We start from the raw sequence: 114,592 nt of genomic DNA on the forward strand, positions 1-114,592 counted from the left end.
TCGCCCTCGACGATCGCCACATCGGCCGCTGCGTCGCGCGGTTCGATCGTCATCAGCGCCTCGCCGACGCCGACCAGCTTGCCCGTTTCGCTGCGAACGATCGTGAAGCGCTCGGGGTTGGTGACGATCACCGGCGTGATCACCGCGCGCGCTTCGCAGACCAGCAGGTCGAGATCGAAGCGGATCAGCGGGTCGCCGCGCTGGACGCTCGCGCCCTCGGTGACGCAGGGGCTGAACCCGCGCCCGCCGAGCGCCACCGTGTCGAGCCCGATATGCATCAGGATTTCGGCGCCTTCGGGCGTGCGCAGCGTGATCGCGTGGCCGCTCGCATGGACGCTCAGCACGACCGCGTCGCACGGCGCGTGCAGGCAATCGCCGGTCGGGTCGACGGCGATCCCGTCGCCCATCATCCGTTCGGCGAAGACCGGGTCGGGGACCGCCTCGAGAGGCGATGCCCAGCCCTGGAGGGGCGACGTCAGGATGAGGGGTTTCATGCTAGATCCCGTCGGCAATCTTGAGGCCACCGATCCAGGTGCCCGCGGGCCTCAGATCGGCCGTGAGCGCCACCCAGTCCGCGCGCAATCCCGACGCGAGCGCGCCGCGTTCGTGCGTAAGGCCAAGGAATGCGGCAGGGTTGGTCGCCGCCATCGCCGCCGCGGTTACCACGCTGGCGTTCGTGCGGGCGACGAGGTTGCGGACCGCGCCGGCCATGTCGAGATCGGAGCCGGCCAGCGTCCCGTCCTCGCCGAAGCACTTGCCGTCCTCGACATGGATCAGGCGCCCTTGCAGGCGGAAATCCTTGTCGACCGCGCCGACCGACGGCATCGCATCGCTGACCAGCATCAGCCGGTCGTGCGGGCGGGCGTTGAGCGCGAGGCGCAGCGCGGCGTCATGGACGTGGAGACCGTCGGCGATCAGCCCGCAATAGACATGGCGATCGTCGAGCGCGGCGCCGACCACGCCGGGCGCGCGGTGGAGCAGCGGCGACATCGCGTTGAACAGGTGCGTGATACCGCTCAGCCCGGCGCCGGCCGCCGCGACGATCGTCTCGTAATCCGCATCGGTATGCCCGGCGCTGACGATCACGCCGCCCGCGACCAGTCGCGCGATCGAGGCGGGGTCGGTCAGCTCGGGTGCCAGCGTCACCATCACGCGGCCCTTGCGCGGACGGATCAGCAATTCGATCATCGCGTCGTCGAGCAGCCGGAACTTGGCCGGATCGTGGATGCCCTTGCGCGCCGGGTTGATCCACGGCCCTTCGATATGCGCGCCGACGACGCCGGGCACACCGGCCAGGATCGCGGCGTCCATCGCGTCGAGCGTCGCTTCGATCACGTCAGGCGTGTCGCTGATCAGCGTCGGCATGAACGCGGTCGTGCCATAGGGCGCATGCGCGGCGCCGATCGCGGCGATGCCCGCGACGGTCGGCTGGTCGTTCAGCAGCACCCCGCCGCCGCCGTTCACCTGCGTATCGACGAAGCCGGGGACGAGCCAGCCGCCGCCCAGATCGACCGCGTCGGCCGGCGCGCGCTCGAGCGGGGTGATCATTGCGATCCGGTCGCCGACGACGCGGATCGTCGCGCCGTTCATCAAGCCGTCCGGCGTGACGACGCTGCCATTGACGACGTGAAACTGGGATTCGTTCATTTCGACGCCGCTCATACCGTCTTCGTGACCTTGCTGAGGTGGAGTGGCGCGTCGGGGTTGAGGCCGCGACGCAGCGAGAGGGCGTTGGCCATCCGGTAGAAGCTCTGGATCATCAGGATCGGCTCGATCGCCGGATGCGCGGTGTAGGCGGCCGGATCGGTGTCGCCGTTCACCTTGGCATCGGCAAGGCAGACGACCGCGCCGCGCGTGCGGAACTCGGCCGCCGCCTCGCGCACGCCGTCGCCCGCCATGTCGGACGTGGCGAATGCGATCACCGGGAAGCCGTCATTGACGATCGCCATCGGCCCGTGACGGACTTCGGCGGCGCTGAACGCCTCGGCGTGGAGCGCGCAGGTTTCCTTGAGCTTCAACGCGGCTTCCTGCGCGATCCCGTAGCCATAGCCGCGGCCGATCACGAACAGGTTGTTGGCATCGGCCAGCGCGTCGACCACCGACGTCCAGTTCGCGCCGAACGCGAGCGCGAGCATGTCGGGCAGCGTGTCGATCGCCTTGATCAGCAGGTCGTTCTGCGACCAGGCCGCGGTCAGCGCGGCAAAGGCGGCGAGCGCGCAGATATAGGATTTGGTCGCCGCGACCGAGCGCTCGGGGCCGGCCTTGAGCGCGATCATCGTGTCGGCCATCGCGGCGAGCGGCGACTCCTCGTCGTTGACGAACGCGACGACATGCGCGCCGGCGGCCTGATAGGCCGAGACGGTCGCGAGCAGATCGGGGCTGCGACCGCTCTGCGACACGGCGATCACGAGTGCGGTGCCGGGCGCCATCGGTGCGGCATAGACCGACGATACCGACGGCGCGGCGGAGGCGACGGGGACGCCGAGCAAAGTCTCGATCAGATATTTGCCATAGGTCGCGGCATGATCGGACGATCCGCGCGCGCAGGTGACGACGACCGCGGGCGGCGCGGCGCGCAGCCGCTCGCCGAGCGCGGCCAGCGCGTCGCGGTTGGCGGCGAGCAGCCGGGCAACCGCATCGGCGGCCTCGGCGGCCTCGCTGAACATCAGTGTCTGCGGCAACGCCGCATTGCCGGCGGTATCGATAGTCTCGGTCACGGTAAGCCCCCCGGCCGGCGCCCGTGCGCCGGCGTCAGATGTCGTTCAGTTCGGCGACGAGGTCGTACGCGTCGCCACGGTAATAGGATTGGGTGAATTCGGCGGCCCGTCCGTCGCGCAGGAAGCCGCGGCGTTCGATGAACAGGCCCGCATGGCCCGCGTCGACGCCGAGCATCTTGGCATGCTCGGGGCTGAAATGAACCGCGCGCAGGCGTTGCAGCGCGCGCACCGGACGGTTGCCCGCGGCTTCGAGCGCCTCGTACAACGAGTCCTGGACGGCATCGATCGTCGGCAGGCAATAGCCCGCGATCGTCGAATATTCGAGCGCCATCGGCGTGTCGTCGGCGTAGCGGATCCGCTGGAACCGGTACACCGCCGAGCCCGGCGACAGCCCGAGCGACAGCGATTCCTCGGGCGTCACCATGCCGATCGTGCGGCTGACCCATGCGCTGCTCGGTGTGCGGCCGCGCGACTGCATGTCCTCCGAGAAGGACGACAGCTTCGAAAAGCTCTTTTCGACGCGCGTCGCGACGAAGGTTCCCGCGCCGCGACGACGGGTCAGCAGGCCTTCCTCGACCAGCCCGCCGATCGCCTTGCGGACGGTGATGCGCGACACGTCGTATTCGATCGCAAGATCACGTTCGGCGGGGAGTGCGTCGTCCTTGGCCAGCACGTTGCGGTTGATCGCGTCGCGGATGAGCTGCTGGAGCTGGACGTACAACGGCGCAGGATTGCCATCCCGGAACCTGCCAATGCTCGTTGAAATGGACATGAAGGCAACTTTCGATGGTGCCGGTATGGATGCCGAGAGCATCGCGACTGGCAGCAGAGGGTGGATACGTTATATATTGGTATTGTTCAAGCGGCTTGGCGAGCGAAGCGATCAAGGACCAACTTCAGGTCACGAACGCGGTCGACGTCGGTGGCCCGCCGACCGGTCGCGGCGAACCCGAATTCGCGTTCGAGCGCATCGTCGGCCGCCAGCGGAAGCGCGGCGCCGCACGACGCGTGGAGTTCGCGCAGGCCGGCATCGAGGAACCGAGTCGCGTTGCCCGCATCGATCCCGCTGCCGGGCAGGATGACGATACGCCCGGCGGTAGCGCGGTGCAGCGTTGAGAGCATCGGCAGCGCATCGATCGCCTTGATCGCGCCGCCCGAGGTCAGGATCCGGTCGAAGCCGAGCGCAATAGCGGTCTCGAGCGCGGCGGGAAGATCGGGGCAGAGATCGAACGCGCGATGGAGCGTCAGTGACAGCGGTGCGCCGCGTGCCGTCCCGCAGGTCCGTGCGTGGTCGACGAGATGCGCCAGAAGCGGTGCGTCCAACGTGTGATCCGCCGCGCTCGCGCCGATCACGACTCCGGCCAGTCCGGCCTGGGCGGCGGTGGTGATGTCCTCCGCGATCATCGCAGCCTCGCGCGGCGTATAGCGGAACCCGCCCTCGCGCGGGCGCACGAGCATGTGGACGGGAATGGGGAGTCCGCGCGCGGTCGCGATCAGCGAGGGCGCCGGGGTCAATCCGCCGAGCGACAGCGCCGAGCATAGCTCAAGACGGTCGGCGCCACCTAGGACCGCCGAGTCAACGCCAGCGATATCGTCGACGCAGATTTCGAGGGTCATTCGCGGGCTTTCGGTTGGTCGTAATTATATTACGTCTGGCCGATGGAGTCGGCGCGTTCAACGACAAAATCGCCAACAAAGAGCAAGAAAAGGTATTATCGCCACGGCGGCATACCGACGCGGCCAGGCGCTAAATTACGCGCCTAGCCAAGACTAAATTGGCCGAAACCAACGGGTTATCCGATCGTCTCAAAAGTTCCCTCGACAGGTAACCAAACTGTAATTTCCGATGGATTTCCCAATCAAATTGGTTATACGATATTCATACCAAGCTGCTCAGATAGTAACCAAAACAGTACCAGCGGTTGGATAGCGGTGACGCGGCGATAGTCCGGGTCGGAATGACGCTGCGGCGTCGATTGGGAAGGGGTTTTGACGATGGTTTTCCGTAAGCAGGTTTTGTTGACGTCGAGCGCGATCGCGTTCGGTTTTGCAGGCTTCCTCTCCGCCCCGTCAGCGACAGCCCAGGTCGCGCCCACGACCGCCCCGACCACGACGCCCACCGAAGCCGCCGACGCGCAGGCCGCTGCGCCTGCTGATGCCGAGGATACCGGCCAGGACATCGTCGTCACCGGTATCCGCGGCAGCCTGCGCAGCGCGATCGCGGTCAAGCGCCAGGCCAACGCCATCGTCGACGTCATCAGCGCCGAGGCGATCGGCAAATTCCCCGATCGCAACGTCGCCGAGTCGCTTTCGCACGTCCCCGGCGTCAGCATCGATCGTCGCTTCGGCGAGGGCGAGAAGGTCGCGATCCACGGCACCGATCCCGCGCTCAACCGGATGCTGCTCGACGGCCACGCGGTGGCGTCGGCCGACTGGGGCGGCAACGACAATGATCCGACCAGCCGCACGTTCAACTATTCGCTGCTCGCGCCCGAACTCGTCGAGCGCCTCGAAGTCTACAAGTCGCCCGAGCCGCGGATCGAGGAAGGCAGCATCGGCGGCACGGTCATCGTCCGCACGCGCCGTCCGCTCGACACGCCCGCCAATTCGATCTTCGCCTCGGGCGGCTATTCGTACAACGACCGCGCCGACAAGGGCAACGTCCGCGCCTCGGGCCTGTACAGCTGGCACAACGATGCCGGGACGTTCGGCGTGCTCGGCGCGGTCACCTACGACAAGCAGAGCCTGACGCGGTCGGGCGTCGAATTCTTCGGCTTCGAGAACGCCGGGGACCGCTTCTTCCAGAAGGACACGAACGGCGCACTCGTGCGCGACGCGAGCGGCCAGCCGGTCCTGAAGAACCCTAATGCGACCGTCACCGGCGGTACGCGTCAGGATCTCGCCAATGCGGTGTCGCCGTTCGGCATCAACTACGCGTATTTCACGCAGGAGCGGAAGCGCATCAGCTATGTCGGCACGGTCCAGGCCAAGCCGACCGACGACATCACGCTGACGCTCAACGGCCTGCACATCGACGGCAACTACAATAACAGCAGCCAGTCGATGTACGTCATCCCCGGCGCGTGGAGCGGCGACGTTCTCCAGTCGGCGACGGTCGCGAACGGCGTCGTCACCAATGCGAGCTTCGGCGCGGCATCGGCGGGCAGCCAGAGCGCGCAGCTCGACCTGCTGATCCGCAAGACCAAGCTGACCACCGACAACCTCAACTTCGAAGCGGCATGGGAAGGCCCCGGCGGCGCGACGCTGTCCGCGACGGGCGGCTGGAGCAAGGCGATCGGCGGGCGCAATCCCGAATATCTGTTCGATGTGCGGACCGACCTTCCGTACAGCTACGGCTTCACCTCCGACAGCGCGAACGTCGACTATGTGGGCGACCTGACCAATCCTGCGAATTACCGTCGCAGCAACAGTCCGCAGTTGCAGACGATCGACGGTGCGCCGGTGATCGTCAACGGCACGCAGCTGACCGCGGCGCGCGCGGGCGGGATCGATTTCTCCAAGACGATCGATCGCGATTATTACGCGGGCTATGATGCGGTCATCCCGTTCGAGGCGGGGCCGTTCAAGGAGATCCGGATCGGCGGCAAGTTCACCGATCACCGCAACCGCCTGAACGCGAGCGGCTTCAACAATTACTCGACCTCGAACTACACGCTGGCGAGCCTTGGCGTCGATACGTCGACCACGCCGAACGGCACGTTCGACGGCACCGGCGGCACGGGCAACGCGACCAAGTACATCAACCTGTCGCAGCAGGCGGTGATCGACATTCTGGCGAACTCGATCAACATCCCGGTCGCCAAGCCGACCGCATCGTACATCGTCGACGAGACGGTCGCGGCGAACTACGTCCAGCTGAACTTCGAGCAGAGCGGCTTTCGCGGGAATGTCGGCGGCCGGCTGGTCTATACCAAGAACGTGTCGAACTATGCCGACCAGGTATCCGGCACCGACGGCACCCTGCCGACGATCGTGCCGCAGCGCGTGCAGAACGACTATCTGAAGTTCCTGCCGAGCCTGAACGTCGCCTATGAGGCCGGCTCGCAGCTGATCTTCCGCGGCAGCGTTGCCAAGGTGATCGCACGGCCGCGCTACGAGCAGCTCGGCGGATCGGTCGGTCGCAACGACATCACGCTCGATGCCAGCGGTGGCAACCCGAACCTGAAGCCGTATCAGTCGACCAACTACGAGCTGTCGGCGGAATATTATCCGCGTGCTGGCGCGCTGCTGTCGCTCGAGCTGTTCCGTCGCGAGGTGAAGGATTACATCCTCAACGGGCTGAGCCGCCAGACGTTCTTCAACGAGCTGACGCAGACCAACGCGTCCTATCTCGTGTCGCAGCCGCTCAATGGCGGCAAGGCGAACGTCAACGGCGCGCTGGTCTCGGCACAGGGCGAGATCTGGCATGGCTTCGGCCTGCAGGCGAACTATTCCTACGCCGAGAGCTCGACCGACGAGGGGCTGAACCTGCCCTATCTGTCGAAGCACACCGTCAACGTGATCCCCTATTACGAGAACGGGCCGTTCCAGGCGCGCCTGAGCTACAATTACCGCTCGGCCTATTTCCGCGCGATCGGTCGCCTGAACTCAATCGACATGGTGGCGCCGTACAGCCAGCTCGATTTCTCGGCCGGGTTCAACCTGACCAAGGCCGTCACGCTGACGGTCAATGCGCAGAACCTGCTGGATTCGACCTACACCCAGTATAGCGGCACGCGCGATCGGCCGACCGCGTTCTACAAGAACGGTCGCACGTTCGCGGCATCGGTATCGTTCCGGATGTGACGTCTCGGGCGCGTCGGGACCGGCGCGCCACCCTCCTCTACGGAAGTACGACGGCACGCATGATATCGGGATGTATCAGGGCAGGGTTGCGGCGGATCTGGCACGGGAGTGCCGGGTTCGCCTCGGCCGTCCTGATGCTGGCGCCGGTGCCCGCCACCGCAGAGCAGCTCGACCTCGATACGGGGTGGAGCTTCTGGCTGGCGAAGGACGCCCCCGCCGATCCGGCGTGGCTGAAGGCCGATCCGGCGGGGGCCGAGAGCGTCGTCGTCCCGCATAGCTGGCCGCTGTCGCGCGGGGCGAATTCGGAGGGCGTCGGCTGGTATGCGCGGACGCTCGTCGTGCCCGACGCGATTATTGGCAAGCATCTCGAACTGCACTTCGACGCGGTGTTCTACGCCGCGCGCGTTTGGGTGAACGGGACGCTCGTCGGCGCCCATGAGGGCGGGCACACCGCGTTCGATCTCGACGTTTCGAAGGTGTTGAAGCCGGGCGCGAACCGGATCGTCGTGTCCGCCGACGATCGGCCGGGGTTCGCGACGATCCCGGGCTACGCGATGCGTCTCCAAGGCTCGGGGAACGTCTGGTATGACTGGTGGCACAGCGGCGGGATCACGCGCGACGTGTCGCTGCGGATTGCCGAGCGCGGGTTGATCCGCCGCCAGCGTATCCGCCAGCTTCTGAAGGCCGACAGCGCGACGGTCACGAGTGGCGTCCGCATCGAGAATATTGACACCACGCCGCATCGCTACGGCCTGACCGCGATCGCGATCGATCCCGATGGGCGTGAGGTCGCACGCGCGACGCAAGCCGTGACGGTGGCCGCGGCGTCGACCGCGACGCCGGATGCAGCTCTCACGATCACCAAACCGCAGCGGTGGCAGATCGGCGCGGGGAAGCTGTACCGGATCGTCGCCGAACTGCGCGACGAACGCGGCGTGATGCTCGATCGACGCGAGGACAGTATCGGCCTGCGCACGCTCGCGATCCGCGACCGGAGGCTGTACGTGAACGACATGCCGGTGCGGCTGACCGGGGTGGCTCGGCACGAGGATTCGCCGTGGGAAGGCGCCGCCGAGACGCGCGGGACGATCCTGCATGACATGCGCGATCTGAACGCGCTGCACGTCACACTGACGCGGCCGGTGCATTATCCGCAGCCGCAGAGCGTGTTCGATGCCGCCGACCGCGCGGGCATGCTGCTGATCCCCGAAATCCCGATCTGGCAGATGACGGCGGCGCAACTGGGCGATCCGCGGCTGCTGGTGCACGCGAAGGCGATGATGGCCGAGATGATCGCCGAGAGCGGCAATCATCCGAGCGTGCTCGCGTGGAGCGTGATGAACGAGAGCGAGGCTGCGACGCCGCAGGGGCTCGCCTTCGTGAAGGCGATGAAGGCGCATATCAACGCGGTCGATCCCGGCCGGTTCGTGACGTTCGCGGATTCGCAGATCGCGGAGCGTGCCGTACGCGTGCCCGCCTTGGTCGAGGCGGACTTCGTCATGGCCAACGCCTATTTCGGAACCTGGAGCGGCGGCGCGGACAAAGTGGGGCCGTGGCTCGATGCGTTCGACAAGGCGTACCCCGACCGGATGCTCGTGATCTCCGAATTCGGCTGGCCTGGGCCGTTCTCGAAGGACAGCGCGAGCGCGGACGTGGCGCGCACCGACAATCTCAAGGACCAGCTCGCGGCGTTCGCGACGCGGCCCTGGGTGGGCGGCGCGATCTTCTGGAGCTATGCGGATTATCGCTCGAACAAGAACCTCTTCGCAGGGCTCGCGGACGGGTATGTCGACCACGGCCTCGTCGATGCCGACCGCCAGCGCCGCCCGAGCTATTTCGCGTGGGAAGCCGCCAACCGTGCGGTCTCCGCGAAGGTCGATCTTACGATGGCGGGCGAGACGCCGACCGGCTTCACCGCCACCGTCATGGGCGCCGCAAAGGGGGCGTTGCCCTCCTATCCGCTGGTCGGTGCGCGGTTGCACTGGCGCGCGATGGGCGGCGATCGCGTGGTGCTCGGCGAGGGCGAACAGGCGCTTCCGGTCATCGCGCCGGGGGGCACCGCGACGGTGTCCGCAAGCTGGTCGGGCCGTCTCACGCCCGTCACCGTGACCGTCGATATCCTGACCACGGAGGGTGCGCGCGCAGGCGGCGTCGTCCGTGAGTATGAACCATTCAAGGCCGGCTCCGCCGCCTTCCCGCCCGATCCGGCGCAATTACCGAAGGACCCTACATGATCCGTCTCCGCCCCCTGGTGCTCGTGCTGCTGATGACCTCGACCGCGGCGGTGGCCGAGGGGCCGAAGCTCATTCCGATGCCCGCCTCGATCGAGGCGAAGGCGGGGACGCTGACGATCGGCGAGGGCGCCGGGATCGTCGCGGGCGATGCCGGCGCGAAGATCGCAGCCAAGCTGCTAGCGCAGCAGGTGAAGGTCGTGCGTGGGCTGTCGCTGGCGAGTGACGCGGGTACGGGGCCGATCCGCTTCGTTCGCGACGCGAGCGTGGCCGGCGACGAGGCCTATGTGCTGAGCGTCGATGGGAAGGGCGTGACGATCGCGGCGAGCGGTGACGCGGGCCTCGTCCACGGCGCGATGACGCTGGCGCAGCTGCTCAGCCCCGATGCGGCGATCGGCAAGCAGGTCACGCTCGCGGGGATGACGATCCGCGATGCGCCGCGCTTCAAGTGGCGCGGGTTGATGATCGATCCGGCGCGGCATTTCGTGGCCGTTCCGACGCTGTACGCGATGGTCGATCAGCTCGCCGCGCAGAAGATGAACGTGCTGCATCTGCACCTGACCGACGATCAGGGCTGGCGCGTCGAGATCAAGCGTTATCCCGACCTGACCCGGATCGGCGCGTGGCGGACGCCGCCGTCGGCGGGTGGTGCGCCGGGGGAGAAGGTCGGCGGATTCTATACGCAGGCCGAGCTCAAGGCGCTGGTCGCCTATGCCAAGGATCGCGCGATCACGATCGTGCCCGAGATCGACCTGCCCGGCCATGCGCAGGCAGCGGTGGCCTCCTATCCGGCCGAAGTCGGTGTGCTCGGCGATCGGCCTGCGGTCGGTCACGACTGGGGCGTGAACCCGTGGCTGTTCAGCCCGGAGGACCGCAGCATGACCTTCATCAAGCATGTGCTCGACGAGCTGATGGAGGTGTTCCCGTCGCAGTTCATCCATCTCGGCGGTGACGAGGCGGTCAAGGACCAGTGGGAGCGCTCGCCCGCGGTGCAGGCCAAGATGAAGGCGCTAGGCCTCAAGACCGAGATGCAGATGCAGAGCTGGATGATCGATCAGCTCGGCGAGTATCTGGCCAAGCATGGTCGCCGCCTGATCGGCTGGGACGAGATTCTGGAGGGCGGGCTGCCGCCGTCGGCGTCGGTGATGTCGTGGCGCGGCGAGAAGGGCGCGGTCGAGGCCGCGAACCAGGGGCATGACGTGGTGCTGAGCCCCGCGCCGATCCTGTATCTCGACAGCCTGCAGAGCGGGCGGAGCGACGAGCCGCCGGGCCGTATCTCGAACGGCGATGCGATCGTGACGCTGGCTCGGCTCTATGCGTATGAGCCTGCGCCTGCGGGTCTCGCGCCCGACAAGGCGAAGCATGTGCTGGGCGCGCAGATCAATGCGTTCAGCGAATATCTGGTGACGCCGCAGCAGCTCGAGCATGCGACCTTCCCGCGGCTGTCGGCGCTTGCCGAGCGGACCTGGTCGCCCGGTTCGACGCGTGACTTCGACAACTTCGTGGCGCGGCTGGAGCCGCAGATGGGGCGCTATGCGCGGGCCGGAATCGCCGCGGCGGACAGCGCGTTCGCGGTCGATTTCACGGTGCAGGGTACGCGCGGCGATGCGCTGCGTCGCGGCAAGGTGCCGGTGACTCTCGCGACGCAGACGGGCTATGGGACGATCCGCTACACGCTCGATGGCAAGCTGCCGACGGCGCGGTCGAAGGCGTATGCCGCGCCGCTGTCGGTCAAGCCGGGCGTCACCATCCGTGCCGCGGCCTTCACGACCGATGGTCGTCCGACCGCGGAACCGCGGCTGTTCGAGACGAGCCGTGCCGCGCTACTGCGCCGGTCGAGTTCGGATCTGGTCGCATGCCCCGATGGCGCGATCGGGCTGCGCGTGCCGCTGACGTCGGAGGCGACCGCGAACACGCCGGTGTTCAACGTGAACATCTTCGACACGTGCACGATGTATCCGGCCGCGCCGCTCGACGTGGCGCGCGGGTTCACCGTCGATGTCGCGCGGCTGCCGCGGCATTACGGGCTGGCGCATGACGAGAAGGCGCTGCGGCGGCACTATGCGGTGACGACGTACGGCGAACTCGTGGTGCGCACCGGTGGCTGTACCGGCCCCGTCGCGGGAACCTTCCCGCTGCCGAACCCCGCGACCAGCCCCAACCGCATGACCTTCCGCGGCACGTTGCCGCAGGGGAAGGGCGATGCGGATATCTGCCTGACGTTCACGGCGTCGATGGAGTCGCCGTTCTACGCGGTCGAATCGATGCAGTTGTTGGAGAAGAAGTGATGCGGCGCACGGCTCTTATGTTGCTCGCCGCTGTCGCTGCGACCCCGGCCTGGGCGGCACCGCGCACCAGCGTCGTGCTCGACAGCGGCTGGTCGATGCGGATCGATCCGGCCGATACCGCGGCGGCGAAGGCGCATCCGAAGGCGGCGCGGTGGCTGCGCGCGACCGTGCCGGGCAGCGCGCAGACCGATCTGATGGCGGCGAAGATCGTACCCGATCCGTATAAGGGGCTGAACGAGGCGAAGATCCAGTGGGTCGGGCTGACCGACTGGCAGTATCGCACCACCTTAAAGATGACGTCCGAACAGCTGGCGCGCGATCATGTCGACCTGGTGTTCGACGGGCTCGATACCTTTGCCGAGGTGCGGCTGAACGGGACGAAGCTGCTCGCCGCGGACAATGCGCATCGGCGCTGGCGCGTGCCGGTCAAGGCGGTGCTGAAGCCCGGGAGGAACGACCTGCTCGTGACGTTCCGCTCGCCGATCCGCACGTTGCAGCCGATGGTGCTCAAGACCGCGCATCCGCTGCCCGGCGAATATGATTCGATCTATGGCGACGAGCCGATGGGCAAGCAGACCTCGCCCTATATCCGCAAACCCAAATACCAATATGGCTGGGATTGGGGCCCGCGGATCGTCACGCAGGGCATCTGGCGGCCCGCGCGGATCGAGGTGTGGGACGACGCGCGTATCGAGGCGTTTCGCGTGACGCAGGAAGCGCTGACCAAAGCCGAGGCGCGGCTGTCGGCTGAGCTCGACGTGGTCGCGGGCGCGGAACGGCCGGTCACGGTGCAGGTCGCGGTGACCGGGCCCGATGGTCGGGTGACGCAGGCGGCACGGACCGTCACCGTCGCGGCGGGCGCGAGCCATGTCGCGGTGCCGGTGAGCATCGCCAACCCGCAGCGCTGGTTCCCCGCGGGCTATGGCGCGCAGCCGCTCTACACGGTGAAGGCGACGCTGACTGACGGCGGCGCGACGATCGATTCCGCACAGCGCCGCACCGGTCTGCGCACCGTCGAACTGCGCCGTGAGAAGGACGCACAGGGGCGCGGGTTCGCGTTCGTCGTCAATGGCATCCCCGTGTTCGCCAAGGGCGCGAACCTGATCCCGTTCGACATGTTCCCCGCGCGCGTGCCCGAAAGCCAGATCCGCACCGTCATGGCCGGCGCGCGCGACGCCAACATGAATATGATCCGCGTGTGGGGCGGCGGCTATTATCTCGACGACGCGTTCTACGACATCGCCGACCAGATGGGGTTGATGGTCTGGCAGGACTTCATGTTCGGCGGCGCGGTGACGCCGCCGGATCGCGACTTTCGCGAGACCGTGCGGATCGAGGCGGAGGAACAGGTCGACCGGCTCCAGGCGCACCCGTCGATCGTGCTGTGGTCGGGCAACAACGAAGTGCTGAGCGGCTGGGCGAACTGGTCCGACCGGATCGCGTACAAGAAGGCGGTCGGCGCGGACGAGCAGGAGCGGATCGGCGTCGGCATGGCGGTGATCTTCGACCGCGTGCTGCGCGATGCCGCCGAGCGCCGCGATCCCGATGCGGTGTACTGGCCGGGCTCGCCGAGCAGCAATTACGAGGACAAGCCCGACATCGATGGCGATGGCGACCGGCATTACTGGGACGTGTGGGGCGGCAAGAAACCGGTCGAGGCGTATCTCGACAGCTGCCCGCGCTTCATGTCCGAATATGGCCTGCAGTCGATGCCCGAGATGAAAACGATCCGCACGTTTGCGACCGACGCGGACTTCTCGCCGACGTCGCCGGTGATGAAGGCGCACCAGAAGTTCCTGAAGGGCGAGGGCAACGACCGGCTGCTGTTCTACATCCGCGAGAAATACCGCGAGCCGCGCGATTTCGCCGAGTTCGTGTATCTCAGCCAAATGATGCAGGCCGAGGGGATCGAACTCGCCGCGCTGCATCACCGGGCGTGCCGGCCGGTGACGATGGGGTCGCTGTTCTGGCAGATCAACGATGTGTGGCCGGGCGCGTCTTGGGCGAGCATCGATTATTACGGTCGCTGGAAGGCGCTGCAATTCCGCGCGCGGCATTTCTATGCGCCGCTGGCGATCGCGGCCGCGCGCAAGGACGGGGCGACCAAGATCAGTTTGATCTCGGACGCGACGGTGCCGACTGCGGCGGTGTGGCGCGTGCGGACGCTCGACGTCGACGGGAAGGTCCTGGCGGCGACCGAGACGCCGGCGACGCTTGCGCCCTTGTCCGCAACGGCGGTCGCGACCTTGCCCGATGCGGGGTTGTTCGCGGGCGGCGATCCGGCGCGGACGATCGCGGTGGCGGAGTTGCTGGTGGAGGGCCGCGTGACGTCGCGCGCGCTCGTGTCGGCGGCGCCCAAGACGATGACTTTGCCCGATCCGGGGCTGACCGCGACATGGGCGGGCGATCGGCTGACGCTGACCGCGAGCAAGCTGGCGCGCGCGGTGTGGATCGATTTCGGCAAGGTCGAGGCGACGCCGTCGGACAATGCGTTCGATCTGCTGCCGGGGGAGAGTGTTACGGTGACCATTGCGTCGAAGCAGTCCGAGGCGGCGCTGCGGCGTGCGCTGACGGTCCGCACACTGGCGGGCGTTGCGGCGGTGAAGTCGTGATGCGCATTGCCACCACCCCGTCATCCCAGCGAAAGCTGGGATCCAGAGCCACGAACCGCGGCGCCCGTGGCCCTGGATCCTGGGTCGAGCCCAGGATGACGGATGGGGGGAGGGGTTGCCTCTCGTCCAAGCTTGCGCGGCTTGCCTTCGTTCCCGGCCTGCTGCTCGCCACGTCCGCACTCGCGCAGACGGTCGATCCGGCCGTCCGCAGCATGACGCTCGACGAGAAGGCGGCGCAGTTGCAGAGCGTCGCGCCGGCGATCCCGCGGTTGCAGCTGCCCGCTTATGATTACTGGAACGAGGGGCTGCACGGGCTCGCGCGCAACGGCGTCGCGACGGTGTTTCCGCAGGCGATCGGGCTGGCCGCGACCTGGGACGAGGCGCTGCTGAAGCGCGTCGGTGACGTCGTGTCGACCGAGGCGCGGGCGAAGTCCAATGCGCTGCCGGCGGGCGACCGCGAGCGGTATCAGGGGCTGACGATCTGGTCGCCCAACATCAACATTTTCCGCGATCCGCGCTGGGGTCGCGGGCAGGAGACGTATGGGGAGGATCCATATCTGACGGGGCGCCTGGGCGTCGCGTTCATCGGCGGGTTGCAGGGGCCGGATCTGGCGCACCCGAAGGTCATCGCCACGCCGAAGCATCTGGCGGCGCATAGCGGGCCCGAGGCGGGGCGCGACGGGTTCGATGTCGACATCTCGCCGCATGACCGCGAGGCGACGTATCTGCCGGCGTTTCGGATGGCGCTGACCGAGGGCAGGGCGCTGTCGACGATGTGCGCGTATAATGCGATCCACGGGGTCCCCGTGTGCGCGTCGGCGCCGTTGCTGACCGAAACGCTGCGCAACCAATGGGGCTTCAAGGGGCTGATCGTGTCCGACTGCGACGCGGTCGGGAATATCGCCAATTACCATTATTACCGGCCCGATTCCGCGAGCGGGTCGGCGGCGGCGATTACCGCGGGGATGGATTTCAATTGCGGGAAGACCTACGCGGCGCTGGGCGATGCGGTGCGGCGCGGGTTGGTGCCCGAGGCGACGATCGACACGAGCCTGACGCGGACGTTCGCGGTGCGGCGGATGCTCGGCGGCGCGTTCGGCGCGACGAGCCCTTGGGACAAGATCAAGCCGACCGAGTTCGACACGCCCGCGCACCGTGCGCTGGCGCTGGAGGCGGCGCGGAAAGCGATGGTGCTGGTCCAGAACAACGGCGTGCTGCCGCTCAAACCCTCAGCGAAGATCGCGGTGATCGGGCCGAATGCCGACAGTGTCGATGTGCTGGAGGCGAATTATCACGGCACCGCTGCGGCGCCCGTCACGCCGCTCGCGGCGCTGCGTACGGCGTTCGCGGGCGTGCGCTATGCGCAAGGGTCGAGCATCGCCGAGGGCGTGCCGGTGCCGGTGCCCGATACCGCGCTGTCACTGCGCGGCGAGTATTTTAGAGCGAGCAATTTCTCAGGGAAGCCGGTGGTACGCGCGGACCGGCTGATCGATTTCGACTGGGATCGTACCGCGCCCGCACCGGGCATCGATCCGGCGGCGTTCTCGGTGCGCTGGACGGGCAGTGTCACCGCACCGGCGGCGGGCGACTATGTATTCCGGCTCGACGTGCCGCGCTGTTTCGACTGCAAGGGGCATGATCCGGCGCGCCTGTGGATCGACGACAAGCTGGTCGCCGACGACGATGGCAGCGGCAAGGCCGTCGAGGCGGCGGTGACGCTGGCCGCGGGCGCGCATGCGATCCGCGTCGAGCTGGCGCATAGCGGCGAGGATCAGGGGCTGCGGCTGACCTGGACCGCGCCCGCCGAGGCGCAGATCGCCGAGGCGGTTGCCGCGGCGAAGGAGGCCGATGCGATCGTCGCGTTCGTCGGGCTGTCGCCCGCGGTCGAGGGCGAGGCGTTGCAGATCGAGGTCGCCGGCTTCTCGGGTGGCGACCGGACCGATATCGGGCTGCCCGCCGCGCAGGTGAAGTTGCTCGAAGCCGCCAAGGCGACGGGCAAGCCGCTGGTCGTGGTGCTGATGACGGGCAGCGCGGTCGCGCTCACCTGGGCGAAGGCGCATGCCGATGCGATTCTCGTCGGCTGGTATCCGGGGCAGGCAGGCGGTCAGGCGATCGCCGAGACGCTGACGGGCCGGAACAATCCGGGCGGGCGCCTGCCGCTGACCTTCTACGCGAAGACGCGCGATCTGCCCGCGTTCATCGATTACAACATGCGCGAGCGGACCTATCGCTACTTCACCGGCACGCCGCTCTGGAGCTTCGGGCACGGGCTGAGCTATACCCAGTTCGCCTATGCTGCACCCAAATTGCTGCGCAGCACGATCGCTGCGGGCGAGAGCTTTACGGTCGAGGTGCCGGTGAAGAACACGGGCAAGATGGCGGGCGACGAAGTGGTGCAGGCGTATCTGGTGCCGCCCGAACCGGCGGTGAAGCCGCGCTTCAACGATCCGGTGCTGCAACGCCAGTTGGTCGGGTTCAGGCGCGAGACAGTGAAGCCGGGGCAGACGGTGCGCGCGAAGTTCACGATCGATCCGCGGGGGATGAGCAGCGTCGATGCGGCGGGCACTCGCCGCGTCGTGCCGGGCGAATACCGGCTGTATATCGGTGGCGGCCAGCCCGGCGACGGGCCGGGGGTCGATACCGTCTTTACCGTGACGGGCACCAAGGATTTGCCGAAATGATGGACCGTCGGATGCTCATCGCGGGCGCCGCGGCGCTTGGCCTCGCCGGACCGCTGCGCGCGGCCGCGCCGTCGTTCGTCAGCAAGCGCCCGAAGCTCGGCGATCGCCGCTACACCAGCCGCGCGGTCGAGGCGGAGATCGCGCGCGTCACGGCGAAGATCGGCGATCCCGAACTCGCCTGGATGTTCGGCAATTGCTACCCGAACACGCTCGACACGACGGTGTTCATGGGGAGCGTCGACGGTAAGCCCGATGCGTTCGTCATCACCGGCGACATCGACTGCATGTGGCTGCGCGACAGCTCGGCGCAGGTCCATCCGTATCTGCCGCTGGCGAAGCGCGATCCGGCGTTGCGGACGCTGTTCCGCGGGCTGATCGCGCGACAGGCGCGGTGCATCCTGATCGACCCCTATGCCAATGCGTTCATGCACGACCCGTCGGCGAAGACCAATCTGAGCTGGTCGCTTAGCGACGATACGGTGATGAAACCGGGCGTCGGCGAGCGGAAGTGGGAGGTGGATTCGCTCTGCTACCCGATGTGGATCGCGCACGCCTATTGGCAGGCGACCGGCGATACCGTGCCGTTCGACGCGCTGTGGGCGGACGGCGCGCGCGCGTCGATCCGCACGTTCCGCGAGCAGCAGCGCAAGGACGGGCCGGGGCCGTATCGCTTCCGCCGGTCGTCGCCGATCGTCGGCGAAAGCATGGCGCTCGACGGCTATGGCCCGCCGTCGCGGCCGGTCGGGCTGATCCATTGCGGGTTCCGCCCGTCGGATGATGCGTGCGTGCTGCCGTTCCTGATCCCGTCGAACATTTTCGCGGTGCGCGCGCTGCGTCAGGTCGCGGAACTCGCGACGCGCGCGCGGCACGACACGGCGCTGGCCGCCGATGCCACCGCGCTCGCCGACGAGGTCGAGGCGGCGTTGCGGCTGCATGGGATGACCAAAGGCGCCGACGGCCAGCCGGTCTGGGCGTATGAGACCGACGGCTATGGCAACGCGATCTTGATGGACGACGCCAACGTGCCGAGCCTGTCGGGGCTTGCCTATCTCGGCGCGGTGAAGGCCGACGATCCGCTCTGGCGGCGCACCGCCGCGCGCGCGTGGAGCAAGGACAACGCCTATTTCTTCACCGGCAAGGCGGCGGAGGGGATCGGCAGCCCGCATACCGGCTTGCGCGAGATCTGGCCGATGGCGATCGTGATGCACGCGCTGAACGCGCTCGAGACCGGCGACACGGCGACCGTCGCGCGCAGCCTCGCCGCGCTGAAGACGACGCATGGCGGCACCGGGTTCATGCATGAATCCTTCAACCAAGACGATGGCGCCAAGTTCACGCGGTCATGGTTCGCCTGGGCCAACGGTCTGTTTGGCGAGCTGATCGTCGACATCGCCGCCAAACGCCCCGCGCTTCTCGGAGTCCGCGCATGAAGATTACCCGCCGTTCGCTGCTCGCCGGGAGCGGTGCGCTCGCGCTGACCGCGCGCGCGACCTTCGCCGCCAAGCCGGTCAATGCGACCGCGCCCGACCTGTTCGTCGGCACCGGCGGGCACGGCCACACCTATCCGGGCGCGACTTTGCCGTTCGGGATGGTGCAGCTCAGCCCCGACACCGATGTCGAGCGCTGGGATGCGTGCTCGGGCTATCACCGCACCGACACGTCGATCATGGGCTTCAGCCACACGCATCTGTCGGGCACCGGGATCGGCGACATGCTCGACGTGCTGGTGGTGCCGACGCGCGGGAAGGTGCAGCTGACCCCGGGGACGCTCGCCGATCCGGATGCGGGGTATCGCCAGCGCTTCACCGCCGAGCATGCCGAGCCCGGCTATTACCGCGTGACGCTCGAATCGGGCGTGCGCGCGGAGCTGACCGCGACCGAGCGGACCGGGATCCAGCGCCACGTCTTCCCGGCGGGGGCGGGGCACATCCTGGTCGACCTGTCGCACTTGATCCTCGACAAATGGGATCACGGCGTGCTGATCGATGACGCCTCGCTCAACCTCGACGCGACCGGGATGCTGACCGGCAGCCGCCGCGTATTCCGCTGGGCGAAGGGGCGGCGGATCCACTTCGCGATGCAGCTGTCGCGCAAGCCCGACCGGATCGTCTTCTACGGCGATGGCGAGGCACCGCAGGCGGTGGGCGCGAAGGGCGTCGCGGGCAAGCGCGTCAAGGCGGTGCTGCATTATGACGATGCGGGCGCCGCGCCGATCGTGATCCGCACCGGCATCTCCGCGGTGGACGTCCCCGGCGCGCGCGCGAACCTTGCCGCCGAAGCGCGGCATTGGGATTTCGATCGCTACCGTGCCGATGCGACCAAAAGCTGGGCGCCCGCGCTCGATGCGGTCCGCGTCGAGGGGGGGACGGCTGCGCAGCGCACGATCATGGCGAGCGCGCTGTACCATGCGCAGCTCGCACCGACGCTCTTCTCCGATGTCGACGGGCGCTATGTCGGGCTCGACCGGCAGGTGCACAGCGTTACGGGGAAGGACCGCGCGTACAGCAGCTATTCGATGTGGGACACGTATCGCGCGCTGCATCCTTTGCTCACGCTGATCGAGCCGCAGCGCACCGCGGAGCTCGTCGGCGACCTGATCCGGCAGACGCAGCAGAGCCCGTACGGCCCGCCGGTCTGGCCGTTGCAGGGGATCGAGACGGGCTGCATGATCGGCTGGCACTCGGTGTCGGTGATGGCGGAGGCGCGCGCGAAGGGCGTGCCGGCGAACTATGCCGCGGCGTGGCCGAACGTCCGCCGCCGGTCGTTCGATTTCGCGATGCCCAATCTCGACAACAGCCTGGGGATCAAGCCGTACGACACGATGGGTTACATCCCCGCCGACACGGTGTTCGAGTCGGTCTCGCGCACGCTCGAATATGCGTATGACGATTACGCCTCAGCGCATCTGGCGGATGCAGCGGGGGCGACCGCCGACGCGGCGGGGTTGCGCAAGCGGAGCGGCAACTGGCGCAACGTGTTCGATGCGTCGATCGGGTTCGCGCGGCCGAAGCTCGCGAACGGGACGTGGACGACGCCGTACGACCCGATCGCGCTCGGCCATGCGTCGAAGTGGCGCGATTATACCGAGAGCAATGGCTGGCAGGCGACGTTCCTCAACCAGCACGACGTCTACGGGCTGATCGCGGCGATGGGCGGCGATGCCAAGTTCGAGGCGAAGCTCGACGGCCTGTTCAACGCGCCATCGACGCTGCCCAAGGACGCGCCGCCCGACATCAGCGGGCTGGTCGGGCAATATGCGCATGGCAACGAGCCGAGCCACCACGTCGCGTATCTGTATGCCTATTGTGGTGCTGCGTGGAAGACGCAGGCGATGGTCCGCCGGCTGCTGACCGAGATGTACAGGGACGATCCCGACGGCATCATCGGCAACGACGATTGCGGGCAGATGAGCGCGTGGTACGTGCTGAGCGCGCTGGGGCTGTATCCGGTCGATCCGGTGAGCGCGAACTACGTGCTCGGGTCGCCGTTGTTCGACCGGGCCGAGATGCGCGTCGGCAGGGGCAGGACGTTGGTCGTCGAGGCGCGCGGCAATGGTCCCGACCGGCCTTACGTGCAGTCGGTGACGTGGAACGGCCGTCCCTGGACGAAGAGCTGGGTCGCGCATGCCGATATCGTTCGCGGCGGGCGGCTCGTGTTCGAGATGGGCGCGACGCCCAACCGTGATTTTGGCCGTGCGCCTGCCGATCGGCCGCCAGCAACAACCGGAGTTTCGCGATGACCTTGGATCTCAATCGCCGCGCGTTGATCGCGGGTACGCTCGCGACTGCGGCCGCCGGTCGTGCGAATGCCGCTGCGCCCATCGGTGCGCCCGCCCCCTGGGGGGCGACGCCGAGCGTGCGCCAGCTCGCCTGGCACAAGCGCGAGCGTTACGGCTTCGTCCACTTCACGCTGAACACCTGGACCGACAAGGAATGGGGCTATGGCGACGAGGACCCCAAGCTGTTCGACCCCACCGCGTTCGATCCCGACCAGATCGTCGCGGCGGCGAAAAGCGCGGGGCTGACCGGCCTCGTCCTCACCGCCAAGCATCATGACGGCTTCTGCCTCTGGCCGACCAAGCTCACCGAGCATTGCATCCGCAACAGCCCGTACAAGGGCGGCAAGGGCGACATCGTCCGCGAACTGGGCGATGCGTGCCGGCGCGGCGGGATTTCTTACGGGCTGTATCTGTCGCCCTGGGACCGCAACCGCGCCGATTACGGGACGCCCGCGTATGTCGAGTATTTTCGCGCACAGCTGACCGATCTGTGCACCAATTACGGCGAGCTGTTCGAGGTATGGTTCGACGGCGCGAACGGTGGCGACGGCTATTACGGCGGCGCGCGCGAGGCGCGGAAGATCGATGCGCCGAAATATTATAACTGGCCGTCGATCATCGCGCTGGTTCATAAATTGCAGCCGATGGCGTGCACGTTCGATCCGCTCGGCGCGGACATCCGCTGGGTCGGCAACGAGGACGGGCATGCGGGCGATCCGTGCTGGCCGACGATGCCGAACCATCCGTACGTGCAGGCCGAGGGCAATTCGGGCGTGCGCGGTGCGCCGCTCTGGTGGCCGGCGGAGACCAACACGTCGATCCGGCCCGGCTGGTTCTATCATGCCGACGAGGATCTGCAGGTGAAGTCGCCGCAGCGGCTGATGCAGTTCCACGACGAGTCGGTCGGGCGGGGCACGAACATGATGCTCAACCTGCCGCCCGATCGCCGCGGGCTTATTGCGGAGCCCGATCTCGCGTCGCTCAAGTCGTTCGGCGATGCGTTGCGCGCGAGCTTCAGGACCGATCTGGCGAAGGGCGCGGTGGCGAGCGCCTCGGCGGTGCGCGGGCCGAGGTTTGCGCCCGGCAACGTGCTCGACGGCAATCCCGACACCTATTGGAGCACGCCGGACGCGGTGAAGACGCCGTCGCTGGTGCTCGACCTGCCGCCGGGTCGCCGGTTCGACCTGATCCGGATCCGAGAGGCGCTGGCGCTCGGCGTGCGCGTGACCAAGTTCGCGATCGACGTGGCGGATGCGAAGGGCGCATGGCGCGAGGTCGCGGTGCACGAGTGCATCGGTGCGCAGCGGATTGTCCGGCTGCCCGCGCCCGTCACCGCGCGCCGCGTGCGGCTGCGGATCGTCGAGGCGCCCGCGTGCCCCGCGATCACCGAGCTGTCGCTGTTCCTCAGCGTCGCGCCGATCGCGGTCGCGGCGTCGCAGGCGACGGGCAACAAGATCATCGCCAAGACGGGGTGGACGATCGCGGGCGCGACGCAGGGCGCGCCTCTGTCGCTGGATTCGGGCAAGGCGGTGTCGCTGGCGGGTGCGGTGAAGCCGCCGCTCGCTGGTGCCGAGGCGGTGCTCGACGACGATCTCGCAACCGTCTGGACGACGCCTGCGCCGACCCCGACCAGCCCGGTCATGCTGATGATTGACATGGGGAAGGCCGAGCAGGTTGCCGGGTTCAGCCTGACGCCGACGCGTCAGGCGTTGCCCGATGCCGGCCCGCCGGGGCGCTATCGTGTCGAGACGAGCGAGGACGGCAAGACCTGGACGCCGGCGGGCGAGGGAGAGTTCGGCAACATCGCCTATGCCCGCGCGACGCAGCGCATTACCTTCGCGAAGCCGCGCCAGGCGCGGTACCTGATGCTGGGCTTCACGAGCGTCGCGACAGGGCAGCCGAAGATGGCGATCGCCGGGATCGGGGCTTTCCGGCCGTAAGTTGTCCGTCATCCCCAGTCCCTCCGTCATCCTGACGAAAGTCAGGATCCAGAGTAACGGACGGCGCGCTCATGGCTCTGGATCCTGACTTTCGTCAGGATGACGGAGGGGGGGTGACCGCGTTCTTGGCGGCATGGGCTGGGCGCGCCGCGCCGGATCGGGCATGGGGTGCCCCGACAGAAGGGGTGAGCGAACAGATGGACGACCGAGCGACGATGCCGCGGATTGCGGGGCCTGAGGATCATGTCGTCGTCGTCGGGGGCGGGTTCTCCGGTGCGTTGTTCGCGGTCAACCTGATGCGGCACGAGGGCCCGCGCGTCACGCTGATCGAGCGGCGTGACCGGCAGCTCGCGCGCGGGGTCGCGTATAGCGCGGCGCATCCCGATCACCTGCTCAACGTCCGCGCGGGCAATATGAGCGCGTTGCCCGACGACCCCGGTCACTTCGTCCGCTGGCTGGAGGCGCATGGCAAGGGCGACCGCACCACCTTCGTCCCGCGCACCACCTATGGCGCCTATTTGCGCGAACTGCTCGATGCGGCGATCGCGGAGTCGGACGGACGGCTCGTCCATGTCGAGGGCGAGGTCTGCGCGATCGATCCGGTGGCCGGTGACGGTATTATGCTGACGATGGCGGACGGGCGGACGATCGCCGCCGACACCGCGGTGCTCGCGCTCGGCAATTTGCCCCCGCATACGCCGCCGGGTCTGAAGCCCGACGCATTGCCGGCGGGGGTGTATTGCGCGGACCCGTGGGCGGCGGATCTGGCCGAGGGGCTTGGCGCGGACGACACCGTCGTGCTGGTCGGCACCGGGCTGACCGCGATCGACGCGGCGTTGCTGCTAGATGCGCAGGGTTTCGAGGGCCATATCCTGGCCACCTCGCGGCGCGGCCTGTCACCGCGCCGCCACGTCGACGGCGCGCCCGCGCACCGCGGTGTCGCGGACAAGCCGCAGGGCGGGCTGACCGACCTGGTCCGCCACGTTCGCGCTAGGGCCGCGGTCGAGGGCTGGCGGTGCGCGGTGGACGAGCTTCGTCCGGTCACGCAGATGCTGTGGGCGGCCGCGTCGCAGGAGGTGCGCGGACGCTTCCTCCGGCATCTGCGGCCCTATTGGGATGTCCACCGCCATCGGCTCGCACCGCGCGTCGCCGAGCGGGTCGAAGCGCTCGTCGAGTCCGGGCGGCTGACGGTCGCGGCGGGCAAGATCGTGTCCGCGCAAGCGGATGGCACGCACGCCGTGCTGCGCTGGCGACCCCGCGGCGAGACGGTGCCGGTCGTCACCCGCGCCGCGCGGATCGTCAATTGCACCGGGCCACAGGGCGATCTGCTGCGCTCCGAGGAGCCACTCGTGAAGCACCTGCTCGCGGCGGGGGCGATCCGGCCCGATCCGTTGCGGCTCGGCGTCGACGTCGATGCGCAGTCGCGCGCGATCCGGGCCGACGGCACGCCCGACGACCGCATCCACTGCATCGGCCCGATGACCCGCGGCGGGCTGTGGGAGGTCGTCGCGGTCCCCGACATCCGGGTCCAGAGCTGGGACCTCGCGCGCCGCCTGTCGAACGCGCAATGGGTCGGCGGCGAGGGGCTTTGACCGCAATCCGGCGTTTCTTCGCGGGCGATGCGGCGGGGGCGATCGTGCTGCTCGCCGCAACGATCGCCGCGCTGATCGTCGCCAACTCGCCGCTCGCGCCCACCTATGTCGCGACGCTGCACCACGCGGTCGGCGGGATGAGCGTCGAGCACTGGATCAACGACGGCGCGATGGCGCTGTTCTTCCTGCTGATCGGGCTGGAGGTGAAGAGCGAGTTCGTCTCGGGGCATCTCTCGACCTGGGGCGAGCGCATCATGCCCGGTACGGCGGCGCTTGCGGGCATGATCGTGCCGGCGTGCCTCTATCTGCTCGTCAACATCGGCACGCCCGCCAATCTGCGCGGCTGGGCGATCCCGGCGGCAACCGACATCGCGTTTGCGCTCGGCATTCTGGCGTTGCTCGGGTCGCGCGTGCCGACCTCGCTCAAGGTGCTGCTGACCGCGATCGCGGTAATCGACGACCTGCTCGCGATCCTCGTCATCGCGCTGTTCTATACCGGCCATATCGCGCTGCTGCCGTTGCTCGCGGCGGGTGCAGGGCTCGGCGTGCTCGTCATCCTGAACCTGTCGGGCGTCCGGTCGCTGCTGCCGTATCTGCTGATCGGCGTCGGCATCTGGTACGGCGTCTTGCTGTCGGGCGTGCATGCGACGCTGGCAGGCGTGGCGGTCGCGCTGACGATCCCGCTGCGGACGGGCGGTGGCCAGCCGCCGCTGAAACGTCTCGAACATGCGCTCCAGCCCTGGTCGAGTTTCCTGATCGTGCCGGCGTTCGGGTTCGCCAATGCGGGCATCGCGTTCGGCGGGATGGCGGCGGCGGACGTGATCTCGCCGCTGCCGGTCGGGATCATGCTCGGGCTGTTCCTCGGCAAGCAGATCGGCATCTTCGCGACGATCCGCGGACTCGTCACGGTCGGGCTCGCCGCGGCGCCGAAGGGGGCGAGCTGGGCACAGGTCTACGGCATGGCGGTGCTGTGCGGGATCGGCTTCACGATGAGCCTGTTCATCGGCGGGCTGGCGTTCGCCGGCGCGCCGCACGCGATGGATTCGGTGAAGATCGGCGTGTTCGCGGGGTCGATCCTGTCGGGTATCGCGGGGTGGATACTCCTGCGTCGCAGCGCGCGATAATTCCGACAATACTACGCGAAACATACGCGCGACGCGGGCAATCGATCTCGAATTGCTACGTCGCCAAGGCCTAATTGCCAGTCCTCGCGGTGCGCCAGTCTTTCGGCCGCCCGCGCATGGGGATAGCAATGCACAGTCTTCGTTTCGCCGCCGCCGCCGGTCTGTTGACCGGTCTCGCCACGCCCGCCTTCGCGCAGGACACCGCCCCGCCGTCGGCCGTGACCGTCAGCGGCTCCGCCACGCTCGCGACCGATTATCGCCTGCGCGGCGTGTCGCAGTCGGACAAGGACGGCGCGATCCAGGGCGGGCTGACGATCGCGCACGACAGCGGCTTCTATGTCGGCGCCTGGGGCTCGAACCTGTCGGGCTGGGGCACGTTCGGCGGCTCGAACATGGAGCTCGACCTGATCGGCGGCTACAAGCACAAGCTGGCCGACAATGCGACGCTCGACGTCGGGCTGACCTGGTACATGTATCCGGGCGGCGCGTCGAAGACCGACTATGCCGAACCCTATGTGAAGCTGAGCGGCACGACCGGCCCGGCGACGCTGACCGCGAGCGCCTTCTACGCGCCGAGGCAGCAGGCGCTCGGCAAATGGTACCGCACCGGCGCCGATGCCGCGGCGGGCGTCTATACCGATGCGGGCGACAAGGAGGACAATCTCTACCTCACCGGCGACGGTGCGTTCGCGATTTCCGGCACGCCGCTGACCGCCAAGGCGCATATCGGCCATAGCTGGGGCAATGACGGCCTAGGCCCCAACGCGACCAGCGCGGCGCCGACCGGCGACTATTGGGATTGGTCGCTGGGGACGGACGCGACGTACAAGAATTTGACGCTCAACGTCAGCTATGTCGACACCGACATCACGCGTCGCCGTGCCGCTTACCTCCAGCCGAGCTTCTCGCGCGGGCAGGACGGCACCGGATCGATCGCCGACGGCACGATCGTCGCCTCGCTCACCGCCGCCTTCTGAAGGATCGATCGATGCAGGATCTACTCTGGATAGCGTTCATGCTCGGGCTGGTGGCGGCAACGCTCGCCTATGTCCGGCTGTGTGACCACGCGTGAGGACGCAGCCATGACCCTCGACCTCTGGCTCGCCGCGATCGTCGCGCTCGGGCTGCTTTTCTATCTCGTGGCGGTGCTCATCCGTCCCGAACGCTTTTAGGAGCGCGTCCGCATGACATTCGAAGGATGGATCCTCATCCTGGGCTTCGTCGGCATATTGCTGGCGTTGACCAAGCCCGTCGGGCTGTGGCTGTTCGCGCTGTACGAAGGCCGCCGCACGCCGTTCCACGTCGTTCTCGGCCCCGTCGAGACCGGCTTCTACAGGCTCAGCGGGATCGACCCGAAACAGGAGCAGGGCTGGCGCCGCTATGCGCTGCACATGATCGCGTTCAACGCGGTGCTGATGGCGCTGACCTATGCGGTGCTGCGGCTGCAGGGCGTGCTGCCGGGCAATCCGCAAGGGCTGGCGGGGCTCAGCCCGCATCTCGCGTTCAACACCGCGATCAGCTTCACCGCCAACACCAACTGGCAGAGCTATGCCGGCGAATCGACGATGTCGAACTTTGCCCAGATGTTCGGCCTGACGATCCACAACTTCCTGTCGGCGGCGACCGGCATCGCGCTGGCGTTCGCGCTGTTCCGCGGGTTCGCCAGGCGCTCCAGTGCGACGATCGGTAATTTCTGGGCCGACGTGACCCGCGTCACGCTGTACCTGCTGGTGCCGGTCTGCGTCGTCCTGACGCTGTTCTACATCGCCAGCGGCGTGCCGCAGACGCTGGCCGGCACGGTCGACATCACCACGCTGGAAGGGCTCAAGCAGACGCTGACGCTCGGCCCGGTGGCGAGCCAGGAAGCGATCAAGATGCTCGGCACCAATGGTGGCGGCTTCTTCAACGCCAACTCGGCGCATCCGTTCGAGAACCCGACCGCGCTCACCAACCTGGTGCAGACGCTGTCGATCTTCGTCATCGGCTTCGGGCTGACCTGGACGTTCGGCAAGGCGGTCGGCAACACCAAACAGGGCTGGGCGATCCTCTCGGCGATGCTCGTGCTGTTCCTCGCCGGCGTCACCATCACCTATGCGCAGGAAGCCGCGGGCAACCCGATCCTGCACGGCATCGGCGTCGCAGGCGGCAACATGGAAGGCAAGGAGGTCCGCTTCGGGATCGCCGCGTCCGCCCTGTTCTCGGTCGTCACCACCGCGGCCTCGTGCGGCGCAGTCAACGCGATGCACGACAGCTTCACCGCGCTCGGCGGGATGATCCCGCTGCTCAACATGCAGCTTGGCGAAGTCGTCATCGGCGGCGTCGGTGCGGGCATCTACGGCTTCCTGCTGTTCGCCATCCTCGCGGTGTTCGTCGCCGGGCTGATGGTCGGCCGCACGCCCGAATATGTCGGCAAGAAGATCGAGGCGCGGGAGGTGAAACTCGCGGTGCTCGCGATTGCGATCCTGCCGCTCGTCATCCTCGGCTTCACGGCGCTCAGCGCGGTGCTGCCCGACGGGCTGGCGGGGCCGCTGAACAAGGGGCCGCACGGGTTCACCGAGATCCTGTACGCCTATACCAGCGCGGTCGGTAACAACGGGTCGGCCTTTGCCGGGCTGACCGCCAACACGCCGTTCTACAACGGCCTGCTCGGCGTCGCGATGTGGCTCGGCCGCTTCTTCATCATCGTGCCGATGCTCGCCATCGCAGGGTCGCTCGCCGCGAAAAAGTACACGCCCGAAAGCGCAGGCTCGTTCCCGACGACGGGGGCGCTGTGGATCGGCCTGCTGGTCGGGATCATCCTGATCGTCGGCGGCCTGACCTTCCTGCCGAGCCTCGCGCTCGGTCCCATCGCCGATCATCTCGCGATGATCAGCGGCAAAACCTTCTGACGGGACAAGCCAAAATGGCACGCACCCCTACCAAGTCGCTGTTCACGGCCGACTTGATCATCCCGGCGATCGGCGACGCTTTCCGGAAACTCGATCCGCGGCAGTTGATCCGCAACCCGGTGATGTTCGTCACCGCCGTCGTCGCCACGCTGTTGACGATCCTCGTCAACGTCGGCGGCGACGGGCTCTCGATCGGCTTCAAGATACAGCTCGTCATCTGGCTGTGGCTGACGGTGCTGTTCGGCACCTTTGCCGAAGCGCTCGCCGAGGGCCGCGGCAAGGCGCAGGCCGCGTCGCTCCGCGCGACCAAGGCGGAGCTGACCGCGCGGCGCATGAAGGGCGACCAGGTCGAGTCCGTCCCCGCCAGCGCGCTGCGGTCCGGCGACATCGTCCTGGTGAGTGCCGGTGGCGCTGGGGGGGGCGACCTGATCCCCGCGGACGGCGAAGTCGTCTGGGGCGTCGCCTCGGTCAACGAGGCCGCGATCACCGGCGAGAGCGCGCCGGTGATCCGCGAGGCGGGCGGCGATCGGTCCGCCGTCACCGCGGGCACGCGAGTCATCTCCGACGAGATCCGCGTGAAGGTCACCGCCAATCCGGGCGAGGGCTTTCTCGACCGGATGATCGCGCTGGTCGAGGGCGCCGAGCGGCAAAAGACGCCGAACGAGATAGCGCTCACGCTGCTGCTCGTCGGGCTGACGATCATCTTCCTGATCGCGGTCGGTACGATCCCGGGCTTTGCGAGCTATGCGGGCGGCCGCGTGCCCGTCGCGATCCTCGCCGCGCTGCTGATCACGCTGATCCCGACGACGATCGCCGCGTTGCTGTCGGCGATCGGCATCGCCGGGATGGACCGGCTGGTGCGCTTCAACGTGCTGGCGAAATCGGGTCGCGCGGTCGAGGCGGCGGGCGATATCGACGTGCTGCTGCTCGACAAGACCGGCACGATCACGATCGGCGACCGCCAGGCGAGCGAATTCCGCAGCGTCGGCGGCACACGCGACGAGGAGCTGGCCGAGGCGGCGTTGCTCGCGAGCCTCGCCGACGAGACGCCGGAAGGCCGATCGATCGTCGTCCTCGCGCGCGACAAGTTCGGCGTGACGACGACGGCCTTGCCGGATGGTGCGGAAGTCATCCCCTTCACCGCGCAGACCCGCATCTCGGGCGTGAAGGTAAACGGCGCGCTGATCCAGAAGGGCGCGGTCGATTCGATCCTGAAGGCCAATCCGGGGGTAGGGGCGACCGCCGCGGCGACCGAGCTGCGCCGGATCACCGACGAGATCGCGCGCGCCGGCGGCACGCCGCTGGCGGTGGCGATGGACGGGCGGCTGCTCGGTGCGGTCTTCCTGAAGGACGTCGTCAAGGCGGGCATCCGCGAACGCTTCGGCGAGCTCAGGACGATGGGTATCCGCACGGTGATGATTACCGGCGACAACCCGCTCACCGCGGCGGCGATCGCGGCGGAGGCCGGCGTCGACGATTTCCTCGCGCAGGCTACCCCTGAGGACAAGCTCGCGCTGATCCGCAAGGAACAGCAGGGCGGGCGGCTGGTCGCGATGTGCGGCGACGGCACCAACGATGCGCCGGCGCTGGCGCAGGCGGATGTCGGCGTGGCGATGAACACCGGCACGCAGGCCGCGCGCGAGGCGGGCAACATGGTCGACCTCGACAGCGATCCGACCAAGCTGATCGAGATCGTGGGGCTGGGAAAGCAGCTGCTGATGACGCGCGGTGCGCTGACGACCTTCTCGGTGGCGAACGACGTGGCGAAGTATTTCGCGATCATCCCGGCGATGTTCGTCGCGCTCTATCCGGGGCTCGGCGTGCTCAACGTGATGCGGCTGGGCTCGCCCGAAAGTGCGATCCTGTCGGCGATCATCTTCAACGCGATCATCATCCCGATGCTGGTGCCGCTCGCACTCCGGGGTGTCGCGTACAAGCCGATGGCGGCGGGCCCGCTGCTCGCGCGCAATCTCGCGGTCTACGGCCTCGGCGGCCTGATCGCGCCGTTCGTCGGGATCAAGCTCATCGACGTTCTGGTCGGTGCGCTGGGGCTAGCGTGAATTTGTTCTCCCGCGAAGGCGGGAGCCCAGACTGGGTCCCCGCCTTCGCGGGGACACAAGGAGTTGCAGAATGACATCCGATCTTACCTCCGCCCTTCGCCCTGCGTTCGTCATGACGATCCTGTTCGCGCTGTTGCTCGGGATCGTCTATCCCCTCGCGATGACCGGTATCGGACAGGTGATCTTCCCGACCCAGGCGAACGGCAGCCTCGTTGTCGCCGACGGCAAGGCGATCGGCTCGACCGTGGTCGGGCAGGCGTTCACCACCGATCGCTATTTCCAGACTCGCCCCTCGGCGGCCGGCAAGGGCTATGACGGGCTCGCCTCGTCGGGGTCGAACCTCGGGCCGACCAGCCAGGCGCTCGTCGATCGGACCAAGGCCGATGTCGCCAAGCGTCGCGCGGAAGGTGTGACCGGGCCTCTGCCCGCCGATCTCGCCACCGCGTCGGGCTCGGGGCTCGACCCTGACCTGTCGCCAGCCTCGGCCTATGCGCAGGTCGCGCGCGTCGCCCGCGTCCGCAACCTCCCTGCCGATAAGGTCCGCGGTCTGGTAACGGCTAACGTCGACGGCGCGCTGTTCGGCATCCTCGGCGAACCGCGCGTCAACGTCCTAGCCCTCAACCGCGCCCTCGACGCCACCGGGCCGCACGCAACGGGCGCACGTTGAACGACAACACGCGACCATCGCCCGAGGCCCTTCTGCGACAGGCGTCGCAGGAGGGTCGCGGCCGTCTGAAGATCTTCCTTGGTGCCGCGCCCGGCGTCGGCAAAACCTTCGAGATGCTCTCCGAAGGCGCCGAACGCCGTCGCGCGGGCGTCGACATCGTCATCGGCGTGGTTGAGACGCATGGCCGGGTCGAAACCGCGGCGCTCACCCGCGGGCATGAGATCGTGCCGCGCAAGCCGATCCCCTATGAGGGGCGGACGCTCGACGAGATGGATCTCGACGCGATCCTCGCGCGCGCGCCGACGCTCGTCCTGGTCGACGAACTCGCGCATACCAACGCGCCCGGCAGCCGCCACCCCAAGCGCTATCAGGATGTCGAGGAGCTGCTGGCTGCGGGCATCGACGTCTATTCGACGATCAACATCCAGCATATCGAGAGCCTCAACGACGTCGTCGCGTCGTTCACGCGCGTGCGAGTCCGCGAGACCGTCCCCGACAGCATCGTCGAGGCAGCCGAGATCGAGGTCGTCGACATCCCGCCCGACGAGCTGATCGAGCGGCTGAAGGCGGGCAAGGTCTATCTGCCGCAGGAGGCGACTCGCGCGCTCGCGCATTTCTTCTCCAAGTCGAACCTGTCCGCGCTGCGCGAACTCGCGTTGCGGCGTGCGGCGCAGGCGGTCGATGCGCAGATGCTCGAACATGTCCGCGCGCTCGGCGTCGGCGGCACCTGGGCGGGCGGCGAGCGGATCGTCGTCGCCATCAGCGAACTGCCCGGCGCGCTCGGCCTTGTCCGCGCGACCAAGCGGATCGCCGATGCGATGCGCGCGCCCTGGACCGCGGTGTATATCGAGACCCCGCGCGCGCAGGGCTTTGGCGAGGCCGAGCATCGCCAGCTCGCCGGCGTGTTCAACCTCGCGACGCAGCTCGGCGGCGACGTCGCCACCGTCCCCGCGGCCTCGGTGGTCGACGGCCTCAAGACCTTCACGACCGAGGCGCGCGCGACGCAGCTGGTGGTCGGCAAGTCGACCCGGTCGCGGTGGTTCGAGATGCGCCACGGCTCGGTCGTCGACCAGATGGTGCGCGAGACGCCGGGGATCGCGGTGCATGTCCTGCCGATGGAGGGGGGGGGCACCGCCACGCGGGGCCGGCGCGCCCATAGCGGCGGCTGGGGCAGCAAGGCGGGCTATGCCTGGACGACGGCGATGGTGGCGGGCGTCACCGGGGTGGCGAGCGCGCTGTTCCACATCCTCAACCTCGGCAACGTCGCGCTGCTGTACCTACTGCCGGTGATGGCGGCGGCCAGCCTGTTCGGCCTGCGCACCGGTCTGTTCGCGGGGATCGCCTCGTCGGTCGCGTACAATTTCTTCTTCCTGCCGCCGACCGGCACGCTGACGATCAACAACCCGGAAAACGTGATCTCGATCCTGGTGCTGCTCGGCATCGCGTTCGTGACGAGCCAGCTCACCTCGCGAGTCCGCGCGCAGGCCGATATCGCCGCCGCCAGCGCACGCACCAACGCCGCGCTCGCCGGGTTCCTGCGCCAGATGACGTCGCTGAACGAGCCCGTCGCGCTCGCCCGCGCGATCTGCGAGGAGATCGGGCGGCTGTTCGACGTGCGCGCGGTGATCCTCGTCGCCGAAGACCCGGGCCTCGCCGTGCAGGCCGCGAACGGCGCGGACTATCGGCTCGAGACGATGGAGATGGCCGCCGCGCAATGGGCGTATGACAATGGCGCGCCGGCGGGGCGCGGGTCGGGGACGCTGGCGGCATCCGAATGGTTCTTCCAGCCGCTGCGATCGGGCGAGCGCACGCTGGCGGTGCTCGGCCTCGCGCGCGACGTCGGCGGCGATCCGGTGCGGTCGGACCAGCTGCCGCTGCTGATGAGCCTGGTGGACCAGGCGTCGCTGGTGCTCGAACGCGCACGGCTGGAGGTCGAGATGCGCGATGTCGATGCGGTGCGCGAGCGCGATCGGTTGCGGCAGGCTCTGCTATCGTCGGTCAGCCACGACCTGCGCACGCCGCTGACCTCGGTGATGGCGGCGGCGGCGGAATTGCACCGCGGCGTTACCCCCGAACTGATCGCCACGATCGAGAGCGAGGCGGCGCGGCTCAACCGGTTCGTCGGCAACCTGCTCGACATGGCGCGGGTCGAGGCGGGCGCGCTACGCCTCCGGCTCGAGCCAACCGACCTGACCGATGCGGTCGCAGGCGCGGTTCACGATACCAAGCGCGTGCTGGAGGGCCATGCGATCGACCTCGACGTCGCGCCGAACCTGCCGCTGGTGCGCATCGATCCGCAGCTGCTCCACCACTGCCTGCTCAACCTGCTCGACAATGCCGGACGCTATGCCGACCCGGGCACGCCGGTCGTGGTGCGCGCCGAGCACCGCTTCGGGATGCTCCGGCTGTCGGTGATCGACCAGGGGCCTGGTCTGCCACCCGGCCGCGAGAAGGAGGTGTTCGAGACGTTCCGCCGCCTCGAAGGCTCCGACCGCGCGATCGGCGGGACCGGGCTGGGGCTTGCGATCGTCAAGGCGTTCGCCGAAGCGATGGGGATGAGTGTCGAGGCCGGCAATCGCGAAGACCGGACCGGCGCACGGTTCTCGCTGTGCTTTCCCAAGGACCTGCTCGTCCGCGAGACCGATGGAGCGAATGTGTGAGCGGACAGACCATTTTGATCGTCGACGACGAGCTGCATATCCGACGGCTGCTGCGCAACACGCTGGAGCGGGCGGGGTACGGCGTCGAGGAGGCGGTCGACGCGCGCGAGGCGTTGCGGGTCGCAGGCAGCCGGCCGTTGACCGCGGTGCTGCTCGATCTCGGGCTGCCCGATCGCGACGGCCTCGAGCTCGTGCCGCTGTTGAAGAAGCTCGCCGATCCGATCGTGCTGGTCGTGTCGGCGCGCGAGGCGACCGACCAGAAGGTCGCCGCGCTCGATCTCGGCGCCGAGGATTACGTCACCAAACCGTTCGATACCGAGGAGTTGCTCGCGCGGCTGCGCGTGGCGTTGCGCGGGCGCGGCGAGGCGACCGCACGCCCGACGATCCTGCGCGCGCACGGGGTGGAGATCGATTTCGAGCACCGGCTGGTGCGGCGTGGTGACGAGGAGGCGCACCTGACCCGCAAGGAGTATGACGTGCTGTCGGCTTTGGCTGCGCATCCGGGGCGGGTCGTGACTCACCAGCGGATCCTGGAGGCGGCGTGGCCGATGGACCATGACCGGCGGATCGAATATCTCCGCATCGTCGTGCGCAACCTGCGACAGAAGCTGGAAGGCGCGGGCGGCGTCGGCAGCGTGATCGCGAATGAACTCGGCGTCGGCTACCGGCTGCTCGTCGACGCCTGAGCGCGTTGGTAGTTTTTTGGCCAGTTCACATCCCTCCATATTCGTCATCCCCGCGCAGGCGGGGATCCATACTGGCTGAACGCGCGATCGACTCTCACCCCGTTGAGCATCTGGATCCCCGCCTCCGCGGGGATGACGGGCGTTGGCGGAGAGGCAGCCGTTCGCCGGCGCAAGCGCACTATGCGAAGACTATGACTTCCCCACGATATCGATCTCGAACGCATATGCGCGTGGCGATAGCTGGGATGTCGCATGACCGACGCTTCCCGCCTTCGCACCGATCTCAGCCTGCGCGCGGGCGGCGTCCTGTCGCTGGCGATCGCCGTTACCGCGCTCCACGCGCTGGCCCGTCTGCATCCGGCGAACGGCGTGCTGGCGGTCGTGCTCGCGATGATCGGCTTCCTCTGCGCGAGTGCCGGTGCGATGTTGGTGATCGTCGGCGGGCATATCCATGACCGCGTCGCGATCAGCGCGCGCTGGCGCCGCGTCGAGCGATAGGGCGCGCCCGGGGCGGGACCTGTCGACGCGCGCGCGCGATGGCCTTATGCTACCGCGTTGCAGCATAATGACGACAAGGGAGCGTTCCGCATGATCGGTCGACGCGAAGTGATGACCGCGCTGGGTCTGTTGGGTGTCCTCCCGCAGGCCGCCGCGGCGATGCGAACGGCACCCGGCAAGGCGACGCCGTTCTCGTGGGAGGCGCTCCAGCAACGCGCCGCGACGCTGGCCACAAAGCCGTACAGCGCGCCCGCCAAGGTCGCCGCGGCCGCCGCGATCGATTACGACAAGGTCGGGAGCATCCGCTTCCGCGCCGACAAGACGCTGGCCGGCGGTATCCGCCTGTTCCCGCTCGGTCGCTACGCCCCCACGCCCGTCGCGATCAACGTCGTCGAGGGCGGGCAGGCGCGCCGCATCGACTTTGCGCGCGACCTGTTCGAGGCGGAGGAAGGCCATGCCGCCGCGCTCGGCATCGCCGGCTTCCGCGCGATGGCGCCGGGCGGAACGAGCGACTGGATGGCGTTCCAGGGCGCCTCCTATTTCCGCACCGCCGGCGCGCAGGACCAGTACGGCCTGTCCGCGCGCGGGCTTGCGATCAACACGGGGCTTCCCGGTCGCGAGGAATTCCCGGACTTCACCGAATTCTGGATCGAGCGCACCGGCGCCGATGCCTATACGATCTACGCACTGATGGACGGCGCGAGCGTCACCGGCGCGTACCGGTTCGAGTCGCGCCACGTCGCGGGGGCCGGCGTCGAGCAGCGCGTGTCCAGCGTCCTCAATGTCCGTCGCGACATCGAACGGCTCGGCATCGCGCCGGCCACCAGCATGTTCTGGTACGGTGAGGGCAACCGCGCCGCCGCGGTCGACTGGCGGCCCGAGATCCATGATTCGGACGGTCTCGCGCTGCTCACCGGCGCGGGCGAGCGCATCTGGCGGCCGCTCAACAACCCGCCGCACGAGACGCTCGACAGCTTCGCCGACCAGGCGCCGAAGGGCTTCGGGCTGATCCAGCGCGACCGCAATTTCGATCATTACCAGGATGACGGCGCGTTCTACGATCGCCGGCCGAACCTGTGGGTCCAGCCGCAGGGCGATTGGGGCAAGGGCGCGGTGATGCTCTATGCCTTCCCGACCAACAGCGAGACGGTCGACAATATCGTCTCGTTCTGGACGCCGGCGGCGCCTGCCAAGGCCGGCCAGCGGTTGCAGTTCGACTATACTTTGTCGTGGCGATCGACCGATCCGACCGCGGTCGCGAGTGCGGCGCATGTCGTCGATTGCTGGCAGGGCATCGCCGGACGACCGGGTGCTGAGCCGGTGAAGGGCGCAAGGAAGCTCGTGGTCGATTTCCTCGGCGACGGGCTTGCGGGCCTCGATCGGCAGAGCGGAGTCACGCCCAAGATCGACGTCGTCCGCGGCAAGGTGCTGGCGAGTGCGGCCTATCCGGTCGTCGGCCAGACGAACCGCTGGCGGATCACGGCGGACATCGCCCCCGATGCGCAGGGCCCTGCCGACGTCCGGCTGTTCCTCACGCGCGGCGGCCGCGCGCTCAGCGAAACCGTCCTGACCCCGATCTTCTGATGCAGGCGACCTCGGCCATGATGCCCGGCGAATCGCCGATCGAGATGCTCCCGCAGCGGTTCGACGGGCCGCCGCCGCCCTGGACCGCGCCGGAGCCGGGGCCGGGGATGGTCGTGTCGTCCGACGACATGCTCGCCCGCCGGATCATCCTCGTGCTGATGACCGGGCTGCTCGCGACCGCGGCCTCGTCCGCGGTGCAGGAATCGCTGCTCGCCGACGGGCTCAGCCTGTGGGACGCGGCGCTGCTCGCGCTGTTCTTCCCGCTGTTCGCGTGGATCGCGTTCGGCTTCATGAACGCGGCGATCGGCTTTGTGCTGTTGATGACGGGCGGGCATCCGGGATTCGTGCCGACGCCGCGCCAGTCCGAACCGCTCGAGGGCCGCACCGCGATCCTGATGCCGGTCCACAACGAGGACATCGACGCGGTGTTCGAACGCATCGCCTGGATGGCGCGCGCGATCGCCGCGGGCGGTGTCGCCGATCGGTTCGATATCTTCATCCTGAGCGATTCTGGCGAAGCGGCGGAAGCGGCCGAGATCGCCGCGTGGCAGGCACTCGCCCCGACGCTTGATTGCGCGCTCTACTACCGGCGCCGCACGGTGAATGTCGGGCGCAAACCCGGCAACGTCGCGGAGTGGATCCGGCGGTTCGGCGGCGGCTATCGCTACATGCTGATGCTCGACGCGGACAGCCTGATGGGCGGCAACACGATCATCGGCATGGCGCAGGTGCTCGAACGCCGGCCTGCGGTGGCGCTGCTCCAGACCGTGCCCGCGGTGATCAACGGGGTGACGTTCTTCCAGCGCTGGATGCAGTTCGCCAGCCGGTTGTACGGCCCGATCTCGACCGCGGGGCTGGTCTGGTGGTCGGGGTCGGAGGCGACCTTCTGGGGGCATAACGCGCTGATCCGGATCGAGGCGTTCGCGAGCAGTTGCGGGTTGCCCGATCTTCCGGGGCGCGCGCCGTTCGGCGGCGTCATCATGAGCCACGACATGGTCGAGGCGGCGCTGCTGCGTCGGCGCGGCTGGCGTGTCCACATGCTGATGACGGAGGAGACGTTCGAGGAATATCCGCCGACGCTGATCGACGCGGCGGTGCGCGACCGGCGCTGGGCGCAGGGCAATATCCAGCATCTGAGCTTGCTCGGCGCGTCGGGGTTCCACTGGGTCAACCGGCTGCAATTGCTGATGGGCGCGTCGGCGTTCATCACCTCGCCGGTGTGGCTGCTGATGATCGCGACGAGCGTCGTGCAGGCGCTGATCGGCGAGCGCAACATCGTCGAGGCGCAGACCTCGCTCCAGGTGCTGGCGGTGACGTTGTTGCTGCTGTTCGGGCCCAAGCTGCTGAGCGTGATCTGGGCATTCTCGAATGCCGAGCGGCGCGCGGGGTTCGGTGGGCGGCGCGGGATCGTCCGGTCGGTGCTGATCGACGTGCCGTTCTCGATGCTGTCCGCGCCGGTGATCGCGCTGACGCAGACGATCGATCTGGTCGGGATCCTGATGGGGCGCAAGTCCGGCTGGGCGCCGCAGAATCGCGATGCGCATGAGCTGTCGCTTAGCGACGTGATGCCGCGCTATCGCTGGCATGTCGGGGTGGGCGTGGCGCTGTTGCTGGTCACGCCGTTCGCGCCGGTCACCGCGGCCTGGCTCGCGCCGGTGACGCTGGGGCTGTTGCTCAGCCCGTTCCTGACGATGCTGACCGCGAGCGAGAAGGCGGGGCGCTGGGCGTCGTCGCACGGGATGTTCGTCGAGCCGGGGGAGCATGTGTCGGTATTGTCGCGACCGTCTCTGCCGGCGCGTAGCGGCTGACCTCTCGTCATCCTGACGAAAGTCAGGACCCAGGATCACAAGCGGTGCCGTTCGTGGCTCTGGGTCCTGACTTTCGTCAGGATGACGGAGGGGGCGTCAGGATGACGGTCAGGCGGCGCGGTGCCCGCTCAACTGCGCCCCCGCATCCACCGCGAACCGGCGGTTCCAGATCGTCGCCGACGCCGACACCGCCGTCACCACCAGGAACGCCAGCGTGAAGTCCGCCAGCGCCGGCCGTGTCGCGCCCGTGCCCAGCATCCCGACATGGAGCGAGGCGGCCCCGACGCAGATGCCGAGCGACAGCATGAGTTGCTGGAACGTCGCATAGAAGCTGGTCGCGCTGCTCATCCGCGACGACGGGATCTCGTCATAGGCGATCGTGTTGTACGCCGAGAACTGGAACGACATGAAGAAGCCCGAGAGCATCAGCACGCCGAAGATCGCCGGGACCGGCCAGTCGGGACGGAACAGCCCGGCGACGGCATAGCCCGAGCTGGCGCACAGCCCGCCGACGATCAGGCTGTTGCGGAACCCGAAGCGGCGCAGCACGCGCGGCGCCAGGCTCTTCATCGCGAGCGAGCCGATCGCGCCGGCGATCGTGATCGCGCCGCTCGCCGCCGCGGTCATGCCGAAGCCCAATTGGAGCATCATCGGCAGCAGGAACGGCTGCGCGCCCTGCGTGATGCGAGTCAGTGATCCGCCGATCACCGACAGGCGGAACGTCGGGATCCGCATCAGCGACAGATCGAGGATCGGGTCGCTGCGCCGCTTGGCATGGCGGATATAGGCAAGCCCCGCGACGAGCCCGACCGCGATCAGCGCGATCGCACGCGGCAGCTCGCCGGTCCGGCTGGTCATCTCGAACCCGAACAACAGACAGCCGAGCGATACGCCTGACAGCAGGAACCCCGGCACGTCGAACTTCGCCGGCCGATCCTCGCGGACCTCGCCGATGAAGCGTGTCACCAGCACCACGCCGAGCAGTCCGATCGGGACGTTCAGATAGAAGATCCAGCGCCAGTCGAGATAGGTGACGATCGCACCGCCGACCGGGGGCCCCAGGATCGGGCCGATCAGCGCGGGCATGATCAGCCACGACATCGCCTGGACCATGTCCTCCTTGGCGACGCTGCGCAGCAGGACGAGGCGGCCGATCGGGATCATCATCGCCCCGCCCAGGCCTTGGAGGAAGCGCGCGGCCATCATGAACGGCAGGCTGGTCGCCTGGCCGCACAGCATCGATCCGCCGACGAAGATCAGGATCGCCGCGCGGAAGATCGTGCGCGAGCCGAACCGGTCCGCGAGCCGTCCGCTGGCGGGGATGAAGATCGCGAGCGCCAGCAGATACGACGTCAGCGCAGAACTCATGCTGGTCGCGGGGACGCCGAAATCGCGCGCCATGGTCGGCAGCGCGGTCGCCAGCACGGTCGAATCCATCTGCTCCATGAACAGCGCGCAGGCGATGATCAGCGCGGTGATCCGGTAGTTGCTGGGCGTATGCGGCCGCGCGTCCGGATCCTTGGCGACACGCGCGATCGTGTCGGCGGCGGGCATGATGCCGTCGCGGATCTCGCTGTTGATCGAAGCGAGCCCGCGCCGACGCAGCCTCATGCCTGCCACCCCCCGCCGAGCGCCTTGAACACGTCGACCTGGCGATCGACGAGCAGCGCATCCGACGCGGCGAGATTGGCCTGCGCGGTGGTCAACGCGGCCTGCGCGGTCAGCAGCGAGAGGAAGTCGGTGCGGCCGAAGCGATAGAGCGTCCCCGCCTGATCCGCGGCGCGCGCGGCGCTGGACTGCGCGCGGCGCAGCGCCGCGTTGCGGTCGCCTTCGCGCGCATAGGCGGACAGCGCGGTCTCGGTCTGGCGCAGCGCCTCGAGCGTGGTCGAATCGAACTGCGCGAGCGCCTGGTCGGCACTGGCGCCCGCCTGCGCGATCTGCGCGCGGACGATCGGCCGATTGGGGAAGCTCCAGCTGATCAGCGGCCCCAGCCCGACATGGAACGCGTTGCCCGAGCCGAGCGACGACACGGGGCCGGTGAATCCGGCCGAGCCGCCCAGGCTCACCTGTGGATAAAGGTTGGCGGTCGCGACGCCGATCCGCGCGGTGGCGGCGGCCAGCGTGCGCTCGGCGCCGCGGATGTCGGGGCGGCGGCGGATCAGCGCGCTGCCGTCACCGATCGGCAGCGGACGGGTGAGCGCCGGCGGCCTGGCGCAGGTCGCGACGTCCTTCGGATAGTCGGCAGGCGTGCGACCCATCAGCGTGGCGAGCCGGTACAGCGCGGCGGTGCGCGTGGCGATCTGCGCGGGGATCAGCGCCTCGCTCTGGTCGACCGCGGTGCGTGCACGAGTCACGTCGAAGGCGGTGCCGCGGCCGCCGCGTTGCAGGCGTTGCGTCACCCCCAGCGTCTGGCGTTGCAGCGCGAGCACGCGGTTGTTCGCGGCGAGCACCATGTTGGCGGTGCAGGCGGCGGCATAGCTGCGCGCGGTCTCGGCAGCGACCGTCACGCGGACTGTGTCGCGCGCGGCGGCGACCGCCTCGGCATCGCCTTGCGCCGCCTCGATCCCGCGGCGGATGCGACCGGACAGGTCGAGCGGGTAGGCGAGCGTGATGCCGAGATTGTAATCGAGCGTACCGGGCAGGTTGCCGCCGCTCGTATAGGGCCGGTCGAGCGACGTGCCGCCGCCGAGCACGGTCGACAGCGTACGCCCCGCGGCGACTTCGGCGACCACCGCATCGGCGCGGCGCAGGTTCGCATCGGCGGCGCGCAGGTCGGTGTTGGCGACCAGCGCTTCGGTCACGAATCCGTCGAGGCGGGGGTCGCCGTAGAGTTGCCACCAATGATCGGGGAGCGGCGTATCGACGAAGACCTTTTCGGTGCCGCTGTCGAATTTGCCCTGCGCGGCGGGGCGGTTGACGACGGCGATGTCGGGGCGCGCATAGTTCGGGCCCGCGGTGGTGCAGGCGGCGAGGCCGAGCGCGAGAATGCTCCCGGCGATACCGCGACGCTTGAGGGCGGGGGCAACCCCACCCCCTCCGTCATCCTGACGAAAGTCAGGATCCAGAGCCGCAAACGGCGTCGCCCGTAACCCTGGATCCTGACTTTCGTCAGGATGACGGAGGGGGACGTCAGGATGACGGGAGAGAGAAGCGGTGATGGGTGAAAAACGCGAGCCGATCATGTCGGCGCCCCCGGCTGAACCTTGGGCTGCACCGTGACCGTCGCCGTCCGGCCGACGATCAGCTGTGTCCCCTTGGGAACACGCGTCAGCTTTACGCGCACCGGGATGCGTTGCGCGAGGCGGACCCAGTTGAACGTCGGGTTGACGTTGGGCAGCAGGTTCGTCGTGTTCGTCCGCTCGCTGTCGTTGATCCCCGCGGCGATGCTGTCGACCCGACCCTGCAGCGCCTGCGGTTCGCCCATCAGGTGCACCAGGACCGGGTCGCCGAGATGAATGCTGCCGAGCTTGGTTTCCTCGAAATAGCCCTCGACACGCAGCGAGTCGGTATCGACCAGCGCCATCGCCTGCGCGCCCGCCGCGATATAATCGCCTGGGTGGAGATCGAGGTTGGTGACGATCCCGTGCACCGTCGCGCGCACTGTTGTCCGCGCGAGGTTCAGTGCGGCGGTCGAGCGCGCGCTCTGCGCCTGGGCGAGCGCGGCGGACGCGGTGGCGACTCGCGCGACGTTCTGCTCGTGCGTTTCCTTGGCGACCAGATCGCCGAGCGCCAGGTCGCGCTGTGCCTCGCGCCGCGCCTGGAGCAGCGTCGCGCGCGCGCTCGCGATCGACGCGTCCGACTGCGCCAGCGTCAGTTCGAACCGCGGGCGATCGACGACGAACAGCACGTCACCGGGCTTCACCGCCTGGTTGTCGTGCACCGCGACGCGCGTGACGAGGCCGGCGACATCGGGGGTCACGCGGACGATATCGGCGCGGATATGCCCGTCGCGCGTCCAGGGATCGGTCTCGTACCGCTTCCACAGCCAGAGGGCGACCAGCACCGCGAGCGCGACGATGACAATCGTGACGGCGGAACGGCCAAGCGGGGCGAGCAGCGATTTCAGGCGGGCGGTCATGCGGGAGGTCCGGTCAGCAGGGCAAGCAGCCCGAGGATGAGGAAGAAGAGCGCGAGATCGACGAGCGGCCGATACGTTACCGCCCGGTAGAACCCGGCAAAGGCGAGCAGCCGGGTGGCGATCGCGGTCAGCAGCACCGCGGCGATCGCGAGCAGGAGGATGCTCGGCAGGTAGACGCCGCCGATCGAGATTTCACCGGTCATGCAGGGCGTCCATAGGCGTGGGCCGAGGGGAAGAGGTTGCGCCGCAGCGAGGTGAGCGCGAGGATGCCGGTCCGGTGGCGATCGGGCGCCGAGGTCGCGAAACCCGCCATCGCGGTGTCGATCCCGGCGAGCAGATCGGGTTCGGGCGGCGCGGGCTCGTTGGGCCGCAACGCCCGGTAATGCGCGCCGATGCCGCGCAGGACCGGCGTGATCATCGCGGCCTCGTCCGGCGTACCGTCGAGCCGGAGCTGGCGCAGCTCGCCGACCGAGACGCCGACGCGCAGGTCGGTCAGCGCATCGAGCAGCGGCTTGCCCGGATCCTCGCCCTGCAGCGCAAGGCGCGGGGCGAGCAGGCCGATCCGGTCGAGCATCCGCGCGACCCAGCCCGCGGCATCGGGTCGGCCGGGCGAGTCGCTGCGCGTCGCCAGTTCGCGCCAGCCCGCGCGGATCAGCCGCCGCGCGCTGGTATCCGCGCCGATCGTCTGGAACAGGCCGACGGTGACGACCGCGAACAGCGTCCCGATCAGCTGCGAGATGGCACCATTGGCGAAGCTGTCGAAGCCGCCGCCGAACCGGTCGTTCAGGCCGACCGTATTGAGCCCGCCGAGCAACGCGCCCAGCGTCATCAGCAGAGTCGTCGGCCGCGCGAGGAACATGCCGCCGATCAGCATCGGTGGCGCCAGCACCGCCGCCAGCGTCACGAAATCGGTCACGCGCGGCAGGATCGCGAACGCATAGACCGCCGAGACGACGAGGCCGATGATCGTCCCGTAGAAGAACGCCATGATCGCGGGCGCGGGGTTGTCGCTGTTGCCGAACAGCGCGCAGCACACGCCCGCGATCAGCACCGCGCCGGCCCCGTCCGCCCAGCCGGTGCCGATCCAGAATGCGCAGCCCAGCAGGATCGTCATGATCGTGCCCGCCGCCGCCCTGAGCGCGATGCCGCGATCGCGGTGGAGCGGGCGCTTGGCGGTGCGCGCGAGCAGGCGCGCGACGGCGGGGGTGACGGGGGAGCGCGACGGTGAGCGCATCTGGTCGCGCAGGTCGCGCGCGTTGCGATGCGCGTCGATCAGTTCGGCGAGCCGCGCGAGCAGGCTGAGCCGCAACGCGTCGCGCCAGATCAGGCCGTCGCCGACAGGCGGCTCCAGCGCGCGCGCGCGGGCGATCAGCGCCTCCGCACTCTCGCCGCGCCGCTCGGTCTGCGGCGGCTCGCGCAGCCATTCGCGGACGTCCTCGATCAGCGCGAGCGCCTCGGAGCGGGGCGCGTCGGCGCCGCGAGTCAGCTCGACGATCCGGTCGTCGACCGCGCTGGCCAGCGGCAACAGCATCGACAGCTCGGCCTGGAGCGCACGCAGAGTCCGCACGCGCGGCAGCAACCGCGCGGTGTCGAACGGCAGATGGATGGAGAGCTGGTGCAGTTCGTTGATGTCGAGCGCCAGCCGGCGGCGGTCGCGATCGAGCTTGGTATCGGACGCCCCGGCGAGCGAATCGCGCGACCAGCGTTCGGCGTCCGCGAGGATCGCGTCGATCCGCCCGAGCAGCACGGCGGTCACGGTCTGCGGAAAGACGAAGCCGTGGATCAGGCTGCCGCACAGGATGCCGATCGTGATCTCCTGCACGCGCAACGCGGCCGTCGTGAACACCGCGCCCGGCGCCGCGACCGACGGAAACCCGATGATGCTCGCGGTATAGCCGGCCAGCAGGAAGACATAGGCGCGCGGGGTCCGGTCGAGCAGCGAGATATAGAGGCACACGCCGAGCCACAGCGCGAGGCCGAGCGACAGGAGTTCGGGCGCGTTGACCAGGTTGGGCACCAGCACCACCGCCGCGACTGCGCCGAGCACCGTGCCCGCGACGCGGAACACCGCCTTCGACAGCACCGCACCCGCCAGCGGCTGCGCGACGATGTACGACGTCGTCACCGCCCAATAGGGCCGGGTGAGGCCGATCCTGAGCGCGATATAATAAGCCAGCATCGCCGCGATCAGGCATTTGACGGAGAAGAGCGCTTCCTTCGCGCCGAACCGGGCGAGGATCATCGTTCGCGATCCGCCGCGAACCGCGCCGCGAGCTGCTCGGCGACGCGCAGCGCGACGGCCAGATCCTCGTCCGACACACCGTCGAGCATTTCGTGCCGCAAGGTGCCGAACTTCGCCTCGATCGTCGTCACCAGCGTGCGGCCATGCGCGGTGAGGCGGATTCGGCTGACACGGGCATCGGCCGGGTCGCGGCGGCGCTCGACGAGACCGGCTGCGGTCATCTGGTCGATCGATCGCACCAGCGAGGCCTGCGTCACCTCGAGCTCGCTCGCCAGGTCGGTCTGGCGGATGTCGTCGCCGAGCCGGCTGACCTGCACCAGCGCCCAACCGATCGACGCGGATACGTTCATGTCGCTGAGCGCACGATCCGCCGCCCGCCGCCACATCTTGGCAAGCGGCAGGAGCGTGCGCGCATAGGAGGATTCGAGCGAACGGCGGGGGGAAGTCATTAGCGTGCTAAGTAATGGCGTTTACTTATGCTGCAATGCGGGATCGGATCATGACAGAAAAGTTAGGATCGGTTCCAGCTGGACCCTAATGCGCCGCCCGCGCGCCGTCATGAGACAGGGACAGCCGCCCCCCCGCCCCCCCGTCATCCTGACGAAAGTCAGGACCCAGAGCCAAGCAGGGCAGGGGCGCGTCACGCTCGCAACCGTCCGTCATCCTGACGAAAGTCAGGATCCAGAGCAAAGCAGGGCAGTGGCGGGTTACTCTGGATCCTGACTTTCGTCAGGATGACGGGGAGGGCATCAGGATGACGGGGAGGGCGCCAGGATGACGGGGAGGGGCACGACCCCCGTCGCGAACAGGCGTTACTCGACCGCCAGGATCACGTGGCTCGCCTTGATCAACGCGAGCGCGCGCGTGCCGATCTGCAGGTCGAGCGCGTCGGCACTCTCCTTGGTGACGGTCGCGGTCAGCGTCTTGCCGGGCGTCAGTTCCAGCGTCACCTCGCTGGCGATCGCACCATCGTCGCGGGCGATCACCGTGCCCGCCAGCGTGTTGCGCGCCGAGGTGCGGAGCCCATCGTCGCCCCGCGCGAGGATGACGAAGCTCGACTTGATCAGCGCGAGCGCGGTCGCGCCGGGGACGAGGCCGAGATCCTCCACACTGCCGCGCGTGATCGTCGCGACGATCTCGATCCCCTCGGCGACGGCCAGAGTCACCTCGGCATCGATCGTCCCCGGTGTCACCCGCGACACCGTGCCGCGCAGGACGTTGCGTGCGCTCGTCTTCATCCCGATTCCCCATAGCAATGGCCTCAGCGACAGCCCGTTCGACACGCTCGCCTCGATCCGCGCCATCGCGCTGGCGAGCTCGGCTTCGGCCACCGCATAGCCGTCGAGCACCGCGATCCCGGCGTCGGTGATCGGGCTCGCCCCACCGTCCTTGCCGCCCGCCGCGGGCAGCACGAGCGGGCGGTCGAACAGGTTGTTCATCACCTGCACCGCATCCCATGCCGCCTTGTAGCTGAGCCCGACGACCCTGGCCGCCGCGCTGATCGAGCCGCTCGCCCGGATCGCGCGGAGCAGCGCGATCCGCTCGGCACCGACTCGACCGGTCTGGTCCTTGGCGAGCATGATCGTGGCATGGAGAGCGGGGTCCGTCATGGTCGCCCCCATACGCATTGGAAGATGCGGACGCTAAGCCCGATCACAGGCATTCTCAGGCGAGAAGCGCGACGATCTCCGCGGCGATCTCGGCGGGCAGGCGCGACGCACCGTCGGTCACCGTCGAGACGGTCGCCCACCGCCCGAGCAACCCCGCCTTCGCCATCGCCGCGTAATTGGTCCGGACGCGGTCCTGCAGCCCGGTATCCGCCTCATACGCATCGAACGCATCGTCGGTGTAGGACCGCTTGCGCTTCTTCAGGATCAGCCCGCGGGCGATCGCGGCGGGGGTGTCGAGATAGACGGACAGGTCGGGTTTGGGCAGCGCGAACGACCCCGTCTCCAGGTCGGCGATCCACGCCATCATCGCGTCGGCCTCGTCCGCGGCGACCTGCGCCGCCTGATACGCCATGTTCGACGCGATGTAGCGATCGAACACCACGACATCGTTCGCCGCCATCGTCGCCAGCAGGTGATCGCGCGATTCCATCCGGTCGAGCGCGTACAGCACCGCCGCCGCCCTGGGCGACGTGCCGCGCGGCAACGTGCCCGCCAGCATCGCGCCAAGCGCCCAGCCGCCGACCGTCTCGGTATAGCGCGGGAACGACACGACCTCGGCGGTGCGGCCGGCGGCGCGCAGCTGCTCGACCACCAGTGCCGAGGCGGTGGCCTTGCCCGCGCCATCGGCGCCTTCGATTGCCAGGAGAAAACTCATCATGCTGCCCTAGCAAGCCTTACCGGCTCACCAAAGCCTGCAAATCGATCAGCCCGCGCAACAGCGAGGTGCCGCCCGGCGACGCGATGTAGCGCGGCGTCCAGTTGGGCCGGAACTTCTCCTTGTACGCGCGCAGCCCAGCAAAGCCGTAGAATCGCTCGCCGTGACGGAACAGGAACGCCGCCACCTTCGACCAGGTCGGCGACAGCCGCCGTGCCTCGATCCCGGACAGCGGCGCCATGCCGAGCGAGAAGTGGCGATAGCCGTGCTCATGCCCCCACAGCATCAGCCGCGTGAACAGGAAGTCCATGCCCCCCTGCGGCATGTCCTCGGCATGGCGCATCAGATCGACCGACAGCTCCTGCTTGTTCGGCGTCCCCCAGACATTGGCGAACGCGACGATGCGCCCCTCGATCCGCACCACCGCGCAGTCGAACTGCGCGAGATAGCCCGGCTCGAACCGGCCGACGCTGAAGCTCTTTTCGGCGTGATGCTTGTCGGCCAGCCACCAGTCGGAGATCGCCTGCAATTCGGGGATGATCGCGGGCATGTCGGCGGCGGGCACGACCGCGAACGCCGCGCCCGCGCGTTCGGCGACCCGGCTCGCCTTGCGGACGCTGCGCATGTCGGGCGTGTCGATCGTGAAGCCGTCGAGCTCGACGGTCGCCTCCTCGCCATATTTGACGAGCTTCAGCCCCATCTCGATCGCGATCGGCACGATCCTGAGGCCGATCTGGTAGAGCAGAAGCCGGCCCTGTGCGGCATCCGCGCGCGCACGGATTGCCCAGAGCAGCTCGGACCAGGCCTCGCTCGGCCCGACCGGGTCGCCCAGCACGATCCAGCTCGCGCCCTTGACCTGGTACATCAGGAACGCGTCGCCGCTGTCCGACACCAGGAAGCGCTTGTCGCCGGTAAAGGCGAGCATCGCATCGGTCCGGTCGGCATGTGCCAGCGCGGCGGTCGCGACGTCGTCGGGCAGTGTATCGTGGAGGACGGGGATGGGCGCGGCCGCGAACAGCCGCCAGATCGCCGCGCCGATCAGCAGCAACCCGACCGCCAGGCTGGTGCGCAGGAAGCGCGAGGCGTTGCCGTTGGTCTCGAACTGCCACCACAGGTCGCTCGAATAGCCGACCCGGCGATAGGCGAAGAACCCGATCAGCACCGACAAGCCGATCGCCGCGCCGACGCCGACCAGCCATTCGGGCGACAAGGGTTCGGCGGTCAGCCGCGTGCGCCGGTAGAACGCCGCGCGAGTCCATTGCAGCGCCGCGGCGGTGAGCAGCAGGATCGTCGCCTCCTCGTAATCGAGGCCCTTGGCGATCGACAGCAGCGCGCCCGCGATGAGCAGCATCCGTGCCGCCCAGAACGCGCCGTCGAGCCGGCGGTACAGACCGAGCGCCACGAACAGCAGCATGACGCCGACGAGGCTCGCCGCCACGTGCGCCATCTCGCTGATCGGCAGCGGCAGGATCGTCGCCAGCGTATCCATCCGTCCGGGCGCGGCGGGCAGCGCGCCCGATACCAGCAGCATCGCACCGCCCAGGAACACCAGCACGCCAAGCAGCAGCGGCGCCAGCGGGAGCGCGATCGCCAGCGGATCGGGACCGCGGCCGGGCTCCCGGTCGCGCGCCCGGTTTCTCCATTGCCGCCCCTCGTGGACCGCGATCAACACCGCGGCCAGCACCAGCGGCGCAACATAATAGATGATGCGATAGGCGAGCAGCGCCGCGAGGATCGTCGCATTGTCCTGCGGCATCGTCGCGATGATCACCGCCTCGAACACGCCGAGCCCGCCGGGCACATGGCTGATCAGCGCGACGACGATCGCCACCGCATAGCCCAGGAACAGCACCGGATAGAGCTCGGGCGAGGCGTTCGGCAGCAGCACGAACAGCGCGGCACTCGCCGCCGCGAGGTCGACCGTCGACACCAGCACGAGCGCCAGCGCCTGCCGCGCATCGGGCAGCGGCAGTCGCCAGCCGAACAGCGCGAGCGCCCCGCCGCGGCGATAGCGCAGGACGATCGCCAGCATCGCCAGCGGGATCGCGATGCCGATCGTCCGCTCGAGCAGCGGCGGCATCGTCCATTTGACGATCGGCAGCATCCCCGGATGCAGCGCCATCGACAGGCAGGCGACCGTGATCACGCCCGCCCAGAACGTCACCCCCGCAATCAGGACGACTCGCGCGACGGCCGCCTCGTCGAGGCCGGCGCGGCTATAGACCCGGTAGCGCGCGGAGCCGCCGGTCAGCATCGCGAGGCCGAGATTGTGGCTGATCGTGTAGCTGGTGAACGACGCGACCGCCGCGGTGCGCCACGGCAGCGGATGGCCGATCACCTTGAGCGCGATCGTGTCGTAAAAGGTGAGCGCGATATAACTGACGATCGTCAGCGCGATCGACGCGGACAATTCGGGCCAGCCGAGCGCCGCGAAGGCGGCGCGAACCTCCGACAGGCGGATCTCCGCGGTCAGCTTGTGGATCGCCGCGAAGCCGAGCACCGCGACGACCAGCACCGCCAGCGCGATCAGCGTACCGCGCCGGTGCGCGACCCAGTCGCGGATCCGCGCCACGTGAGTCAACCGCGGCGCCACGTCTGTGTCTTGCACAGGAAGCCGCCGATCAGGCACCCCTTCACCGCGATCGTGTTCGCGTCGAGCAAGGTCAGCGTCGAGCCGAAGGTGCGGCCCATGTCGGGGACGAAGATCTGGCCCGACCATGTGTTGCGCCCATCGGGACGGTATTCGCGGAGCAGCGCGGTACCGATCAGCTTCGGGGTGCCGCCGTCGCGCGCGTCAGCCTGCGCCTCGTCATCGGCGCGCACGACCCAGCCGCACAGCTTGTCGCCGCACGCACCGGTCTTCACCGCCACGCTGTTCTTCGGATTATGCCAGACGCCTTCCACCGGCGACGCTGGAACGGCCCCCCCCGCGATCATCGCGAGCGCCAACACTGCAGGAATCATCGGTCGATCCTCAATCCGCGAATACGAACCGCGAGAGCACGTCGTAGAGCGCATCGGTGTCGCGGTGAAGCGGGTGTCCGCCCGGCAGCGCGATCCGCCGCGCATTGGCTTGCGTCAGCAGCGGGCACAGGCTTTCCGCCTCGTCGACGCCCTGCACGCAGAGCAGAGGTGCCCAGGTGAGCCTGCGCGCCGTCGGCATCGCATCGGTGGTCGGTGTCCAGTAATCGAACACTTCGCTCGGCGAGGCGCGAAACTGGACGGTGGTCTCGGGCACGACCAGCGCGACCCTGGCGATCTTCGCGCGCAGGTCGGCGGGCAGTCCGACGAGGCCGACATGCAGCATGTCCGCGCCGAACGACTGGCCGATCAGCACGACCCGGTCGGCATGGCCAAACCGCAGCGCGCGCTGTTCGGCGCGGGCGATCAGCCTCGTGATCTCGGCCGGCGTCCGCGTCGTGCGCAGATAGGTGAGTGTGTTGACCGCCACGACCGGCACCCCGTCGTCGGCGAGCCGATGCGCGATCTGCGGGGCCATGCCGATCTTGTAGCCGAGATCGCCGGTCAGCAGCACGACGGCGAACGCGCGCCGCGGCGTGGTCGCAGACTCGAGCGCGGGGACGTCGGTGAACAGCGGTCCGCCGAAATAGCCGAGCCAGCCCAAGAAACCGGTCGCGCCGAGCACGACTACGACCAGAGCGAGCAAGGATCGGCGCAACCATGTCATCCGCAACCGATTGCACGCGTCCGGATGATCGACAAATGGAGCCCGAATGACGTTTTTTTCACGCGCCCCCGCCCGTGACTCGAGCGGGGCGCCGGCGTTCAACTCCGCGTTAGTCCGGCTTGTGCGCGAGCCGTTCGTGGTGGCGGATCACCTCGTCGATGATGAAGCGCAGGAATTTCTCCGAAAACTCGGGATCGAGCTGCGCCTGCGCCGCCAGCTGCCGCAGCCGCGCGATCTGGCGTTCCTCGCGGCCGGGGTCGGCGGGGGGCAGGTCGTGCAGCGCCTTGTGGCGGCCAACCGCCTGCGTCACCTTGAAACGCTCGGCGAGCATGTGGATCAGCGCCGCATCGATATTGTCGATGCTCTGGCGATATCCGTTCAGCAGTTCGTCGGCCACCCGCGCACCCTTTCGTTGGTTCGGAGCGCCTTTTGCGGGCGTGCGCCCTCTTGGGCAAGCGCAGAAGGGGGCCGCGATCGGCGCCAAGGGTTGCTTTGCCGGGGCATAGGCGTCAGAGGCTCGGGGAGATGAGCGCCACCGTCCACCGCCTCGAAGCCGTACGTCCCAATCCCGAGTCCCAGCCGTCGCTGGACCCGATGGTCAAGCTCGTCACCGGCGATATGGATCAGGTCAATGCCGTGATCCGCGGCCGGATGGAGTCGGAAATCCCGTTGATCCCCGAACTCGCCGGTCATCTGATCGCGGGCGGGGGCAAGCGGATGCGGCCGATGCTGACGCTCGCGAGCGCGCAGCTGATCGGCTATGCCGGCACACAGCATCACCTGCTCGCGGCCGCGGTCGAGTTCATCCACACCGCGACGCTGCTCCATGACGACGTCGTCGACGGGTCTGACCTGCGCCGGGGCAAGCGCACCGCCAACATCATCTGGGGCAACCCCGCCAGCGTGCTGGTCGGCGATTTCCTGTTCAGCCGCAGCTTCGAGCTGATGGTCGAGGCGGGCAGCCTGAAGGCGCTCAAGATCCTGTCGTCGACCAGCGCGGTCATCGCCGAGGGCGAGGTGAACCAGCTGTCCGCCGCACGCCGCGTCGATCTCGGCGAGGAACGCTATCTCGACATCATCGGCGCGAAGACCGCTGCGCTGTTCGCCGCGGCCTGCCGGATTTCCGCGGTCGTCGCCGATCGCCCCGAAGCCGAGGAGGCCGCGCTCGACGCCTATGGCCGCAACCTCGGCATCGCGTTCCAGCTGGTCGACGATGCGATCGACTATGTCTCGGACGCGGACACGATGGGCAAGGATGCCGGCGACGATTTTCGCGAGGGCAAGATGACGCTTCCGGTCATCCTCGCCTATGCGCGCGGCTCGGCCGAGGATCGCGCTTTCTGGAAGGATGCGGTCGAAGGGCGCCGCGACAGCGACGCCGACCTGCAACACGCGATTCGCCTGATCCGCTCGACGCGCGCGATCGACGACACGTTCGCGCGGGCCCGCCATTACGGTCAGCGCGCAATCGATTCGATCGGCGGCTTCGCCAACGGTCCCGCCAAGGACGCGATGATCGAAGCGGTCGAGTTCGCGGTCGCACGGGCGTACTAAGGTAAATCCTCCCACTGGCGGGGAGGATCAAGCGCAGACACAAAAACGGCGGCCGATCGCTCGGCCGCCGTTGTCGTTTCTAGGCCCGGTTAGGGCTCAGCGGCACTTCACGTTGCCGCGATCGACCGAGCGGCCGAGCAGTGCGCCGCCACCGGCACCCGCCAGCGTACCCAGCGTCCCGCCGCCGATCAGGTTGGCCAGCGCGCCGCCGCCGAGTGCACCGATCACCAGGCCGGTCGTGCCGTCGTTGCGCTTGCAATAGGCGCGACCGTCATTGCCGCGATAGATGCGGTCGTTGCGGCCGAGACGACGCTCGCGGTAGTTGCCGTTCTGGTAGCTGCGCGACGGATCCCAGTTACGGTCGTCGCCACGCCAGTTGCGATCGCCACCGCGGCGGTCGTCACGATCCCGGTGATCGCGGTCGCGCCGGTCGTCGTGACGCTGGGCGGTCGCCGCGGTCGGCAGCATCGCCGGGGCGGCAACTGCGACCGACATCAACGCGGCGATAAGATGCTTCTTCATGAGATACTCTCCTGATCTGTGTCAGGGTAACCCGCACCGAGCCGGAAAAGTTCAAACCGTTGCCGAGTCCGCCATCGAGCAGTCATGGTCGCCGCCGGTCTCGACCTGCAGCGTGGCGTGCCCGATCCCGAACCTGTCGTGCAGCATCGTCCTGGCATCGCTCAGGAAATGATCGCCGGGGTGGCCGCCGGGCATCACCAGATGCGCGGTGAGCACGGGTTCGGTGGTGCTCATCGGCCAGATGTGGAGATCATGGATCTTTTCCACGCCGGGCAGCCCGCACAGCGCGGCGTCAACATCGTCATACGCGATCCCGCGCGGGACGGCGGACAGCGACATCTCGACCGTCTCGCGCAGCAGGCCCCAGGTCTGCCAGAAGATGAGACACGCGATCACGATGCTGACCGCGGGATCGATCCAGCTGAGCCCGGTGCGCCAGATCACGAGCCCCGCGATCACCACGCCCGCGGAGACGAGCGCGTCGGCGGCCATGTGCAGATAGGCGCCGCGGATGTTGACGTCGCCCTTGCGCCCGCGTGCGAACATCCAGGCGGTGATCGCGTTGACCGCGATGCCGACGCCCGCGACCATCGACACGGTCAGCCCGGCGGTGGGGGCCGGATCGGAGAAGCGCTGCGACGCCTCCAGCACGATCGCGCCGAGCGCGACCATCAACAGCAGCGCGTTGGTGAGCGCTGCGAGGATCGTCGAGCCCTTCAGCCCGTAAGTGAAGCGCTTGGTCGGCGCGGTCCGCGCGAGCATCGTCCCGCCCCAGGCGACGACGAGGCCGAGCACGTCGGACAAATTATGCCCCGCATCGGCGAGCAGCGCGACCGAGTCGATCCGCAGGCCGACCAGCGCCTCGATGACGACGAAGACGATGTTGAGCCCGATGCCGATCGCGAAGGCGCGGTCGAACGAGGCGGGGGCGTGGCTGTGGCTGTGACCGCCATGGCCGTGACCGCCATGACTGTGCCCGGCATGGCTGTGGTCATGGCCTTGAGAATGCTCGTGATGATGTCCGCCCAACGCCCGCGCTCCACTGATTCGGCTGCCGCGTAGCATCGTCGTATCATGAGATACTAGGACGCGAGATCAATGCGCTATGCATTCCCCACCCCCCTTCGTCACCCCAGCGAAAGCTGGGATCCAGAGCGGCAGATGCTGCGGTCCGTTACTCTGGATCCTGGGTCGAGCCCAGGATGACGGCAGGGGCAGGGGCAGGGGAATCACCCCTCGCTGGCGAGCGCCTTCAACCGGTACAGCGCGTCGAGCGCATCGCGCGGGCTCATCGCGTCGATGTCGAGCTTCGCCAGATCCTCGCGCAGCACGTCGCAGGCCACCTCCTCGATCTGCGCCGCGGCAGCGAACAGCGGCAGGTCGTCGAGCCCCGCCGCGATCCCGCCGGTCTTCGCGCGGCCCGCCTCGAGCTTGGCCAGCACCGCCTTCGCGCGCGCCACCGTCGCCGGCGACATCCCCGCGAGCCGCGCGACCGCGAGCCCGTAGCTGCGATCCGCCGGCCCGTCGGCGAGTTCGTGGAGCAGCACCAGCTCGCCCTTCCACTCGCGCGCGCGGACATGGTGGAGCGACAGCGCCTCGCAGCGTTCGGCAAGCCGCGTCAGCTCATGATAATGCGTCGCGAACAGACACCTGCACCGGTTGTCCTCATGGATCGCCTCGACCACCGCCCAGGCGATCGCAAGCCCGTCATAGGTCGAGGTGCCGCGCCCGACCTCGTCGAGGATCACGAACGATCGCGGCGTCGCCTGCGCGAGGATCGCCGCGGTCTCGACCATCTCGACCATGAACGTCGACCGGCCGCGCGCGAGATTGTCCGACGCGCCGACACGGCTGAACAGCCGGTCGACCAGCCCGAGCGTCGCCTTGGTCGCGGGCACGTAGGAGCCCGCCTGCGCCAGCACCGCGATCAGCGCGTTCTGGCGCAGGAAGGTCGATTTGCCGCCCATGTTCGGGCCCGTGACGAGCCATAGCCGCGAGCTTTCGGACAGGTTGCAGTCGTTCGCGACGAACCGGTCGCCCGATTTCGCGACCGCGGCCTCGACCACCGGGTGCCGACCGCCCTCGATCTCGAAGCACGCGTGATCGACCAGCGACGGGCGTGCCCAGGCGCCTTCCGCGGCGCGTTCGGCGAGGCCCGCGGCGACGTCGAGCCGCGCGAGCGCGTCGGCGGTCGCGGCGATCGCCTCGCGCCCCGCCAGCGCCTGCGCGGTCAGTTCCTCGAGATGCGCGGCCTCGGCCGCCAGCGCATGCGCGCCCGACTGCGACACCTTGGCGGCGACCTCGTGTAGCGCCGGCGTGTTGAACCGCACGACCCCGGCCAGCGTCTGGCGATGCGTGAAGCCGCTGTCGGGCTTCATCAGCGGGTCGGCGGCGCGCGCGGGCACCTCGACATGATAGCCGAGCACGCCGTTGTGGCGGATTTTCAGCGCGGTGACGCCGGTGCTGGTGCGGAACTCGGCCTCCAGCGCGGCGATCGCACGCCTGCCGCCCGCGCCCGCATCGCGAAGGTCGTCGAGCGCGGCGTCATAGCCCGCCGCGATATACCCGCCATCGGACGATTCGATCGGCGGCGACGGCACCAGCGCGCGCTTGAGCAGGTCGATCAGCGCGCCATGTCCGCGCAGCCGCGGCGCGATCTCGCGCAGCAACGGCGGCGGCGTGTCGACCCCGTCGAGCCGCTCGCCAAGGCTCCACGCGCCGTCGAGCCCGTCGCGCAACTGGCCGAGATCGCGCGGGCCACCGCGCCCCGCCGCGAGCCGGCCGAGCGCACGGCCGATATCGGGGAGCGCACGCAGCGTCACGCGCAACCGCTCGCGCGCGGCCTGGTCGTCATGGAACAGCCGGACGAGATCGAGCCGCGCATCGATCGCGGCGGCGTCCATCAGCGGCGCGCCGAGATCGGCCCCGAGCAGCCGCGCGCCCGCGCCCGTGACGGTGCGGTCGACCGCGTCGAGCAGGCTGCCCTTGCGGACGCCGCCGGTGGTGCAGGTGAGCTCGAGGCTCTCGCGCGTGGCCGCGTCGATCGCCATGGTCTCCGCCGCGCGGCCGATCCGCGGCGGGCGCAGGAAGGGCATCGTGCCCTTGGCGTTGTGCTCGAGATACGCGACCAGCCCGCCCGCCGCGGCGAGCGAGGCGCGGCCGAACTGGCCGAACCCGTCGAGCGTCGCGACGCCGTAGAGCCGCTTCAGTCGCGCCTCGCCTGCGGCGCTGTCGAAGTCGAGCTTGGGCCGGAGCGTGGTGGCGGCCGCCTCGAACACGCTCGCCTCCGAGGCGACGACCTCTGCCGCGCCGAGCCGCGCGAGTTCGGCGTCGACCGCGTCGGCCGCGACCTCGACGATCTGGAACCGGCCGGTCGAGACGTCGGCGGCGGCGATCGCGACGCTGCCGCCGACCTCGCCGATCGCGACGCACCAATTGTCCGCGCGGGCGTCGAGCAGCGCCTCCTCGGTCAGCGTGCCCGCGGTGACGACGCGGACGATCGCGCGCGCGACGAGCGCCTTGGAGCCGCCGCGCGCCTTGGCCTCGGCGGGGCTCTCGACCTGTTCGGCGATCGCGACGCGGTGGCCCGCCTTGATCAGGCGTTGCAGATAGACCGTCGCGGCGTGGACGGGGACGCCGCACATCGGGATCGGCTTGCCCTCATGCTCGCCGCGCGCGGTCAGCGCGATGTCGAGCACCGCGGCGGCGGTCCTCGCATCGTCCATGAACAGCTCGAAGAAATCGCCCATGCGGTAGAACAGCAGGCAGTCCTGCGCCTCTGCCTTCAGGCCGAGATACTGCGTCATCATGGGGGTAGGGGCGGGGTGCGACATCGGCGTCGATCTAGCGGGAGTTTGCCGCCACGTCATCCGGTTGGACGTCAGGGGCGACAAAGCGGACCACCCCGGCGAAGGCCGGGGCCCAAATGGGGGACGGCGGTAACGAAGGACGGTCCGTCCTTACTTCAGCCTTCCCACTTGGGCCCCGGCCTTCGCCGGGGTGGTCCAAGCCCTGGGGCGAAGTGTCCGGGGTGACGAACGCCGGCCACCTGCCTAGAAGGTCCTCCAAACCTAACGATCCCCCCGCGAGGCCCCGCCATGTCCGACGAAACGCTCCAATTCTCCGAACGCGAGGCGCTCCTCTTCCATTCGGAAGGCCGGCCGGGGAAGATCGAGATCATCGCGTCGAAGCCGATGGCGACGCAGCGCGACCTCGCGCTGGCCTATTCGCCCGGCGTCGCGGTGCCGGTGCAGGCGATCTACGACGATCCCGCGACCGTCTATGACTATACCGCCAAGGGCAACCTCGTCGCGGTGATCTCGAACGGCACCGCGATCCTTGGCATGGGTAATCTCGGCCCGCTTGCGTCGAAGCCGGTGATGGAAGGCAAGGCGGTCCTCTTCAAGCGCTTCGCCGACGTCGACGCGATCGATATCGAGCTGAAGACCGAGGACGTGAACCGCTTCATCGACGCGGTCGAGCTGATGGAGCCGACGTTCGGCGGCATCAATCTCGAAGACATCAAGGCGCCCGAATGCTTCATCATCGAGCAGGCGTTGCGCGAACGCATGAACATCCCGGTCTTCCATGACGACCAGCACGGCACCGCGATCATCACCGCCGCGGGGCTCATCAACGCGTGCCTGCTGACGGGCCGCAAGCTTTCCGAGGTCAAGATCGTCGTCAACGGCGCGGGTGCGGCGGCGATCGCCTGCACCGAGCTCGTCAAGGCGATGGGCGTGCGCGGCGACAACGTCATCCTGTGCGACCGCAAGGGCGTGATCTACCAGGGCCGCGACGGCGTCGACCAGTGGAAGTCCGCGCATGCCGCGGTGACCGAAACGCGCACGCTGACCGAGGCCTTGGTCGGGGCGGACGTGTTCCTCGGCCTGTCGGCGGCAGGCTCGCTGACGCCCGAGATGGTCAAGGACATGGCGCCCGCGCCGATCATCTTCGCGATGGCCAATCCTGAGCCGGAGATCCGTCCCGAACTGGCGATGGCGGCGCGCCCCGACGCGATCGTCGCGACCGGCCGTTCGGATTATCCGAACCAGGTCAACAACGTGCTCGGCTTCCCGTTCATCTTCCGCGGTGCGCTCGACGTGCGCGCGACGGGGATCAACGACGCGATGAAGATCGCCGCCGCCAACGCGATCGCCGAACTCGCGCGCGAACGCGTCCCCGAGGAGGTCGCCGCGGCCTACGGCGTCCGTCACAGCTTCGGCCCGACCTACATCATCCCCGCGCCGTTCGATCCGCGGCTGATGGAAGTCGTCCCCGTCGCGGTCGCCAAGGCGGCGATGGCGTCGGGCGTCGCGACCAAGCCGATCCTCGATATCGAGTCGTATCGCCATTCGCTCCGCGCCCGCCTCAACCCCACCACCTCGGTGCTGTCGATGGCGTATGAGGGCGCGCGCGCGCATCCCAAGCGCGTGATCTTCGCCGAGGGCGAGGAAGAGGTCGTCCTGCGCGCGGCGATTGCGTTCAAGGAAGGCGGCTATGGCACGCCCGTGCTGGTCGGTCGCGACGACGTGCCCGACCGGCTGCGCGCGCTGGGCGTCACCGATCCCGAGAGCTTCGAGCTGCACAACAGCCGCGTCTCGCCGCTGGTGCCCAAGATGGTCGACTTCCTCTACGAGCGGCTCCAGCGGCGCGGCTATCTGCGCCGCGATTGCGAGCGGATGGTGAACCAGGATCGCAACATCTTCGGCGCGCTGCTGCTCCAGCTCGGCGAGGGCGATGCGATGATCACCGGCATCACGCGCACGTACAGCGAGACGATGCGCCAGATCCGTCGCGTGATCGATCCCGTCACGGGCAAGACGCCGTTCGGCATCCACCTGCTCGTCGGGCAGAGCCACACGGTGTTCATCGCCGACACGACGGTCAACGAGCGTCCAACCGCCGAGCAGCTCGCCGACTTCGCCGAACAGACCGCCGCGGTCGCGCGGCGGATGGGGCATGAGCCGCGCGTGGCGTTCCTCAGCTACTCGAACTTCGGCAATCCGAAGGGCGAATGGCTCGACAATATCCGCGATGCGGTGACCGTGCTCGACGGGCGCAAGGTCGGATTCGAATATGAGGGCGAGATGGCGCCGGACGTTGCGCTCAACCCGAAGCAGCTGGCGAACTATCCGTTTGCGCGGCTGTCGGGGCCGGCGAACGTGCTGATCATGCCGGGGCTCCAGTCGGCGCATATCTCGGCGAAGCTGCTGCGCGAGCTGGGTGGGGATTCGGTGATCGGCCCCATGCTGATCGGCATGGAAAAGCCCGTCCAGGTCGCGCCGATGACGTCGACCGCGAGTGAACTGGTGACGCTGGCCGTCCTCGCCGCCGGCGGCATCGCCCGCTAACCAAAACCCTCTCCCCTTGGGGGAGAGGGAAAGCTTGCGGAGCAAGCGAGGGTGAGGGCACGCGAGGGAATGCAGCGCGTGCCCTCACCCTCCCACCGCTGCACGGCGGGCCCCTCCCTCTCCCCCGAGGGGAGAGGGTTTTCTAAGGCTCACGCGTCGATGCTGGTGCCGAGCGAGGCGTGGACGAGGCCACCGTCGACCGTGATCGTCTCCCCGATCACGTAATCCCCGGCCCGGCTCGCGAGATAGATCGCAGCCCCCGCCATATCCTCGTCCACCCCGACGCGCTTCGCCGGAATCCCTTCCGCCACCGCATCCCCATGATCGCGCGCGGCCTTGTTCATGTCGCTCGCAAACGCCCCCGGCGCGATCGAGGTCACGTTGATCGAGTCCGTCACCAGCCGCGCCGCCATCCGCTTGGTCAGATAGATCAGCGCCGATTTCGACGCGTGATAACTGTACGTCTCCCACGGGTTGAGCCGCTGCCCGTCGATCGAGGTGATGTTGATCACCTTGGCCGGCCGCTCGCGCGACCCCGACGCCTTCAGCGCCGCGTGCAGCGCCTGAGTCAGGAAGAAGGGCGACTTGACGTTGAGGTCCATGACCTTGTCCCAGCCGGCCTCCGAGAAATCCTCGAACGGTACGCCCCAGGCCGCGCCCGCATTGTTCACCAGGATATCGAGCTTCGACTCATGCTCGGCGAACTGCGCGGCCAGCGCCTTGCACCCCGCCACCGTCGACACGTCCTGCGGCAGCGCGATGCAGTTGGGGCCGAGTTCCGCGGCGGCCGCCTCGCACACATCGGCTTTCCGCGACGAGATATAGACCTTGGCGCCTTGCGCGATGAAGCCCGCGGCGATCATCTTGCCGATCCCGCGGCTGCCGCCGGTGATCAGCGCGACGCGGCCGTCGAGCCGGAACAGGGTGGTCGTATCCATCATGCATCCTCCGAATGTTTGCCCGCTTGGTATCGCCGCGGCGGCGTTCCTGCAAACCCGTTATTCGAAGCGGCGTATATTGACGAGGGTAGGGGCCGTACTATGCTCGCCAAAACAGGAGAGAGCGGGTGCGGTTTTCAGGCAAGCGGGCGGTCGTGACGGGCGGCGCATCGGGGATCGGCCGGGCGACCGCGCTGCGGCTCGCCGACGAGGGCGCGAGCGTGCTGATCGGCGACATCGACGAGGCCGGCGGCCGCGCGCTCGCCGATGAATCCGGTGGCCGCATACAGTTCCAGCGCACCGACGTGCTGCAGGCGGGCGATATCGAGGCGCTGATGCAGGCTGCCGACGACGCAGGCGGGCTCGACATCCTGTTCAACAATGCCGGCGCAGGCGGTTCTCGCGACCCGATCGGCGAGATTTCGCCCGAGGACTGGGACCGCACACAGGCGCTCCTCCTCCGCTCGGTCGCGCTTGGCATCCGCTATGCCGCGCCGCTGATGGCGAAACGGGGCGGTGGCGCGATCGTCAACACCTCGTCGGTCTCCGCGCTCGGCACCGGCTATGCGCCGACCGCCTATTCTACCGCCAAGGCCGGGGTGCTCCACCTGACCAAGCAGGCCGCCGCCGATCTCGCGCGCCACGCGATCCGCGTCAACGCGGTCGTCCCCGGCTTCATCGTCACCAACATCTTCACGCGGATGCTCGATCTCGACGCGGCGAAGACGAGCAAGGCCGACGCGATGATCGCGCACATCGCCGCCGACGCGCAGCCGATCCGCCGCCCCGGCACCGGTGACGACATCGCCGCGGCGGTCGCGTTCCTCGCCAGCGACGATGCGAGCTTCATCACCGGCACGCACATTCTCGTCGACGGCGGCATGACGATCGGTACGCGGCCAAGCTGGGACCCGGCGCAACCGTCGCTCTTCTCGATCCTCGACAGCCTGAAATGACCGCCTCTCTATGACCGCCCCGGCCCGGCGCCTGTCGACCGCGACGATGGCGAGCTATGGCTTCGGCGCGGTGGCGTACGGGGTGAAGGATTCCGGGTTCGGCACGTTCCTGCTGCTGTTCTACAACCAAGTCGTCGGGCTTCCCTCCGCGACCGTCGGTCTCGTCATCATGATGGCGCTGCTGATCGATGCGTTCGTAGATCCCGCGGTCGGTTTCTTCTCCGATCGGACTCGAACTCGGTGGGGGCGGCGGCATCCGTGGATGTACGCGTCGGCGCTGCCGATCATGATCGGCTGGCTGTTGCTGTGGAATCCGCCGGCGATGCTGTCGCAGCCGCAGACGCTCGTCTGGCTGTTCGCGATGGCGGTGCTCGTGCGCAGCGCGGTGAGTTGCTACGAGGTGCCGTCGGTCGCGCTGACCCCCGAACTCACCTCGGGTTACGACGAGCGGACGCGGATCATGGCCTATCGCTATCTGTTCGGCTGGGTCGGTGGATTGCTGATGCTGCTGTCGGCCTATCAGTATTTCCTCGCGCCGACGGCGGCGTTCCCGAACGGCCTGCTCAACCGCGCGGGCTATGGCGGGTTCGCGCTGGCGGGGGCGGTCGCGATCGGGGTTGCGATCCTCGTCTCCGCGCTCGGCACGCACCACGAGATCAGGCATCTCCCCAACCCGCCGATCGCCCCGCAGACTCTGCGCGAGTCCTTCGCCGAACTCCGCCAGACCGTGAAGAACCGCGCGTTCGTCATCCTGATGGCGGCGGGCGTCTGCGCCTACACGATCCAGGGCATCAGCTATGCGATGTCGAACTATCTCTACACCTATGTCTGGGGGTTCAAGGGGCCAGTGTTCGTCTACCTAACCATCGCGCTGTTTACGGGCGTGTTCCTCGCCTTCCTCGCCGCGCCCCGGCTGGGCAGGGCGGGGAGCAAGCCCAAGGTAGCCCTGGCCGCGGTGCTGCTCGGCGCGACGCTCAACACCGCGCCCTATTGGTTGCGGATGCTCGGCGTGTTCCCGGAGGTCGGCGACCGCGCGCTGCTGCCGGTGCTGTTCGCGCTCTTCATCCTCGGCACCGCGTCGAACGTCACCGGGTTCATCCTCGGCGCGTCGATGATGGCGGACGTGGTCGAGGATTCGGAGGCGAAGACCGGGCGGCGCTCCGAGGGCGTGTTCTTCGCCGGCTCGTTCTTCGTCCAGAAATGCACGAGCGGGATCGGCATCTTCTTCGCCGGGATGATCCTGGCGGTCGCGGGCTTCCCCGCCAAGGCGACGCCGGGGACGGTGCCGGTCGCGACGATCGACCGGCTGACGCTGATCTATGCCGGGCTGTACGTCGCGCTCGCCTGCGTCTCGGCGTATTTCTTCTCCCGCTTTCCGTTCGGGCGCGTGGAGCATGAGGCGCGGTTGGCGAGACTGGCAACGAAACCGACCTAAGCACCTTCGTCACCCTGACGAAAGTCAGGATCCAGGGTGACGGAGGACTGTCCTTTACGGCTCTGGATCCTGACGTTCGTCAGGATGACGGGGCCAGCGGCAGGCGTTGCGCGTCCCTCCCTTCCAGCAGGAGGAACTGCACGTTAGGACCGACGCCTGGCCTCCCCGCCCTCGGGGAACGGCGACATCGGAGTTTCCATGCGTATTCCCGCACTAGCCACCGCCCTGACGCTCGTCCTCGCATCCCCCGCCGTCGCACAGACGATCGCACCGATCCTCACCACTCCCGACGCACGCGATCCGCACAGCTACGCCCGCCCCGCCGAGGCCCGCGTCACGCACGTCGCGCTCGATCTCGCCGCCGATTTCGACACGCACGTCATCCGCGGGATCGCGACGCTCGACATCCTGGCGAAACCGGGCGCGAAGCTGGTGCTCGACGACAACGGGCTGAAGATCGTCAACATCACCGACGCCAACGGCAAACCGCTCGCCTACGAAGTCGGCGCGGTCGACAAGATCCACGGTGCGCCGCTGACCGTCACGCTGAACGGCGCCAAAAAGATTCGCATCGCCTACGCCTCGTCGCCCGATGCGAAGGCGCTCCAGTGGCTCACCCCAGCGCAGACCGCGGGCAAGGAGCAGCCGTTCCTGTTCAGCCAAGGCGAGGCGATCCTCAACCGCAGCTGGATCCCGACGCAGGATTCGCCCGGCATCCGCCAGACCTGGGAGGCAAAGATCGCCGTCCCCAAGCAGCTCACCGCGGTGATGAGCGGGCTCGCGACGGCCAAGCCGACCTGCGCCGCCGATCGCTGCACCTTCCAGTACAAGATGGACAAGCCCGTCGCGCCCTACCTGATCGCGCTCGCGGTCGGCGATATCGCGTTCAAGTCAACCGGCCCGCGCACTGGCATATGGGCCGAGCCCGCCACGCTCTCCAAGGCCGCCTATGAATTTGGCGAGCTCGAGAAGTTCGTTGCGGCGGCCGAGGGGCTGTACGGCCCGTATCGCTGGGGCCGTTACGACGTGCTGGTCCTGCCGCCGTCGTTCCCGTTCGGCGGCATGGAGAACCCGACGCTGACCTTCGCGACGCCGACCGCGATCGCGGGCGATCGCAGCCTCGTCTCGCTGATCGCGCATGAGTTGGCGCATAGCTGGTCGGGCAATCTCGTGACCAACGCGACCTGGGACGATTTCTGGCTCAACGAAGGGTTCACCAGCTATTTCGAGAACCGGATCATGGAGGCGCTGTATGGCAAGCGGCGCGCCGACATGGAGGCCGATCTCGCCTGGACCGACATGATGGCCGCAGTGAAAGAGGCCGGCGGTCCGGCCGCGAAGGACACGCAGCTCCACCTCGATCTTGACGCGGCGCGCGATCCCGACGACGGCATGACTCAAATCGCCTATGACAAGGGCGCATCGTTCCTCCGCACGATCGAGAAGCAGGTCGGCCGCGCACGCTGGGATGCGTATCTCCGCAGCTATTTCGACCGTCACGCCTTCCAGCCACAGACCAGCGCCGGCTTCCTCGCCGACCTGAAATCGAAGCTGCTGACCCCCGCCGAGGCCAGGACGATCGGCGTCGACACCTGGGTCTACAGCCCCGGCATCCCCGCGAACGCGGTGCATGTCACCTCCGCCGCGTTCCCCGCGGTCGATGCCGCGGCGAAGGCCTATGCGGCGGGCGGGCCCGTGTCCGGCGTTCCGGGGAAGGCGACCACGCAGGAGATCACGCGCTTCCTGTCGCAGCTCCCGCGCAAACTCCCGGCCGAGCGGCTGAAGGCGCTCGACGAAGCATTCGGCTGGAACAGCACGGGCAATGCCGAGATCCGCTTCGCCTGGCTGCAACTCGCGCTCGCCAATCATTACGCGCCCGCCGACGCCTCGGCCGAGCAGTTCCTGACCTCGCAGGGCCGGCGGAAATTCGTCGCGCCGCTGTTCCAGCAGCTGATGGACTCAGGGGACTGGGGTCATAAGCTCGCGATGGATATCTACGGCAAGGCGCGGCCGGGCTATCATGCGGTCACGCAGGTCACCGTGGACCGCATAACCGGCTGGAAACTGATGAACTGAGCCTGTCCGACCGACGCTTTCGGGCGTTGGTCGGTGCGGCAACACGCTTCGTCGGATATGGTTCCAGGGGCGCTTTCAATTAAATCGAACCTCCCGTAGCCAGAATGCGACAAACGGGTTTTGGCCGGGGGGTCTCGATGAATTTCAAGGCGTTAGCAGCGCGTTTTGCGCTGGTGGTATCGTGCGGCCTGATGACGGCCACACCGGCAGCAGCCCAGTTCTGGCAGTGCGTGACGTTCGCCCGCTCGGTTTCGGGCATCGAGATCCGCGGCAACGCGAACACCTGGTGGAGCCAGGCCGAGGGTCGCTACGAGCGTGGCCACACCCCGAAGGCCGGTTCGGTCCTCGCCTTCTCGCCGACCTCGCGGATGCGCGTCGGCCATGTCGCGATGGTCTCGAAGGTCGTCAGCGACCGCGAAGTCCTCCTCACTCACGCCAACTGGTCGCGCCCCGGCGCCGTCGAGACCAACGTCCGCGCAGTCGACGTCTCCGACGCCGGCGACTGGAGCATGGTCAAGGTCTGGTACGGCCCGCAGGGCGGCCTCGGCACCTCGGCCTATCCGACCAAGGGCTTCATCTATTCGGGCCATGCCCCGGCCGGCGACACGCTCGACGCACCTGCGCAGCCCTCGTTCCAGATGGCCAGCGCCACCCGCACCATCACCGCAACGCAGCGCGCCAACGCCGCGCAGCTCGCGAGCGTGCAGCACGGCCCGACCGATCCCCGCGGCATCTTCACGCTGGTGAACGAGGCGAACTGAGGTTCTGCTGGGCGATGCGGTGCCAGGCTGGCCCGGCACCCGCTGCCGCCCCAACGTCTCGCACTGATCCCCCCGGACAGTTTGACGCCCCAACGCTACCCGAAAATGACCACCTCCCCGGCGAAGGCCGGGGCCCAATTGGTGAGGTTTCGGTAACAGCGCGCAACGCCGATCAGCGACGTCTCCCAATTGGACCCCGGCCTTCGCCGGGGAGGTGCAGACGCACAGAAGTCGCTACGAAAACGCGCGGAAGTTACAGCGCAAAACAGGCCGCTCGGTCCTGCCCCCTTGTTCTCCCGCGAAGGCGGGAGCCCAGTCTGGATCCCCGCCTTCGCGGGGAAAGACTCTTTTGCTCAATAGCGTTAAGCGACGCCCATCACGGGCTGAATTTCCTCAAGCGGCCTTAAACGTCAACGCATCGCCATTCATGCAGTAGCGCTTGCCCGTCGGCTTCGGGCCATCATCGAACACATGCCCAAGATGCCCGCCGCACCGCCGGCAATGCACCTCGGTCCGCGCCATCCCCATCGTCGAATCGACCCGAGTCCGCACCGCGTTCGGCATCGGCTGCCAGAAGCTCGGCCACCCCGTCCCGCTCTCGAACTTGGTCTTCGACGAGAAATTCGGCAGGCCGCATCCACCGCACGAGAAGATCCCCGCCCGGTGCTCGCCGTTGAGCGGGCTCGAATAGGGCCGCTCGGTACCCTCCTTGCGCAACGTATTATACGCATCCGGCGACAGCTTCTTGCGCCACTGCGCGTCGGTCAACGTCACCTCGAACCGCTCGGCTGCCTGTGCAGGCTGCGACGTGCATCCCCAGAGCGCAAAGCCGGCGACGCCCGCTCCGGCAAGTGTGAGAAAAGCGCGGCGGTCCTGGGTCATGTTCGTCTCCATGGTTCGGATATAGGTACGCGCGAACCGACCGATAAGGTGATGCTAACCCTCAGTATTTGCTGATTTCCACCGGCAGCGTGCGATAGCCGTGGACGAAGCACGCGTTCACGCGAGTCGGCTCCTCCAGCACGTTCACGCGCATCCGGCGTTTCGCCATCTCCTCCAGCAATATCGCGATCTGCATCTCCGCGAGCCGCGCACCGACGCAGCGGTGGATGCCGTGCCCGAACGCGAGATGCCGCCGCGCATTGGGGCGATCCACCCGGATCGCATCCGCATCGTCACCGAACACGCTCTCGTCGCGGTTCGCCGAGATGTACCAGAGGATCAGCTTGTCCCCCGCCTTGATCGATTGCCCCATCAGTTCGGTGTCCGCGGTCGCGGTGCGGCGCATATGCGCGAGCGGGGTCTGCCAGCGCAGGATCTCGCTCACCGCATTGGGGATCAGCGCCGGATCCGCCTCGAGCTTGGCGCGGGCGTCGGGAAACTTGTCGAGCCCATAGGCGAGCGCAGACATCGAATTGCGAGTCGTGTCGTTGCCGCCGACGATCAGCAGGATGAGGTTCCCGATGAATTCATTGTGATCCATGTGCGACATCGCGTCCGAGTGGATCATCATCGAGATCAGGTCGGGGGTCGGGTCCTTGTCGATCTTCGCATCCCACAAGGTTTTGAAATACGACCCGCATTCGAACATGTGGACGAGGCGTTGCTGGCGAAGCTCCTCGCTCTTCACCAGCTCGATATCGCTCGCCCAGTCGGACCAGAAGGTGAGCTTCCGGCGGTCGGCCCAGGGGAAATCGAACAGGATCGCCAGCATCTGCGTAGTCAGTTCGATCGCGACCGTGTCGACCCAGTCGAACCGCGTGTTCCACGGCAGGCTGTCGAGCATCGCCGCGGTCCGGCTGCGGATATCGCCCGACATCCGCGTCATCTCGCTGGGCGTGAAGGCGGGTGCGACGGTCCGGCGCTGGCCGGTATGGACCGGGCGGTCGCGCGCGATGAACATCGGCATCTGGACGTCGCGCTCGGCGACGAAATCGGCGATCGTGATGCCGCCCGCCTCGGACGAATAGAGCTCGGGGAGCGACTCCACCTCGACGATCCCCTTGTAGTTGGAGATCGACCAGTACGGCCCGTAATCGGAATGCTCGACGTAATGCACCGGGGATTCGGCGCGCAGACGGGCGAACGGCGCCTGCCAAAGGTCGTCGCGGTAGAGTTCGGCGCGGCTCACATCGAGCGGATCGACCCCCACATCCACGTCACTCACCAGAGTCGCCATCGTCGCTCTCCCATGTTTTGCCACAGGAGAAGCTCTGCTGACACCTATGTCAATAGGGGCCGCCGGATTGGCCTAATCATCGTCCCAACCCCGTTCGTGCTGAGCGAAGTCGAAGCACCTGCGCTTGGAGCCCCCCTTCGACTTCGCTCATGGCGAACGGGGGAATGGGGTGGAGATCAGGCCCTAAGCCGCCTTGGGCTTCCGTCGCCAGAACGGCCGTGCGCTCCCCGATTGCAGCACGCCGCGCCGGAACAGCCGCGCGCCGACGGTGATGAAGATCGTCACCCACAGCGCCTGCCACGCGAGCGCCGCGACATGCGGCCAAAGCTCGGGCGAGTTCGCCGCGCGCCCGGCCATCGCGAACGGCGACGACAGCGGGAACAGCTCGGCAGCGGTCGCAATCCAGCTGCCGGGACGCGACACCGCGGCGGACGACAGCCCGAACATCGCGACCTGCAGGATCGTGATCGGTAGCGACAGCATCTGGATCTCGCGCATCGTCGAGGCCTGCGCGCCGACGCCGAGGAACACCGAGCCGAGCAGCAGATACGCCATGCTGAAATAGGCCGCGAACAACACCGCGAACGTCGGTCCGCCGACCGCAGGCGTCAGGTCGCCCAGCGCTGCGGCTGCCCCCGCGGGCATCAGCGTCGTGATCTGGGTGACGACGGTGCCCCAGAACGCGACGAACAGCACCGCCACGCCGAACATCCCGATCAGCTTGCCGAAGAACACCGATTCGAGCGGCACCGCGGCGGCGAGCACCTCGATCACCTTGTTGTTGCGTTCCTCGGCCATCGTGCCGACGACCTGGCCTGACAGGAACAGCGTCAGGAAGAAGATCCCGAACACCGCGAAGAACGCGGACTGGTGCTGGCCGCCGACCGACGTGGTCGATCGCGTGACCGGCGTCTTGGTCGCGGCGATCGTCGGCAGCGTGCCGCCCAGATTTTGCGCCGCCAGCGTCGTCTGCGCGAGCACGCCCAGATAATCCGCCGAGCGCCGCCCGCGCGGCCCGTACAGGATCTGCGGCGCATCGAGCGGGCCGTAGAGCACCGCCGACGCATCGACGTCCTTCGTCTCGAACGCGGCGCGCGCCTGCGCGGCCGGATCGGCGGCGGGCGCGACCGTAGTCAGTGCGGGGGGTGCTTCGTCGTCGCGGAACAGCGCGCGCAAGCCCGTGTCGGCCTGCATGATCGCGCGCGTGGTCCTCGCGGGGACGATCGCGATGATCCGAGTCTTGTCCTGCGCACCGCCGCTGACGCTGGCCGCGCCCAGCCCGCCGATCGCGCCGAACGATCCCATGATCACCGGGGCGAACAGGAACAGCAGGAAGATCGGCGTGAACACCGTGGCGATGAAATCGCGCCGCGCGATCGTGAAGGTCTGGCGGAGAGTCCGGCGAAAACGGCTCATGCGGCCTCCTCCTTCGCGACGTCGCCATGCTGGCCGACGATCCGGACGAACGCTTCGTGCAGGCCGGGCCGCTCGATCGACAGCCCCGAAATCCCGTACCCCGCGTCGATCAACCGCACGAGCAAGCTCTCGATCCCCCCGCTCGGCAGCTCGAACCGCCAGCTATCCCCGTCCGCCGCCGCATCCGCCGGCAGCACGCCGCGGATCGCCGGGTCGGGGCGGTGCGGCGTATAATGCACCCGCTGCGGCAGGATCCCGCGTGCGTCCGCCACCGTCCCCTCGAACCGCCGCTTGCCGCCGGCGATGATCGCCAGCCGGTCGCACAGCCGCTCGGCATGGCTCATGATATGCGTCGAGAACAGGATCGTCGCGCCGCGGTCGCGCTCGGCCAGGATCAGCGCCTCGAGCCGCTCCTGATTGACCGGATCGAGCCCCGAAAACGGCTCGTCTAGCACCAGCAGGTCGGGCTGATGCACGACCGAGCCGAGCAGTTGCACCAGTTGCGCCATGCCCTTCGACAATTTCCGGATCTTCTCGTCGACCGCATGGCCGAGCCCGGCGGCCTCCATCAGCACCACCGCACGCTCGCGGCCCGTCTTCCAGTCGAGTCCGCGCAGGGCACCCAGAAACGCGATCGCCTCGCGTGCCTTCATCGCCGGATACAGCCCGCGTTCCTCGGGCAGATAGCCGACCCGGTCGCTCGCATCGCGCGGATTGTCGTAGCCGAGCAATGTGCGCGATCCGGCGTCGGGTTCGATGATCCCCAGCAGCATCCGCAGCGTCGTCGTCTTGCCCGCGCCGTTGGGCCCGAGCACGCCGTACACCGAGCCGCGCGGCACCATCATGTCGACGCCGTCGACCACGCGCCGGTCGCCGAACCGCTTCACGATTCCGCTGGCGGTGACCGCCCATTCATCGTTCACGCGCAATCTTCCTCTCGAGGCTGGCCTCGTGGTAGCGGGCGGACGTGGCGCAAGACAAGCTGGAACACCGACTGAAGGCCAAAGCGGCCGAATTGGGTTTTGCCGCCTGCGGGATCGCGCGCGCGGATGCCGCGCCGCGCGCGGGCGAACGGCTCCACCAATGGCTTGCGGACGGCCGCCACGGCGACATGATCTGGATGGAGGAGCGCAAGCACCACCGCGAGAGCCCCGCCGGCCTGTGGCCCGAGGTGCGCAGCGTCATCGCGCTCGGCATGAGCTACGCACCCAAGGACGATCCGCTGCGGTTTGCGGACGAGGGCGGGGTAGGGCGGATCTCGGTCTACGCGCAGGGGCCCGACTATCACGACGTCGTGAAACGCCAGTTGAAGGCGCTCGGCCGCTGGCTGGCGGCGGAAGCAGGACGCGACCTGCCCCCCTTCGACCTGAAAGTGTTCGTCGACACCGCGCCGGTGATGGAAAAGCCGCTTGCCGAGGCCGCTGGGCTCGGCTGGCAGGGCAAGCACACCAACCTCGTCAGCCGCGATCATGGCAGCTGGCTGTTCCTCGGCGCGATCTACACCACGCTCGATCTGGACCCGGACAAGGGCGGCGTCGACACCTGCGGCACCTGCACCGCGTGCCTGGGCGCATGCCCGACCGACGCGTTCCCCGCGCCGTTCCAGCTCGATGCGCGCCGCTGCATCTCCTATCTCACGATCGAGCATGCCGGGCCGATCCCGCACGAATTCCGCGCCGCGATCGGCAACCGCATCTATGGCTGCGACGACTGCCTGGCGGTCTGCCCCTGGAACAAGTTCGCTGCGGCCGCCAATGCGAACCTCGCCTTCCACCCCCGCGCCGAACTCGTTGCGCCGGAGCTGGCGGACATCCTCGCGCTCGACGACGCCGGCTTCCGGCAGGTCTTCGCCGGCTCCCCGATCAAACGCATCGGCCGCGACCGCATGATCCGCAACGCGCTGATCGCCGCGGGCAACAGTGGCGATCCCCGCTTGGCCCCGCTCGTGCAGGATCTGCTGGCGGACGAAAACGCGGTGGTGCGCGACGCCGCGGACTGGGCGCTCTCCCGTCTCGGCGCGCCGTCCTAACCTTCGCTGCTACGGCATCGTTAGCCGAGGCCTATTTCCCGCCCTCGCGCCGGGTCAGCGCGGCGACGCAGCTTGCGCGATCGATCGTGCTGCCGTCGAGCTCGCGCGCGTCGAGATAGGTCACGCGCGCGACGTCGGACCCCTTGGGATAGAGATACGCGTCGAGCACGCAGATCCCGCTCTGGAACTGGAGTTTGCGCGCGCTGCCTTCGCGGACGTCGGCATCGGGTTGGCCGAACAGCCGGGTCAGCCCCGCGGCGTCCTGGCCCAGCACGCGCTCCAGCCCGACGCTCGTATAGGGGATCGCCGGCCGTCCGACCGCGGGCTTGGCCACCGGTGCCGCGCACCCTGCCAGCCCGGCGCCGAGTGCGAGCACTAGTCCCGTCGTCGTCAATCGCGTCATGCTCGGCCCTTACGGAAATTTCGGGTGTGGAAATAATGCGTCGCCGTCGCCGCGCCCAGAACCGGGGCGGCGATGTTGAGGATCGGAACCACGAACAGCCCGGTGTTCGCAAGCCCCAGCACGAACCGCCCGCCCTTCGTCGTCGCACGCCAGCCCCGCATCGCCGCCGCATCCATATGCCGCGCCGCCACCATGTCCCCCAGGTCGCGCCCGAGCAGCCAGCCATTGACGAGGAAGAACGCCGCGGCGGTGCCCACCCCGGTGACGAGCAACGCGATATAGACGGGCAACATCAGCAGGTTGACGAGCACGACGCGCGCCGCCGAGCGCAAGCCCATCGTCAGGCTGCGCGCGAAGGCGACGGGGCGCGCGGTCCGCAGCGCCTCGGGATAATGGCGTGCCTCGACCGCCTCGACGACCTCGTCCGCGAAGATCCCGACCACCGCGATCGCGACCGCGCGAAACAACAGCCACAGCGCCAGGATCGTGACGAACAGCGCAAACGCCGCGGCGAGGCCGTCGGTATGCCAGCCGAGCCACGCCGCCAACGCCGCCTGTGTTCCCCACCATGTCCCGATTCCGAGCAGCGCAAAGACGAGCAGCGTGACGAGCATCGACTTCACGAACACGCGCAGGACCGGCGGATCGGTGAGCTGGCCGAGCGACAGGAGGAGGGCGCGGATCATGATGCGGGGATGACGCGCGGAGGTGGGAAGGTCAACGCGGCTTTGGTGGCATGGGGCTCCGGGCGTCCGACACCTTATAGTTCCCCCGCGGACGCGGGAGCCCAGCTAAACCACGCGCACCGCCCGAGACCCTGGCCCCCCGCGTTCGCGAGGGAACAGAAGAGAGAAGGGGGGAGGCCGCCCCGTCACTACCTGCCCGCACAACTCCCGAAATTGCGGGAATCCCCCCAGCGCCACCACCCCGGCGAAGGCCGGGGCCCAATTGGGGGACGCCGATGACATAACGCGGCACCTCGTTACGACCACCTTTTCACTTGGACCCCGGCCTCCGCCGGGGCGGTGCTTACGAAGACTCTGCCCAGAACACGCCAAAACCCATCCCCCCACACCAGTTGCACCAATCCCCCCCGCCATTTACGGCATAGGCTTTCCCATACCGCCCGGAGACTCCCCCTTGAGCACCCCCACCTACGACGTGGTCGCGATCGGCAATGCCATCGTCGACATCCTTGCCACCGCCGACGATGCGTTCATCGCCGAGATCGGCGTCGCCAAGGGCTCGATGCAGCTGATGTTCTCTTCCGAGGAAGCCGACGCGCTCTACGCCAAGATGGGCCCCGGCATGGAGATTTCGGGCGGCTCGGCGGCCAACACGGTCGCAGGCGTGGCCGCGCTGGGTGGCAAGTGCGGGTTCATCGGCCAGGTCGCCGACGACCAGCTCGGCCAGGTCTTCGCGCATGACGTCCGCAGCATCGGCATCGAGTTCGCCACGCCGGTCCGCGCGGGCGACCCGACCACCGGCCGCTGCCTCATCTTCGTCACGCCCGATGGCCAGCGGACGATGAACACCTTCCTCGGTGCGGGCCAGTTCCTCCCCGCCGCGGCGATCGACACGGGGATGATCGCCGACAGCGCGATCCTGTATCTCGAGGGCTATCTCTGGGATCCCGAGGAGCCGCGCGCCGCGATGCGCGCCGCGATCGATTGCGCACGCGGGGCAGGCCGCAAGGTCGCCTTCACGCTCAGCGACGTGTTCTGCATCTCGCGCCACGGCGGCGATTTCCGCCAGCTGCTGTCGGACGGCCTGATCGACATCCTGTTCGCCAACGAGAGCGAACTGGCGGCACTCGCCGAGACCGACGACTTCGACGCAGCGGTCGCCAAGATCTCCGCGCAGGTGCCGACCTTGGTCGTGACGCGCGGCGAACATGGTGCGTGCGCGATCCAGAACGGCACGCGCGCCGAGGTCAAGGCCGAGCCGATCGCCAAGGTCGTCGACACGACCGGCGCGGGCGACCTGTTCGCGGCGGGCTTTCTCCACGGCCAGGCGCAGGGCTACGACCTCAACGCCTCGCTGAAGCTGGGTGCAATCTGCGCGGCCGAGATCATCAGCCATGTCGGCGCGCGCCCGATGGTCGACATGAAGGCACTCGCCGCCAAGCATATCGGCTGAGCCCAAGGCCCCCTCAATCCTCCCCCGCCAGGGGGAGGTGGCGCCGGAGGCGACGGAGGGGGCGGCAGGCTATAACCCGCGTTCCGTGTCCTCCCCCTCCGACTGGCAAATGCCAGCCACCTCCCCCTGGCGGGGGGGGGGGCAGGGGAAAAGCACCACGCAGGCCCGGACACAAAAAAAGGGCCGCGGGAGTTTCCTCCCGCGGCCCTTTTTGCGTCCCGGATCACCCAGGATCAGTGGTGGGTCGGTCCGACATATTCGCCCATTTCGGGGCCCGCTTCGTCGTCCAGCCCGTGATAGAGCCGGCTGTTGCGCATGCCGTACGCGAAATACATCGCGATCGCGGCCAGCGTGTACCAGAAGAAGAACACCAGCACGCGCCACTCGACCGTCAGGATCAGCGCGCCGCATGCGACGATGCCGAGCGCCGGCAGCACCGGATAGAGCGGCACCTTGAAGCCGCGCGGGATCTCCGGATGCGTGCGCCGCAGCCAGATCACCGACAGGCAGACGATCGCGAACGCGGCGAGCGTACCGACCGAGGTCATGTCGCCGAGCACGTTGATGTCGAAGAACCCCGCCGCGAACGCGGTGATGATCCCGACGGCCAGCGTGTTGACCCACGGCGTCTTGAACTTCTTGTGGACGGTCGCGAACACGCGCGGCAGCAGGCCGTCGCGCGCCATCGTGTAGAAGATGCGCGTCTGGCCGTACATCAGCACCAGCACGACCGAGGTCAGGCCGATGATCGCGCCCGCCTTGATGATCTGCGCGAACCACGCCCATTGCGGGCCCAGCGCGTCGACCGCGACCGCGACCGGATCGGGAACGTTCAGTTCCTTGTAGTTCACGATCAGCGTCATCACGATCGAGACGAGGATATACAGGATCGTGCAGACGACGAGGCTGCCGATGATGCCGACCGGCATGTCCTTCTTCGGATCCTTGGCCTCCTGGCCCGCGGTCGAGACCGCCTCGAAGCCGATATAGGCGAAGAACACGATCGAGGCCGCGCGGAACACGCCGCCCCAGCCGAACTCGCCCTTGTCGCCGGTCGAGGGCGGGATGAACGGGTCCCAGTTCTGCTTCAGCGTGTCGTAATGCTGGATCACGAACCAGCCACAGATCAGGATGAACGCGATGATCACGGTCATCTTGATCGCGACGATCACGTTGTTGACCTTCGCGCTCTCCGACACGCCGACCACCAGCAGGCACGACAGCGCGATGCAGATCAGGAAGGCGGGCAGGTTGAACAGATATTCGACCGGTGCGCCGTTGACGAGGATGTCGACGCCGGCCTTCTGGACGTGATGGCCGGTCGGGCCGGTCAGTTCGACCGGGATGACGACGCCGTAATCGCCCAGCAGGCTGACGACATAGCCCGCCCAGCCGACCGCGACGACCGATGCGGCCAGCCCGTATTCGAGCAGTAGCAGCGCGCCCATGATCCACGCGGCGAACTCGCCGATGGTCGTGTAGCTATAGGTATAGGCCGATCCGGAAACGGGCAGCGTCGACGACAGCTCGGCATAGCAAAGCCCGGCGAGCGCGCAGACGATGCCTGCGACGAGGAACGAGAGGAGCACCGCGGGGCCGGCATGCAGCGCGGCGGCATTGCCGGTCCGCACGAAGATGCCCGCGCCGATGATGCAGCCGATGCCGAGGAACACCAGGTTCCAGGCACCGAGCGTGCGCTTGAGTTCGCTGGTCTGCGTCTCGCGCTGTACCTGCTCCACCGTCTTGCGGAGCGTCATACGCGACAGCAGACCCATTGCGGGTCGAGTGGCCATCAATTCTCCCTTGGCCGCCCCCCGGCGGCGCGGTCGTTCAATAAAGCCGCGAGCCTAATGGCAATTTTATTACGTGCAACGCTTTAGTGCGGCCAAGCTGGCCTATCGCGCGAGCATCGGCCCGAGCGGGCGCCCGGCAAAGACATGAACATGCAGATGCGGGACTTCCTGGTGACCGTCCTGACCGATGTTCGCGAGCAGGCGATAGCCCGGCTCGACCAGCCCCGCGGCACGCGCAACCGCGCCCACCGCCCGGATGAAACCGGCGATCTCGGCGTCCGGCGCGCGCGCGGAAAAATCGTCCCACGAGACGTAGGCGCCCTTGGGGATCACGAGCAGATGCGTCGGCGCCTGCGGATTGATGTCGTGGAAGGCGATCGCGAAATCGTCTTCGTAGACGCGCTTGGACGGGATCTCGTCGCGCAGGATCTTCGCGAAGATGTTCTGGTCGTCGTAAGGCTGGGTGGCGTCGATCGGCATAAATCCCCCTTCCGCTTGCGGGAGGGGTTAGGGGAGGGGCTTGCCGTCCCGATCCCGGCGGAGCGTGATCGTCATGCCCTCCCCCGACCCCTCCCGCAAGCGGAAGGGGAGCAAGTCAGCCTGTCCGCCCGGCCTTTTCGACCAGCCCGCCGACGCCCTCGCGCCGCTCCAGCTCGGCGCGCACGTCGTCGAGGCTGAGCCCCGCATCCGCGAGCAGCACCGCCAGATGGAACATCAGGTCCGCCGCTTCGGGCACGATGCTCGCCTCGTCGCCCGAACAGGCGGCGATGACCGTCTCGACGGCTTCCTCGCCGAGCTTCTGCGCGATCTTGGGCCGGCCCTTGGCGAACAGGCTCGCGGTGTAGCTGGTGTCGGCGGGCGCATCGCGGCGTGCGCGGATGGTCGCCTCGAGGCGGTCGAATACGGGGTCCATGCGCGGCGTGCTGACGCAGCGCGGCAGGCGGGTCAATCCTTCTTGAACGGCGCAGCTGCGGGCGGCCTGGTCTTCGCGAACCGCTTGCGCAACGCGCGCCGGACCAGCCAGACCCCGGTCGCCGCGAACACGAACAACGCGACGTCCGACAGCGCCAGCCCGGAGGGAGGATGCGCGGTGCCGCTATGCCCGGACTCGACCGCAAGGACGGTGAGCACCGGCACCCGCGTCAGGCCGTACGAACCGGCGTGCGAACCGGGATCCCCGCCGCCGCCAGCGCAGCGTGCGCGTCTCCTATCGACGCCTGCCCGAAGTGAAAGATCGACGCTGCCAGCACCGCGCTCGCATGCCCGTCGCGAATCCCCGCGACCAGATCGTCGAGCCCGCCGACCCCGCCGCTAGCGACCACCGGCACGCCGACCCGGTCCGAAATCGCCCGAATCAGGTCGAGGTCGTAGCCACTCCGCGTCCCGTCGCGGTCCATCGACGTGACGAGCAATTCGCCCGCCCCCAGTTCGGCGAGGTTCAGGGCATGCGCGACCGCGTCGATCCCGGTCGCCCGCCTGCCGCCATGCGTAAACACCTCCCAGCCCTCGCCCGAGCGCCGCGCGTCGACGCTTGCGACGCAGCACTGGCTGCCGAAGCGCTCGGCGATGTCGGCGACCAGCTCCGGCCGCTCGACCGCAGCGGAATTGACCGCGACCTTGTCCGCACCCGCCAGCAACAGCGCGCGCGCATCGTCCGCAGTGCGCACGCCGCCGCCGACCGTCAGCGGCATGAAGCACACCGCCGCCGTCCGCCGCACGACGTCGAGGATCGTGCCGCGGCCCTCATGGCTCGCGCCGATATCGAGGAAGCACAATTCGTCCGCCCCTGCGGCATCATAGGCGCGCGCTTGTTCGACCGGATCGCCGGCGTCGCGCAGTTCGACGAAGTTCACGCCCTTCACGACGCGGCCGTCGGCGACGTCGAGGCAGGGGATGACTCTGGCGCGGACCGTCATGCGCCTGCCCGAAGAGAGTGTTCACGCGGAGACGCGGAGACGCGGAGACGCGGCGGAGCCGCTGAGAAGGCTTTTTCGCGCTGAGGCGCAGAGACCGCAGAGAAGAGGGAGAGCCGCCAAGCCTGCAGGATACCGACGCCGGTAGCAAAAAGATGAATGCTGCCGCGCACTACCTCCGCGCTCTCTGCGCCTCTGCGCGAAAAACCCTCACTATCTCCGCGTCTCCGCGTCTCCGCGTGACCCCTCATGCGGCCTTCGCCACGCTCAACGCCGCCGCGAGATCGAGCCGCCCGTCGTACAACGCCCGCCCCGTGATCACGCCCTCGACCCCGTCACGGACATGCAGCGCCAGCACATGGATCTCGGCGATACCCTTGACCCCGCCGCTAGCGATCACCGGAATATCGACCGAGCGCGCAAGGTCGACCGTCGCCTCGACGTTGCAGCCCTTGAGCATCCCGTCGCGGCCGACATCGGTGAACAGCAACGACGCCACCCCCGCATCCTCGAACCGGCGCGCGAGATCGACCGCGCTGGTGGTCGACACGTCGGCCCAGCCCTTGGTCGCGACCATGCCGTCCTTCGCATCGACCGCGACGACGATGCCGCCGGGGAAATCCTTCGCCACACCGCGCACGAAGTCGGGATCCTCGAGCGCGGCGGTGCCGATCACGACCCGCGACACGCCCAGGTCGAACCAGCCCTCGACATTGGCGCGCGTGCGGATGCCGCCGCCGAGCTGCACATGCCCCGGAAACTGCGCGACGATCGCGCGCACCGCGTCGCCATTGACCGACGCACCCGCAAACGCCCCGTCGAGATCGACGACGTGCAGATGCTCGGCACCTGCATCGGCAAAGAGCATCGCCTGCGCGGCGGGATCGTCGCCATAGACGGTCGCGCGGTCCATATCGCCCTCGGCGAGGCGGACGACTTGCCCGGCCTTGAGGTCGATCGCGGGGAAGATGATGAGGCTCATGGCCGCCACTCCAGGAAACGTTCGAGCAAGGCCAGGCCGTAGCGCTGGCTCTTCTCAGGATGAAATTGCACGCCGATCATCGTGTCGCGACCGATCGCCGCGGTGACCGCACCGGCATGCTCGGTGGTCGCGAGGATATCGGCGCCTTCAAAGGCAAAGCTGTGCAGGAAATAGGCCTCGCCCGGCTCGATCAGCGGATGCGCGCGCGCCGGCACGACGTCGTTCCAGCCCATATGCGGCACCTTCGCGTCGCTGTTGCCGGGCTCGAGCCGTCGCACGCGCCCGGCGACCCAGCCAAGCCCGGCATGCGTCCCCATTTCCTCGCCCGCCTCGGCCATCAGCTGCATGCCGACGCAGATGCCGAGGAACGGCGCGCCCTCGTCGCGCACGCGCCGGTTCAGCGCCTCGACCATCCCCGGCACCGCACGCAACGCCGCCGCGCACGCGCCATAAGCGCCGACGCCGGGCAGGACGATCCGGTCGGCCTTCGCGACGACGTCGGCATCCGCTGTGACGATCAGGTCGCTACAGCCCGCGGTGCGCAGCGCGTTCTCGACCGAATGGAGATTGCCCGCGCCGTAATCGATCAGCGCGAGCGTCACAATATCCCCTTGGTCGACGGAATCGCGTCGGCCTTGCGCGGGTCGATCTCGATCGCGGTGCGCAGCGCGCGCGCGACGCCCTTGAACGCGGCCTCGGCGATGTGGTGATTGTTGGTGCCGTACAGCGTCTCGACGTGCAGCGTGATGCCCGCGGCCTGCGCGAAGCTGTGGAAGAAATGCTCGAACATCTCGGTATCCATCGTGCCGAGCCGCGTCTGCGAGAACAGGTCCTTCCAGACGAGCCAAGGACGGCCGGAGATATCGAGCGCCACCCGCGTCAGAGTCTCGTCCATCGGCGATAGCGCATCGCCGTACCGCGTGATGCCGCGCTTGTCGCCGAGCGCCTGCGCGAATGCCTGGCCGATCGCGATGCCGGTATCCTCGACGGTGTGATGCTCGTCGATATGCAGGTCGCCCTTGGTGCGGACGGTAAGATCGATCAGCGAATGGCGCGACAATTGTTCGAGCATGTGATCGAAGAAACCGACCCCGGTCTCGACGTCGTAAACGCCGGTCCCGTCGAGGTTTATGGTGACGTCGATCGCCGTCTCGGCGGTGGAGCGGGAAATCGTGGCGGTGCGCATTCCGACTCCCATAACGGACCGTACGGCGCATGCAATCTTGACCGGCATCCGAATACCGCTACCCAGAGGGAATGAGCGATGGACTGCCCGATAGCCTGATTCCGTACGACGAGATCGTGCAAGAAGCCCTGCGTGCCGTGGTCGGCCGCGTGCTCGGCTCCGTGTCGGAGGCCGGCGGGCTTCCCGGCGAGCATCATTTCTACATCACCTTCAAGACGCAGGCACCGGGAGTCGATATCCCCAAGCGGCTGATCGAGCGTTTTCCGGACGAGATGACGATCGTGATGCAGAACCGCTATTGGGACCTCGTCGTCGACGATACGCGCTTCTCGATCGGGCTCAGCTTCAACCAGGTCCCGTCGAAGCTCGTGATCCCCTATTCGGCGATCACCGCGTTCCAGGATCCCGCGGTCAGCTTCGAACTGCGCTTCCAGGCGCAGGAGGGCGCCGACGAGGCGCTCGGCGAGCATGACGAACCCGAGAATGACGGCCCGACCGCGGTGCCGATCGAAGACGGCTCGAACGTCGTCGCGGTGGATTTCAAGCGGAAGAAGTGACCCTTTCTCCCTCTCCCTTCAGGGGAGAGGGAAGGGGCCCGCCGCGCTTGCGGTGGGAAGGGTGAGGGGCATGAGGCTCCGTGCCCCTTCGACAAATCCCCTCTCCCTTCCGTCGCCTGCGGCTCCTCCCTCCCTCTCCCCGAAGGGGCGAGGGATCCACCGCAAGCCCCGGAAGGTTCTCTCCCCATGACCACCCGCACAGAAACCGACTCGATCGGCCCGATCGAAGTCCCCGCCGACGCCTATTGGGGCGCGCAGACCGAGCGATCGGTCGAGAATTTCCCCTTCGGCACCCGCGAACGCATGCCGATCGAGATCGTCCATGCATTGGCGCTCGTCAAACAGGCCGCCGCCCGCGTGAACCGCTCCCACGGCCTCGACCCAAAAATCGCCGACGCCATCGAATCAGCCGCGCAGGAGATCGTCGACGGCAAACTCGACGACCAGTTCCCGCTGGTCATCTGGCAGACCGGCAGCGGCACGCAGTCGAACATGAACGTCAACGAGGTCATCGCCGGCCGCGCCAACGAGGTTCTCACCGGCACGCGCGGCGGCAAGTCGCCGGTCCACCCCAACGACCATGTCAACATGAGCCAGTCGTCGAACGACAGCTTCCCGACCGCGCTCCACATCGCCGCCGCGATCGCCACGACAAAGCGGCTGATCCCCGCACTCGACAAGCTCCACGCCGCGCTCGACGCGAAGGCCAAGGCCTGGGACGACATCGTCAAGATCGGCCGCACGCACCTCCAGGATGCGACTCCGCTGACGCTCGGCCAGGAGTTCTCCGGCTATGCGCACCAGCTCTATCGCTGTCGGCACCGGATCGAGCCGGCGATCAGCCACGGCATGGTCATCCTCGCGCAGGGCGGCACCGCGGTCGGCACCGGGCTCAACGCGCCGCACGGCTTCGGTGATGCATTCGCGGCGGCGGTGGCTACGATTACCGGCCTGCCGTTCGTCAGCGCGCGTAACAAGTTCGAGGCGCTCGCCTCGAACGACCCGCTCGTTCACCTCTCGGGCACGCTCAACACGCTCGCGGTCGCGCTGACCAAGATCGCCAACGACATCCGCCTGCTGGGCAGCGGCCCACGCTGCGGCTTCGGCGAGATCGACCTGCCTGCCAACGAGCCCGGCAGTTCGATCATGCCCGGCAAGGTCAACCCCACGCAGTGCGAGATGCTGACGATGGTCGCCGGCCAGGTCATGGGCAACCACGTCGCGGCGACGGTCGGCGGGATGCAGGGTCATCTCGAGTTGAACGTCTTCAAGCCGTTGATCGGCGCCAACGTGCTGCGCTCGATCGACCTGCTCGCGATCGCGATGGAGGGATTCGCGGAGCGCTGCGTCGACGGCATCGAGCCCAATCGCGACCGCATCGCCGACCTGCTCGACCGCTCGCTGATGCTGGTCACCGCGCTCGCCCCCGAGATCGGTTACGACGCCGCCGCGAAGATCGCCAAGCACGCGCATGCCGAGGGGCTGACGCTGAAGGAGGCGGGCCTCGCGCTCGGGCTAGTCGATGCCGAGACCTTCGACCGCGTAGTGCGACCCGAGTCGATGCTCGGCCGCTAACCGCCCCACCCCGTCATCCTGACGAAAGTCAGGACCCAGAGCCATAAGCGTCGCGCGTCGTAACTCTGGATCCTGGATCAAGTCCAGGATGACGGGTGGTGTGTACACCCCCCCACCGTCATCCTGACGAAAGTCAGGATCCAGGGTTACTCAGCGAGACGATCGTGGCTCTGGGTGCTGACGTTCGTCAGGATGACGGATGGTGGTGCGCGGGAACCCAAACGCCCCTCGCGCGCTAACCCGCCACACGCGAAGGAGAAATTACGTGGGCGCAACGACCATAGGCGCGCTGATCGGCGCAGGCATCGACTCGCTCAGCGGCGACGACGGCAATGCGGACGGCGCGATCATCGGTGCGATCACCGCCAACGTACTCAAGATCGTCGTACCGCTGGCCGTGACCTACGCGATCGGCTGGGCGGTGCTGCGCGGTGCAGCGGAACTCAAGGACCAGGTTTTCGGAGAGGTTAAGTCATGATCGGACGTATCATCAGTGCATTGGTTGGCCGCGAAATGGGCCGTCGCGACGGCTCGGGCGGCGCATCGGGCGCGGTCAAGGGCGTAGTCGCGATGGGGCTGATGCGCCGCATGGGGCCGCTCGGCATGATCCTCGGCGGCGGCTACGCGGCCAAGAAGGCGTATGACCGCAACAAGGCGCGCAAGGCGGGCTACTGATCCGCCGCCAGAATGACACAAGCGGACTGCGCATGGGTTGACGCCCATGCGCAGTCCGCGGCAAGGGCGCGCATGCCCCACACACTTCCGTCCGACCCACATGGTTTCCGTCGCCGCGGAGTCCTGTTCGTGCTGTCCTCGCCTTCCGGCGCCGGCAAGTCGACGATCGCGCGCAGATTGCTCGCCGACGAACATGAGCTGGAGATGTCGGTCTCGGTGACGACCCGCGCGATGCGCCCGGGCGAAGTCGACGGCAAGGATTACCATTTCACCGATCTCGAGGGCTTTCGCGACATGGTCGCGAAGGACGAGTTCCTCGAATGGGCGCATGTCTTCAACCATCGCTACGGCACGCCACGCGCGCAGGTCGAGGAGATGCTCGCCGCCGGCAAGGATGTGCTGTTCGACATCGACTGGCAGGGCGCGCAGCAGCTGTTCCAGATCGCCGGCGGCGACGTCGTCCGCGTCTTCATCTTCCCGCCCTCGATGGAGGAACTCCACCGCCGCCTCACCAGCCGCGGCACCGACTCGACCGAGGTGATCGACGCGCGCATGTCGCGCGCGGCGAACGAGGTCAGCCACTGGGACGGCTATGATTACGTGCTGGTCAACGACGACGTCGACAGCTGCATTCGCGGCGTGAAGACGATCCTTGCCGCCGAACGCCTCAAGCGCTCGCGCCAGACCGGCCTGATCGGCTTCATCCGCCGCCTGACGCGCTGAGGCGCCCAGCCGCCCCACCGTATCCGCCAGCCCTATCCGTCATCCCAGCGAACGCTGGGATCTCCCGGTTCGGGCGGCAGCGCTCGCCAAGCAGGATACCCCAGCGTTCGCTGGGGTGACGGCGATTGGGCGGGCGCCCGTCAAAGCATCCCCAGAAACGCCACCCCGCGCGCGAATTCCTGGCGCTTGAGTTCGCGCAACTCGGCCGCCTGCCAGTCCTCGCCCCACATCTCGATCGACCAGTCCTCGTCGATCCCCGCCGCCGCCCACGCCGCGTCCGCGTCGATCTCACCCTCGATCAGCGCCAGCCCGATCACCAGCGATCCCGTCAGCGTCACCACCGGCGACAGCCCCGCGAGCCGGAAATCGTCATACGCCGCAACGGCCTCGTGCAGCCGTGCGATCGTCGCAGGGGCTTGCGCGACGTGCATCACCCCCGCGGTCACCGCGAACGTCACGTCATACCGGCCGCGCGCCCAGTCGAGCAGCGGATCCCACGCCGCCGCCTGCCGCTCGACCAGCAACGGCGGACCCTCGGCGCGGTAGCAGAGCAGGTCGCTCTCGCCATAGGCCGCAAGCCGCGCGGCGAACTGCGTCGGGTCATTCGCGATCGGATCGGTGGCGGCATTGGCGAGGCCGGTCAGTGGCATCGTCCGCGGATCGATCGTCTCGCCGACGCTGCGCCATTCCGCCGCGACCGCCTCTGCCAGCGCCGCGGTCGGCAATGCGAGCGGCCGCCGCCCGGGCGTCCGCACCGGCTTGCCGTCGAGCGTCACCACGCGATCCCCATCGATCGCAACGTCTTTCCAGAACCGCTTCATTGGGGTGGACTCCGCCAGCGATGCGCCAGGCTGCGCGGCACGGTCGCGATCATCGCCATCGCCGACAGCACGATCGCCGTCCCGAGGATCTTCGGGCCCATGTCATGCGCGCGCGCGATCAGGATCAGGCCGAGCAACGCCCCCGCGACTCCTGCCATCCGCACGACGACCAGCACGAACCAGCGCCGCTGCGCTAGCTTGTCGGCGTCGGTCATGGCCGCGCGACCATGTGCAGCAGCTCTGGCACCGCGGTTGCGACGACGTCCGCCCCCGCATCCGACAATTCGTGGACCGCGTGATAGCCCCAGGCGACGCCGACCGCGCGCACCCGTGCCGCGCGCGCCATCGCCATGTCGAAGCTCGTATCGCCGATCATCGCGGTCGTCGCCGCGGTCGCGCCCGCTTCGGCGATCGCCGCGAACAGCATCGCCGGATCGGGCTTCGACGGATGGCGGTCGGCGGTCTGCAACGTCACGAACCGATCGGTGATCCCATGCGCGGCAAGAATATGCGCGAGCCCGCGGTCCGACTTGCCCGTCGCGACGCCGAGCACCCAGCCGTCGTCGGCGAGCGTCGTCAGCACGTCGGCGATCCCGTCGAACAACGGCTCGTCGGCCAGTTCGCCGCTCGCGCGCATCGCATGGAACGCGGCCTTGTAGTCGGCGGCGAGCGCGCGGTGCAGCGCTTCGTCGGCCTGTGGCAGCAGCACCTGCATCGCCTCGACGAGGCTGAGCCCGACGATCCGGCGAATTTCGTCACGCGGCGGCGGGACGAGCCCGGCCGTCTCGAACGCCCGCTCGCACGCGACGCAGATATTCGCCTGGCTGTCGACGAGAGTCCCGTCGCAATCGAACACGGCAAGGCGGATCATGGGATTTTCCAACGCATCCCCGCCTCGTAGATCAGCCGGGCGAACGAGGGAACGCCAAACCGGAACGCGCCTCTTCCTCGACGGTTCGTCTCGCAGGCTTTTGGAGATTCATGATGGCGCACGCACCGACCGACACCCCGAACATCTGGGCCGCCGCTGCGGCCGGCCTGATCGCGGGGCTCGCCGCCTCGTTCGTGATGGATCGCTTCCAGGCGGGCGTCGCCGCGCTGTCGTCGTCGGACAGCGACGCGGAACCCGCGACCGAGAAGGCGGCGGACAAGGTGTCCCAGGCAGTAGTGGGGCACGAGATCCCCGACGATCGCAAGCCGCTCGCCGGGCAGGCGGTGCATTACGCGCTCGGGGCAGGGCTGGGGATCGTCTACGCGGTCGCGGCGGAATACCGCCCGGCGGTGACGGCGGGGTACGGCACTGCGTTCGCGCTGGCGAACACCGCGCTGCTCGACGAGGCGGCGGTGCCCGCGGTGGGCCTCGGCGACGCACCGTGGAAGACCGCATCGTCGACGCATTTGTACAGCGTCGCGTCGCACATGGTGTTCGGCACGGTGACCGAAGCCGTGCGGCGGCTGCTGCGCGGGTGGATGAAGTAAGCCGGTACGCACCTCATCTTGTTCCCCCGCGAAGGCGGGGGCCCAGGAATCAAGCAGAGCCGAGGATCATGGCCCCTGGACGCCGGCCTTCGCGGGGGAACGGGCAGTGGGGACGCTGCCCCAACATCCACTCCACCCCGGCCTGCGCCGGGGTGGTGTGTGGTTCGCGTGCCGGTCCGTCCGCTAGATCACCGCGAACCCGGCCCCGTACGAGGCCCACTCGGCTTCCCCCCCGAACGACCCCGGCCACCAGGCTTGGCACCCTCGACCCGAGGCCCACTCCGCGGCGTCCCGAACGTCGACCCGGCCCCCGTCCGAGGCCCGCCCGTCTTGGGCGCCCCCGGCTTACCGCCAGCCGGCTTCTTGTCCTCGACAACCCCGCGCCCACGCCGCTCACCTTTACGCTCTTTCCGAACCGACTTCGCATGCGCCTTCGCCCGCGACTTCATCTGCTCGCGCGTCGGCGCGGTCTTCTCGTCGAGCTGCAGCGCGTCGCCGAGCTTCTCGTCGAAGCCCAGCTGCTTCAGGCTTTCCTCGAAATGCGTCGGCAGCCCGGCGGTCACGTCGATCGACCCGCCATCGGGATGATCCACCTTGATGCGCCGCGCATGCAGATGCATCTTCCGCGAGATCCCGCCGGTCAGGAACGCCGCCGCGCCGCCATATTTCCCGTCGCCGACGATCGGATGCCCGATCGCCGCCATGTGCACGCGCAGCTGGTGCGTGCGCCCGGTAAACGGCTGCAACTCGACCCACGCCGCGCGGTTGCCCGCGCGCTCGATCACGCGGTAGCGTGTGCGCGCGGGCGCGCCCTCGGCCTCGTCGACATGCATCTTCTCGCCGCCGGTGCCCGGCTGCTTGCCGATCGGCAGCTCGATCATGCCGTCCTCGATCGACGGCACGTCGACCACCAGCGCCCAATATACCTTCCGCGCGGTGCGGCCCGAAAACGCCTTGGCGAAGAACGCCGCCGCGCGGCTCGTGCGCGCCACGAGCAGCGCGCCCGACGTATCCTTGTCGAGCCGGTGGACCAGCTTGGGCCGGCCCTCATTGTCATATTGGAGCCCGTCGAGCAGCCCGTCGACATGCTGCGTCGTCTTGGTACCGCCCTGAGTCGCAAGCCCCGGCGGCTTGTTCAGCACGAACGCCTGGAAATCCTTGTGGATGACCATGCTCTGCGCGAGCTCGGTCTCTTCGTCCGACAGGATCACGCGCTCACGCACGCGCCGGGGTTTGTCCACATCGGCGGCGGCCTTGTCGGCCTCGGGCGGGGGCACGCGGAGCATCTGGCCCGCCGCGATCCGGTCGCCCGGAGTCGCGCGCGCGCCGTCGACGCGCAACTGGCCGGTGCGCGCCCACATCGCCACCGTCGTGAAGCTCGTGTCGGGCAGATGCCGCTTGAACCACCGGTCGAGCCGGATGCCGTCATCGTCGAACCCGACGTTGAACTCCCGAAAGCCGGAGTCGCTATCGTTCTTGCCCGCGGTCATGCGATGGCCCTTACTGCGGTGAGACCCGCGAATACTGCGACGATCGAGCCGATCACCGAAAGGAGAATATAGCCGAACGCAACGCCGATCGCGCCCCGCTCGATCAACGAGACGACGTCGAGCGAGAAGCTCGAAAACGTCGTGAAGCCGCCCAGGACGCCGACCGCGAGCAGCAGGCGCCACGCCTCCGACGCGGTGTTCCGCGCGAGCACGCCGACCAGCACGCCCATCAGCAGCCCGCCGATCAGGTTCACCGCCAGCGTACCGAACGGATAGTCGGGGCCGAGCAGCGCCGTCATTGCGCGACCGGTCAGATAGCGCGCGCCGGAACCGACCGCGCCACCGACCATGACATAAAGAAGGGGAAACATCGCCGCGCCCTAGCGTGAATCGCGCCCAACGGAAAGGTGGGGGTTAGGGGAGGGCGCTTGGTGGTGTGCGTGACGCTTCGGTCCGCTCTAACTGTTTCCCCGCGAAGGCGGGGACCCAGCCTGGGCTCCCGCCTTCGCGGGAGAACATAGTAGGGTAGCTGCAGCCTCCCCCTATCCACCCCGGCGAAGGCCGGGGCCCAATTGGAAAGGTAGCAGTAACGAGGGGCCGCGCTCAGCTAGCAGCGTTTCCCAATTGGGCCCCGGCCTCCGCCGGGGTGGCATAATCGCGGAACCGCTTCACCCAACCCTCACCGACCAGCGTTGGACACCATATCCACATCGCTCCCGCCGCCAGCGCGCGCGGTCACATACACCACATAGGCGTCGTTCCCCCGAACCCCGCCCAGCACATGCTGCCGCCCATCGGTGCTATGCCCCGCCGAATACCCCGCCGCCCGCGCGCGCGTGTAATAATAATCGAGCATCTTCTGCATCGGCGCGCTGCTCGCAAAACTCACGACGCGCAGGCGACAGCCGTCGCGATCCGCCCCCGCCGCCTCGGTCAACCGCGCGCCCGGATAGAGCGGCAGGTCGGCCGGCAACCGGTTCGCCCATCCCGCCGAATAGCCGATCTTCTGCGCGCACACCCCCGCATCCGGGGTCTTCTGCCGCTCGGCCAGCGCGCCCAGCGTCAGCGCACCGTTCGCCGTCTTGCATTCGGGGCAGTCGTTCGACGCCGCCGGCGCGCGCTGCAACGTCTTCGGGTCGACCGGATCGGCCTTGAGTGGCCCCTCGGGCGGCACGGCGGCGCCTTCGGGCTGCGTCGGCGGCCGCACCGCATCGGTGTTGGACGATTGCGCCAGCCGGGGATCGACCATGATCTGCGCGCCAAGCGCCGATGTCAGCGCCGGATCGCGCGCCGATCCGTTGGTCAGCTCGGCATCGAGGCTGTTGAGATCCTGCTGGTCGGTCGAGGACCGTCCACACGACGCCAGCGCGAGCGGCAAAAGGATCAGGGCGGGGCGGAAGGAGAGTCTCATCACCGCCATCCTATGCGCGAACGGTCGTGAAGAAAGCGTTTTACGCGCTGGCCCGGCGCGCGCGCGGATGATCTTGCTCCGACGCCTGCCCACCGCCATGTTCCGCTTATGCTGAACCTCGTCTCCATCCTCATCGGCCTCGTCACCCTGGTGCTCGGCCTCGTCGCCTTCATTCCGCTGCTCGGCTGGATGAACTGGCTCGTCATCCCGATCGGGATCGTCGGGGCGGCGGTCGGTGCGCTCTCGTCGAGCAGCAGCGGTCGCAACCTCAACATCGTCCTGATCATCATCTTCGCGCTCCGCCTCAGCCTCGGCGGCGGCATCATCTGACGCAGAAAGGGCCCGGCGTTTCCACCGGGCCCTTCTGTCGGACTAACGATACCGGATCAGCGGCAGCGCACGTTGCCGCGATCGATCGACTGGCCGAGCACCGCGCCGCCGCCCGCACCGATCAGCGTGCCGAGCAACTGCGAGCCACCGCCCGCGATCACGTTGCCCAGCGCACCACCTGCCAGGCCACCGATGATCAGCCCCGTCGTGCCGTCGTTGCGACGGCAGTAATAGCGCCCGTTGCCGCCGCGATAGATGCGGTCGTTGCGACCCAGGCGGCGCTCCTGGTAATAGCGCCCATCGCGATAATAGCGGTCGGCGAAATAGCCGCGCTGGCCCCGCTCGTAGCGGTTATAGTCATAGCCGCGATATTGCTGCCAATTGCCGTTGCGCCCATTGTCGCGGCGGATGTCGCGAATGTCGCCGCGGCGATCCTGGCGCGCATCGCGCACCTCCTCACGATACTCGCGGCGCGCATCGCGCACATCGCCGCGTGAATCGGCGTTACGCACGTCGCGGCGGTAATCGCGCTGCGCGTCGCGGACCTGGTCGTTATACTCGCGATTGGCGCCGCGGACCGTCGATTGCGCGGTCGCGGGGATCGCGCCGAACGCCGTGGCGGCAAGGGCTGCCGAAAGAAGGGCAATACGCATTGTTCGTCTCCTGACTCGATGCGCAAAGAACGGCCGGCCAAAGCGGGAGTTGCGTGAACCGCAAACTACACCGCGTTCAGCCGGCCGAAGCCTTACGTCGTTGGTATCAGGCGAGATTGTGCTCGAGCGTGATCTCCGCGTTGAGCACCTTCGATACCGGGCAGTTCGCCTTGGCGTCGGCGGCGATCGCCTCGAACTCGTCCTTCGAGATGCCCTCGACCTTGGCGTTCAGCGTGAGCGCCGACTTGGTGATCTTGAACCCGTCGCCATCCTTGTCGAGCGTCACTTTCGCCGAAGTCTCGAGCGTGCCCGCCTCATATCCCTTGCCCGCGAGCGCGAAGCTCAGCGCCATCGTGAAGCAGCTCGCATGCGCCGCCGCGATCAGTTCCTCGGGGTTGGTGCCGGGCTCGTTCTCGAACCGCGTGTTGAAGCCGTAGGGGCTGTCCGAGAGCACGCCCGACTGCGTCGAGACATGACCCTTGCCGCTCTTGCCAAGGCCTTCATACTTTGCCGAACCGCTGCGTGTGGTCATCATGGGATCCTTCGTCTGGACAAGAAAAAAGGCGCCGCGGTTTCCCGCGACGCCCTTTCCCAACGCATGACGACTGAATTAGCGGCATCGATTTTGCCGCTGACAGTCAGTGATGCGTGTTAGCGGCAACGACGATTGTTGTTGCTCGTGCCCTTGTCGATCGCGCGACCGGCAAGGCCACCGAGGACCGCACCGCCCAGCGTGCCGACCGTACGGTCGCCGCGCGTGTCGACCGTGCGGCCGAGGAGCGCGCCGCCGACGCCGCCGATGATCGTGCCGGTCGTGCCATTGCTCTTCTTGCAATAGACGCGGCCGTCGCGGCCACGCCATTCGCGACGATCGCGCGCGTCTGCGGCCGAAACCGGGATCAGGACGGTCGGCAGGACCATGGCGCTGCAGCCGAGAGCGAGAATGAGTTTACGCATGTTGGAACTCCCTAGTGAATTGATCTGATGCTGTAACGAGAACACCATAGCCGCGGTTGCATGAACCAAAAACAACACCCCGTTCATCTTCGTACAGCATCGGGCTGCCGACGCGCGGCCTTCTGCTTTACGCTGTAGGTCCGGGCGGTTACGCCGGCCCGATGTTGCCCGTCCCGCTGCCCGTCGAGATCCTGCCCGCCCAGCTCCTGCCGGTCGCGGCGCCTTGGTTCGACCTTGCCGGCCTCGCGGTGTTCGCCGCGTCGGGCGCGCTGGCGGCGGCCAAGCGCGGGCAGACCTTCGTGACGCTCGTCTTCTTCGGCCTCATCACCGGCGTCGGCGGCGGCACCGTGCGCGACCTGCTGATCGGCGCGCCGGTCTTCTGGGTGCACGATGCGCGCGCGGCGAGCGTGTGCCTCAGCATGGCGCTGCTGATCTGGGTGACGCCCGAACGCTGGTGGAAGGGCGAGGCGCTTGGCTGGTTCGACGCGGTCGGGCTGGCCGCCTATGCGGTCTACGGCGCGGCAAAGGCGCTCGGCTACGGCGTGCCCCCCGTGCCCGCGGCGTTGATGGGCGTGATGACCGCGTGCGTTGGCGGCATCATCCGCGACGTCCTCGCGGGCGAACCCTCGATCCTGATGCGGCCGGAGTTGTACGTGACCGCGGCGGCACTCGCCTCGGCGAGTTACGTAGGGCTGGTGCTGCTCGGCACGCCCCTGTCCTGGGCCGCAGTCATCGCCGCCAGCGCGGGCTTCACGCTCCGCGCCGCCGCAATCCGCTTCCACCTCGCGCTCCCGGCATACGGCGGGCGGCGCTAACCGCACCCGTTGTGTAGAACAAGGAGAGCAGAGGTGTCTGACCCCGCTCATCAGCCTGATCTCTAAGCGGTGGTAAAGCTACCGACCTGCACCCCACCCCGGCGAAGGCCGGGGCCCAAATGGGAGACCTAGCTGATGTGCGTAGCGATCCGTTACTCCAACCTTTCCAGTTGGGCCCCGGCCGTCGCCGGGGTGGGGCAGGAGTTTGCGAGCGCCTGAAGCACGGGCGAAGGAATCACCCCCGCACCACGCCGACATCCGCAAACTGCCGCGGCTCGACCGGCGGCACCGCGGGATCGTTCAGCTGGCACTGCCAATGCCCCACGTCGATCCACCGGCCATTCTTGTACCCCACCTCGCGGTACACGCCCGCGCGCCGGAACCCGACCGCCTCGTGCAGCTTGATCGACGAATCATTGGGCAGCGCGATCGCGCCGATCGCCTGCGTGAAGCCCTGCGCGCGCAGCGTATCGATCAGCGCCTCGTACAGCAGCCGCCCCGCCCCCTGGCGCTGCGCCGCGTCCGCGACATAGACCGTGGTCTCGCACGCGAACCGGTACGCCTCGCGCTTGTGGAACGGCGCGGCATAGGCGAACGCGAGCACGCCGCCCTCGGCCCCGATCGTCGCGACCAGCCACGGATACAGCCCGTCCGATGCCGCCATCCGCGCGCGCATCTGCCGCGCATCGGGCGCGTCGGTCTCGAACGATACCGTTCCGACCAGCACGTGCGGCGCATAGATCGCCGCGATCGACGCCGCGTCCTCGGGAACCGCGGCGCGGATGACGATGCCGCCCCCGTTTGCAGAGGCGGCGACCATCAGAACCCGATCCGTGCCAGCAGCAGGTCGAGCAGCTTGGCGTCGCTAAAGCCGGCGGTCGTCGGCCCCATCCCGCCGCACTCGAGGCAGCGCGCCTGGACCGAACCCGAGGTCGCGAGCCGCTTCATGTCGCCGACCGCACGCGCGAGCATCTGGCGGCGGTCCGCCGCGACATGCGCGAACGCATCGCCGCCGCCCGCATCGTCGTCGCTGCCGTCATTGCCGAAATCCTGCGCGATCGTCGCGAGGAAGCCAGGCTTCTTTTCGAGATACTCCGCATGGACCTTGGCCGGATCGAGCTTGGCGCGCTTGGCGGCCTCGTCGATCGCGTCCTTGAGCGTGCCGAACCGGTCGACCAGCCCGATCTGCCGCGCGGTGCCGCCATCCCAGACGCGACCCTGGCCGATCTCGTCGACCCGCGCGGGCGTCATTTTCCGCGACGCGGCGACGCGCGACACGAAGGCGCGATACCCGTTCTCGATGCCGGCCTGCGCGATCGCGTCGAACATCGGCGTGGTCCCGCCGGTGATGTCGGGCTGGCCCGACAGCGGCGTCGTCTTCACGCCGTCGCTCGTCACGCCGATCTTGGCGAGCGCGTTCTCGAACGTCGGCACCACGCCGAAGATGCCGATCGAGCCGGTGATCGTGCCGGGTTCGGCAAAGATCACGTCGGCCGGCGTCGACACCCAGTAACCGCCGCTCGCCGCCAGGCCGCCCATCGACACGACCACGGGCAGCTTCTGCCGCTTGGCCTCGAGGATCGCGAGCCGGATCTGCTCGGATGCCAGCACCGATCCGCCCGGCGAATCGACGCGGACGACCAGCGCCTTGAGCGTCTTCTTGGCGAGCCCGTCGAGCACCGCCTTCTCGATCGTCTTGCCCGCCGCCTTGCCGGGGCCGCCTTCGCCGTCGACGATCTCGCCGGCGATCGTCAGCACGCCGATCGAGTCGCCGCCGGTCGGCAACGGGTTCGCCTTCACCCAGGTGTCGTAGGTGATGCTGGCATAGTTGCCCGCGGGCTTCTTGTCGTCGGACCCGGCGATCTCGGCGACGCGCCGGCCGAACGCGATCCGGTCGCCGAGCTTGTCGACGATTCCCGCGCGCAGATTGGCCTCGGCGATGTTGCCGTTCGCGGCGATGATGACCTTGTCGGGCGCGCTCATGAACTGCGCGATCTGCGCCTTGGGACGCGCCTTCGCGACGGCCTCGCGCCACTGCGAGAACAGGGTCCCGTACAGCGCAGTGCTCGCCGCCTTCGCGTCCTCGCTCTGGTCGGCGCGCGTATAGGGCTCGACGAACGACTTGTAGCGGCCGACGCGATAGACGTGCGCGTTGACGCCCAGCTTGTCGATCAGGCCCTTGTAGTAAAGCTGGTTGCTACCCGGCCCCATGAAGATCGTGCCGCCCATCGGGTTGACCCAGACCTCGGTCGCATTCGCGGCGAGGCGATAGCCGCCATCGGTGTACGCGGTCGCATAGGCCAGCACCGGCTTGCCGCTCGCCCGCACCCGCGCGAGCGCGTCGCCGACCTCGCCCAGTGCCGCGGGATAGGCCCCGCCAAAGCTGTCGAGATCGAGCACGAGCACTTTCACGCGGCCATCGGTGCGCGCGGTGTCGATCGCGCGTACCACGTCGCGCAGCCGGAACTGGCGAGTCGTGCTCTGCCCCGAAAGCGCGGCGAACGCGGCCTGCTCCTCGGGCTGCTCGACGATCGACCCGTTCAGGTCGAGCACCAGCGCACCGTCCTTGATCGCCTTGGTCCCCGGCCGCGCGTTGAGCGCCGCGAATATCAGCCCGAAGAACAGCAGCATCGCGAGCAGGACGAGGCCGTCCTTGATCGCGACGAGCAGCTTCCACACCCCGCGCACCAGCCGCCATTTCCGCCGCGGGGGGCGGGCCGGATCGGTGTAGGACGGGGCAGGGGTGTAGGACGGCGCAGCGGTATCGGTCATGGCACGAGAGCTAGAGCAACCGCAGGCCTTCGTAAATGGCCTGTATTACGAGGCCAACACAGGGCCGGTTCAAGTCCCTGGCTCAACCCCGAGCGCCACCCAGTCCCCCTCCCGCCTGCGGGAGGGGTTAGGGGAGGGGCGTCCCACCAACGCGCCGCCCGGACACGCCCCTCCCCCGACCCCTCCCGCAAGCGGAAGGGGAGCAGAAGAGAAGGGGGAAAGTCCCTGGCTCTACCCCGAGTGCCACCCAGTCCCCCTCCCGCCTGCGGGAGGGGTTAGGGGAGGGGCGTCCCACCAGCGCGCCGCCCGGACACGCCCCTCCCCCGACCCCTCCCGCAAGCGGAAGGGGAGCAGAGGAGAAGGCGAGCAAAGGGGAGACGCGTCCGCCCCCGTTCTCCTACGAACGCAGGAGAACGGCAGCCCCCTCGGCACGATGCCCGAAACCCACGCCGGTAGGAAAAATTTTCTCCGCTGGAACCTTTGACATGGGTCGCGGGCGTCCACATATGCCGGGTGTTGGCACTCGGGCTCCCTGAGTGCCAGAAATCTGTCACAATCCCAAAAGGACATGGACCCCATGAACTTTCGTCCGTTGCATGATCGCGTGCTGGTGAAGCGCCTCGAAGCCGAAGAGAAGACGGCTGGCGGCATCATCATCCCCGACACCGCCAAGGAAAAGCCGCAGGAAGGCGAAGTCGTCGCCGTCGGCACCGGGACCCGCGCCGAGAACGGCACGATCACCCCGCTCGACGTCAAGGCCGGCGACAAGGTTCTGTTCGGCAAGTGGTCGGGCACCGAGGTCAAGGTCGACGGTGAGGATCTCCTCATCATGAAGGAATCGGACATTCTCGGCATCGTCGGCTGACCCCGACGGGCTCGGGATCGTCGGCTCTTGCTGACGTGAACGGGCCGAGAAAGGCTGGCCGCGAGATCCGCGCCAGCGTCTGCACTTCCTATACTTCACTCCATCGAAAGGGCAGCTGACATGGCTTCCAAGGACGTAAAATTCGGTCGTGACGCGCGTGAGCGCATCCTCCGCGGCGTCGACATCCTCGCCGACGCAGTCAAGGTGACCTTGGGCCCCAAGGGCCGCAACGTCGTCATCGACAAGAGCTTCGGCGCACCGCGCATCACCAAGGACGGCGTCACCGTCGCCAAGGAGATCGAGCTCAAGGACAAGTTCGAGAACATGGGCGCGCAGATGCTGCGCGAAGTGGCCTCGAAGACCAACGACATCGCCGGTGACGGCACGACCACCGCGACGGTTCTGGCGCAGGCCATCGTCCGCGAGGGCATGAAGTCGGTCGCAGCGGGCATGAACCCGATGGATCTGAAGCGCGGCATCGATCTCGCCGTCGTCAAGGTCGTCGAGGACGTCAAGGCGCGTTCGAAGCCGGTTTCGGGTTCGAAGGAAGTGGCGCAGGTCGGCATCATCTCGGCAAACGGCGACCGTGAAGTCGGCGAGAAGATCGCCGAAGCCATGGAGAAGGTCGGCAAGGAAGGCGTGATCACCGTCGAGGAAGCCAAGGGTCTCGAATTCGAGCTCGACGTCGTCGAAGGCATGCAGTTCGACCGCGGCTATCTCTCGCCCTACTTCATCACCAACCCCGAGAAGATGACCGTCGAGCTTCAGGATCCCTACATCCTGATCCACGAGAAGAAGCTCAGCAACCTGCAGGCGATGCTCCCGATCCTGGAAGCCGTCGTTCAGTCGGGTCGCCCGCTCCTGATCATCGCCGAGGACATCGAGGGTGAGGCTCTCGCCACGCTCGTCGTCAACAAGCTGCGCGGCGGCCTGAAGGTCGCAGCGGTCAAGGCACCGGGCTTCGGCGATCGTCGCAAGGCGATGCTCGAGGACATCGCGATCCTGACCAAGGGCGAGATGATCTCGGAAGACCTCGGCATCAAGCTCGAGACCGTCACGCTCGGCATGCTCGGCACCGCCAAGCGCGTCACGATCGACAAGGACAACACCGTCATCGTCGACGGTGCCGGCGATCATGACTCGATCAAGGGCCGCACCGAAGCGATCCGTCAGCAGATCGAGAACACGACCAGCGACTATGACAAGGAGAAGCTCCAGGAGCGTCTCGCCAAGCTCGCCGGTGGCGTTGCGGTGATCAAGGTCGGCGGTTCGTCGGAAGTCGAAGTCAAGGAGCGCAAGGATCGCGTCGACGACGCACTGCACGCAACCCGCGCAGCCGTCGAAGAGGGCATCGTCCCCGGTGGTGGTACGGCGTTGCTGTACGCGACCAAGGTCCTCGACGGCCTGACCGGTGCGAACGAAGACCAGACGCGCGGTATCGACATCGTCCGCAAGTCGCTGACGGCTCTGGTTCGCCAGATCGCGCAGAATGCGGGTCATGACGGTGCGGTGGTTTCGGGCAAGCTGCTCGACGGCAATGACTCGAACATCGGCTTCAACGCCGCGACCGACACCTATGAGAACCTGGTGGAAGCCGGCGTGATCGATCCGACCAAGGTCGTCCGCACCGCGCTGCAGAACGCAGCATCGGTTGCAGGCCTCCTGATCACGACCGAAGCGGCCGTGAGCGAGATGCCCGAAGACAAGCCCGCCATGCCCATGGGCGGCGGCGGCATGGGCGGCATGGGCGGCATGGACTTCTGATCTTGGACCGGGGCAGCGATGCTGCCCCGGACACAAAATCAGAACGGCCAGGGCACCCATCAAAGTATTACTTTGACGGGACCCGCGGCGGGCTGGCGGCGAAGCCACCAGTCCCGTCCGACGAAAAGGGCCGGCTTCGCCGGTCCTCCGTTCCGACCAGACTACCCAAAGCAAAGGGCCGGGGCGCGATCCCCGGCCCTTCGTGCGTCAGGGGCAAGCAAAGTGGCACGTATCCCCGCAAAACGTCACGAGTCGCGGTCGAAGACGTTCATTGCACAGATTCTTACAATTTCCGGGTGACCCGCAAGGGCTCCCCGCGGCCCGTCACCACCGACCCGATCCCCGCGATCGCGGAAATCTTCCTACCATATTGATTTGATTGTCCCCGCCACGCGGCGCCGCCAGCCACCGGGCGCCATTTCGCGCCGGCGACACAACAGGTGCAAGCGGACGGTGATCACGCTACCATCACGGCATGACCGCAGGACGCATCGATCAGTTGACCGAAGCCCAGCGCACCTGCCTGCGGCTGGTACTGACGCACCATAATTCCAAGGAAATCGCGGCGTTGGTCGGCGTGTCGCCGTCCGCAATCGACAAGCGGATCGAGCGCGCGATCCAGATCCTAGGCGTCGCCACCCGGTTCGAGGCGGCCCGCCAGCTGCAGCAGCACGAGCGCGGCGAGGTCGACGGCGTCGTGCCGCCCCGCGATCTCGTCGCGACGGTCGGACAGGCGCCGACGTACGAACGGCTACCATCCGAACCAATCGACGTTCCCAGCCCCCCCGCCGACACGCCAGACGTGAGGCAGATCGAGCCGTGGGGGCTTGTTCGCCGCTTCTTTGGCCTGTCTGAAGCTAGCGGATCGACAGGGGTGGCGCGCAATCGGTTTTCGGTTGGCGACAGGATAGTCCGACTGATCGCGCTCATGGGCCTGATCGCCGTCACGTCGATGGCGCTCCTCAACATGGCGATGACGTTGACCAATCTGTTGCGATCGAACCGAGACCGCAGCGCTCCCGTACACGGTACCGCGACGATGGTGCCTTCGGGGAGAACGACGATGTTGAAGCAGCGACGCGATGCGACCGACAAGGTCACGACCGATTTCCTGAAAGCCGAGGCTGCGGTCGATCATGCCGCGATGCTCGCCGCCTCCTGCGTCTCGACGCTGTTGCAGCAGCGGGTCGCCGCCAACCTGCCCGTCGGCACCGGCGTGCTGGCGCTGCAGATGCTGTCGCAGGCCTCGCTCGACATCATCAACGCGCGCCAACGCTTTGTCGAGGCGCATCGCGCGCTGGTCGACGTCCGCGCCGAGATCGGTCTCGGCCAGTTCTACGGCTATGGCGATACCGCCGAATGCCCGCCGAACGAAGGCGCGCTGCGTGCCGACGGTCCGGTTCGCCTGGCAGCGGTGGCCTGAACGGCCGGTTTCGGTCCAGCTTTGGGGGGTTAAGTTGGATCGGGTCTGGCTGTTCTACACGATACAGGCGGCAGCGTCGGCCTATGCCCTGCTGCGAGGCGGCGCACCGGAGCGCCTGACGGGACTGGCACTGCTGCTTGCAGCGGTGTCGACCGGACTGGTCCAGCGCAATATCCCGATCCTGTTCGTGGGGCTGGAAGGCGGCGTGATGATCGTCGACCTCATCTTGCTGGCGGTGATGATCACGATCACGCTCAAGGCCGATCGGTTCTGGCCGGCCTGGGCCACCGCGCTCCACGCGCTGGGGACGGGCGCGCACCTGACCCGTGCGATCAGCCCCGACGTGATCCGGCTCGTCCATGCCGTCCTCTCCGCCGCCTGGAGCTATCCCATCGTCCTGCTTCTCGTGATCGGGACCGTCAGGCACTCGCGCAGGATCCGGGCCCGTGGCTGGGATCTCGACTGGAGTCGCCAGGATCCGACCCTGCGATGACGCATAATCGGAAGACGTCTATGACTTACACCATTGCCGTTGTGCCCGTGCCTGCCACCAAGCACCTGACGTTCCTTCCCGTCCTGAGCCTGCCTGCCGTCGATCCGGCGCCCGGTACGGCCTCGTCGACGGCGTTGGTGGAGATTGCCAAGCGGCTCTATGCCGTCCGGAAGATGCGCGACGACCTGCTCGGTATCTCGCTCTTCTCCGAGCCCGCCTGGGACATCCTGCTCGATCTGTTCATTTCGGAGCATGAGAATCGCCAGCTCAGCGTGTCGGCGGTCTGTATCGGCGCGCGTGCGCCCTCGGCCACCGCGCTGCGCTATCTGACGATGTTGCAGGACGCCGACCTGGTCGAACGGACCCGCGACGAACGCGATGGACGCCGCTCGCACGTCCGCCTGACGACGCTGGGCCGACGCCGGATGGCAAGCCTGTTGGGACAGTTGATCGCGGAATGAAGGCTGGGGCCCGAAGCGCGATGCGGTCGGGGGCGCGCTAAGCGCGACTTGGAGCGGGTAACGGGAATCGAACCCGTGTATTCAGCTTGGAAGGCTGCTGTACTACCATTGTACTATACCCGCCCGACGCGTCGAAGCGAGCCGTGGAACTAGCGTCGCGGCGCGCCCGGCGCAAGCGTCCGTGTGGCGGCTTGCGCACATGCTTCATGGCTTCATTACCATTATGCGCTAGTCCCCGGGCATGGATCACGACCCCGCGATTGCCGTTTCCGCCACGCCCGATCCCCGCCCGAAATCCGCGGTCAGCCATGGGGCGGGGCTGTCGGGGCTGGTCGGCGTGCTGGCCTGGATCGGGCTTGCGCGGCATTACGGGATGGACGGGCCCTATTCGGCGCTGACCAACGTCGCCGCGTGCGGCCTGCCGATGATCCTCTGGTCTCTGTTCGTCGACAAGGTCCATCTGAGCCCGACCACCGGGATCGACTGGTCGGCGGGCAAGCCATGGCGCGAGACGCTCGACCTGAGCCTCACCAAGCTCGCCGGGTTATGGGCGACATGGGCGGCGATCGCGGTGATCTATGGCGCCGGGCGGTTCTACTGGCAGGGCAATTTCGCATTTGCGATGTGGTGCTTCACCAACGCCGCGCCGATCCTGTTCGTCGTGTCGATCCCCTATGTCCTCTGGATCGACCGCTATCTCGTCGATCCGCGCGACGGCGCCTGGCATCTCGGTGCCTGGATGACCGGGCAGGCGGGGGTGGAGCCCGAGGCTATCTATGGCCATCTGCGCGCCTGGGGGGTGAAGACGTTCTTCCTCGCCTTCATGCTGGCGATCGTGCCGCCGGGGTTTGGCGAGTTCGTCCGCGGCGATGTCGCGACCGTGCTCCACGACCCGGTCGCGCTGTCGAGCTGGCTGGTGACGTTGATGTTCCTGATCGACGTGGCGTTCGCGACGGTCGGGTATCTGCTGACGTTCCGCCCGCTCGATTCGCACATCCGCAGCGCCAACCCGTTCGCGGCGGCGTGGCTGCCCGCGCTGATGTGCTATCCGCCGTTCATCCTGATGACCCCCGGCGGTCCGCTCGATTATCATCCCGGCACGTCGGACTGGGCCTATTGGTTCCAGGGGCATCCGCTCGCGCTCGCGCTGGTCGGCGCGATCCTCGTCGGGCTGACCGCGATCTATGCCTGGGCGACGATGGCGTTCGGCTTCCGGTTCTCCAACCTCACCAACCGCGGCATCCTCACGCACGGCCCCTATGCGGTGTCGCGGCACCCGGCGTATCTGTCGAAGAACCTGTTCTGGTGGCTCTCGACCATCCCGGTGCTGACGCTTGGCAGCATGGTCGACGCGACCCGCGCGACGTTGCTGATGGCGGCGGTGAGCGGCGTCTATTACTGGCGCGCCAAGACCGAGGAGCGCCATCTGAAGCTCGACCCGGACTACCGCGCTTATGACGCGTGGATGGCGCGCCACGGCCTCGTCCCGCGGCTGTTCGCCAAACTGCGGGGAGACGCTGCAAGCGGGCCAAGCATAACGCCGTCACCCTGACGAAAGTCAGGGCCCAGAGCCACGAGCGTCGGCATCGGTAACTCTGGATCCTGACTTTCGTCATGATGACGGGAAGATGTCTTGACCGCTCTTTGTGTCAGAAGCTGGACTCGTCGTACACCTTCGAGACGTCGCCGCCCCACACGCCATGATACTTGTCGAGCAGCACTTCCGCCGGCACCTTGCCGCTCCGCACGATCTCGCGCAGCGGATCGAGGAAGCCGGTCTCGTTGTCGCCCGCCCGGTTGAACCGCGCGCGCGCCGACAGCCCCGCGCCGGCGATGTCGAGCACCTGCCCCGCGATATCGCGCAGCGTGCCGCCACCCGCGATCGGCGCGTTCAGGCCGAGCTTCGGCACGCCGTCGCGCAGGCTCTGGCGCTCGTCGATCGTCCAGTCCTTGACCAGATCCCATGCCGCATCGAGCGCACCCTGATCGTACAGCAACCCGACCCACAAGGCCGGCAGCGCACAGATCCGGTTCCAAGGGCCCCCGTCCGCGCCACGCATCTCGAGGAAGGTCTTCAGCCGCACCTCGGGGAACGCGGTCGACAGGTGATCGGTCCAGTCGTCGAGCGTCGGCTTCTCGCCCGGCAGCACCGACAATTCGCCCTTGAGAAAATCGCGGAACGACAGCCCGGCGGCGTCGATATACTTGCCCTCGCGGTAGACGAAGTACATCGGCACATCGAGCGCATACTCGGCATAGCGCTCATAGCCGAAGCCATCCTCGAACACGAACGGCAGCATGCCGGTGCGATGCGGATCGGTGTCCGACCAGATATGGCTGCGATACGACAGCATCCCGTTGGGCTTGCCCTCGGTGAACGGCGAGTTCGCGAACAGCGCGGTCGCGAGCGGCTGGAGCGCGAGCCCGACGCGGAATTTCTTCACCATGTCCGCCTCGGACGCATAATCCAGGTTTACCTGGATCGTGCAGGTCCGCAGCATCATGTCGAGCCCCATGCTGCCGACGCGCGGCATGTGCCGCAGCATGATCGCATAGCGCCCCTTGGGCATCGTCGGCAGCTCGGCGCGCGTCTTGTCCGGCCACATGCCGAGCCCGAGGAAGCCGATGCCGAGCTTCTCGCCCGCCGCCTTTACCTGTTCGAGGTGACGCCCGGTTTCGGCGCAGGTCTCGTGCAGGCTATCGAGCGGCGCGCCCGACAGCTCGAACTGACCCGCGGGCTCCAGGCTGATGCTGCCGTCCGCGCCCGACATCGCAATGGCGTTACCGCCCTCCATGACCGGCTTCCAGCCATATTGCTCCAGCTCGCCGAGCAGCGCGCGGATGCCGCCCGCCTCGTCGTAGGACGGCGCGTGATGGTCGCTATTCGCATAGACGAACTTCTCGTGCTCGGTGCCGATCCGCCATGCGTCCTTGGGCTTTTCGCCCGCCGCGAAGCTGGCGATCAACTGGTCGCGCGACTCGATCGTCGGGCTGGTCTTTTTCGGAGCGGGTATCGTCGTCATTGCCGCGCCTTACGCGGCGATGAACGAGCCCGCTAGGGGGGATTCGGACCAATCGGTAGGGTATTGCGCCCCGGCCTCGTTCTCAGCGCCAGTCGCCCGCCGCCGCCATCCACAGCGCGACGGCCGCGCCCGCGGCGGTTTCCGCCCGCAGGATACGCGGGCCCAGCCCGATCCCGACGGCCTGCGGGTGCGCGCGGATCGCCTCGCGTTCGTCGGTATCGAAGCCGCCCTCCGGCCCGATCAGGATCGCCGCCGGCCCCGGCCGCGCGCGCATCGCCTCCAGCGCGGGCAGGCCGCCGGTCTCGTCGGCGAAGAACAGCGCGCGGTTCTCGGGCCAGTCGCGCAGCAGCGCGGCGAGCTTCACCGGCTCGGTCACTTCGGGCAGCGCGGTGCGCCCGCATTGCTCGGCCGCCTCGATCATCTGCGTGCGCAGCCGCTCGGTATTGGGCTTGTCGACGATCGTCCGCCGCGTGACGACGGGTTGCAGCCGCGCGACGCCGAGCTCGCACGCCTTCTCCGCCATCCAGTCGACGCGGCCCTTCTTCAGCGGCGCGGCGCACAGCCACAGATCGGGCACGTCCTCGCGCGGGCGCAGCAGCGCGGTGACGTCGAGCACCAGATCGCGCTTGCCGACGCTCGACGCGACGCCGAGCCACTCGCCGGTGCGGTCGTCGAACAGCTTCACCGGATCGCCGATCTTCATCCGCATCACCCCGACGAGATAATGCGCGGCGGGGCCATCGACGGGAAGCGGACCGATCGCCAGCGGCGTATCGACGAAGAGGCGCGGCGTGGACTGCGGCGGCCAGGCGGGAGTTGCGGGCATGCGAGTGCCCTAGCAAATCCGCACCGGCACGGGGAGGGGCCGCGCAGGAGTTCGCCACCCAATCCTCCCCCGCCAGGGGGAGGTGGCTGGCCCTTGCCAGACGGAGGGGGAGGAAAGGGCGAACCGCGGTTCCGTATCCACCCCCTCCGTCGCCTCCTCGCCCTGGCGAGAGAGGATCGCGAACGAACGGCGGTCCCTAGATCCTCATGCGATCAAGGGAGGGGCAACGCGGGCGGGGCCTGTCGTCATCGTCCAAGCGCGCCAATCGACGGTTCTAGGCAAGCGCGGTTCACCCCAAACTCCGTCATCCTGACGAAAGTCAGGATCCAGAGCCATGAGCGCGCCGTCCGTTACTCTGGATCCTGACTTTCGTCAGGATGACGGGCTAGTTGTAAGCGGATCGTTCTTTAAATCTGCCAATCGGCGGACGGCGCGTAGTGAGCGGCCATCGGCGGCCTTATCCACCGAGAGTAGCACCTCACCGCCTCCGGCGCGCCCACATCTTCCTCGCCACCACCCACGCCAGTGCCGCCGCGATAACGCCAAGGATCAGCACCCCCGCAACCGCCCCGGCGACGCGGAAGATTCCCCAGAACAACGCCTCGACGAAGCGGCCGACCGCGACCGACAGGCCGATCATGTGAGAGGGTCCGAACGCGCCACTCCCTCGACTCTACCCGGCAAAGGCTTGCGCGCCAAACGCCGTCTTCCTACGCCTCCGCCATGCAGACCCACCCCGCGCCCATGGAAATCGTCCCCGACAGCGAACACCGAGGGCTGGTCGGTCGCCTCCCGCCGACGCTCCGCGGCCTCGCGCTGCTCGCGCGCTTCGATCGGCCGATCGGCTGGTGGCTGCTGTTCTGGCCCGGCGCTTGGGGCGTCGCGCTCGCCGGCGGCGCGGTGCAGCGTTGGGACCTGATCCTCTGGCTCCTCCTCGGCAGCATCGCGATGCGCGGTGCCGGCTGCGTGTTCAACGATATCGTCGATCGCGACCTCGACGCGCAGGTCGCGCGCACGCGTGCCCGGCCGATCCCCAGCGGGCTCGTCTCGATCAAGCTCGCCTGGGTCTGGCTCGTCGTGCTGTGCCTGATCGGGTTCGCCGTCTTGCTGCAGCTCACCTTCTTCGCCGCGATCGTCGCACTCGCCAGCCTCGCCCCCGTCGCCGCCTATCCGTTCATGAAGCGCATCACCTGGTGGCCGCAGGCCTGGCTCGGGATCGTCTTCTCCTGGGCATTGCTGGTCGGCTGGAGCGACATCGCCGGGTCGCTCGATACGCCGATGTGGCTGCTCTACGCGGGCTCGATCGCGTGGGTGATCGGCTACGACACGATCTACGCGCTGCAGGACCGCGAGGACGACGCGATGATCGGCATCCGCTCGTCGGCGCTCCGCATGGGTAGCCATGTGAAGGCCGGCGTCGGGATCTTCTACATCGCCGCCGTCGCGCTCTGGGCCGCAGCGTTCTGGACCGTCCGCCCCGATCCGCTCGCGATCGCCGCGCTCGTTCCCGTCGCGCTCCACCTCGGCTGGCAGGTCGTCACGCTCAAACCCGACACGCAGGAGGGGGCGGGCACCGCCGCACTCGCGCGTTTCCGCGCGAACCGGTTCGCCGGACTGCTCATGTTCCTCGCCTGCGTGGTTGTCGGCACGACGCTCCATCCTTAAGTCGCTGATATGCTGACTCCAGACCAAGCCCGCGACCGCGCCCACGATATCGTCCAGCGCGCCAAGGCCGCCGGGGCCGACGCCGCCGACGCGGTCTTCGCCGCCGACGCCGCGCTCGACGTCTCGATCCGCCTCGGCAAGCTCGAGGATATCGGCCGGTCCGAGAGCGAGGACCTCGGCCTGCGCGTGTTCGTCGGCCAGCGTTCCGCCAGCGTCTCCACCTCCGACCTGTCGACCGCCGCGATGGACGCGCTCGTCGAACGCGCGGTCGCGATGGCGCGCGAGGCTCCCGAAGATCCCTGGGCCGGCCTCGCCCCCGCCGACCGCCTGCTCCACGGCATCACCCCGATGCTCGGCCTCGACGACGGCGGCGAGGTCAGTCCCGAGCAGCTCCGTGATGCGGCGCTCGAAGCCGAAGACGCCGCCCGCGCCGTCCCCGGCGTCTCGAACAGCGAAGGCGGCGGCGCGAGCGCATCGCGCAGCGTCTGGGCGCTCGCCACCAGCCACGGGTTCGCTGGCGCGTACGCCGCGACCGGTTATGGCGTGTCGGCCAGCGTGCTGGCCGGCGAAGGCAGCGCCATGCAACGCGATTACGCGCACAGCAGCGCCCGCCTGCGCGCGCATCTCGAATCCCCCGAAGCGATCGGCCGCCGCGCAGGCGAACAGGCCGTTGCCCGCCTCAACCCCGGTCGCCTCGTCAGCGGCTCCACCACGATCATCTACGACCGCCGTGTCGGCGGGTCGCTGATCGGTCACATGCTCGGCGCGATCTCCGGCCAGGCGATCACGCGGAAAACCAGCTTCCTGCTCGATTCACTCGGCAGCCAGGTGTTCGCGCACGGCATCACGATCCGCGACGACCCGCACCGCCCGCACGGCCTGCGCTCACGCCCGTTCGATGGAGAGGGCCTGCCCGTCTCGCCAAGCGAGATAATCGAGGACGGCATGCTCGAACGCTGGCTGCTCGACTCGGCTTCGGCGCGCCAGCTCGGCCTCGAGCCGACCGGCCACGCCGCGCGCGGTATCGGCGGCGGCCCCGGCGTGTCGACCAGCAACGTGTTCATGGAGCCGGGTCACGTTCCGCTCGAAACGCTGATCGCGGACATCGAATCGGGCGTCTACGTCACCGAACTGATGGGCGGCGGCGCGAACGGCGTCACCGGCGACTATAGCCGCGGCGCGGCAGGCTTCCGGATCGAGAACGGCCAGATCACGACGCCCGTCGCCGAGTTCACGATCGCCGGCAACGTGAAGGACATGTTCCTCGCGATGACGCCCGCGAACGACCTCGAATTCCGCTACGGCGTCAACGTGCCGACTCTCCGCGTGGAGGGCATGACGGTGGCGAGTGGCTGAGCGCCTGCGCGGCCCGCAGCGCTCGCCCGACTGGCTCCGCGCGATGGCCGACGCGGTCGGGGGAATCGCGCAGGAGGCGGGCGCGTTGGCGCACGACCGGTTCGACACCGACTTCCAGCGCTGGGAGAAGACCCCCGGCAGCCCGGTCTGCGAACTCGACATCGCGATCGACCGAATGCTCAAGGCGCGACTGTCGACCTTGCTTCCCGAAGCCGGCTGGCTGTCCGAGGAAACCGCCGACAACGCCGACCGTCTCGCGCACGACCTGCTCTGGGTGGTCGACCCGATCGACGGCACGCGCGACTATATCCGCGCGCGGCCCGGCTGGTGCGTCTCGATCGCGCTGGTCGACCGCGGCCGCCCGGTGATCGGAATCCTCGAAGCGCCATCGCGCGACGAACGCTGGCACGCGGTGGCAGGGCAGGGCGCCACCCGCAACGGCGTCACGCTCCAGACCGGCACCCGCACCGACTTCCCTGGCAGCCGCACACCCACTGACGCGCTCCCCAAGGCCGACCGCGACCTCGTCATGGTCCACAAACCCAACTCGATCGCGCTGCGCATAGCGATGGTCGCCGCCGACGAAGCCGACCTCGTCGCCACGCTCCGCTGGGGCAACGAATGGGACATCGCCGCCGCGGTCCTGGTCGCAAGCGAAGCGGGCGCCGCGGTCAGCGACGCCCTCGGCGCGCCGCTGGTGTTCAACAAGCCACGGCCACAGGCATTCGGCGTGCTGACCTCGACGCCGGGCATACACGCCGCGGCGGTCGAGCGCCTCGCCGACCGGGCGCGCGCGATCGGCGGTTAGCGGCTTGCCGTCACCCGCGTTTCCGGGGCCGTCAAATCGAGAACCTGAAGCGCAGCGGGGCCGCCGCGTCTGCTGATCAGGCTGCCTGTGGGCACCTGATAGGTGCCGCGCAGCGAGAACCGCTCGATCCTGTAGACGCCGTTGCCGCCATCCGGGCCGGGAATTCCCGTATATCGGCGTTCCGATACCTGCCTGACGAGATAGTTTGCCCAGCCCGTCGATCGCGATCCGCGCAGGATTTCGGCGTCGTCGGTCTTGCCATCAGGCTTGATCCAGAACCCGATATCGACCCATTGCATAGGATCCAGATCTGACGATCTCGCTGGTACCGGATCAACAGACCCGAATTTGGCGGCGTCTTCCCTTGCGCTCGCCTGTGCAGAGGGTTCGTAAGGCGGCGACCAGATGAGGATCGGCCGGGCCGAGGTTTCATGGCCTATGTCGCGTACCAGACGGTCGACCGCTGCGTCGTCCGCACGTTTTGCAGCCAGCCTCAATCGCACCACCTGCAAGACGGAGCGAAGCGCGGGATCGGCCGCGGCCGGTCTCGCCTCGGCTTCGGCCAGGAGTCGCGTTGCCCCCGCGGGATCACGGCGCGCATTGGCCAAGCCGACACGCCGCAGGGTTGCCAACATCGCCAGCGTCGCATCGCCGTTTGCCAGCGCCTGCCGCTCGACCGCGCGATAGGAGCTTTCCGCGGCGCGTCCGTTCCCCAGGGAAACCCACATGTCGCCCGTCGCGAACGCGGCGGCCGTCACCGCGGGATCGGTGGACGGCAGATTGTCACGCAGCGTTCTTACCTGGCCGCCTACAGCTTTTTTGAAGACGTCCATCTCGCCATCGTGCAGCGAAACAGTGGCATAGGCTTCGTACAGCGCTGCGACGGGCTTGGGCGCGACCGCGGCGTTATCCTTGTTTCGCGCGACGGCGGCGGCAAGCGTATGCCGGGCTTTCTGGTACGCACCCTGACGGAATTGCTGCTCCGCAAACGCGATCGAGACCTGCGCGTCGCGAAGCGGCGGGCACCCCTGCTCGACGCACGCCTCATACGCCTCGGCGAGACGTTTGCCGGAAACGACGATGTCCGGAGTGGCCGCCTGCATCGTCAGCACAAAAAGCAACGCGATCATGGTTCAGCCTCCGAATCGGTCGACCATCATCGTCCAGTATTCCGATCGACCGCGGAAGTTAAAATTCGCATCGGCATTGGTTGAAATCTGGCCGACGGAACGGCGCTACTGCGCGCCGTCGTCCTTGTACTTCATCTCCAGGAACCGCCCGCGGGTCGACAAATTGTCGAGGTCGTTTTGTGCAAGACGCGCGGTCATTTCGCCGATTTCCTGTTCGATCAGCTTCAGCCCGTCGACCAGTTCTGCGTCGGGCGTGCGGCCATTGCGCGGGGTCGTGCGCAGCGACGGCGGGACCTTTTCGTAATCCTTGACGAAGGCGGGCAATTGCTCGCCGATCAGCTTGCGCACATCGACCGCTTCCTGCGTGTTGGCGTCGAGCGTAGCGAGCTGCGGCGTCAGCGTTTCGAGGCGCAGGCCGATCCGGTCGACCAGCGTCATCGCCGGCGCGGGAAGGGCAGGGCGCTGCGCCTCCAGCCAGCGTTCGGTCTGCGCCGGGAGCGCGCGGACGTCGACTGCGGCGAGGCGCTCCGGCGTCGGCGCGCGCTCCGCCGGCCACACCGCGAACAACACCGTGGCTGCCACCAGCAGCGCCATCACCAGCATCGCACCGCCGATGCCGAGCGGCACGATCCAGCCGATCACCATCGCCGCGATCAGGATCGCGACGTCGGCGACCGCGATCCGCGTCAGCCGCTTGCCGATCGCCTGCGTCTGGCGCGATTTGGCGCGCGACGGCACGCGCCCGATCACCGTGCCGGTGCGGTCGTCCGAAATGCGCGACCAGGAGGCGCGTGCGCTGGCAATGGCGTCGTCGACTTCGCTCACGGCGGTTACATCGCCTCCAGCTTAAACGCGCTCGGCGACGGTCCGCTCAATTGACCCTGCGTGGCGCCTTCCGCCCGCGCGATATAGCCGCGCGACTTGTCCACCTCGTTCGACAGCGCGCCGACCGTCGTCTTCATGCTGTCGAGCGCTTTCAGCTTGAACACGTCGATCGCATCCATCGTGTCGTAGATGTTCTGGAACGCGCGTTGCAGCGTCTCGAGCGGGATCGTCGCCGATGCCGCCTGTTCGTGGATCTGCGCGGTCTGCGACTTCAGCAGCTTGCCGGTCGAATCGATGATGTTTGCGGTCGTCGTGTTGAGCGCGGTGATCTGTTCGAGCACCAGCTTCTGGTTGGTCAGCGCCTGCGCCACCGTCACCGCAGTCCGCAGAGCGGACACGGTCGTGGTCGAGGCGCGATCGACGCCCTTCACGAGCTCGACATTGTTCTTCTTGACCAGATCGAGCGCGAGATAGCCCTGCACGGTGACCGCCATCTGAGTCAGCAGATCCTGCGTGCGCTGGCGCGTATAGAACAGCGCGGTCTCGCGGATCGCCTTGGCCTTGGCCGGATCGGTGTGATCGAGCTCGTTCGCTACGTCCTCGAGCTTGGCGTCCATCGTCTTCGACAAATGGATCATCTGCTCTAGCCGCCCCATCGCGCCCCACAGGTTCGCGCGCTCGGTATCGATCGCGGCATTGTCCATCAGCAGCTCGTCCTTGCCCGAGCCGAGGCTCTTCAGGATCTGCGCGATGTGAGTCTGCGACGATTTATAGCCGTCGAAATAATTGCGCATCTTGCCACCGAACGGAATGATCCCGAACAGCTTCTGCGGCGCGGTCAGATTGCCCTTCTTGCCCGGATCGAGATCCTCGACGACACGGCGCAGCTCGGCCAGATCCTTGCCGACGCCGGTTTCCTGATCCATCGCCTTGACCGGGCGATCGAGGAACCGGTTCGACTGGCCCGCCGCCTCGCGGATTTCCTTCGCGCCCATCGCGGTGATCGCATCGACCCGCTTGCCGAACTCGGGGCTGTTGACGTCCTGCGCGACCAAATCGGTGACGAACCCCGCGACGCGCTCGTCGAGCTGCGACTTCACGCCGGCATCGACGGGCACCAGCCCGGCGGCCTTGGCCGCGGCGACGGTCGGCACCGGATCGGGCGGCGTCAGTACCAGGCTCGGCTCAGTCAGCGTTTCCGGGGTCGTGGCCATCAAGTGTCTCCGTTCGGTAGCGCATGGTGGCTGCAACCCGCGCCGCGTTCAAGTGGCGTATATAGGTAACACACCGGTGTTGCCAACCCGATCGTTGGCCCGCGCCTTGAAACGCCCAAGCGGCATGGACAGCTTGGGGCCGCCATCACAGGAGTTTACCCATGCGTGCCATCGGCTATACCCAGTCGCTTCCGATCGACGATCCGCAGTCGCTCGTCGATCTCGACCTGCCCAAGCCCGAGGCGACCGGCCGCGACCTGCTCGTCGAGGTGAAGGCGGTGTCGGTAAACCCGGTCGACACCAAGATCCGCCAGCGCCGCGCGGATCCCGACGGCGCGCCGCAGGTGCTCGGCTGGGACGCGGCCGGGACCGTCGTCGCGGTCGGCGATACGGTGACGGGGTTCGCGGTCGGCGATGCCGTCTTCTACGCAGGCGCGATCGACCGGCCGGGGACCAACGCCGAATATCACCTCGTCGACGACCGCGTCGTCGGCCACAAGCCGCAGTCGCTCGACTGGGCGCAGGCGGCGGCGCTGCCGCTGACGTCGATCACCGCTTGGGAAACGCTGTTCGATCGGCTCGACGTGCGCAAGCCGGTGCCCGGTGCGGCGAACGCGATCCTGATCATCGGCGGGGCGGGCGGAGTCGGCTCGATCGCGATCCAGCTCGCGCGGCAGCTCACCGACCTGACCGTGATCGCCACCGCCTCGCGCGACGAAACGCGCAGCTGGGTCGAGGATCTCGGCGCGCATCACGTGATCGATCACCGCAAGCCGCTCGCCGAGCAGGTCGAGGCGCTCGGGCTCGGCGCGCCGGGCTTCGTCTTCTCGACGACGCATACCGACGAGCATGTCGCCGAGATCGCCACGCTGATCGCGCCGCAGGGCCGGCTCGCGCTGATCGACGATCCCGAGACACTCGATATCAGCCCGCTCAAGCAGAAGTCGATCTCGGTCCATTGGGAGCTGATGTACACGCGCTCGCTGTTCCAGACCGCGGACATGGCCGAACAGGGCCGCATCCTCGACGAGATCGCGCGGCTGGTCGACGCGGGCACGGTGAAGACGACGCTCGCGGAGAATTTCGGCCGGATCGACGCGGCGAACCTGCGCAAGGCGCACGAGCGGATCGAGAGTCATACCGCCAAGGGCAAGATCGTACTCGAGGGGTTCTAACACCTTCGTGGCAGTGATCTCTCGAGCTTCATACCACCCCGGCGAAGGCCGGGGCCCAATTGGGGAACAGTCGTAACGGCTGACAGCGCGTCATCATTGCCACCTTTCCACTTGGGCCCCGGCCTCCGCCGGGGTGAGGCGGCAGGTGCGATCCTTCTCTTCTCGTTCCCCCGCGAAGGCGGGGGCCCAGGAGCCAAGTCCGTTGCCGCTCGTGACCCTGGACCCCCGCCTTCGCGGGGGAACGGCTGTGATTTAGCGGGAGGCGATCCACTTGCCGAATGAGACTGGCGCTCTCGCCAGCACACGATACGCTACGCATCATGCTCCGCCCGCTGATCCTCGCGCTCGCGCTCCTCCCCGCGGCCGCCACGAATCGCCCGCCGCCAGCCGACCCGCTCACCGCGACGATCCACACCGAAGACGCCGACCGCTTCGCCGCGCTCTTCGCCCGGACTAAGGGCAAGCCCACCGCCGCGCAACTGAAACGCGACTATCTCGACAAGGGCAGCGTCGCGATCGGCGTCTTCACCCCCGGCCGGATCGGCGACGCCGACACGCTCGCGCGCGCGATCGCCGCCAACCCCATACGCTATGCGCAGGCGATCAAGACCTGCCTCCCCGCCGCCAAGGCCGCCACCGGCGATCTCCGGTCGATCTATCTCGGTCTCCGCGGCGCGCTCCCCGATGCGAAACTCCCGCAAGTCTATATCGTCTTCGGCGCGAACACCTCGGGCGGCACTGCCAAGCCCGGCGCCCAAGTGCTCGGCCTCGAAGTCCTCTGCCGCATCTCCCCGACCCCGGAGAAATTGCGTCAGACGCTCCGTCATTTCTTCGCGCACGAGACGGTGCACGCGATCCAGGAGGATGCCGGCATGACGCTCGCCCGCGACCCCCTGCTCACCGCGATCCTCGTCGAGGGCGCCGCCGACTTCATCGCCCAGCTCGTCACCGGCGAGGAACCCGACACCGCTCGCGCCGCCTGGGCCGCACCCCGCGAGGCGGACCTCTGGCGCCAAATGCAAGCCGACATCGCGCTCACCCGCAGCCTGACCGACAAGGACAACCCGGACGAGGGCTCGCCCGAAGCCAAGGCCTATGCCCGCTGGATCGGCAACTACTCCACGCCCCCCGCCGGCTGGCCGCCCGAGCTCGGCTATTGGATGGGGCTGCGAATCTGGCAGCGTTATTACGCCGCCGCGCCCGACAAACACGCCGCGCTAAGGGCGATGCTGGCGGTTCGCGATCCGCGTGTCATTCTCGCCGCCGGAGCCTATAGGCGTCGCTGAACCACGCCTCGCTCCGTCATCCTGACGAAAGTCAGGACCCAGAGCCACGCGGGGCGCCGTTTGTTACCCTGGGTCCTGACTTTCGTCAGGATGACGGGACGGCTTGTGAGTCCCCAAACCCGCCCGGTCTTCCCGCGGCGCAACAATTACGCTATGGCGCGCGCCAACCCCGTTCCTCGTTTCAAGAGAATACATTCATGAGCCTCCGCAACGTGGCGATCATTGCGCACGTCGATCACGGCAAGACGACGCTGGTCGACCAGCTCTTCCGCCAGTCCGGCACCTTCCGCGACAACCAGCGCGTCGAAGAGCGCGCAATGGATTCGAACGACCTCGAAAAGGAGCGTGGGATCACCATTCTCGCCAAGCCGACCTCGGTCGACTGGACGCCCCCGGGCGAGAGCGAGAGCATCCGCATCAACATCGTCGACACGCCCGGCCACGCCGATTTCGGCGGCGAAGTCGAGCGCATCCTGTCAATGGTCGACGGCGTCGTCCTGCTGGTCGATTCGTCGGAAGGCGCGATGCCGCAGACCAAGTTCGTCACCGGCAAGGCGCTGGCACTCGGCCTCAAGCCGATCGTCGTCGTCAACAAGGTCGATCGTAACGACGCGCGCATCCAGGAAGTGCTCGACGAAGTGTTCGATCTGTTCGTGTCGCTCGACGCGAATGACGACCAGCTCGATTTCCCCGTGCTCTACGCATCGGGCCGCAACGGCTATGCCTCGACCGACATGGACGCGCGCGAAGGCACGCTGATCCCGATGTTCGAGACGATCGTGAAGCACGTGCCGCCGCCCAAGGTCGAAGTCGCCGGCGTGCCCTTCACCTTCCTCGTCACGCTGCTCGATCGCGATCCGTTCCTCGGCCGCGTCCTCACCGGTCGCGTCAATTCGGGTACCGTGAAGACCAACCAGGCGATTCACGCGCTCGATAACGACGGCAAGATCATCGAGACGGGTCGTGCATCGAAGATCATGTCGTTCCGCGGCCTCGACCGCGTGCCGGTCGACGAAGCCAAGGCCGGCGACATCATCTCGCTCGCAGGTCTTTCGGTGGCCACGGTTGCCGACACGATCGCCGACATCACGGTGACCGAGCCGCTGCACGCACAGCCGATCGATCCCCCCACGCTGTCGATGCGTTTTGCCGTGAACGATTCGCCGATGGCGGGCCGCGAGGGCACCAAGGTGACGTCGCGCATGATCCGCGAGCGCCTGTTCCGCGAAGCCGAGTCGAACGTCGCCGTCAAGGTGACCGAGGCGGCCGACAAGGACAGCTTCGAAGTCGCCGGTCGTGGCGAGCTTCAGCTGGGCGTGCTGATCGAGACGATGCGCCGCGAAGGCTTCGAGCTCGGCATCTCGCGTCCGCGCGTGCTGTTCGGCGAGGACGAGGACGGCAAGAAGACCGAGCCGTACGAGACCGTCATCATCGACGTCGACGAGGAGCATTCGGGCACCGTCGTCGAGAAGATGAACATCCGTAAGGCCGAACTGACCGACATGCGTCCGTCGACCGGCGGCAAGACGCGCATCACCTTCTCGGCGCCGTCGCGCGGGATGATCGGCTATCACGGTGAATTCCTGTCCGACACGCGCGGCACGGGGATCATGAACCGGCTGTTCGAGAAGTACGGTCCGCACAAGGGCCAGATCGAAGGCCGCAAGAACGGCGTGCTGATCTCGAACGGGTCGGGCGAAGCGAACAACTACGCACTGGGTCCGCTCGAAGAGCGCGGCATCCTGTTCGTGGGCCATGGCGAGGCCCTCTATGAGGGCATGATCGTCGGCGAGAACGCCAAGCCGGACGACCTCGAGGTCAACCCGATGAAGACCAAGGCGCTGACCAACTTCCGCGCCTCGGGCGGCAAGGACGACCAGGTCCGCCTGTCCCCGCCGAAGCGCGCGACGCTGGAGCAGGCGATCGCGTATATCGACGACGACGAGATGGTCGAAGTCACGCCGAAGTCGATCCGTCTGCGCAAGCGCTTCCTCGATGCGAACGAGCGCAAGCGGGCTAGCCGGGCTAAGCAGAGCGCCTGAGGCCAGCACGGCGAAGCCGGCTGAGCCTCAGGCGCTCGGCCGGCCTCGCTCGGGCGAGGTCCGACGACGCGGCTTCGCCGCGGCGCTCTCCGTGAAACGAGAAAGAGGCCGGGGGGAAACCTCCGGCCTTTTGTTTTGTGACAAAGTCCCGAGATGCAGTTCCCCCGCGAAGGCGGGGGCCCAGGATCACAAGCGATACCGTCCGAGACCCTGGCCCCCCGCCTCCGCGGGGGAACAAGAGGGACCCGCGACCCGCCGTCACCAACCCGCCGCCCCCGCTAACCCGCGGCCCCCGTCATCCTGACTTTCGTCAGGATGACGGCGATGGAGATGGCCTACTCCCGGCCCGCCCACCCTCAGGCAGCCGTAATCCGCCCGCCGCGCTCCAGC

General features: G+C 67.9%; 101 protein-coding genes and 1 tRNA gene (2 of these 102 running past the window's edge). 48 read left to right on the top strand and 54 right to left on the bottom strand.

All coding sequences use genetic code 11. From position 1 onward, the window contains the following. The 5 genes from ptsP to EV283_RS13805 form a co-directional block, all read right to left on the bottom strand. Window positions 1-494, bottom strand: the beginning of a protein-coding gene (gene ptsP / locus EV283_RS13785) for a phosphoenolpyruvate--protein phosphotransferase (protein WP_130326327.1). It extends 2,086 nt beyond the left edge of the window; the window shows 494 of its 2,580 coding nt (coding positions 1-494); it begins with the start codon at window positions 492-494; its stop codon lies off the left edge, out of view. A 1-nt stretch (window position 495) separates the two neighbouring features. Next, a complete protein-coding gene (nagA, locus tag EV283_RS13790; RefSeq protein ID WP_130326329.1) occupies window positions 496-1,647 on the bottom strand; it encodes an N-acetylglucosamine-6-phosphate deacetylase in 1,152 nt (383 codons plus the stop codon). An 11-nt stretch (window positions 1,648-1,658) separates the two neighbouring features. Next, entirely contained in the window at window positions 1,659-2,666 is a 1,008-nt protein-coding gene (locus EV283_RS13795) for an SIS domain-containing protein (RefSeq protein ID WP_130326937.1), read from the bottom strand. Window positions 2,667-2,751: 85 nt separating this feature from the next. Then, window positions 2,752-3,489 carry a GntR family transcriptional regulator gene (locus tag EV283_RS13800; RefSeq protein WP_056477704.1) on the bottom strand — a complete coding sequence of 246 codons (738 nt, stop codon included), beginning with the start codon at window positions 3,487-3,489 and terminating at the stop codon, window positions 2,752-2,754. An 86-nt stretch (window positions 3,490-3,575) separates the two neighbouring features. Further along, window positions 3,576-4,334 (bottom strand): copper homeostasis protein CutC, encoded by a 759-nt coding sequence (locus EV283_RS13805; RefSeq protein WP_130326331.1) that lies wholly within the window; start codon window positions 4,332-4,334, stop codon window positions 3,576-3,578. A 378-nt stretch (window positions 4,335-4,712) separates the two neighbouring features. On the opposite strand from EV283_RS13805, the gene EV283_RS13810 reads away from it, so the two are divergent. The 20 genes from EV283_RS13810 (at window position 4,713) to mdoH (ending at window position 38,620) form a co-directional block, all read left to right on the top strand. Next, the gene (locus tag EV283_RS13810; RefSeq protein WP_130326333.1) at window positions 4,713-7,523 is read left to right on the top strand and encodes a TonB-dependent receptor; all 2,811 of its coding nucleotides are present in this window, start codon (window positions 4,713-4,715) and stop codon (window positions 7,521-7,523) included. 59 nt (window positions 7,524-7,582) lie between these two features. Continuing rightward, window positions 7,583-9,757 carry a glycoside hydrolase family 2 TIM barrel-domain containing protein gene (locus EV283_RS13815; protein ID WP_130326335.1) on the top strand — a complete coding sequence of 725 codons (2,175 nt, stop codon included), beginning with the start codon at window positions 7,583-7,585 and terminating at the stop codon, window positions 9,755-9,757. Continuing rightward, on the top strand, window positions 9,754-12,042 hold the full coding sequence (locus tag EV283_RS13820) for a family 20 glycosylhydrolase (RefSeq protein ID WP_130326337.1): 2,289 nt from the start codon (window positions 9,754-9,756) through the stop codon (window positions 12,040-12,042). Before EV283_RS13815 ends, EV283_RS13820 begins: the two co-directional genes overlap by 4 nt. Further along, the gene (locus EV283_RS13825) at window positions 12,042-14,654 is read left to right on the top strand and encodes a glycoside hydrolase family 2 protein (protein ID WP_130326339.1); all 2,613 of its coding nucleotides are present in this window, start codon (window positions 12,042-12,044) and stop codon (window positions 14,652-14,654) included. The genes EV283_RS13820 and EV283_RS13825 overlap by 1 nt, the downstream gene beginning before the upstream one ends. 95 nt (window positions 14,655-14,749) lie before the next feature. Continuing rightward, the gene (locus EV283_RS13830) at window positions 14,750-17,335 is read left to right on the top strand and encodes a glycoside hydrolase family 3 C-terminal domain-containing protein (protein WP_130326341.1); all 2,586 of its coding nucleotides are present in this window, start codon (window positions 14,750-14,752) and stop codon (window positions 17,333-17,335) included. Continuing rightward, complete coding sequence (locus tag EV283_RS13835) at window positions 17,332-18,765, top strand: glycoside hydrolase family 125 protein (RefSeq protein ID WP_130326343.1); 1,434 nt, start codon at window positions 17,332-17,334, stop codon at window positions 18,763-18,765. Before EV283_RS13830 ends, EV283_RS13835 begins: the two co-directional genes overlap by 4 nt. Further along, entirely contained in the window at window positions 18,762-21,074 is a 2,313-nt protein-coding gene (locus EV283_RS13840; protein ID WP_130326345.1) for a GH92 family glycosyl hydrolase, read from the top strand. The genes EV283_RS13835 and EV283_RS13840 overlap by 4 nt, the downstream gene beginning before the upstream one ends. After that, a complete protein-coding gene (locus tag EV283_RS13845) occupies window positions 21,071-23,053 on the top strand; it encodes an alpha-L-fucosidase (protein WP_130326347.1) in 1,983 nt (660 codons plus the stop codon). The genes EV283_RS13840 and EV283_RS13845 overlap by 4 nt, the downstream gene beginning before the upstream one ends. A 197-nt stretch (window positions 23,054-23,250) precedes the next feature. Beyond that, window positions 23,251-24,645, top strand: a complete 1,395-nt coding sequence (locus EV283_RS13850; RefSeq protein ID WP_130326939.1) for an FAD/NAD(P)-binding protein — start codon at window positions 23,251-23,253, stop codon at window positions 24,643-24,645. Next, window positions 24,642-25,769, top strand: a complete 1,128-nt coding sequence (gene nhaA / locus EV283_RS13855) for a Na+/H+ antiporter NhaA (RefSeq protein WP_347400222.1) — start codon at window positions 24,642-24,644, stop codon at window positions 25,767-25,769. The genes EV283_RS13850 and nhaA overlap by 4 nt, the downstream gene beginning before the upstream one ends. A 128-nt stretch (window positions 25,770-25,897) precedes the next feature. Then, window positions 25,898-26,746, top strand: coding sequence for a TorF family putative porin (locus EV283_RS13860; protein WP_130326351.1), 849 nt, complete (start codon window positions 25,898-25,900; stop codon window positions 26,744-26,746). 105 nt (window positions 26,747-26,851) lie between these two features. After that, window positions 26,852-26,941, top strand: a complete 90-nt coding sequence (gene kdpF / locus EV283_RS13865; protein ID WP_055875324.1) for a K(+)-transporting ATPase subunit F — start codon at window positions 26,852-26,854, stop codon at window positions 26,939-26,941. Window positions 26,942-26,953: 12 nt separating this feature from the next. Continuing rightward, window positions 26,954-28,657 carry a potassium-transporting ATPase subunit KdpA gene (kdpA, locus tag EV283_RS13870; RefSeq protein ID WP_130326353.1) on the top strand — a complete coding sequence of 568 codons (1,704 nt, stop codon included), beginning with the start codon at window positions 26,954-26,956 and terminating at the stop codon, window positions 28,655-28,657. Window positions 28,658-28,671: 14 nt separating this feature from the next. Further along, window positions 28,672-30,717 carry a potassium-transporting ATPase subunit KdpB gene (gene kdpB, locus EV283_RS13875; RefSeq protein ID WP_130326355.1) on the top strand — a complete coding sequence of 682 codons (2,046 nt, stop codon included), beginning with the start codon at window positions 28,672-28,674 and terminating at the stop codon, window positions 30,715-30,717. Window positions 30,718-30,787: 70 nt separating this feature from the next. Further along, window positions 30,788-31,384, top strand: coding sequence for a potassium-transporting ATPase subunit KdpC (kdpC, locus tag EV283_RS13880; RefSeq protein ID WP_130326357.1), 597 nt, complete (start codon window positions 30,788-30,790; stop codon window positions 31,382-31,384). Further along, window positions 31,381-34,044, top strand: coding sequence for a sensor histidine kinase KdpD (locus EV283_RS13885; protein ID WP_130326359.1), 2,664 nt, complete (start codon window positions 31,381-31,383; stop codon window positions 34,042-34,044). The genes kdpC and EV283_RS13885 overlap by 4 nt, the downstream gene beginning before the upstream one ends. Beyond that, window positions 34,041-34,730 (top strand): response regulator transcription factor, encoded by a 690-nt coding sequence (locus EV283_RS13890; RefSeq protein WP_130326361.1) that lies wholly within the window; start codon window positions 34,041-34,043, stop codon window positions 34,728-34,730. The genes EV283_RS13885 and EV283_RS13890 overlap by 4 nt, the downstream gene beginning before the upstream one ends. A gap of 252 nt (window positions 34,731-34,982) precedes the next feature. Continuing rightward, on the top strand, window positions 34,983-35,228 hold the full coding sequence (locus tag EV283_RS13895; RefSeq protein ID WP_130326363.1) for a hypothetical protein: 246 nt from the start codon (window positions 34,983-34,985) through the stop codon (window positions 35,226-35,228). A gap of 90 nt (window positions 35,229-35,318) precedes the next feature. Further along, window positions 35,319-36,812, top strand: a complete 1,494-nt coding sequence (locus tag EV283_RS13900; RefSeq protein ID WP_130326365.1) for a glucan biosynthesis protein — start codon at window positions 35,319-35,321, stop codon at window positions 36,810-36,812. Further along, window positions 36,812-38,620, top strand: a complete 1,809-nt coding sequence (gene mdoH / locus EV283_RS13905; RefSeq protein WP_242615978.1) for a glucans biosynthesis glucosyltransferase MdoH — start codon at window positions 36,812-36,814, stop codon at window positions 38,618-38,620. Before EV283_RS13900 ends, mdoH begins: the two co-directional genes overlap by 1 nt. Window positions 38,621-38,728: 108 nt before the next feature. On the opposite strand, the gene EV283_RS13910 is transcribed toward mdoH, so the two are convergent. The 12 genes from EV283_RS13910 to EV283_RS13965 form a co-directional block, all read right to left on the bottom strand. Beyond that, entirely contained in the window at window positions 38,729-40,231 is a 1,503-nt protein-coding gene (locus EV283_RS13910; protein ID WP_130326367.1) for a DHA2 family efflux MFS transporter permease subunit, read from the bottom strand. Continuing rightward, a complete protein-coding gene (locus tag EV283_RS13915; protein WP_130326369.1) occupies window positions 40,228-41,802 on the bottom strand; it encodes a TolC family protein in 1,575 nt (524 codons plus the stop codon). The genes EV283_RS13910 and EV283_RS13915 overlap by 4 nt, the downstream gene beginning before the upstream one ends. Further along, entirely contained in the window at window positions 41,799-42,698 is a 900-nt protein-coding gene (locus EV283_RS13920; RefSeq protein ID WP_130326371.1) for an efflux RND transporter periplasmic adaptor subunit, read from the bottom strand. Before EV283_RS13920 ends, EV283_RS13915 begins: the two co-directional genes overlap by 4 nt. Continuing rightward, complete coding sequence (locus EV283_RS13925) at window positions 42,695-42,901, bottom strand: DUF1656 domain-containing protein (RefSeq protein ID WP_056416237.1); 207 nt, start codon at window positions 42,899-42,901, stop codon at window positions 42,695-42,697. The genes EV283_RS13920 and EV283_RS13925 overlap by 4 nt, the downstream gene beginning before the upstream one ends. Then, entirely contained in the window at window positions 42,898-44,940 is a 2,043-nt protein-coding gene (locus tag EV283_RS13930; protein WP_130326373.1) for an FUSC family protein, read from the bottom strand. The genes EV283_RS13925 and EV283_RS13930 overlap by 4 nt, the downstream gene beginning before the upstream one ends. Continuing rightward, a complete protein-coding gene (locus tag EV283_RS13935; RefSeq protein ID WP_130326375.1) occupies window positions 44,937-45,389 on the bottom strand; it encodes a MarR family transcriptional regulator in 453 nt (150 codons plus the stop codon). Before EV283_RS13935 ends, EV283_RS13930 begins: the two co-directional genes overlap by 4 nt. 363 nt (window positions 45,390-45,752) lie before the next feature. Beyond that, window positions 45,753-46,550 carry a TOBE domain-containing protein gene (locus EV283_RS13940; RefSeq protein ID WP_130326376.1) on the bottom strand — a complete coding sequence of 266 codons (798 nt, stop codon included), beginning with the start codon at window positions 46,548-46,550 and terminating at the stop codon, window positions 45,753-45,755. 55 nt (window positions 46,551-46,605) lie between these two features. Next, window positions 46,606-47,268 carry a dTMP kinase gene (locus EV283_RS13945; protein WP_242615979.1) on the bottom strand — a complete coding sequence of 221 codons (663 nt, stop codon included), beginning with the start codon at window positions 47,266-47,268 and terminating at the stop codon, window positions 46,606-46,608. A 16-nt stretch (window positions 47,269-47,284) separates the two neighbouring features. Further along, window positions 47,285-49,873, bottom strand: a complete 2,589-nt coding sequence (mprF, locus tag EV283_RS13950) for a bifunctional lysylphosphatidylglycerol flippase/synthetase MprF (protein WP_242615980.1) — start codon at window positions 49,871-49,873, stop codon at window positions 47,285-47,287. Then, complete coding sequence (locus EV283_RS13955) at window positions 49,843-50,229, bottom strand: DUF2147 domain-containing protein (protein ID WP_130326378.1); 387 nt, start codon at window positions 50,227-50,229, stop codon at window positions 49,843-49,845. Before EV283_RS13955 ends, mprF begins: the two co-directional genes overlap by 31 nt. Window positions 50,230-50,239: 10 nt before the next feature. Continuing rightward, complete coding sequence (locus tag EV283_RS13960; protein ID WP_242615981.1) at window positions 50,240-50,932, bottom strand: virulence factor; 693 nt, start codon at window positions 50,930-50,932, stop codon at window positions 50,240-50,242. Window positions 50,933-51,062: 130 nt separating this feature from the next. Then, a complete protein-coding gene (locus EV283_RS13965) occupies window positions 51,063-51,350 on the bottom strand; it encodes a chorismate mutase (RefSeq protein WP_056416252.1) in 288 nt (95 codons plus the stop codon). A gap of 128 nt (window positions 51,351-51,478) precedes the next feature. Here EV283_RS13965 and EV283_RS13970 point away from each other — a divergent pair, with 128 nt between their 5' ends. Further along, window positions 51,479-52,507 carry a polyprenyl synthetase family protein gene (locus EV283_RS13970; protein WP_130326382.1) on the top strand — a complete coding sequence of 343 codons (1,029 nt, stop codon included), beginning with the start codon at window positions 51,479-51,481 and terminating at the stop codon, window positions 52,505-52,507. Between the two features lie 96 nt (window positions 52,508-52,603). Here EV283_RS13970 and EV283_RS13975 read toward each other — a convergent pair whose 3' ends face one another. From EV283_RS13975 to mutS, 3 genes are all read right to left on the bottom strand, one after another. Continuing rightward, window positions 52,604-53,029: a hypothetical protein gene (locus tag EV283_RS13975; RefSeq protein ID WP_056416257.1), complete on the bottom strand. Its 426-nt coding sequence runs from the start codon at window positions 53,027-53,029 to the stop codon at window positions 52,604-52,606. 51 nt (window positions 53,030-53,080) lie between these two features. Next, window positions 53,081-54,058 carry a cation diffusion facilitator family transporter gene (locus EV283_RS13980; protein ID WP_130326383.1) on the bottom strand — a complete coding sequence of 326 codons (978 nt, stop codon included), beginning with the start codon at window positions 54,056-54,058 and terminating at the stop codon, window positions 53,081-53,083. A gap of 200 nt (window positions 54,059-54,258) precedes the next feature. Then, on the bottom strand, window positions 54,259-56,838 hold the full coding sequence (gene mutS, locus EV283_RS13985) for a DNA mismatch repair protein MutS (protein ID WP_130326947.1): 2,580 nt from the start codon (window positions 56,836-56,838) through the stop codon (window positions 54,259-54,261). 288 nt (window positions 56,839-57,126) lie between these two features. On the opposite strand from mutS, the gene EV283_RS13990 reads away from it, so the two are divergent. Next, complete coding sequence (locus EV283_RS13990) at window positions 57,127-59,382, top strand: NADP-dependent malic enzyme (protein WP_130326385.1); 2,256 nt, start codon at window positions 57,127-57,129, stop codon at window positions 59,380-59,382. Between the two features lie 149 nt (window positions 59,383-59,531). Here EV283_RS13990 and EV283_RS13995 read toward each other — a convergent pair whose 3' ends face one another. Continuing rightward, window positions 59,532-60,320, bottom strand: a complete 789-nt coding sequence (locus EV283_RS13995) for an SDR family oxidoreductase (RefSeq protein ID WP_130326949.1) — start codon at window positions 60,318-60,320, stop codon at window positions 59,532-59,534. A 128-nt stretch (window positions 60,321-60,448) separates the two neighbouring features. Here EV283_RS13995 and EV283_RS14000 point away from each other — a divergent pair, with 128 nt between their 5' ends. The 4 genes from EV283_RS14000 to EV283_RS14015 all read left to right on the top strand — a co-directional run bounded on the left by EV283_RS14000 (window position 60,449) and on the right by EV283_RS14015 (window position 65,548). Then, window positions 60,449-61,276, top strand: a complete 828-nt coding sequence (locus EV283_RS14000) for an SDR family NAD(P)-dependent oxidoreductase (RefSeq protein ID WP_130326387.1) — start codon at window positions 60,449-60,451, stop codon at window positions 61,274-61,276. A gap of 10 nt (window positions 61,277-61,286) precedes the next feature. Continuing rightward, window positions 61,287-62,711 carry an MFS transporter gene (locus EV283_RS14005; protein ID WP_242615982.1) on the top strand — a complete coding sequence of 475 codons (1,425 nt, stop codon included), beginning with the start codon at window positions 61,287-61,289 and terminating at the stop codon, window positions 62,709-62,711. A gap of 198 nt (window positions 62,712-62,909) precedes the next feature. Then, window positions 62,910-64,787, top strand: a complete 1,878-nt coding sequence (locus EV283_RS14010) for a M1 family metallopeptidase (RefSeq protein WP_130326389.1) — start codon at window positions 62,910-62,912, stop codon at window positions 64,785-64,787. Between the two features lie 137 nt (window positions 64,788-64,924). Continuing rightward, window positions 64,925-65,548, top strand: a complete 624-nt coding sequence (locus EV283_RS14015; protein WP_130326391.1) for a CHAP domain-containing protein — start codon at window positions 64,925-64,927, stop codon at window positions 65,546-65,548. Window positions 65,549-65,941: 393 nt separating this feature from the next. On the opposite strand, the gene msrB is transcribed toward EV283_RS14015, so the two are convergent. The 4 genes from msrB to EV283_RS14035 form a co-directional block, all read right to left on the bottom strand. Continuing rightward, window positions 65,942-66,430, bottom strand: a complete 489-nt coding sequence (msrB, locus tag EV283_RS14020) for a peptide-methionine (R)-S-oxide reductase MsrB (protein WP_130326393.1) — start codon at window positions 66,428-66,430, stop codon at window positions 65,942-65,944. Between the two features lie 61 nt (window positions 66,431-66,491). Beyond that, window positions 66,492-67,727, bottom strand: a complete 1,236-nt coding sequence (locus EV283_RS14025; RefSeq protein WP_130326395.1) for a cytochrome P450 — start codon at window positions 67,725-67,727, stop codon at window positions 66,492-66,494. A 183-nt stretch (window positions 67,728-67,910) separates the two neighbouring features. Beyond that, the gene (locus EV283_RS14030; RefSeq protein ID WP_130326397.1) at window positions 67,911-69,143 is read right to left on the bottom strand and encodes an ABC transporter permease; all 1,233 of its coding nucleotides are present in this window, start codon (window positions 69,141-69,143) and stop codon (window positions 67,911-67,913) included. After that, a complete protein-coding gene (locus tag EV283_RS14035) occupies window positions 69,140-70,066 on the bottom strand; it encodes an ATP-binding cassette domain-containing protein (RefSeq protein WP_130326399.1) in 927 nt (308 codons plus the stop codon). The genes EV283_RS14030 and EV283_RS14035 overlap by 4 nt, the downstream gene beginning before the upstream one ends. A 44-nt stretch (window positions 70,067-70,110) precedes the next feature. On the opposite strand from EV283_RS14035, the gene queG reads away from it, so the two are divergent. Then, window positions 70,111-71,172, top strand: a complete 1,062-nt coding sequence (queG, locus tag EV283_RS14040; RefSeq protein ID WP_130326401.1) for a tRNA epoxyqueuosine(34) reductase QueG — start codon at window positions 70,111-70,113, stop codon at window positions 71,170-71,172. 31 nt (window positions 71,173-71,203) lie between these two features. Here queG and EV283_RS14045 read toward each other — a convergent pair whose 3' ends face one another. Together EV283_RS14045 and EV283_RS14050 are read right to left on the bottom strand one after the other, a co-directional pair. Next, window positions 71,204-71,575: a hypothetical protein gene (locus EV283_RS14045; RefSeq protein ID WP_130326403.1), complete on the bottom strand. Its 372-nt coding sequence runs from the start codon at window positions 71,573-71,575 to the stop codon at window positions 71,204-71,206. Continuing rightward, entirely contained in the window at window positions 71,572-72,261 is a 690-nt protein-coding gene (locus EV283_RS14050; RefSeq protein ID WP_130326405.1) for an EI24 domain-containing protein, read from the bottom strand. Before EV283_RS14050 ends, EV283_RS14045 begins: the two co-directional genes overlap by 4 nt. A gap of 454 nt (window positions 72,262-72,715) precedes the next feature. Here EV283_RS14050 and EV283_RS14055 point away from each other — a divergent pair, with 454 nt between their 5' ends. After that, on the top strand, window positions 72,716-73,714 hold the full coding sequence (locus EV283_RS14055) for an adenosine kinase (protein ID WP_130326407.1): 999 nt from the start codon (window positions 72,716-72,718) through the stop codon (window positions 73,712-73,714). 233 nt (window positions 73,715-73,947) lie between these two features. On the opposite strand, the gene EV283_RS14060 is transcribed toward EV283_RS14055, so the two are convergent. From EV283_RS14060 to hisB, 8 genes are all read right to left on the bottom strand, one after another. After that, entirely contained in the window at window positions 73,948-75,507 is a 1,560-nt protein-coding gene (locus EV283_RS14060) for an amino acid permease (protein ID WP_056416299.1), read from the bottom strand. Between the two features lie 102 nt (window positions 75,508-75,609). Then, window positions 75,610-75,987 (bottom strand): HIT domain-containing protein, encoded by a 378-nt coding sequence (locus EV283_RS14065; RefSeq protein WP_130326409.1) that lies wholly within the window; start codon window positions 75,985-75,987, stop codon window positions 75,610-75,612. Between the two features lie 115 nt (window positions 75,988-76,102). After that, on the bottom strand, window positions 76,103-76,420 hold the full coding sequence (locus EV283_RS14070) for a phosphoribosyl-ATP diphosphatase (RefSeq protein ID WP_056489754.1): 318 nt from the start codon (window positions 76,418-76,420) through the stop codon (window positions 76,103-76,105). Window positions 76,421-76,452: 32 nt separating this feature from the next. Then, window positions 76,453-76,644 carry a hypothetical protein gene (locus EV283_RS14075; protein WP_130326412.1) on the bottom strand — a complete coding sequence of 64 codons (192 nt, stop codon included), beginning with the start codon at window positions 76,642-76,644 and terminating at the stop codon, window positions 76,453-76,455. 5 nt (window positions 76,645-76,649) lie between these two features. After that, window positions 76,650-77,423, bottom strand: coding sequence for an imidazole glycerol phosphate synthase subunit HisF (hisF, locus tag EV283_RS14080; RefSeq protein ID WP_130326414.1), 774 nt, complete (start codon window positions 77,421-77,423; stop codon window positions 76,650-76,652). 244 nt (window positions 77,424-77,667) lie between these two features. Continuing rightward, entirely contained in the window at window positions 77,668-78,402 is a 735-nt protein-coding gene (hisA, locus tag EV283_RS14085) for a 1-(5-phosphoribosyl)-5-[(5-phosphoribosylamino)methylideneamino]imidazole-4-carboxamide isomerase (protein ID WP_056477774.1), read from the bottom strand. Next, a complete protein-coding gene (hisH, locus tag EV283_RS14090) occupies window positions 78,399-79,004 on the bottom strand; it encodes an imidazole glycerol phosphate synthase subunit HisH (RefSeq protein WP_130326416.1) in 606 nt (201 codons plus the stop codon). The genes hisA and hisH overlap by 4 nt, the downstream gene beginning before the upstream one ends. After that, window positions 79,001-79,588, bottom strand: a complete 588-nt coding sequence (gene hisB / locus EV283_RS14095) for an imidazoleglycerol-phosphate dehydratase HisB (RefSeq protein WP_056416315.1) — start codon at window positions 79,586-79,588, stop codon at window positions 79,001-79,003. The genes hisH and hisB overlap by 4 nt, the downstream gene beginning before the upstream one ends. Before the next feature lie 71 nt (window positions 79,589-79,659). On the opposite strand from hisB, the gene EV283_RS14100 reads away from it, so the two are divergent. From EV283_RS14100 to gmk, 5 genes are all read left to right on the top strand, one after another. Continuing rightward, window positions 79,660-80,145, top strand: coding sequence for a ClpXP protease specificity-enhancing factor SspB (locus EV283_RS14100; RefSeq protein ID WP_055873918.1), 486 nt, complete (start codon window positions 79,660-79,662; stop codon window positions 80,143-80,145). Between the two features lie 186 nt (window positions 80,146-80,331). After that, complete coding sequence (fumC, locus tag EV283_RS14105) at window positions 80,332-81,720, top strand: class II fumarate hydratase (RefSeq protein ID WP_130326418.1); 1,389 nt, start codon at window positions 80,332-80,334, stop codon at window positions 81,718-81,720. Between the two features lie 265 nt (window positions 81,721-81,985). After that, the gene (locus tag EV283_RS14110) at window positions 81,986-82,198 is read left to right on the top strand and encodes a hypothetical protein (protein WP_056019850.1); all 213 of its coding nucleotides are present in this window, start codon (window positions 81,986-81,988) and stop codon (window positions 82,196-82,198) included. Next, window positions 82,195-82,395, top strand: a complete 201-nt coding sequence (locus EV283_RS14115) for a hypothetical protein (protein WP_056052077.1) — start codon at window positions 82,195-82,197, stop codon at window positions 82,393-82,395. The genes EV283_RS14110 and EV283_RS14115 overlap by 4 nt, the downstream gene beginning before the upstream one ends. Window positions 82,396-82,467: 72 nt before the next feature. After that, window positions 82,468-83,118 (top strand): guanylate kinase, encoded by a 651-nt coding sequence (gene gmk, locus EV283_RS14120; RefSeq protein WP_031394372.1) that lies wholly within the window; start codon window positions 82,468-82,470, stop codon window positions 83,116-83,118. Between the two features lie 140 nt (window positions 83,119-83,258). On the opposite strand, the gene EV283_RS14125 is transcribed toward gmk, so the two are convergent. From EV283_RS14125 to EV283_RS14135, 3 genes are read right to left on the bottom strand one after another with little or no spacing between them, the layout of a single operon-like run. After that, entirely contained in the window at window positions 83,259-83,939 is a 681-nt protein-coding gene (locus EV283_RS14125) for an ATP12 family protein (RefSeq protein ID WP_130326420.1), read from the bottom strand. Then, window positions 83,936-84,154, bottom strand: coding sequence for a hypothetical protein (locus EV283_RS14130; protein WP_130326422.1), 219 nt, complete (start codon window positions 84,152-84,154; stop codon window positions 83,936-83,938). Before EV283_RS14130 ends, EV283_RS14125 begins: the two co-directional genes overlap by 4 nt. Further along, the gene (locus EV283_RS14135; protein ID WP_130326424.1) at window positions 84,151-84,810 is read right to left on the bottom strand and encodes an HAD-IA family hydrolase; all 660 of its coding nucleotides are present in this window, start codon (window positions 84,808-84,810) and stop codon (window positions 84,151-84,153) included. Before EV283_RS14135 ends, EV283_RS14130 begins: the two co-directional genes overlap by 4 nt. A gap of 110 nt (window positions 84,811-84,920) precedes the next feature. Between EV283_RS14135 and EV283_RS14140 the strand changes: the two genes are divergently transcribed. Then, complete coding sequence (locus tag EV283_RS14140) at window positions 84,921-85,418, top strand: DUF1440 domain-containing protein (RefSeq protein WP_130326426.1); 498 nt, start codon at window positions 84,921-84,923, stop codon at window positions 85,416-85,418. Between the two features lie 188 nt (window positions 85,419-85,606). On the opposite strand, the gene EV283_RS14145 is transcribed toward EV283_RS14140, so the two are convergent. The 3 genes from EV283_RS14145 to EV283_RS14155 form a co-directional block, all read right to left on the bottom strand. Continuing rightward, window positions 85,607-86,908 (bottom strand): RluA family pseudouridine synthase, encoded by a 1,302-nt coding sequence (locus EV283_RS14145; protein ID WP_130326428.1) that lies wholly within the window; start codon window positions 86,906-86,908, stop codon window positions 85,607-85,609. Further along, window positions 86,905-87,279: a fluoride efflux transporter CrcB gene (gene crcB / locus EV283_RS14150; RefSeq protein ID WP_207223146.1), complete on the bottom strand. Its 375-nt coding sequence runs from the start codon at window positions 87,277-87,279 to the stop codon at window positions 86,905-86,907. The genes EV283_RS14145 and crcB overlap by 4 nt, the downstream gene beginning before the upstream one ends. 308 nt (window positions 87,280-87,587) lie before the next feature. Then, window positions 87,588-88,319 (bottom strand): hypothetical protein, encoded by a 732-nt coding sequence (locus EV283_RS14155; protein ID WP_242615983.1) that lies wholly within the window; start codon window positions 88,317-88,319, stop codon window positions 87,588-87,590. A 108-nt stretch (window positions 88,320-88,427) separates the two neighbouring features. Here EV283_RS14155 and EV283_RS14160 point away from each other — a divergent pair, with 108 nt between their 5' ends. Beyond that, a complete protein-coding gene (locus EV283_RS14160) occupies window positions 88,428-88,649 on the top strand; it encodes a hypothetical protein (protein WP_107957770.1) in 222 nt (73 codons plus the stop codon). A 56-nt stretch (window positions 88,650-88,705) separates the two neighbouring features. On the opposite strand, the gene EV283_RS14165 is transcribed toward EV283_RS14160, so the two are convergent. The 3 genes from EV283_RS14165 to EV283_RS14175 all read right to left on the bottom strand — a co-directional run bounded on the left by EV283_RS14165 (window position 88,706) and on the right by EV283_RS14175 (window position 90,259). Further along, complete coding sequence (locus EV283_RS14165; RefSeq protein ID WP_056416343.1) at window positions 88,706-89,302, bottom strand: glycine zipper 2TM domain-containing protein; 597 nt, start codon at window positions 89,300-89,302, stop codon at window positions 88,706-88,708. A 106-nt stretch (window positions 89,303-89,408) separates the two neighbouring features. Beyond that, window positions 89,409-89,834, bottom strand: coding sequence for an OsmC family protein (locus tag EV283_RS14170; RefSeq protein ID WP_056417236.1), 426 nt, complete (start codon window positions 89,832-89,834; stop codon window positions 89,409-89,411). 119 nt (window positions 89,835-89,953) lie between these two features. Next, the gene (locus tag EV283_RS14175; RefSeq protein WP_055873880.1) at window positions 89,954-90,259 is read right to left on the bottom strand and encodes a glycine zipper 2TM domain-containing protein; all 306 of its coding nucleotides are present in this window, start codon (window positions 90,257-90,259) and stop codon (window positions 89,954-89,956) included. A 161-nt stretch (window positions 90,260-90,420) separates the two neighbouring features. Between EV283_RS14175 and EV283_RS14180 the strand changes: the two genes are divergently transcribed. Beyond that, complete coding sequence (locus EV283_RS14180; RefSeq protein ID WP_130326432.1) at window positions 90,421-91,074, top strand: trimeric intracellular cation channel family protein; 654 nt, start codon at window positions 90,421-90,423, stop codon at window positions 91,072-91,074. Window positions 91,075-91,309: 235 nt separating this feature from the next. Here EV283_RS14180 and EV283_RS14185 read toward each other — a convergent pair whose 3' ends face one another. Together EV283_RS14185 and sppA are read right to left on the bottom strand one after the other, a co-directional pair. Continuing rightward, window positions 91,310-91,894 (bottom strand): GNAT family N-acetyltransferase, encoded by a 585-nt coding sequence (locus tag EV283_RS14185; protein ID WP_130326434.1) that lies wholly within the window; start codon window positions 91,892-91,894, stop codon window positions 91,310-91,312. Beyond that, on the bottom strand, window positions 91,894-93,846 hold the full coding sequence (sppA, locus tag EV283_RS14190) for a signal peptide peptidase SppA (protein ID WP_130326436.1): 1,953 nt from the start codon (window positions 93,844-93,846) through the stop codon (window positions 91,894-91,896). Before sppA ends, EV283_RS14185 begins: the two co-directional genes overlap by 1 nt. A gap of 577 nt (window positions 93,847-94,423) precedes the next feature. Here sppA and groES point away from each other — a divergent pair. The 5 genes from groES to EV283_RS14215 all read left to right on the top strand — a co-directional run bounded on the left by groES (window position 94,424) and on the right by EV283_RS14215 (window position 98,852). Beyond that, window positions 94,424-94,711 carry a co-chaperone GroES gene (gene groES, locus EV283_RS14195; protein WP_055873868.1) on the top strand — a complete coding sequence of 96 codons (288 nt, stop codon included), beginning with the start codon at window positions 94,424-94,426 and terminating at the stop codon, window positions 94,709-94,711. A gap of 120 nt (window positions 94,712-94,831) precedes the next feature. After that, a complete protein-coding gene (gene groL / locus EV283_RS14200; RefSeq protein ID WP_056416355.1) occupies window positions 94,832-96,475 on the top strand; it encodes a chaperonin GroEL in 1,644 nt (547 codons plus the stop codon). A 475-nt stretch (window positions 96,476-96,950) separates the two neighbouring features. Next, entirely contained in the window at window positions 96,951-97,898 is a 948-nt protein-coding gene (locus EV283_RS14205; RefSeq protein WP_130326438.1) for a sigma factor-like helix-turn-helix DNA-binding protein, read from the top strand. A 34-nt stretch (window positions 97,899-97,932) separates the two neighbouring features. Then, window positions 97,933-98,391 (top strand): hypothetical protein, encoded by a 459-nt coding sequence (locus tag EV283_RS14210; protein ID WP_130326440.1) that lies wholly within the window; start codon window positions 97,933-97,935, stop codon window positions 98,389-98,391. 20 nt (window positions 98,392-98,411) lie between these two features. Continuing rightward, on the top strand, window positions 98,412-98,852 hold the full coding sequence (locus tag EV283_RS14215; RefSeq protein WP_165391791.1) for a winged helix DNA-binding protein: 441 nt from the start codon (window positions 98,412-98,414) through the stop codon (window positions 98,850-98,852). A gap of 49 nt (window positions 98,853-98,901) precedes the next feature. Here EV283_RS14215 and EV283_RS14220 read toward each other — a convergent pair. Then, window positions 98,902-98,975: transfer RNA gene (locus EV283_RS14220), tRNA-Gly, on the bottom strand. A gap of 118 nt (window positions 98,976-99,093) precedes the next feature. Here EV283_RS14220 and EV283_RS14225 point away from each other — a divergent pair. Further along, complete coding sequence (locus tag EV283_RS14225) at window positions 99,094-100,404, top strand: DUF1295 domain-containing protein (protein WP_130326444.1); 1,311 nt, start codon at window positions 99,094-99,096, stop codon at window positions 100,402-100,404. Between the two features lie 97 nt (window positions 100,405-100,501). On the opposite strand, the gene EV283_RS14230 is transcribed toward EV283_RS14225, so the two are convergent. From EV283_RS14230 to EV283_RS19185, 3 genes are all read right to left on the bottom strand, one after another. Continuing rightward, window positions 100,502-101,875, bottom strand: a complete 1,374-nt coding sequence (locus tag EV283_RS14230; protein ID WP_130326446.1) for a glutamate--cysteine ligase — start codon at window positions 101,873-101,875, stop codon at window positions 100,502-100,504. Between the two features lie 82 nt (window positions 101,876-101,957). Then, the gene (locus tag EV283_RS14235; protein ID WP_130326448.1) at window positions 101,958-102,701 is read right to left on the bottom strand and encodes a 16S rRNA (uracil(1498)-N(3))-methyltransferase; all 744 of its coding nucleotides are present in this window, start codon (window positions 102,699-102,701) and stop codon (window positions 101,958-101,960) included. 478 nt (window positions 102,702-103,179) lie between these two features. Then, on the bottom strand, window positions 103,180-103,341 hold the full coding sequence (locus EV283_RS19185; protein WP_165391792.1) for a hypothetical protein: 162 nt from the start codon (window positions 103,339-103,341) through the stop codon (window positions 103,180-103,182). An 83-nt stretch (window positions 103,342-103,424) separates the two neighbouring features. Between EV283_RS19185 and ubiA the strand changes: the two genes are divergently transcribed. From ubiA to EV283_RS14250, 3 genes are read left to right on the top strand one after another with little or no spacing between them, the layout of a single operon-like run. Further along, window positions 103,425-104,366, top strand: a complete 942-nt coding sequence (gene ubiA, locus EV283_RS14240; protein ID WP_130326450.1) for a 4-hydroxybenzoate octaprenyltransferase — start codon at window positions 103,425-103,427, stop codon at window positions 104,364-104,366. Between the two features lie 9 nt (window positions 104,367-104,375). Beyond that, on the top strand, window positions 104,376-105,722 hold the full coding sequence (locus EV283_RS14245; RefSeq protein WP_130326452.1) for a TldD/PmbA family protein: 1,347 nt from the start codon (window positions 104,376-104,378) through the stop codon (window positions 105,720-105,722). A 43-nt stretch (window positions 105,723-105,765) separates the two neighbouring features. Beyond that, on the top strand, window positions 105,766-106,530 hold the full coding sequence (locus EV283_RS14250; RefSeq protein ID WP_130326955.1) for a 3'(2'),5'-bisphosphate nucleotidase CysQ: 765 nt from the start codon (window positions 105,766-105,768) through the stop codon (window positions 106,528-106,530). On the opposite strand, the gene EV283_RS14255 is transcribed toward EV283_RS14250, so the two are convergent. From EV283_RS14255 to EV283_RS14265, 3 genes are all read right to left on the bottom strand, one after another. Continuing rightward, window positions 106,527-107,660, bottom strand: a complete 1,134-nt coding sequence (locus EV283_RS14255; protein ID WP_130326454.1) for a hypothetical protein — start codon at window positions 107,658-107,660, stop codon at window positions 106,527-106,529. The genes EV283_RS14250 and EV283_RS14255 overlap by 4 nt on opposite strands. 105 nt (window positions 107,661-107,765) lie before the next feature. Then, window positions 107,766-108,485: a hypothetical protein gene (locus EV283_RS14260; protein WP_130326456.1), complete on the bottom strand. Its 720-nt coding sequence runs from the start codon at window positions 108,483-108,485 to the stop codon at window positions 107,766-107,768. 5 nt (window positions 108,486-108,490) lie between these two features. Further along, window positions 108,491-109,699, bottom strand: a complete 1,209-nt coding sequence (locus tag EV283_RS14265) for a toxic anion resistance protein (protein WP_130326458.1) — start codon at window positions 109,697-109,699, stop codon at window positions 108,491-108,493. 161 nt (window positions 109,700-109,860) lie between these two features. Between EV283_RS14265 and EV283_RS14270 the strand changes: the two genes are divergently transcribed. From EV283_RS14270 to typA, 3 genes are all read left to right on the top strand, one after another. After that, entirely contained in the window at window positions 109,861-110,874 is a 1,014-nt protein-coding gene (locus EV283_RS14270) for a zinc-binding alcohol dehydrogenase family protein (protein ID WP_130326460.1), read from the top strand. A gap of 320 nt (window positions 110,875-111,194) precedes the next feature. After that, window positions 111,195-112,160 carry a DUF2268 domain-containing protein gene (locus EV283_RS14275; protein WP_242615984.1) on the top strand — a complete coding sequence of 322 codons (966 nt, stop codon included), beginning with the start codon at window positions 111,195-111,197 and terminating at the stop codon, window positions 112,158-112,160. A gap of 197 nt (window positions 112,161-112,357) precedes the next feature. Further along, window positions 112,358-114,202: a translational GTPase TypA gene (gene typA / locus EV283_RS14280; RefSeq protein ID WP_130326464.1), complete on the top strand. Its 1,845-nt coding sequence runs from the start codon at window positions 112,358-112,360 to the stop codon at window positions 114,200-114,202. A gap of 356 nt (window positions 114,203-114,558) precedes the next feature. Here the strand turns inward: typA and EV283_RS14285 are convergent, their stop codons facing one another. Further along, on the bottom strand, window positions 114,559-114,592 hold the 3' end of the coding sequence (locus EV283_RS14285) for a L,D-transpeptidase family protein (RefSeq protein WP_242615985.1). The gene runs 638 nt beyond the window's last position; the window shows 34 of its 672 coding nt (coding positions 639-672); its start codon lies beyond the right edge, outside the window — the gene reads right to left on this strand; the stop codon is at window positions 114,559-114,561.

The sequence above is a fragment of the Sphingomonas sp. BK036 genome (assembly GCF_004216825.1).
GTDB lineage: Bacteria > Pseudomonadota > Alphaproteobacteria > Sphingomonadales > Sphingomonadaceae > Sphingomonas.

What these genes read in the sequence shown, in the direction of transcription:
- hisB (WP_056416315.1), bottom strand. Translation starts at nt 79,588, where the DNA reads ATGCGCACCGCCACGATTTCCCGCTCCACCGCCGAGACGGCGATCGAC.
- EV283_RS13895 (WP_130326363.1), top strand. Translation starts at nt 34,983, where the DNA reads ATGACCGACGCTTCCCGCCTTCGCACCGATCTCAGCCTGCGCGCGGGC.
- EV283_RS14100 (WP_055873918.1), top strand. Translation starts at nt 79,660, where the DNA reads ATGAGCGATGGACTGCCCGATAGCCTGATTCCGTACGACGAGATCGTG.
- EV283_RS13915 (WP_130326369.1), bottom strand. Translation starts at nt 41,802, where the DNA reads ATGATCGGCTCGCGTTTTTCACCCATCACCGCTTCTCTCTCCCGTCAT.
- EV283_RS13860 (WP_130326351.1), top strand. Translation starts at nt 25,898, where the DNA reads ATGCACAGTCTTCGTTTCGCCGCCGCCGCCGGTCTGTTGACCGGTCTC.
- EV283_RS14245 (WP_130326452.1), top strand. Translation starts at nt 104,376, where the DNA reads ATGCTGACTCCAGACCAAGCCCGCGACCGCGCCCACGATATCGTCCAG.
- groL (WP_056416355.1), top strand. Translation starts at nt 94,832, where the DNA reads ATGGCTTCCAAGGACGTAAAATTCGGTCGTGACGCGCGTGAGCGCATC.
- EV283_RS13995 (WP_130326949.1), bottom strand. Translation starts at nt 60,320, where the DNA reads ATGGATACGACCACCCTGTTCCGGCTCGACGGCCGCGTCGCGCTGATC.
- EV283_RS13800 (WP_056477704.1), bottom strand. Translation starts at nt 3,489, where the DNA reads ATGTCCATTTCAACGAGCATTGGCAGGTTCCGGGATGGCAATCCTGCG.
- hisF (WP_130326414.1), bottom strand. Translation starts at nt 77,423, where the DNA reads ATGACGGTCCGCGCCAGAGTCATCCCCTGCCTCGACGTCGCCGACGGC.
- EV283_RS13805 (WP_130326331.1), bottom strand. Translation starts at nt 4,334, where the DNA reads ATGACCCTCGAAATCTGCGTCGACGATATCGCTGGCGTTGACTCGGCG.
- EV283_RS13940 (WP_130326376.1), bottom strand. Translation starts at nt 46,550, where the DNA reads ATGACGGACCCCGCTCTCCATGCCACGATCATGCTCGCCAAGGACCAG.
- EV283_RS13830 (WP_130326341.1), top strand. Translation starts at nt 14,750, where the DNA reads ATGACGGATGGGGGGAGGGGTTGCCTCTCGTCCAAGCTTGCGCGGCTT.
- EV283_RS13825 (WP_130326339.1), top strand. Translation starts at nt 12,042, where the DNA reads ATGCGGCGCACGGCTCTTATGTTGCTCGCCGCTGTCGCTGCGACCCCG.
- EV283_RS14230 (WP_130326446.1), bottom strand. Translation starts at nt 101,875, where the DNA reads ATGACGACGATACCCGCTCCGAAAAAGACCAGCCCGACGATCGAGTCG.
- mdoH (WP_242615978.1), top strand. Translation starts at nt 36,812, where the DNA reads ATGCAGGCGACCTCGGCCATGATGCCCGGCGAATCGCCGATCGAGATG.
- EV283_RS14070 (WP_056489754.1), bottom strand. Translation starts at nt 76,420, where the DNA reads ATGGACCCCGTATTCGACCGCCTCGAGGCGACCATCCGCGCACGCCGC.
- EV283_RS13925 (WP_056416237.1), bottom strand. Translation starts at nt 42,901, where the DNA reads ATGACCGGTGAAATCTCGATCGGCGGCGTCTACCTGCCGAGCATCCTC.
- EV283_RS13910 (WP_130326367.1), bottom strand. Translation starts at nt 40,231, where the DNA reads ATGAGGCTGCGTCGGCGCGGGCTCGCTTCGATCAACAGCGAGATCCGC.
- gmk (WP_031394372.1), top strand. Translation starts at nt 82,468, where the DNA reads ATGCCCCACACACTTCCGTCCGACCCACATGGTTTCCGTCGCCGCGGA.
- EV283_RS14255 (WP_130326454.1), bottom strand. Translation starts at nt 107,660, where the DNA reads ATGATCGCGTTGCTTTTTGTGCTGACGATGCAGGCGGCCACTCCGGAC.
- fumC (WP_130326418.1), top strand. Translation starts at nt 80,332, where the DNA reads ATGACCACCCGCACAGAAACCGACTCGATCGGCCCGATCGAAGTCCCC.
- EV283_RS14135 (WP_130326424.1), bottom strand. Translation starts at nt 84,810, where the DNA reads ATGATCCGCCTTGCCGTGTTCGATTGCGACGGGACTCTCGTCGACAGC.
- ubiA (WP_130326450.1), top strand. Translation starts at nt 103,425, where the DNA reads ATGCAGACCCACCCCGCGCCCATGGAAATCGTCCCCGACAGCGAACAC.
- EV283_RS14125 (WP_130326420.1), bottom strand. Translation starts at nt 83,939, where the DNA reads ATGAAGCGGTTCTGGAAAGACGTTGCGATCGATGGGGATCGCGTGGTG.
- EV283_RS14270 (WP_130326460.1), top strand. Translation starts at nt 109,861, where the DNA reads ATGCGTGCCATCGGCTATACCCAGTCGCTTCCGATCGACGATCCGCAG.
- EV283_RS14175 (WP_055873880.1), bottom strand. Translation starts at nt 90,259, where the DNA reads ATGCGTAAACTCATTCTCGCTCTCGGCTGCAGCGCCATGGTCCTGCCG.
- EV283_RS13990 (WP_130326385.1), top strand. Translation starts at nt 57,127, where the DNA reads ATGTCCGACGAAACGCTCCAATTCTCCGAACGCGAGGCGCTCCTCTTC.
- EV283_RS14225 (WP_130326444.1), top strand. Translation starts at nt 99,094, where the DNA reads ATGGATCACGACCCCGCGATTGCCGTTTCCGCCACGCCCGATCCCCGC.
- EV283_RS13840 (WP_130326345.1), top strand. Translation starts at nt 18,762, where the DNA reads ATGAAGATTACCCGCCGTTCGCTGCTCGCCGGGAGCGGTGCGCTCGCG.
- EV283_RS14275 (WP_242615984.1), top strand. Translation starts at nt 111,195, where the DNA reads ATGCTCCGCCCGCTGATCCTCGCGCTCGCGCTCCTCCCCGCGGCCGCC.
- nagA (WP_130326329.1), bottom strand. Translation starts at nt 1,647, where the DNA reads ATGAACGAATCCCAGTTTCACGTCGTCAATGGCAGCGTCGTCACGCCG.
- EV283_RS13935 (WP_130326375.1), bottom strand. Translation starts at nt 45,389, where the DNA reads ATGACTTCCCCCCGCCGTTCGCTCGAATCCTCCTATGCGCGCACGCTC.
- EV283_RS13845 (WP_130326347.1), top strand. Translation starts at nt 21,071, where the DNA reads ATGACCTTGGATCTCAATCGCCGCGCGTTGATCGCGGGTACGCTCGCG.
- EV283_RS14045 (WP_130326403.1), bottom strand. Translation starts at nt 71,575, where the DNA reads ATGACGCGATTGACGACGACGGGACTAGTGCTCGCACTCGGCGCCGGG.
- EV283_RS13920 (WP_130326371.1), bottom strand. Translation starts at nt 42,698, where the DNA reads ATGACCGCCCGCCTGAAATCGCTGCTCGCCCCGCTTGGCCGTTCCGCC.
- EV283_RS13930 (WP_130326373.1), bottom strand. Translation starts at nt 44,940, where the DNA reads ATGATCCTCGCCCGGTTCGGCGCGAAGGAAGCGCTCTTCTCCGTCAAA.
- EV283_RS14005 (WP_242615982.1), top strand. Translation starts at nt 61,287, where the DNA reads ATGACCGCCCCGGCCCGGCGCCTGTCGACCGCGACGATGGCGAGCTAT.
- EV283_RS14205 (WP_130326438.1), top strand. Translation starts at nt 96,951, where the DNA reads ATGACCGCAGGACGCATCGATCAGTTGACCGAAGCCCAGCGCACCTGC.
- msrB (WP_130326393.1), bottom strand. Translation starts at nt 66,430, where the DNA reads ATGACCCAGGACCGCCGCGCTTTTCTCACACTTGCCGGAGCGGGCGTC.
- sppA (WP_130326436.1), bottom strand. Translation starts at nt 93,846, where the DNA reads ATGACCGATACCGCTGCGCCGTCCTACACCCCTGCCCCGTCCTACACC.
- kdpF (WP_055875324.1), top strand. Translation starts at nt 26,852, where the DNA reads ATGACCCTCGACCTCTGGCTCGCCGCGATCGTCGCGCTCGGGCTGCTT.
- groES (WP_055873868.1), top strand. Translation starts at nt 94,424, where the DNA reads ATGAACTTTCGTCCGTTGCATGATCGCGTGCTGGTGAAGCGCCTCGAA.
- EV283_RS14010 (WP_130326389.1), top strand. Translation starts at nt 62,910, where the DNA reads ATGCGTATTCCCGCACTAGCCACCGCCCTGACGCTCGTCCTCGCATCC.
- hisA (WP_056477774.1), bottom strand. Translation starts at nt 78,402, where the DNA reads ATGAGCCTCATCATCTTCCCCGCGATCGACCTCAAGGCCGGGCAAGTC.
- EV283_RS13945 (WP_242615979.1), bottom strand. Translation starts at nt 47,268, where the DNA reads ATGATGAGTTTTCTCCTGGCAATCGAAGGCGCCGATGGCGCGGGCAAG.
- EV283_RS14215 (WP_165391791.1), top strand. Translation starts at nt 98,412, where the DNA reads ATGACTTACACCATTGCCGTTGTGCCCGTGCCTGCCACCAAGCACCTG.
- EV283_RS14030 (WP_130326397.1), bottom strand. Translation starts at nt 69,143, where the DNA reads ATGAGCCGTTTTCGCCGGACTCTCCGCCAGACCTTCACGATCGCGCGG.
- EV283_RS13835 (WP_130326343.1), top strand. Translation starts at nt 17,332, where the DNA reads ATGATGGACCGTCGGATGCTCATCGCGGGCGCCGCGGCGCTTGGCCTC.
- EV283_RS14265 (WP_130326458.1), bottom strand. Translation starts at nt 109,699, where the DNA reads ATGGCCACGACCCCGGAAACGCTGACTGAGCCGAGCCTGGTACTGACG.
- EV283_RS13955 (WP_130326378.1), bottom strand. Translation starts at nt 50,229, where the DNA reads ATGATTCCTGCAGTGTTGGCGCTCGCGATGATCGCGGGGGGGGCCGTT.
- mutS (WP_130326947.1), bottom strand. Translation starts at nt 56,838, where the DNA reads ATGATGACGCAGTATCTCGGCCTGAAGGCAGAGGCGCAGGACTGCCTG.
- EV283_RS14050 (WP_130326405.1), bottom strand. Translation starts at nt 72,261, where the DNA reads ATGATCCGCGCCCTCCTCCTGTCGCTCGGCCAGCTCACCGATCCGCCG.
- EV283_RS13795 (WP_130326937.1), bottom strand. Translation starts at nt 2,666, where the DNA reads ATGTTCAGCGAGGCCGCCGAGGCCGCCGATGCGGTTGCCCGGCTGCTC.
- EV283_RS13810 (WP_130326333.1), top strand. Translation starts at nt 4,713, where the DNA reads ATGGTTTTCCGTAAGCAGGTTTTGTTGACGTCGAGCGCGATCGCGTTC.
- EV283_RS13970 (WP_130326382.1), top strand. Translation starts at nt 51,479, where the DNA reads ATGAGCGCCACCGTCCACCGCCTCGAAGCCGTACGTCCCAATCCCGAG.
- EV283_RS14130 (WP_130326422.1), bottom strand. Translation starts at nt 84,154, where the DNA reads ATGACCGACGCCGACAAGCTAGCGCAGCGGCGCTGGTTCGTGCTGGTC.
- kdpC (WP_130326357.1), top strand. Translation starts at nt 30,788, where the DNA reads ATGACATCCGATCTTACCTCCGCCCTTCGCCCTGCGTTCGTCATGACG.
- EV283_RS13850 (WP_130326939.1), top strand. Translation starts at nt 23,251, where the DNA reads ATGGACGACCGAGCGACGATGCCGCGGATTGCGGGGCCTGAGGATCAT.
- typA (WP_130326464.1), top strand. Translation starts at nt 112,358, where the DNA reads ATGAGCCTCCGCAACGTGGCGATCATTGCGCACGTCGATCACGGCAAG.
- EV283_RS14160 (WP_107957770.1), top strand. Translation starts at nt 88,428, where the DNA reads ATGCTGAACCTCGTCTCCATCCTCATCGGCCTCGTCACCCTGGTGCTC.
- EV283_RS14065 (WP_130326409.1), bottom strand. Translation starts at nt 75,987, where the DNA reads ATGCCGATCGACGCCACCCAGCCTTACGACGACCAGAACATCTTCGCG.
- EV283_RS14155 (WP_242615983.1), bottom strand. Translation starts at nt 88,319, where the DNA reads ATGAGACTCTCCTTCCGCCCCGCCCTGATCCTTTTGCCGCTCGCGCTG.
- crcB (WP_207223146.1), bottom strand. Translation starts at nt 87,279, where the DNA reads ATGTTTCCCCTTCTTTATGTCATGGTCGGTGGCGCGGTCGGTTCCGGC.
- EV283_RS14180 (WP_130326432.1), top strand. Translation starts at nt 90,421, where the DNA reads ATGTTGCCCGTCCCGCTGCCCGTCGAGATCCTGCCCGCCCAGCTCCTG.
- EV283_RS14060 (WP_056416299.1), bottom strand. Translation starts at nt 75,507, where the DNA reads ATGGCCACTCGACCCGCAATGGGTCTGCTGTCGCGTATGACGCTCCGC.
- EV283_RS14165 (WP_056416343.1), bottom strand. Translation starts at nt 89,302, where the DNA reads ATGCGTATTGCCCTTCTTTCGGCAGCCCTTGCCGCCACGGCGTTCGGC.
- EV283_RS13820 (WP_130326337.1), top strand. Translation starts at nt 9,754, where the DNA reads ATGATCCGTCTCCGCCCCCTGGTGCTCGTGCTGCTGATGACCTCGACC.
- EV283_RS14140 (WP_130326426.1), top strand. Translation starts at nt 84,921, where the DNA reads ATGATGGCGCACGCACCGACCGACACCCCGAACATCTGGGCCGCCGCT.
- EV283_RS14185 (WP_130326434.1), bottom strand. Translation starts at nt 91,894, where the DNA reads ATGGTCGCCGCCTCTGCAAACGGGGGCGGCATCGTCATCCGCGCCGCG.
- EV283_RS19185 (WP_165391792.1), bottom strand. Translation starts at nt 103,341, where the DNA reads ATGATCGGCCTGTCGGTCGCGGTCGGCCGCTTCGTCGAGGCGTTGTTC.
- EV283_RS14250 (WP_130326955.1), top strand. Translation starts at nt 105,766, where the DNA reads ATGGCCGACGCGGTCGGGGGAATCGCGCAGGAGGCGGGCGCGTTGGCG.
- kdpB (WP_130326355.1), top strand. Translation starts at nt 28,672, where the DNA reads ATGGCACGCACCCCTACCAAGTCGCTGTTCACGGCCGACTTGATCATC.
- EV283_RS13900 (WP_130326365.1), top strand. Translation starts at nt 35,319, where the DNA reads ATGATCGGTCGACGCGAAGTGATGACCGCGCTGGGTCTGTTGGGTGTC.
- EV283_RS13975 (WP_056416257.1), bottom strand. Translation starts at nt 53,029, where the DNA reads ATGAAGAAGCATCTTATCGCCGCGTTGATGTCGGTCGCAGTTGCCGCC.
- EV283_RS14115 (WP_056052077.1), top strand. Translation starts at nt 82,195, where the DNA reads ATGATCGGACGTATCATCAGTGCATTGGTTGGCCGCGAAATGGGCCGT.
- EV283_RS14170 (WP_056417236.1), bottom strand. Translation starts at nt 89,834, where the DNA reads ATGACCACACGCAGCGGTTCGGCAAAGTATGAAGGCCTTGGCAAGAGC.
- EV283_RS14235 (WP_130326448.1), bottom strand. Translation starts at nt 102,701, where the DNA reads ATGCCCGCAACTCCCGCCTGGCCGCCGCAGTCCACGCCGCGCCTCTTC.
- EV283_RS14015 (WP_130326391.1), top strand. Translation starts at nt 64,925, where the DNA reads ATGAATTTCAAGGCGTTAGCAGCGCGTTTTGCGCTGGTGGTATCGTGC.
- EV283_RS14025 (WP_130326395.1), bottom strand. Translation starts at nt 67,727, where the DNA reads ATGGCGACTCTGGTGAGTGACGTGGATGTGGGGGTCGATCCGCTCGAT.
- kdpA (WP_130326353.1), top strand. Translation starts at nt 26,954, where the DNA reads ATGACATTCGAAGGATGGATCCTCATCCTGGGCTTCGTCGGCATATTG.
- EV283_RS13815 (WP_130326335.1), top strand. Translation starts at nt 7,583, where the DNA reads ATGATATCGGGATGTATCAGGGCAGGGTTGCGGCGGATCTGGCACGGG.
- EV283_RS14145 (WP_130326428.1), bottom strand. Translation starts at nt 86,908, where the DNA reads ATGACCGCGGGCAAGAACGATAGCGACTCCGGCTTTCGGGAGTTCAAC.